Origin of the sequence: Pseudomonas sp. DR208, assembly GCF_019823005.1 — a bacterium.
Lineage (GTDB): Bacteria > Pseudomonadota > Gammaproteobacteria > Pseudomonadales > Pseudomonadaceae > Aquipseudomonas > Aquipseudomonas extremorientalis.
The window spans coordinates 2511174-2626516 of record NZ_CP081944.1 but is presented as its reverse complement, the minus strand read 5'-3'; the positions used below and the strand labels follow the sequence as shown (position 1 = coordinate 2626516).

At 62.6% G+C, this 115343-nt stretch carries 102 protein-coding genes and 3 pseudogenes (2 of these 105 cut by a window edge); 63 read left to right on the top strand and 42 right to left on the bottom strand.

What is annotated here, in order from left to right:
• The 3 genes and pseudogenes from K5K89_RS11895 to K5K89_RS28965 form a co-directional block, all read left to right on the top strand.
• Positions 1 to 291, top strand: partial view of a bestrophin family protein gene (locus tag K5K89_RS11895; protein ID WP_092246044.1) — the 3' portion only. 600 nt of this gene lie to the left of the window's left edge; 291 of the gene's 891 nt are visible here — the last part of the coding sequence; the start codon falls outside the window, past its left edge; it ends in the stop codon at positions 289 to 291.
• Between the two features lie 141 nt (positions 292 to 432).
• Positions 433 to 1512, top strand: a pseudogene (locus tag K5K89_RS28970) (cache domain-containing protein); the annotation flags it as partial.
• 321 nt (positions 1513 to 1833) lie between these two features.
• Positions 1834 to 2376, top strand: a pseudogene (locus K5K89_RS28965) (methyl-accepting chemotaxis protein); the annotation flags it as partial.
• A 43-nt stretch (positions 2377 to 2419) separates the two neighbouring features.
• Here the strand turns inward: K5K89_RS28965 and K5K89_RS11885 are convergent.
• A complete protein-coding gene (locus K5K89_RS11885) occupies positions 2420 to 3790 on the bottom strand; it encodes an APC family permease (protein ID WP_071491468.1) in 1371 nt (456 codons plus the stop codon).
• A 139-nt stretch (positions 3791 to 3929) separates the two neighbouring features.
• Here K5K89_RS11885 and K5K89_RS11880 point away from each other — a divergent pair, with 139 nt between their 5' ends.
• Both K5K89_RS11880 and K5K89_RS11875 read left to right on the top strand, forming a co-directional pair.
• Positions 3930 to 4688, top strand: coding sequence for a helix-turn-helix transcriptional regulator (locus K5K89_RS11880; protein ID WP_071491469.1), 759 nt, complete (start codon positions 3930 to 3932; stop codon positions 4686 to 4688).
• 80 nt (positions 4689 to 4768) lie between these two features.
• Complete coding sequence (locus tag K5K89_RS11875; protein WP_222541464.1) at positions 4769 to 5659, top strand: proline iminopeptidase-family hydrolase; 891 nt, start codon at positions 4769 to 4771, stop codon at positions 5657 to 5659.
• A gap of 37 nt (positions 5660 to 5696) precedes the next feature.
• Here the strand turns inward: K5K89_RS11875 and K5K89_RS11870 are convergent, their stop codons facing one another.
• Both K5K89_RS11870 and K5K89_RS11865 read right to left on the bottom strand, forming a co-directional pair.
• Positions 5697 to 6917 carry an MFS transporter gene (locus K5K89_RS11870; RefSeq protein WP_083351571.1) on the bottom strand — a complete coding sequence of 407 codons (1221 nt, stop codon included), beginning with the start codon at positions 6915 to 6917 and terminating at the stop codon, positions 5697 to 5699.
• Entirely contained in the window at positions 6914 to 7588 is a 675-nt protein-coding gene (locus K5K89_RS11865) for an RraA family protein (RefSeq protein ID WP_071491471.1), read from the bottom strand. The genes K5K89_RS11870 and K5K89_RS11865 overlap by 4 nt, the downstream gene beginning before the upstream one ends.
• A 275-nt stretch (positions 7589 to 7863) precedes the next feature.
• Here K5K89_RS11865 and K5K89_RS11860 point away from each other — a divergent pair, with 275 nt between their 5' ends.
• The 5 genes from K5K89_RS11860 to K5K89_RS11840 all read left to right on the top strand — a co-directional run bounded on the left by K5K89_RS11860 (position 7864) and on the right by K5K89_RS11840 (position 14981).
• Positions 7864 to 8832: a hydroxyacid dehydrogenase gene (locus K5K89_RS11860; RefSeq protein ID WP_071491472.1), complete on the top strand. Its 969-nt coding sequence runs from the start codon at positions 7864 to 7866 to the stop codon at positions 8830 to 8832.
• 65 nt (positions 8833 to 8897) lie between these two features.
• Positions 8898 to 10226, top strand: a complete 1329-nt coding sequence (locus K5K89_RS11855) for an MFS transporter (protein WP_093127986.1) — start codon at positions 8898 to 8900, stop codon at positions 10224 to 10226.
• Positions 10227 to 10342: 116 nt separating this feature from the next.
• Positions 10343 to 11083, top strand: coding sequence for an IclR family transcriptional regulator (locus K5K89_RS11850; protein ID WP_071491474.1), 741 nt, complete (start codon positions 10343 to 10345; stop codon positions 11081 to 11083).
• Positions 11084 to 11249: 166 nt separating this feature from the next.
• On the top strand, positions 11250 to 13658 hold the full coding sequence (locus K5K89_RS11845) for a glucose/quinate/shikimate family membrane-bound PQQ-dependent dehydrogenase (RefSeq protein WP_222541463.1): 2409 nt from the start codon (positions 11250 to 11252) through the stop codon (positions 13656 to 13658).
• 57 nt (positions 13659 to 13715) lie between these two features.
• On the top strand, positions 13716 to 14981 hold the full coding sequence (locus K5K89_RS11840) for a carbohydrate porin (protein ID WP_222541462.1): 1266 nt from the start codon (positions 13716 to 13718) through the stop codon (positions 14979 to 14981).
• Positions 14982 to 14987: 6 nt separating this feature from the next.
• On the opposite strand, the gene rpiB is transcribed toward K5K89_RS11840, so the two are convergent.
• Positions 14988 to 15470 carry a ribose 5-phosphate isomerase B gene (gene rpiB, locus K5K89_RS11835; RefSeq protein WP_222541461.1) on the bottom strand — a complete coding sequence of 161 codons (483 nt, stop codon included), beginning with the start codon at positions 15468 to 15470 and terminating at the stop codon, positions 14988 to 14990.
• 256 nt (positions 15471 to 15726) lie between these two features.
• Here rpiB and K5K89_RS11830 point away from each other — a divergent pair, with 256 nt between their 5' ends.
• Genes K5K89_RS11830 through dhaL form a run of 5 tightly spaced genes read left to right on the top strand, consistent with a single transcriptional unit; the run spans position 15727 to position 20650 of the window.
• Positions 15727 to 17214: a sugar ABC transporter ATP-binding protein gene (locus K5K89_RS11830; RefSeq protein ID WP_071491478.1), complete on the top strand. Its 1488-nt coding sequence runs from the start codon at positions 15727 to 15729 to the stop codon at positions 17212 to 17214.
• Positions 17211 to 18188 carry an ABC transporter permease gene (locus tag K5K89_RS11825; RefSeq protein WP_076954377.1) on the top strand — a complete coding sequence of 326 codons (978 nt, stop codon included), beginning with the start codon at positions 17211 to 17213 and terminating at the stop codon, positions 18186 to 18188. The genes K5K89_RS11830 and K5K89_RS11825 overlap by 4 nt, the downstream gene beginning before the upstream one ends.
• A gap of 14 nt (positions 18189 to 18202) precedes the next feature.
• The gene (locus tag K5K89_RS11820) at positions 18203 to 18961 is read left to right on the top strand and encodes an SDR family oxidoreductase (protein WP_222541460.1); all 759 of its coding nucleotides are present in this window, start codon (positions 18203 to 18205) and stop codon (positions 18959 to 18961) included.
• Between the two features lie 36 nt (positions 18962 to 18997).
• Positions 18998 to 19999, top strand: coding sequence for a dihydroxyacetone kinase subunit DhaK (locus tag K5K89_RS11815; protein ID WP_222541459.1), 1002 nt, complete (start codon positions 18998 to 19000; stop codon positions 19997 to 19999).
• Positions 20000 to 20002: 3 nt separating this feature from the next.
• The gene (gene dhaL, locus K5K89_RS11810) at positions 20003 to 20650 is read left to right on the top strand and encodes a dihydroxyacetone kinase subunit DhaL (protein WP_222541458.1); all 648 of its coding nucleotides are present in this window, start codon (positions 20003 to 20005) and stop codon (positions 20648 to 20650) included.
• A gap of 51 nt (positions 20651 to 20701) precedes the next feature.
• Here the strand turns inward: dhaL and K5K89_RS11805 are convergent, their stop codons facing one another.
• On the bottom strand, positions 20702 to 21679 hold the full coding sequence (locus tag K5K89_RS11805; RefSeq protein ID WP_071491483.1) for a sugar-binding transcriptional regulator: 978 nt from the start codon (positions 21677 to 21679) through the stop codon (positions 20702 to 20704).
• Between the two features lie 88 nt (positions 21680 to 21767).
• Positions 21768 to 22940 carry a XylR family transcriptional regulator gene (locus tag K5K89_RS11800; RefSeq protein ID WP_058427030.1) on the bottom strand — a complete coding sequence of 391 codons (1173 nt, stop codon included), beginning with the start codon at positions 22938 to 22940 and terminating at the stop codon, positions 21768 to 21770.
• A 139-nt stretch (positions 22941 to 23079) separates the two neighbouring features.
• Here K5K89_RS11800 and xylA point away from each other — a divergent pair, with 139 nt between their 5' ends.
• From xylA to K5K89_RS11780, 4 genes are all read left to right on the top strand, one after another.
• The gene (xylA, locus tag K5K89_RS11795) at positions 23080 to 24396 is read left to right on the top strand and encodes a xylose isomerase (protein ID WP_222541457.1); all 1317 of its coding nucleotides are present in this window, start codon (positions 23080 to 23082) and stop codon (positions 24394 to 24396) included.
• A gap of 263 nt (positions 24397 to 24659) precedes the next feature.
• Positions 24660 to 25652, top strand: coding sequence for a D-xylose ABC transporter substrate-binding protein (gene xylF, locus K5K89_RS11790; protein ID WP_071491486.1), 993 nt, complete (start codon positions 24660 to 24662; stop codon positions 25650 to 25652).
• Positions 25653 to 25657: 5 nt separating this feature from the next.
• The gene (xylG, locus tag K5K89_RS11785) at positions 25658 to 27205 is read left to right on the top strand and encodes a D-xylose ABC transporter ATP-binding protein (RefSeq protein ID WP_222541456.1); all 1548 of its coding nucleotides are present in this window, start codon (positions 25658 to 25660) and stop codon (positions 27203 to 27205) included.
• Positions 27206 to 28342: a sugar ABC transporter permease gene (locus tag K5K89_RS11780; protein WP_092246075.1), complete on the top strand. Its 1137-nt coding sequence runs from the start codon at positions 27206 to 27208 to the stop codon at positions 28340 to 28342.
• Between the two features lie 95 nt (positions 28343 to 28437).
• Here the strand turns inward: K5K89_RS11780 and K5K89_RS11775 are convergent, their stop codons facing one another.
• From K5K89_RS11775 to K5K89_RS11750, 6 genes are all read right to left on the bottom strand, one after another.
• On the bottom strand, positions 28438 to 29031 hold the full coding sequence (locus K5K89_RS11775; protein WP_071491489.1) for a LysE family translocator: 594 nt from the start codon (positions 29029 to 29031) through the stop codon (positions 28438 to 28440).
• Positions 29032 to 29199, bottom strand: coding sequence for a rubredoxin (locus K5K89_RS28960; protein ID WP_081049337.1), 168 nt, complete (start codon positions 29197 to 29199; stop codon positions 29032 to 29034).
• 18 nt (positions 29200 to 29217) lie between these two features.
• A complete protein-coding gene (locus tag K5K89_RS11765) occupies positions 29218 to 30045 on the bottom strand; it encodes an iron-containing redox enzyme family protein (protein WP_058427036.1) in 828 nt (275 codons plus the stop codon).
• Positions 30046 to 30494: 449 nt separating this feature from the next.
• Entirely contained in the window at positions 30495 to 31745 is a 1251-nt protein-coding gene (locus K5K89_RS11760; RefSeq protein ID WP_071491491.1) for a glycoside hydrolase family 68 protein, read from the bottom strand.
• A 251-nt stretch (positions 31746 to 31996) separates the two neighbouring features.
• Positions 31997 to 32935, bottom strand: coding sequence for a polysaccharide lyase (locus K5K89_RS11755; protein WP_222541455.1), 939 nt, complete (start codon positions 32933 to 32935; stop codon positions 31997 to 31999).
• 243 nt (positions 32936 to 33178) lie between these two features.
• A complete protein-coding gene (locus tag K5K89_RS11750) occupies positions 33179 to 34678 on the bottom strand; it encodes a CoA-acylating methylmalonate-semialdehyde dehydrogenase (RefSeq protein WP_071491493.1) in 1500 nt (499 codons plus the stop codon).
• Between the two features lie 109 nt (positions 34679 to 34787).
• Between K5K89_RS11750 and K5K89_RS11745 the strand changes: the two genes are divergently transcribed.
• Positions 34788 to 35726, top strand: a complete 939-nt coding sequence (locus tag K5K89_RS11745) for a LysR family transcriptional regulator (RefSeq protein WP_222541454.1) — start codon at positions 34788 to 34790, stop codon at positions 35724 to 35726.
• Positions 35727 to 35742: 16 nt separating this feature from the next.
• On the opposite strand, the gene K5K89_RS11740 is transcribed toward K5K89_RS11745, so the two are convergent.
• Entirely contained in the window at positions 35743 to 36429 is a 687-nt protein-coding gene (locus K5K89_RS11740; RefSeq protein ID WP_222541453.1) for a hypothetical protein, read from the bottom strand.
• A 347-nt stretch (positions 36430 to 36776) separates the two neighbouring features.
• Between K5K89_RS11740 and K5K89_RS11735 the strand changes: the two genes are divergently transcribed.
• Genes K5K89_RS11735 through K5K89_RS11725 form a run of 3 tightly spaced genes read left to right on the top strand, consistent with a single transcriptional unit; the run spans position 36777 to position 39477 of the window.
• Positions 36777 to 37721, top strand: a complete 945-nt coding sequence (locus tag K5K89_RS11735) for an ornithine cyclodeaminase family protein (protein ID WP_222541452.1) — start codon at positions 36777 to 36779, stop codon at positions 37719 to 37721.
• Positions 37718 to 38851, top strand: coding sequence for an NAD(P)/FAD-dependent oxidoreductase (locus K5K89_RS11730; protein ID WP_222541451.1), 1134 nt, complete (start codon positions 37718 to 37720; stop codon positions 38849 to 38851). The genes K5K89_RS11735 and K5K89_RS11730 overlap by 4 nt, the downstream gene beginning before the upstream one ends.
• Positions 38851 to 39477, top strand: coding sequence for a transcriptional regulator (locus K5K89_RS11725; protein ID WP_222541450.1), 627 nt, complete (start codon positions 38851 to 38853; stop codon positions 39475 to 39477). The genes K5K89_RS11730 and K5K89_RS11725 overlap by 1 nt, the downstream gene beginning before the upstream one ends.
• Before the next feature lie 187 nt (positions 39478 to 39664).
• Here K5K89_RS11725 and K5K89_RS11720 read toward each other — a convergent pair whose 3' ends face one another.
• Positions 39665 to 40441, bottom strand: a complete 777-nt coding sequence (locus tag K5K89_RS11720; protein WP_093513757.1) for an ABC transporter substrate-binding protein — start codon at positions 40439 to 40441, stop codon at positions 39665 to 39667.
• Between the two features lie 262 nt (positions 40442 to 40703).
• On the opposite strand from K5K89_RS11720, the gene K5K89_RS11715 reads away from it, so the two are divergent.
• Positions 40704 to 42404, top strand: a complete 1701-nt coding sequence (locus tag K5K89_RS11715) for an AMP-binding protein (protein ID WP_222541449.1) — start codon at positions 40704 to 40706, stop codon at positions 42402 to 42404.
• A gap of 132 nt (positions 42405 to 42536) precedes the next feature.
• On the opposite strand, the gene K5K89_RS11710 is transcribed toward K5K89_RS11715, so the two are convergent.
• Positions 42537 to 44702, bottom strand: coding sequence for a TonB-dependent receptor (locus tag K5K89_RS11710; RefSeq protein ID WP_222541448.1), 2166 nt, complete (start codon positions 44700 to 44702; stop codon positions 42537 to 42539).
• A 108-nt stretch (positions 44703 to 44810) separates the two neighbouring features.
• On the opposite strand from K5K89_RS11710, the gene K5K89_RS11705 reads away from it, so the two are divergent.
• The 10 genes from K5K89_RS11705 to K5K89_RS11660 all read left to right on the top strand — a co-directional run bounded on the left by K5K89_RS11705 (position 44811) and on the right by K5K89_RS11660 (position 57353).
• On the top strand, positions 44811 to 45983 hold the full coding sequence (locus tag K5K89_RS11705; RefSeq protein WP_179029025.1) for an MFS transporter: 1173 nt from the start codon (positions 44811 to 44813) through the stop codon (positions 45981 to 45983).
• Between the two features lie 36 nt (positions 45984 to 46019).
• Positions 46020 to 46535: a sigma-70 family RNA polymerase sigma factor gene (locus K5K89_RS11700; protein ID WP_071491502.1), complete on the top strand. Its 516-nt coding sequence runs from the start codon at positions 46020 to 46022 to the stop codon at positions 46533 to 46535.
• A complete protein-coding gene (locus K5K89_RS11695) occupies positions 46536 to 47504 on the top strand; it encodes a FecR domain-containing protein (RefSeq protein WP_222541447.1) in 969 nt (322 codons plus the stop codon).
• 101 nt (positions 47505 to 47605) lie between these two features.
• Positions 47606 to 49960 (top strand): TonB-dependent receptor, encoded by a 2355-nt coding sequence (locus tag K5K89_RS11690; protein ID WP_222541446.1) that lies wholly within the window; start codon positions 47606 to 47608, stop codon positions 49958 to 49960.
• A 20-nt stretch (positions 49961 to 49980) separates the two neighbouring features.
• Positions 49981 to 51114 carry an ABC transporter substrate-binding protein gene (locus K5K89_RS11685; protein WP_071491505.1) on the top strand — a complete coding sequence of 378 codons (1134 nt, stop codon included), beginning with the start codon at positions 49981 to 49983 and terminating at the stop codon, positions 51112 to 51114.
• Positions 51111 to 52139, top strand: a complete 1029-nt coding sequence (locus K5K89_RS11680) for a FecCD family ABC transporter permease (protein WP_071491506.1) — start codon at positions 51111 to 51113, stop codon at positions 52137 to 52139. Before K5K89_RS11685 ends, K5K89_RS11680 begins: the two co-directional genes overlap by 4 nt.
• Positions 52133 to 52906, top strand: a complete 774-nt coding sequence (locus K5K89_RS11675) for an ABC transporter ATP-binding protein (RefSeq protein WP_071491507.1) — start codon at positions 52133 to 52135, stop codon at positions 52904 to 52906. The genes K5K89_RS11680 and K5K89_RS11675 overlap by 7 nt, the downstream gene beginning before the upstream one ends.
• Before the next feature lie 412 nt (positions 52907 to 53318).
• The gene (locus tag K5K89_RS11670; RefSeq protein ID WP_071491508.1) at positions 53319 to 53774 is read left to right on the top strand and encodes a (2Fe-2S)-binding protein; all 456 of its coding nucleotides are present in this window, start codon (positions 53319 to 53321) and stop codon (positions 53772 to 53774) included.
• On the top strand, positions 53774 to 55993 hold the full coding sequence (locus K5K89_RS11665; protein WP_222541445.1) for a xanthine dehydrogenase family protein molybdopterin-binding subunit: 2220 nt from the start codon (positions 53774 to 53776) through the stop codon (positions 55991 to 55993). The genes K5K89_RS11670 and K5K89_RS11665 overlap by 1 nt, the downstream gene beginning before the upstream one ends.
• A gap of 16 nt (positions 55994 to 56009) precedes the next feature.
• Positions 56010 to 57353 carry a c-type cytochrome gene (locus K5K89_RS11660; protein ID WP_222541444.1) on the top strand — a complete coding sequence of 448 codons (1344 nt, stop codon included), beginning with the start codon at positions 56010 to 56012 and terminating at the stop codon, positions 57351 to 57353.
• A 2-nt stretch (positions 57354 to 57355) separates the two neighbouring features.
• Here the strand turns inward: K5K89_RS11660 and K5K89_RS11655 are convergent, their stop codons facing one another.
• Both K5K89_RS11655 and gabP read right to left on the bottom strand, forming a co-directional pair.
• Positions 57356 to 58432 carry a GlxA family transcriptional regulator gene (locus K5K89_RS11655; protein ID WP_092246113.1) on the bottom strand — a complete coding sequence of 359 codons (1077 nt, stop codon included), beginning with the start codon at positions 58430 to 58432 and terminating at the stop codon, positions 57356 to 57358.
• Positions 58429 to 59838 carry a GABA permease gene (gene gabP, locus K5K89_RS11650; RefSeq protein WP_093513763.1) on the bottom strand — a complete coding sequence of 470 codons (1410 nt, stop codon included), beginning with the start codon at positions 59836 to 59838 and terminating at the stop codon, positions 58429 to 58431. The genes K5K89_RS11655 and gabP overlap by 4 nt, the downstream gene beginning before the upstream one ends.
• A gap of 459 nt (positions 59839 to 60297) precedes the next feature.
• On the opposite strand from gabP, the gene K5K89_RS11645 reads away from it, so the two are divergent.
• The 7 genes from K5K89_RS11645 (at position 60298) to K5K89_RS11615 (ending at position 67530) form a co-directional block, all read left to right on the top strand.
• On the top strand, positions 60298 to 60741 hold the full coding sequence (locus K5K89_RS11645; RefSeq protein ID WP_222541443.1) for a GNAT family N-acetyltransferase: 444 nt from the start codon (positions 60298 to 60300) through the stop codon (positions 60739 to 60741).
• A gap of 110 nt (positions 60742 to 60851) precedes the next feature.
• Positions 60852 to 61955 carry a serine hydrolase domain-containing protein gene (locus K5K89_RS11640; protein WP_222541442.1) on the top strand — a complete coding sequence of 368 codons (1104 nt, stop codon included), beginning with the start codon at positions 60852 to 60854 and terminating at the stop codon, positions 61953 to 61955.
• Positions 61956 to 62081: 126 nt separating this feature from the next.
• Positions 62082 to 62867, top strand: coding sequence for a flagellar basal-body rod protein FlgG (gene flgG / locus K5K89_RS11635; protein WP_071491515.1), 786 nt, complete (start codon positions 62082 to 62084; stop codon positions 62865 to 62867).
• Positions 62868 to 62930: 63 nt separating this feature from the next.
• Entirely contained in the window at positions 62931 to 63680 is a 750-nt protein-coding gene (locus tag K5K89_RS11630) for a response regulator (RefSeq protein ID WP_071491516.1), read from the top strand.
• Positions 63677 to 64738: an ATP-binding protein gene (locus tag K5K89_RS11625; RefSeq protein ID WP_071491517.1), complete on the top strand. Its 1062-nt coding sequence runs from the start codon at positions 63677 to 63679 to the stop codon at positions 64736 to 64738. Before K5K89_RS11630 ends, K5K89_RS11625 begins: the two co-directional genes overlap by 4 nt.
• A gap of 221 nt (positions 64739 to 64959) precedes the next feature.
• The gene (locus K5K89_RS11620) at positions 64960 to 65262 is read left to right on the top strand and encodes a hypothetical protein (protein WP_071491518.1); all 303 of its coding nucleotides are present in this window, start codon (positions 64960 to 64962) and stop codon (positions 65260 to 65262) included.
• Between the two features lie 231 nt (positions 65263 to 65493).
• Positions 65494 to 67530 carry an NADH:flavin oxidoreductase gene (locus K5K89_RS11615; protein WP_102592170.1) on the top strand — a complete coding sequence of 679 codons (2037 nt, stop codon included), beginning with the start codon at positions 65494 to 65496 and terminating at the stop codon, positions 67528 to 67530.
• Here K5K89_RS11615 and K5K89_RS11610 read toward each other — a convergent pair.
• Entirely contained in the window at positions 67527 to 68198 is a 672-nt protein-coding gene (locus tag K5K89_RS11610) for a TetR/AcrR family transcriptional regulator (protein ID WP_071491520.1), read from the bottom strand. The genes K5K89_RS11615 and K5K89_RS11610 overlap by 4 nt on opposite strands.
• 139 nt (positions 68199 to 68337) lie before the next feature.
• On the opposite strand from K5K89_RS11610, the gene K5K89_RS11605 reads away from it, so the two are divergent.
• Positions 68338 to 69114, top strand: coding sequence for a hypothetical protein (locus K5K89_RS11605; RefSeq protein WP_173668604.1), 777 nt, complete (start codon positions 68338 to 68340; stop codon positions 69112 to 69114).
• 68 nt (positions 69115 to 69182) lie between these two features.
• Here K5K89_RS11605 and K5K89_RS11600 read toward each other — a convergent pair whose 3' ends face one another.
• Genes K5K89_RS11600 through K5K89_RS11585 form a run of 4 tightly spaced genes read right to left on the bottom strand, consistent with a single transcriptional unit; the run spans position 69183 to position 72976 of the window.
• On the bottom strand, positions 69183 to 70031 hold the full coding sequence (locus K5K89_RS11600; protein WP_071491522.1) for an alpha/beta fold hydrolase: 849 nt from the start codon (positions 70029 to 70031) through the stop codon (positions 69183 to 69185).
• A gap of 12 nt (positions 70032 to 70043) precedes the next feature.
• A complete protein-coding gene (locus K5K89_RS11595; RefSeq protein ID WP_092246149.1) occupies positions 70044 to 71336 on the bottom strand; it encodes an NAD(P)/FAD-dependent oxidoreductase in 1293 nt (430 codons plus the stop codon).
• Positions 71337 to 71379: 43 nt separating this feature from the next.
• A complete protein-coding gene (locus K5K89_RS11590; protein WP_071491524.1) occupies positions 71380 to 71802 on the bottom strand; it encodes a RidA family protein in 423 nt (140 codons plus the stop codon).
• A gap of 34 nt (positions 71803 to 71836) precedes the next feature.
• Positions 71837 to 72976 (bottom strand): tyramine oxidase subunit B, encoded by a 1140-nt coding sequence (locus K5K89_RS11585; protein WP_222541441.1) that lies wholly within the window; start codon positions 72974 to 72976, stop codon positions 71837 to 71839.
• Positions 72977 to 73163: 187 nt separating this feature from the next.
• Here K5K89_RS11585 and K5K89_RS11580 point away from each other — a divergent pair, with 187 nt between their 5' ends.
• Positions 73164 to 73979: a helix-turn-helix domain-containing protein gene (locus tag K5K89_RS11580; protein WP_222541440.1), complete on the top strand. Its 816-nt coding sequence runs from the start codon at positions 73164 to 73166 to the stop codon at positions 73977 to 73979.
• A gap of 11 nt (positions 73980 to 73990) precedes the next feature.
• Here K5K89_RS11580 and K5K89_RS11575 read toward each other — a convergent pair whose 3' ends face one another.
• The 9 genes from K5K89_RS11575 to K5K89_RS11535 all read right to left on the bottom strand — a co-directional run bounded on the left by K5K89_RS11575 (position 73991) and on the right by K5K89_RS11535 (position 83454).
• Positions 73991 to 74932, bottom strand: coding sequence for a helix-turn-helix domain-containing protein (locus K5K89_RS11575; RefSeq protein WP_071491527.1), 942 nt, complete (start codon positions 74930 to 74932; stop codon positions 73991 to 73993).
• A gap of 74 nt (positions 74933 to 75006) precedes the next feature.
• On the bottom strand, positions 75007 to 75786 hold the full coding sequence (locus K5K89_RS11570; RefSeq protein WP_222541439.1) for a 2-keto-4-pentenoate hydratase: 780 nt from the start codon (positions 75784 to 75786) through the stop codon (positions 75007 to 75009).
• Entirely contained in the window at positions 75783 to 77390 is a 1608-nt protein-coding gene (locus K5K89_RS11565) for a bifunctional 3-(3-hydroxy-phenyl)propionate/3-hydroxycinnamic acid hydroxylase (RefSeq protein ID WP_222541438.1), read from the bottom strand. The genes K5K89_RS11570 and K5K89_RS11565 overlap by 4 nt, the downstream gene beginning before the upstream one ends.
• A gap of 62 nt (positions 77391 to 77452) precedes the next feature.
• The gene (locus K5K89_RS11560) at positions 77453 to 78055 is read right to left on the bottom strand and encodes an amino acid synthesis family protein (protein WP_071491530.1); all 603 of its coding nucleotides are present in this window, start codon (positions 78053 to 78055) and stop codon (positions 77453 to 77455) included.
• Between the two features lie 10 nt (positions 78056 to 78065).
• Positions 78066 to 78524: a VOC family protein gene (locus tag K5K89_RS11555; protein ID WP_071491531.1), complete on the bottom strand. Its 459-nt coding sequence runs from the start codon at positions 78522 to 78524 to the stop codon at positions 78066 to 78068.
• 11 nt (positions 78525 to 78535) lie between these two features.
• Positions 78536 to 79576 carry a YCF48-related protein gene (locus tag K5K89_RS11550; protein ID WP_071491532.1) on the bottom strand — a complete coding sequence of 347 codons (1041 nt, stop codon included), beginning with the start codon at positions 79574 to 79576 and terminating at the stop codon, positions 78536 to 78538.
• Positions 79577 to 79588: 12 nt separating this feature from the next.
• Positions 79589 to 80383 (bottom strand): SDR family NAD(P)-dependent oxidoreductase, encoded by a 795-nt coding sequence (locus tag K5K89_RS11545; protein ID WP_071491533.1) that lies wholly within the window; start codon positions 80381 to 80383, stop codon positions 79589 to 79591.
• Positions 80384 to 80410: 27 nt separating this feature from the next.
• The gene (locus tag K5K89_RS11540; protein ID WP_222541437.1) at positions 80411 to 81901 is read right to left on the bottom strand and encodes an aldehyde dehydrogenase family protein; all 1491 of its coding nucleotides are present in this window, start codon (positions 81899 to 81901) and stop codon (positions 80411 to 80413) included.
• A gap of 11 nt (positions 81902 to 81912) precedes the next feature.
• A complete protein-coding gene (locus K5K89_RS11535; protein WP_071491535.1) occupies positions 81913 to 83454 on the bottom strand; it encodes an acetolactate synthase large subunit in 1542 nt (513 codons plus the stop codon).
• A 212-nt stretch (positions 83455 to 83666) separates the two neighbouring features.
• Here K5K89_RS11535 and K5K89_RS11530 point away from each other — a divergent pair, with 212 nt between their 5' ends.
• Positions 83667 to 84425, top strand: coding sequence for an IclR family transcriptional regulator (locus K5K89_RS11530; protein WP_071491536.1), 759 nt, complete (start codon positions 83667 to 83669; stop codon positions 84423 to 84425).
• Positions 84426 to 84452: 27 nt separating this feature from the next.
• Here K5K89_RS11530 and K5K89_RS11525 read toward each other — a convergent pair whose 3' ends face one another.
• From K5K89_RS11525 to K5K89_RS11515, 3 genes are all read right to left on the bottom strand, one after another.
• Positions 84453 to 85766, bottom strand: a complete 1314-nt coding sequence (locus K5K89_RS11525) for a hypothetical protein (RefSeq protein ID WP_173668603.1) — start codon at positions 85764 to 85766, stop codon at positions 84453 to 84455.
• Between the two features lie 3 nt (positions 85767 to 85769).
• The gene (locus K5K89_RS11520; protein WP_222541436.1) at positions 85770 to 87194 is read right to left on the bottom strand and encodes an aldehyde dehydrogenase family protein; all 1425 of its coding nucleotides are present in this window, start codon (positions 87192 to 87194) and stop codon (positions 85770 to 85772) included.
• A gap of 78 nt (positions 87195 to 87272) precedes the next feature.
• Positions 87273 to 88721, bottom strand: a complete 1449-nt coding sequence (locus K5K89_RS11515) for an APC family permease (protein WP_083351569.1) — start codon at positions 88719 to 88721, stop codon at positions 87273 to 87275.
• A gap of 267 nt (positions 88722 to 88988) precedes the next feature.
• Here K5K89_RS11515 and K5K89_RS28955 point away from each other — a divergent pair.
• Positions 88989 to 90206, top strand: a pseudogene (locus K5K89_RS28955) (HAMP domain-containing protein); the annotation flags it as partial.
• A gap of 15 nt (positions 90207 to 90221) precedes the next feature.
• A complete protein-coding gene (locus K5K89_RS28950) occupies positions 90222 to 91064 on the top strand; it encodes a methyl-accepting chemotaxis protein (protein ID WP_409996327.1) in 843 nt (280 codons plus the stop codon).
• Positions 91065 to 91093: 29 nt separating this feature from the next.
• Here K5K89_RS28950 and K5K89_RS11505 read toward each other — a convergent pair whose 3' ends face one another.
• Together K5K89_RS11505 and K5K89_RS11500 are read right to left on the bottom strand one after the other, a co-directional pair.
• Positions 91094 to 92542, bottom strand: coding sequence for an APC family permease (locus K5K89_RS11505; RefSeq protein WP_222541434.1), 1449 nt, complete (start codon positions 92540 to 92542; stop codon positions 91094 to 91096).
• Between the two features lie 207 nt (positions 92543 to 92749).
• The gene (locus K5K89_RS11500) at positions 92750 to 93724 is read right to left on the bottom strand and encodes a helix-turn-helix domain-containing protein (RefSeq protein ID WP_222541433.1); all 975 of its coding nucleotides are present in this window, start codon (positions 93722 to 93724) and stop codon (positions 92750 to 92752) included.
• 205 nt (positions 93725 to 93929) lie between these two features.
• Here K5K89_RS11500 and K5K89_RS11495 point away from each other — a divergent pair, with 205 nt between their 5' ends.
• The 3 genes from K5K89_RS11495 (at position 93930) to K5K89_RS11485 (ending at position 97425) form a co-directional block, all read left to right on the top strand.
• A complete protein-coding gene (locus K5K89_RS11495) occupies positions 93930 to 95306 on the top strand; it encodes an aspartate aminotransferase family protein (protein WP_071489615.1) in 1377 nt (458 codons plus the stop codon).
• 15 nt (positions 95307 to 95321) lie between these two features.
• Complete coding sequence (locus K5K89_RS11490; protein ID WP_222541432.1) at positions 95322 to 96776, top strand: aldehyde dehydrogenase family protein; 1455 nt, start codon at positions 95322 to 95324, stop codon at positions 96774 to 96776.
• An 85-nt stretch (positions 96777 to 96861) separates the two neighbouring features.
• The gene (locus K5K89_RS11485) at positions 96862 to 97425 is read left to right on the top strand and encodes a cytochrome b (protein WP_222541431.1); all 564 of its coding nucleotides are present in this window, start codon (positions 96862 to 96864) and stop codon (positions 97423 to 97425) included.
• A 41-nt stretch (positions 97426 to 97466) separates the two neighbouring features.
• On the opposite strand, the gene K5K89_RS11480 is transcribed toward K5K89_RS11485, so the two are convergent.
• Positions 97467 to 98804 (bottom strand): alginate export family protein, encoded by a 1338-nt coding sequence (locus K5K89_RS11480; RefSeq protein WP_222541430.1) that lies wholly within the window; start codon positions 98802 to 98804, stop codon positions 97467 to 97469.
• 206 nt (positions 98805 to 99010) lie between these two features.
• Here K5K89_RS11480 and K5K89_RS11475 point away from each other — a divergent pair, with 206 nt between their 5' ends.
• From K5K89_RS11475 to K5K89_RS11420, 12 genes are all read left to right on the top strand, one after another.
• Positions 99011 to 99403 (top strand): DUF6152 family protein, encoded by a 393-nt coding sequence (locus K5K89_RS11475; protein ID WP_071489618.1) that lies wholly within the window; start codon positions 99011 to 99013, stop codon positions 99401 to 99403.
• A 61-nt stretch (positions 99404 to 99464) separates the two neighbouring features.
• On the top strand, positions 99465 to 100211 hold the full coding sequence (locus tag K5K89_RS11470) for a hypothetical protein (RefSeq protein WP_222541429.1): 747 nt from the start codon (positions 99465 to 99467) through the stop codon (positions 100209 to 100211).
• A 10-nt stretch (positions 100212 to 100221) separates the two neighbouring features.
• Complete coding sequence (locus K5K89_RS11465) at positions 100222 to 101709, top strand: alpha/beta hydrolase domain-containing protein (protein ID WP_222541428.1); 1488 nt, start codon at positions 100222 to 100224, stop codon at positions 101707 to 101709.
• A gap of 21 nt (positions 101710 to 101730) precedes the next feature.
• Entirely contained in the window at positions 101731 to 102207 is a 477-nt protein-coding gene (locus tag K5K89_RS11460) for a DUF6644 family protein (protein WP_092249822.1), read from the top strand.
• A 32-nt stretch (positions 102208 to 102239) separates the two neighbouring features.
• Positions 102240 to 102728, top strand: a complete 489-nt coding sequence (locus K5K89_RS11455) for a DUF6644 family protein (protein WP_222541427.1) — start codon at positions 102240 to 102242, stop codon at positions 102726 to 102728.
• Complete coding sequence (locus tag K5K89_RS11450) at positions 102728 to 103429, top strand: DUF6162 family protein (protein ID WP_071489622.1); 702 nt, start codon at positions 102728 to 102730, stop codon at positions 103427 to 103429. Before K5K89_RS11455 ends, K5K89_RS11450 begins: the two co-directional genes overlap by 1 nt.
• Positions 103426 to 104373, top strand: a complete 948-nt coding sequence (locus K5K89_RS11445; protein WP_222541426.1) for a metal ABC transporter solute-binding protein, Zn/Mn family — start codon at positions 103426 to 103428, stop codon at positions 104371 to 104373. The genes K5K89_RS11450 and K5K89_RS11445 overlap by 4 nt, the downstream gene beginning before the upstream one ends.
• Positions 104373 to 105041, top strand: a complete 669-nt coding sequence (locus K5K89_RS11440) for a metal ABC transporter ATP-binding protein (protein ID WP_222541425.1) — start codon at positions 104373 to 104375, stop codon at positions 105039 to 105041. Before K5K89_RS11445 ends, K5K89_RS11440 begins: the two co-directional genes overlap by 1 nt.
• Complete coding sequence (locus K5K89_RS11435; RefSeq protein WP_092249810.1) at positions 105038 to 105943, top strand: metal ABC transporter permease; 906 nt, start codon at positions 105038 to 105040, stop codon at positions 105941 to 105943. Before K5K89_RS11440 ends, K5K89_RS11435 begins: the two co-directional genes overlap by 4 nt.
• Positions 105940 to 106878, top strand: coding sequence for a metal ABC transporter solute-binding protein, Zn/Mn family (locus K5K89_RS11430; protein ID WP_261401100.1), 939 nt, complete (start codon positions 105940 to 105942; stop codon positions 106876 to 106878). Before K5K89_RS11435 ends, K5K89_RS11430 begins: the two co-directional genes overlap by 4 nt.
• Positions 106879 to 107010: 132 nt before the next feature.
• Positions 107011 to 107214, top strand: coding sequence for a hypothetical protein (locus tag K5K89_RS28640; protein ID WP_261401099.1), 204 nt, complete (start codon positions 107011 to 107013; stop codon positions 107212 to 107214).
• 8 nt (positions 107215 to 107222) lie between these two features.
• Positions 107223 to 108074 (top strand): DUF4198 domain-containing protein, encoded by an 852-nt coding sequence (locus K5K89_RS11420; protein ID WP_222541424.1) that lies wholly within the window; start codon positions 107223 to 107225, stop codon positions 108072 to 108074.
• Here the strand turns inward: K5K89_RS11420 and K5K89_RS11415 are convergent.
• Both K5K89_RS11415 and K5K89_RS11410 read right to left on the bottom strand, forming a co-directional pair.
• Entirely contained in the window at positions 108068 to 108817 is a 750-nt protein-coding gene (locus K5K89_RS11415) for a creatininase family protein (protein WP_222541423.1), read from the bottom strand. The two genes, K5K89_RS11420 and K5K89_RS11415, sit on opposite strands and share 7 nt — an antisense overlap.
• A gap of 19 nt (positions 108818 to 108836) precedes the next feature.
• Positions 108837 to 110168 (bottom strand): MFS transporter, encoded by a 1332-nt coding sequence (locus tag K5K89_RS11410; protein ID WP_222541422.1) that lies wholly within the window; start codon positions 110166 to 110168, stop codon positions 108837 to 108839.
• Positions 110169 to 110305: 137 nt separating this feature from the next.
• Between K5K89_RS11410 and K5K89_RS11405 the strand changes: the two genes are divergently transcribed.
• Positions 110306 to 111241 carry a LysR family transcriptional regulator gene (locus tag K5K89_RS11405; protein WP_222541421.1) on the top strand — a complete coding sequence of 312 codons (936 nt, stop codon included), beginning with the start codon at positions 110306 to 110308 and terminating at the stop codon, positions 111239 to 111241.
• On the opposite strand, the gene K5K89_RS11400 is transcribed toward K5K89_RS11405, so the two are convergent.
• From K5K89_RS11400 to K5K89_RS11390, 3 genes are all read right to left on the bottom strand, one after another.
• Entirely contained in the window at positions 111224 to 112261 is a 1038-nt protein-coding gene (locus tag K5K89_RS11400) for an alpha/beta hydrolase family protein (protein ID WP_071489744.1), read from the bottom strand. The two genes, K5K89_RS11405 and K5K89_RS11400, sit on opposite strands and share 18 nt — an antisense overlap.
• Before the next feature lie 9 nt (positions 112262 to 112270).
• Positions 112271 to 113635, bottom strand: a complete 1365-nt coding sequence (locus tag K5K89_RS11395; protein ID WP_083351565.1) for an ArnT family glycosyltransferase — start codon at positions 113633 to 113635, stop codon at positions 112271 to 112273.
• Between the two features lie 404 nt (positions 113636 to 114039).
• The gene (locus tag K5K89_RS11390; RefSeq protein ID WP_222541420.1) at positions 114040 to 114990 is read right to left on the bottom strand and encodes a LysR family transcriptional regulator; all 951 of its coding nucleotides are present in this window, start codon (positions 114988 to 114990) and stop codon (positions 114040 to 114042) included.
• A 98-nt stretch (positions 114991 to 115088) separates the two neighbouring features.
• Here K5K89_RS11390 and K5K89_RS11385 point away from each other — a divergent pair, with 98 nt between their 5' ends.
• On the top strand, positions 115089 to 115343 hold the beginning of the coding sequence (locus tag K5K89_RS11385) for an MFS transporter (RefSeq protein WP_222541419.1). It continues 960 nt past the right edge of the window; only the first 255 of its 1215 coding nucleotides appear in the window; its start codon is at positions 115089 to 115091; its stop codon lies off the right edge, out of view.

The window sequence follows — 115343 nt, the reverse complement described above, 5'->3', positions numbered from 1 at the left end:
ATCGCCAACACCCCGCTGCCCTACCCTTACGTGTATTTCCCGCGGCTGTTTATCTCGCTGTTCTGCCTGATCGTGCCGGTGGGCCTGGTGGAGTCCCTGGGTTGGTTCACCCCGCTGGCCTCGACGGTGGTGGGGTTCATGCTGCTGGCCATCGAGCGCATCGGCACCGACCTGCAAAGCCCCTTCAACTCCAGCGAACACCAGATCCAGATGGACACCATCTGCGAAACCATCGAAAAAAACCTGCAGTCGATGCAGCGTGATGCGCTGGGTGGCGAGCGCATCGGTTAAACCCTCCCTCAGCCCTCAAGTGCGTGCCCGCGCAGTCGATATACAGGGTACGCATGGGCCACACCCCTTAAAACAACACATGCGACGCTCGACGCTACTGTTTTCTCCTTGCCAAAATTATAAATACCCGCGGGTGAAGTCATGAATATCAAGCAAAAGCTGACCTGGGCGTTTGCCGCCATCGCGTGCGTCCCGGTTATTTTGGTCGCTGTATTGGTTGTACTGAATCTGCGCGAGGGGGCCCAGGCCAATTTCCTCGACAGCAGCGGCCGCGAGATCCGCCAGATCGACAATGGCATGAAGCAGTTCTTCGACGGCATCAGCCAGAACGTCGAGTATGTGGCCAAGGACCCGCGCGTTGTCGCGGCCAAGGACCTCAAGAGCTACGCCGGCGCCGATGCCGCGCAAATCCCCCTCACGCCCACCAACACAGCGCTGCTGGAGATTTTCGACCAGTTCGCCAAGAGCCATCCGAGCACCGCCTACCTGTCCCTGGGCCTCGCCGACGGCGGTTACGCCAGCTGGCCCGACGACACCAAGCTGAACAACTACGACCCGCGCGTACGCCCCTGGTACCAGGCCGCCATCGCCGCGCCGGGTAAAACCGTGCGCACCGGGGCCTACTATTGGGCGCCGGACGACGTGACGCTGATCGGCACCGTGCACACCGTCACCGACGCCGCCGGCAAGATCCTCGGCGTGGTTGGCCTGGACGTGTCGCTCAAGCAGCTCACCGAGTTGGTGCGCAACATCAAGCTCGGCGACAGCGGCTACCTGATGCTGGTGGAAGGCAACGGCAACGTGCTGGTAGACCCCAGCGACGCCAAGCACAATTTCAAGCCCCTGGCCGATCTGGGCCCCAACTACGCCGAGCTGGCCAAGCGCGGCGACGGTGTGAGCCAGATCGATATCGATGGCGTGGCCTACATGGCCAACATGGTCAGCTCCAAAGACCTGGGCTGGCGCTTTATCGGCCTGATCAAACGCGACGAAGTAATGGCCGGCGCGACCCGCCTTACCTGGTTGATCGCGGCGATTGCCGCCGCGCTGGCCGTGGTCTTCGCGATTGTCGGCGCCAGTTTCGCCAGCGTGATCGTACGTCCGATTCGCGGCGTGGCCGACGGCCTGCAAGAGATCGCCGAAGGTGAAGGCGACCTGACCCGCCAGCTCAAGGTGCAAGGCAAGGACGAAACCGCCAGCCTGGCTGGCTGGTTCAACCAGTTCCTGAGCATGATCGCCCAGTTGGTACAGCGCATCGGCAACGCCTCGTCCGACCTGCAAACCGCCGCCGCCGACACCAGCGAAGTCGCGCACAACATGAACCAGGCCGCCGGTCGCCAGCGTGAAGCGGTGGAACTGGTCAGCACCGCGTTCAACGAGATGGTGGCCACCGCCAACGAAGTCGCGCGCTCCTGCAGTGCCGCCGCCACCAGTGCCGACGAAGGCTACCGCGATGTGCACGACGGCCAGCAGCACATCGGCGAAGCCACCGGCAGCGTGCTTCAGCTCAGCGAAGACCTGCAACGCTCGACCCAGACCATGCAGCAGTTGGAGCAGGACAGCAAAAACATCAACACCATCCTCGACACCATCCGCTCGATTGCCGAACAGACCAACCTGCTGGCGCTCAACGCGGCCATCGAGGCCGCCCGTGCCGGTGACCAGGGCCGTGGCTTTGCGGTGGTCGCCGACGAAGTCCGCGCCCTCGCCCGTCGCACCGCCGACTCCACCGGCGAGATCGACAGCCTGCTCGGCAACCTCGCCCGTCGCACCCAGGAAGTGACCCAGCAGATGCAAGGCAGCCTGCTGGTGTCCCACACCAGCGTGGAGCGCATCCAGCAGGCCCGCGACAGCTTCGACAAGATCCGTGGCTCGGTGGACTCGATCCGCGACCAGAACACCCAGATCGCCACCGCCGCCGAAGAACAGCACCAGGTGGCCGAAGAGATCAACCGGCACATCGCGCAGATCCATGCCGATGCGCAACTGGTCGAGGGGTTTGCCCATTCGGCGCAGACCGGGTCGGGTCGGCTGACGGATATTTCGGGTCAGCTCAAAGGGTTGGTGGGACGCTTCAAGTTCTGATCCATCCTCCGCAGGGGCCGGCTTGCCGGCTCCACAGGATCGGTCACCCCACCTGAAGCTCCGTGGAGCGCCCGGTGGCCTTGAAGAACACCAACACGACAATCCCCAGCGCAAGCCAGCACGTGCCGCCGACCTTGGCATAGATATCAGAGTTGACCAGCACATAGCTGATGATCACAAAGCCGATCAATGGCACCAGCCCATGCACCAACCGACGACCGGCGCCGCGGTAGTGCCAGGCCACGGCGACATGAAGCAGCAGGAACGCACTCAGCGCACCAAAGTTGCACATCGACGCCAGCAGGTTGATCTGCCCCACGAAGAACAAGCCCAGCACCAGGCTCAAGCCCGCGACCAACAAGGTGGCGCGCTGCGGCACGCCGGTGACCGGGTGCACCTGGCTGAGAAACTGCGGCAGTTGGCGATCGCGGGCCATGGCAAACAGCAGGCGCGAGGTGGCGGCCTGGGCCACCAAGGAATTGGCGATGGCGGCGCCGATGGCCACGGCCAGGGCGATCACCACTTGCAACCACGGGCCTGCCACCAGGCGGCCGATTTCGTAGAACGCGTTGTTCGACGCATCGGCATCCGGGTACTGCACCAGGTTGGGCTGCAACAGCGCGGCCAACCAGGTTTGCACCATGAACAATGCCGCTACCAGGGTCAGTGCCCACAAGGTCGCACGCCCCACCGCCCGGCTACCGCCACGGGTCTCCTCCGACAGCGTGGAGATCGCATCGAAGCCCAGGAACGACAGGACCGCCACCGACAATGCGCTGAAGATCAGCGGCAGGGAAAACTCAGCCGGGTTGTACAGTGGCTTCAGGGTCCAACTGGCACCATTCACGCCGTTGCTGATCGCGATACTGGCCAGCACCACAAACACCACCAGCACCACCAGCTGCCCATAAAGGAACAAGCGATTGGCGCGCGCAGTGGTCTGGATACCGCGCAGGTTCACCAGAGTGTTCAGTACCACGAAAAACACGATCCACAATGGCTGAGGCACCGAGGGGATCACATTGGCCATGGCATTGGCACCGATCACATACAGCAACGTCGGCACCAGCAGGTAATCGAGCAGGATCGCCCAGCCCGCAAGAAACCCCAGCTGGCTGTTCAGCCCACGCCCCACATAGGCATACACCGAACCGGCGACCGGAAACGCATGGGACATCTGCTGGTAGCTGATCGCGGTGAACAGCATGGCGACGAAGCCGATCAGGTACGTCAGCGGCACCATGCCGTGGCTGGCGTCGAACACCCCGCCAAAGATGGAGAATGGCGCCAGCGGCACCATGAACACCATGCCGTAGATCAGCAGGTCGCCCAGGCTCAGCTGGCGCTTGAGTTGTTGGGTATATCCGAAACGCGCAAGCTCCGCGCTGTCACCGGGGGTGGAAGGATCGATCATGATGACGCTCCGCAAGGGTTGGACAGAAGCTTCACTCTAGGGCGTTACAGGCCGGCAGCTGTATCCTGAAAAATACTAGGTTTTGGCCTTGGCAGATTGTTTGCTTGGAAAACCGCGCAACCCAACGCCCGGAGGCGCCATGCACACCGACCTGATGCGATTCAGCGAGCAACTCGCCCACACCACGACGCTGGACGCGTGCCTGGCCGAGGTTCAGGCCGCCACCGACCAACTGGGTTTCAAGACGCTGATCTACGATTACGCCCCCGTGCCGGTGAGCCACGAGGGGGCGCTGATCACACCGTCGGTGTTCAAGACCCTGAATGCCCCGACCGACATGCACACGTTGTGGTGTGAGCGCGGCTATTACCAGATCGACCCGGTGCAGCAATGCGCAGCCCGCCGGACCACGCCATTTGTCTGGTCATTCAGCGCGGACACGCACTGGAACGGCGCCCTCACCGACGCCCATCGCCCGGTGGCTCACTATATTCGCGACTATGGCTTGAGCACCGGACTGACCGTGCCGCTGCACTTGCCCGATGGCGGCTTTGCCACACTGACCGCCATTGTCGACGGCACGCCCGACGGCGCCGAACGACAAGCCCAGCACAACCTGGGCGAGATGCTGGTACTGGCCCATGCCTTCCAGTCCAGAGCCAGCGAGTTGCTGGCGCCGGCCGAACGCTGCTGCACCCACATCCACCTCACCCGCCGCGAACGCGAGTGCCTGCAACATTCGGCCAAGGGGCTTACGGCCAAGGGCATTGCCGCCACCCTCAACCGGTCCCAGGCCACGGTCAACCTGCACCTGGTGGGTGCCGCGCGCAAACTGGGCGCGCGCAACCGCGTGGAAGCGGTGGTCCGTGGCCTGCATTACCGGCTGGTGGAGATCTGAGAACCTATAACTTTTGCCAGTGCCCCTGACGGCACGCTTTGACTAGCCTGTACCTCATTGATCCCCAGGAGGTACACAGCATGCAGGTTCGCGAAGGTTATGCCGAGTTCAGTGGGCACCGGACATGGTTCCGGGTCACGGGCGATCCGGACTCGGGGCGCCTGCCCCTGATCGTTGCCCACGGCGGCCCCGGTTGCACCCACGACTACGTCGACAGTTTCAAGGACCTGGCCGCCACCGGTCGGGCGGTGGTGCACTACGACCAGATCGGCAATGGCCGCTCGACCCATCTGCCGGATGCGCCCCGCGAATACTGGGTGGTGGACCTGTTTCTCGCCGAACTGAACAACCTGATCGCTCACCTGGGTATCCGTGATTACGCGCTGCTCGGCCAATCCTGGGGCGGCATTCTGGGGGCCGAGCATGCGGTACGCCAGCCGGTCGGCCTCAAGGCACTGATCATCGCCAACTCGCCGGCGTCCATGGCGCTGTGGTCCGAGGCCGCGAATGAGCTACGCCAGGCACTCCCTGCGGATGTGCAGGCAACGCTGCAACGCCACGAAGCAGCAGGCACCACCTCCAGCGCCGAGTACCGCGCAGCATCGGACGTGTTCTATGCGCGCCATGTATGCCGCATCCAGCCGATGCCCGCCGAAGTGGAGCGCACCTTCGCTGCCATCGATGCGGACCCCACGGTCTACCACGCCATGAACGGCCCCACCGAATTCCACGTGATCGGCAGCATGCGCGATTGGACGATCATTGATCGCTTGCCTCGCATCCAGGTGCCGACGCTGTTGATTTCCGGTCGCTACGACGAAGCCACCCCCGCAACGGTGCAGCCATTCGCCGACGGAATCGCCAACGTGCAGTGGCAGATATTCGAGGCGTCCAGTCATATGCCCCACGTGGAAGAACGAGAAGCGTGCATGGCCTGTGTGGCGGCATTTCTGGAACAGCAACCGAGCTAGCATGCCGGGTCAAGCCGTGGGCCGTGCGGGGGTGCTCTCACCCGCGCGCGCGGCTGATCCGCCAACTCGCCAACTGATAAAGCCCCAGTAAACCGCCCGCCAGCAGCAGTGTCCATTGCACACTCAGCGCCGCCGCCAACAAGCCTGCAAGTAACCCGCCGATGGCTTCAAAGCCGAAGCGCATGGCGATATAGAACGCGATCACCCTGCCCCGCAACGCTTCGGGCGCGGCGCTTTGTAGAGTCATGTTGCTGCTGACATTGCTCGCCGTGATGCCAAAGCCCAACCCAGCCAGCGCAACCAGCGTGAGCCACAGCGGTGGGTCGGCCGCCACCGCGCATAACGAAACCGCACAGACCACCGCGCCCATGGCGATGATGCGGCCCAATCGCGAGGTGCTGCCAGCGAAAGCGAGAAAGATCGTGGCCACAAAAGCCCCCGCGCCCGCAGCGCCCCATAGCCAGCCCAGGGTCTGCGCGTCGCCGCTGAACGTGTGCTTGGCCAGAATCGGCAGCAGCACCGTGTAGCAGGAGGCGAGCAGATTCACCATCACCACACTGATCAGCAAGCGCCGGATGGACAGTGTGCCCCACAGGTAGCGCAGGCCTTCGCGGAAAATCTCCCCGGTCGACCCCTTTGCCCGCACGGGCGCACGACTCTGCACCTTGCCCAGCCCGATCAGCAACATACCGAAGGCGATAGCGGTGAGAAGGAAGCAACCGGCCTCACCGCTCCAGTTGATCAGCAAACCGGCCAGCGGTGGGCCGATAAAGCGCGCGGCGTTGATCAGCATTGCATTGAGCACGAGGGCATTGGGCAGGTCGTTGGGGTCATCGACGAAGCTGGCGATCAAGGCCTGGCGCAGAGGCGTTTCCAGGGCGTTGAGCAAACCCAGCAGAAGCGCCATGGCGATGATCACCTCACGGCCCATCCACTGCTGCCAGGTCAGCACGGCCAGGGCCAGCGATTGCAGGGCCAGGGCGGCCTGCACCGCCATCAACAGGCGACGCTTGTCGTGGCGGTCGGACCAGGCGCCCGCCAGCGGCCCGACCAACAGCTGCGGCAACAGCGTCAAAAACGCAATGGCCCCCAGCAGTACGGCCGAGCCCGTCAGGTGGTAGGCCAGCCATGACAGCGCGACCTGTTGCACCCACTTGCCCAGGGTCGAGAGACCCTGACCGACAAAGTAGATCTGGAAATTGCGATGGCGCAGCGCGCGGATGGGCGTGGGCCATCGGGAGGTAGACGCAGGATTCAAATAAACTCACAGCCCTTTTGTTTCAGGGATTCAAGGACCCAGGAGCGGTCGTTTTCGCCCAGTGCAATCTGTTCCAACTGCTTCTGTTCGGCGGCATGTTTGGCACTGGCGCGATCATACACCTCACCGACCTGCTCAAACGGCACGCAGAGCAATCCATCTTCATCACCGATCACCAGATCGCCGGGTTCGATCACCATACCGGCCAGGGCAATCGGCACATTCACCTCGCCAGGTCCGTCCTTGTAAGGGCCGCGATGGGTGATACCGGCGGCGAACACCGGGAAATCCCCGGTGCCGATGCTGGCTGCGTCGCGAATCGCGCCGTTGATCACAATACCCGCCACACCTTTCTTGATCGCGTACGCCACCATCATCTCGCCAATCAGCGCATTACTCAGGTCACCGCCGGCATCCACCACGATCACGTCGCCGGGCTCGGCGATGTCCAGCGCGTGATGCAGCATCAGGTTATCCCCCGGCCGCGCCTTTACGGTGAGCGCCGGCCCGACCAATACGCCCGTGCGATGCATCGGTTGCAGGCTTGCGCCGCCGGCGGTAAGGCGGTGCATGGAGTCGCTGATATTGGCGACAGGCACGCTCCGGTAACGCTCGACCCACTCAACGGCGACCTTGCGTTGCTGCTTGAGCACTCTGAATCCGATGGACATGGGGTATTCCTCTGATGATTTTTGTTTGTTTTGAAACACCATTTCGAAATTAACACCACAAATTCAAATCAACAAGACTCAAGCCCAACCCAGGCATCAAATGACCAGCGGTACCACTCCTGAAAAACCAGCACAAAACCCTATCTGGCAAGGTTGGGTACTGTATTTGGCCGATTTTGAAGCGACGATAAAAAAATTATTTATTGCAACGCCGTTTCATTATGATAATTTCCAGTCACTACCGCACACCGACAAAAACACCAAGGTGCACAGAAATGACCCGAACCCTCCTGCTGACCGGCCCGGAATTGACCGCCGACGCCATGACCCACGCCGCCTCCCACGGCGTGCGCGTCATCCCTACCACCCCCTACGCACCGGCCGATGAACTCATCGCGATCATTGCCCGCGAACAACCGGACGCAATCATCGTGCGCCAGGGCCAACTGACCCGGGAGATGATCAACGCATCGGCCGCACTGAAGATCATCGCCAAGCACGGCGTCGGCTACGACAGCATCGACATCGCCGCCGCCGCCGAACGTCAGATCCCGGTAACTATCGCCCTGGGCGCCAACGCGCAATCGGTGGCCGAACACGCCTTGGCATTGATGTTCAGCGTGGCGCGCCAGACCGCCCTGCTCGACGCACGGATGCGTGACGGGCATTGGGACAAAGCCACTTCAGTGGGCATCGAACTGTCCGGCAAGACCCTGGGCCTGGTGGGCCTGGGAAGCATCGGACGGATCCTGATGGAACTGGTGGCGCCGCTGCGCATGACCATCAAGGTGTTCGACCCGTACTTGCCGGAACTGCCGAATGTGGAGCGCGTCGACGACATTGATGACCTGCTGACAAGCTGCGATATCATCAGCCTGCATTGCCCACTGACCGAACATAACCGCAACCTGTTTGGCGCGGCGCAGTTCAAGCGCATGCGCCCCGGCAGCCTCCTGATCAATACGGCGCGCGGTGAACTGATCGACACCGAAGCCTTGGTCCACGCCCTGAGCACCGGGCAGATTGCCGGCGCCGGACTCGACACGTTCAACCCCGAACCCCCTCCCGCCGATTCGGCGCTATGGGGCCTGCCTACCCTGGTAGCCACACCGCATGTGGGGGCCAATACCGCCGAAGCGCGGGACCGAGTGGGCCTGCTGGCCCTGCAACAAATCATCGATTTCTGGGACGGCATCGCGCCGCCGCCGCGTGCTGTGGTCAACCGCCACCTCTACGCACACTGACATCTCCCGCCGGTTACATGCGGGCTCATCACGCATCTCCAAAAAAAACAATACGGGAGAGAGTCATGCCTATCAGTTCTACCGACATCAGCGCCATCGAGCGCTCAACCATGCGCAAGGTGGCGTGGCGACTGCTGCCGTTCCTGATCCTTTGCTACCTGCTGGCGATCATCGACCGCGGCAACATCGGCATGGCCTCGCTGCAAATGAACCAGGACCTGGGGCTGACCCCGGCGATCTTCGGCTTTGCCAGCAGCCTGTTCTTTGTCTCGTACTTCCTGGTGGAAGTGCCGAGCAACCTGGCCTTGCAGCGCTTCGGCGCACGGGTGTGGATTGCGCGGATCATGATTACCTGGGGCCTGATTTCCGCCGGCACAGCGTTTGTCACCGGCGCCAACTCGCTGTATGTGATGCGCTTCCTGCTGGGCGCGGCCGAGGCAGGATTCTTCCCGGGCGTGCTGCTGTACCTCACTTACTGGCTGCCAGCGGCATACCGTGGGCGCATGGTCGCGATTTTCATGGTGGCGATTCCCGGCGCCAACTTCATCGGCTCACCACTGTCCGGCTTGTTGTTGAGCCTGGACGGCTGGTTCGGCATGCGTGGCTGGCACTGGCTGTTCATCATCGAAGGCATTCCCGCTGTACTGCTGGGCATCGCCTGCCTGTTCGTGCTGACTGATCGCCCGGAACAAGCCAAATGGCTGAACCACGAGCAGCGCCACTGGCTCACTGGCCGCCTCGACGAAGAGCGCAACCGCAAGACCGCCATCGGGCATATCTCACTGTGGAAACTGCTGCGCCACAAGCACATCTGGGTGCTGGCACTGATCTATTCCGGCGCATCGGCGGCCGGCAGCACAATGAGTGTATGGGCGCCGCAACTGCTCAAGACGTTTGGCCTGGACAACCTGGAAATCGGCATGGTCAACGCCATCCCCTACGGGCTCGCGTCCATCCTGATGATTGTGTGGGGCCGCAGCTCCGACAAGACCGGTGAACGCCGCTGGCATACCGCACTCACCCTGTTGCTGATCACCGGCGGGTTGCTGCTGGCGCTGGTGACCTCTTCGCTGGTCGCCACGGTGTTCATGCTGTCAATGGTGCTGATCGGTGCGTACTCCATGAAAGGACCGTTCTGGGCGCTGGTCTCGACCTGGCTTTCATCCTCCACCGCAGCCGCTGGCCTGGCCGCCGTAGGCGCGATGGCCAACCTGATAGGCGGCGGCATCATGGTCAACGTGTATGGAACCATTCATCACGCCACAGGCAGCTACGCCCTTGCATTGCTGCCGCTGGCGGCGCTATGTGCCGCCGGTGCGATCATGGTGTTGCTGATGGGGCGCAAGCAGATGAGCGAAACGGCGCAACTCAATAAACCTGCCAACGCGACCTGAAAAAGCGGGAGGGGCAGCACGATGATTCGACTGCCCTTCTCCCCACCGCTTTGACCGCGCCGACCAATGGCAGTATTTTGCAGCCTACCCGCCCACCCCCTCACAAGGAGCAACCCATGGTAAAAACCCGCCCACGCCCCGCAGTCACCGGTGTGGCCTCGGCTGATCGGGTGCTCACCGTGCTGACTGCCTTCCGCATGGGGGATACCGCCCTGGAACTGGCCGAACTCGCCGCACGCACCGGACTGATCAAAAGCACCATCATGCGTTTGATGGTTTCGCTTGAGAATCACGGCCTGATCACCCGCCTGGCCGATGGTCGCTATCAGCTGGCCACCGAAATCATGCGCTTGAACACGGTGTACCAGGACGGCCTCGATCTTGAACGCCACATCACTCCGCTGCTGCACCGCCTGACTCAGGAAACCGGCGAAACCGCTTCCTTCTACGTACGCCACGGCGCTTATCGGATGTGCCTGTACCGCGTGAACTCCCCTCACCATCTGCGCCTGCACCTGCAACCCGGGGACACTCGCCCCATGGACGGCGCCGCCGGAGCCGAGGCGTTGCGCACACCCTATGCGCTGGCCGCGAAAATGATCAAACCGATTTTCTCCCATGGCGCCACCGACCCCCATGCCTCGTCCATGGCCCTGCCCATCTTCGGTCCAGGGGAAAACCTGATCGGCGCACTGGTACTGTCAGGCCCCGCCAGCCGCCTGACTGCCGAACAGGCGCAGACGCTGCACCCGCTGTTCCAGCAAGCGGCCGTCGAACTGACCCGCAGCTTGGGCGGCGACGCACTTGCCAGCACCGAGGCCCCGCAAAAAAAGCTGCGCGGCAAGAAATCCGACTAAAACGCCGGCCTGCCAGGTGCGAGACGCATCGCACCTCGAGCGACATTCGACCACATGCCATCATCGCAGCACCTGTAATAGTCTATTGCAGGACTCTAATGTACTAACCAGTTACTTATCTTGCTAAAATCGCGTCTTTGCCCTCTCACATTCGAGTCCTGTCGACATGAAACGAGCATCGCGCGCCACTGGCGTCTCTAGAATCTTACTGCTGGGCCTGGGCGTTATCATCGCCCTGCTCGGCCTCGCGCTGGCCATCGGCGGCGGCAAACTGGTGAGCCTGGGAGGCTCCTGGTACTTCTTGATCGGCGGTGCGGCCATGGCCGTGTCCGGCTTGCTGATTGCCCGACGCAAGCCGGCGGGCGCGTGGCTGTTCGCGGCCTTCCTGGTCGGCACGGCTCTCTGGGCGGTGGCGGATGTGGGGCTGGTGTTCTGGCCGCTGTTCTCCCGCCTGTTCATGTTTACGGTGATCGGCCTGGTGGTAGCGCTGGTGTACCCGCTGCTGGTCAACCGGCCTGCACGTGGCGCCTATGGCGTGGCGGCGGTATTGGCGGTGGGCGTGGCCGTGGCGGCGGGCAACATGTTTGTCGCCCACCCGAGCGTGGCACCCACCGGCACTGGCCCAGGCATCACGCCGGTGGCCGCGGCCGACGCACAGAAAGACTGGGCGCACTACGGCAACACCGAAGGCGGCAGCCGCTTCGCCGCGCTGGACCAAATCAATCGCGACAATATCAATAAGCTCAAAGTGGCCTGGACCTACCACACCGGTGACGTCGCTCTCAGCGACGGCAACGGTGCCGAAGACCAGCTCACCCCGCTGCAGATCGGCAACAAAGTGTTCATCTGCACGCCGCACAACAACCTGATCGCCCTCGACGCCGACACCGGCAAAGAGCTGTGGAAAAACGAGATCAACGCCAAATCGGCGGTGTGGCAGCGTTGCCGTGGCATGGCCTACTTCGACGCCACTGCGCCGATTGCCCAGCCTACCCAACCGAACAGCTCACCGATCATCGCCGCCAGCGTGCCCGCCGGTGCGCAGTGCCAGCGCCGCTTGCTGACCAACACCATCGATGCACGCCTGATCGCCGTGGACGCCGACACCGGCCAGTTCTGCGAAGACTTCGGCACCCACGGCCAGGTGGATTTGAAAGCCGGCCTGGGCAACGTGCCGGACAGCTACTACCAACTGTCCTCGGCACCGCTGATCGCTGGCACCACCGTGGTGGTCGGCGGCCGCGTGGCCGACAACGTGCAGACCGACATGCCCGGCGGCGTGATCCGTGGCTTCGACGTAATCACCGGCCAGATGCGCTGGGCGTTCGACCCGGGCAACCCGGAAGACAAAAAAGCCCCGGCCGACGGTAGCACCTACGTGCGCAGCACGCCGAACAGCTGGGCGCCAATGTCCTATGACCCGCTGATGAACACCGTATTCTTGCCGATGGGCAGCTCGTCCACCGACATCTACGGTGTGGAACGCACCCAGCTCAACCACAAATACGGCGCGTCGGTACTGGCGCTGGACGCCTCCACCGGCGCGGAAAAATGGGTGTACCAGACCGTCCACAATGACCTGTGGGACTTCGACCTGCCGATGCAGCCGAGCCTGATCGACTTCACCCCGCCGGGCAGCGACAAGGCTGTGCCTGCGCTGGTGATCGGCACCAAGGCCGGGCAGATCTACGTGCTCGACCGTGCCACCGGCAAGCCGCTGACCGAGGTGAAGGAAGTGCCGGTCAAGGCCGCCAACATCCCTGACGAGCCCTACTCGCCCACCCAGCCAAAATCGGTCGGCATGCCACAGATCGGCGCGCAGACCCTGACCGAATCGGACATGTGGGGCGCCACGCCGTTTGACCAGTTGCTGTGCCGCATCGACTTCAAGGGCATGCGCTACGACGGCCTGTACACCGCGCCGGGCACCGATAAATCCCTGAGTTTCCCGGGCTCGCTGGGTGGCATGAACTGGGGCAGCATCTCCACCGACCCGGTGCACGGTTTTATCTTCGTCAACGACATGCGCCTGGGCCTGTGGATCCAGATGATACCCTCGCAGAACAAGGCCCAGGCCGCGTCGGGTGGCGAAGCGCTGAATACCGGCATGGGCGCCGTGCCACTCAAGGGCACGCCGTATGCGGTGAACAAAAACCGCTTCCTGTCGGTGGCCGGTATTCCGTGCCAGGCGCCGCCGTTCGGCACCCTGACTGCGATCAACATGAAGACCCAGAAAGTCGCCTGGCAAGTACCGGTCGGCACCGTCGAGGACACCGGCCCCCTGGGCATCCGCATGCACCTGCCGATCAAGATCGGCCTGCCGACCCTCGGCGGCACCCTGTCGACCCAGGGCGGCCTGATCTTTATCGCCGGCACCCAGGACTTCTACCTGCGCGCCTTCAACAGCGGCAATGGCGAGGAAATCTGGAAGGCCCGCCTGCCCGTCGGCAGCCAGGGCGGCCCGATGACCTACGTATCGCCGAAAACCGGCAAACAGTACATCGTCATCACCGCCGGTGGCGCACGCCAGTCCACTGACCGTGGCGACTACGTGATCGCCTACGCCCTGCCTTAACCCCCCTGTTCGCGCGGCGCCTCCCCGGCGCCGCGCCTTGTGCCTGGAAAAACCCGCATGACCCCCACTTCTCATATTGCCCTTGGGCGCCTGTTGCTGGGCCTCGCCCTGGGTGCCGCCCTGCCCGTACAAGCCGATGACACCACCCTGACCGGCGACTGGGGCGGCCTGCGCCGTGAACTCGACGCACAGGGCATCCGCTTCACCGGCGACTACAGCGGCGAGACCGCCTACAACGCCCACGGCGGCCAGCACCGCTCGGCGCGCTACTCGCAGAACCTCAAGCTCGGCGTGCAGTTTGACCTGGGCAAGCTCTACGGCTTGAACAATGGCGACCGCATCCAGCTCACGATCAATGACCGGCGCGGCAACAGTGCGTCCGAGGACCTGGTGGGCAACCGCCTGCCGATCCAGGAAAACTATGGCGGTCTCTACACCCGCCTCACCGAGTTGAGCTACGAACGCACGCTGTTCACCCCGGCGCTGAACATCAAGCTCGGCTACATGGCCATGGGCAATGACCTCGGCGGCCTCGACAGCGGGATCTTGTGCAACTTCATGAACGCCGGGTTCTGCGGGCACCCACTGAACATGTCCGGCGGCAGCGGCTGGACCAACTACCCGAATGCACGACTGGGTGCGCGGGCGAAATATGACTTCTCGCCGGCCTGGCAATTGCGCGTTGCCGCCTTCAACGTCGACCCGCAAAGCAACGGCAACTCCAGCCGCGCCTGGCGCCTGGACCCCAAGCACACCACTGGCACCGTGGTGCCCATCGAATTGATCTACAAACACGCCGGCAGCCTGCCGGGCGAATACAAGCTGGGCTATTACTACGACAGCTCCGACGTGAAACGCATCGGCAGCACCAAGGAGGTCAGCGGCCGCGGTGGTCACTACCTGCTGATCGACCAGGCAGTGTGGGCCTCGGACTCATCCGCCGGCCGTGTGCTGCACGCCTTCGGCCAGTATTCCGCCGCCAGCGAAGCGGCCTCGCCGTTCAGCAAGTGGTACGGCGCAGGCGTGGTGCTGTACAAGCCGTTCGAAGGCCGGCCGCGTGACACCCTGGCCCTGGGTTATGGTCGCGCCGTGCCGAACCCGCGCAGCCGCGAGGTACAGGAACTGGCCGCCTTCAAAGCCGGGACCGACTATCCCGACCTGAACAATGCTGAACAACTGATCGAACTCAGCTACGGCTACCAGGCCACCCCCTGGCTGACCCTGCGCCCGGATGTGCAATACATCATCGAGCCGGGTGCGTTTTCCGGTGACAACATCGACAACGCCCTGGTGCTGGGCCTGCAGGTCAAGGCGGTGTTCTGAGGCGACTCAGTCATCTGATGGCAACGCCCTGTTCGCCCGTTCGAGCGCAGTGATGCGCTCGACTTTCCTCCCGGAGCGCTCTGCTTCGAACTCCGATTCCAGGAACACTTTGACGATGCTCTTGGCCAGCTCGGGCCCGATCACCCGCGCACCGATGGACAGGATCTGCGCATCGTTGCTCTTGCGTGCGCGCTCGGCCGAATAGGTATCGTGGGCCTGGGCGGCCCGCACACCCTTGATCTTGTTGGCGGAAATCGCCATGCCGATGCCGGTGCCGCAGATCAACACACCCAGGCGCCGCTCACCCGCGCCCACCGCCGTGGCTACGGCTGCTGCGATGTCCGGGTACAGCACCGGGCTGGACGAATGGCAGCCAAAGTCCTCGACCTCATACCCCAGGCTTTCGATAAAACGCTTGAGCATTCCCTTGAGCTCAAAGCCTGCCTCGTCGCATCCGATGGCCACCGAAAACATCGTTTGTGCACCCATTACTGCCTCTCCATCAGACCGATCAAATGATCACTAACTGAAATTATGCACAATCATTAGCGGACGATCAGCCCACCGCTGTCAAGGCTTATTTCAAGGCGAAGTGCCGCTAAAACGATAAAAGCACGGGCGAACACTGCGCCAAACCATTGACAAAGCCGGCCCGAGCAGTTTAAACATATGATCACTATCCGATCATATGATCAGGCTGTTGGCTAAGCCTACCTAATAAGAAAATCAGCAAGAGGACACACCGATGGCCCCGCCATTACTGCTTCACGCTGAACAAGTTTCCAAGGCCTACGCCGGGGTCCCTGCCCTGCGCGACGGGCGCCTCTCCCTGCGGGCCGGCAGCGTGCACGCACTGTGCGGCGGCAATGGCGCCGGCAAATCCACCTTCCTCAGCATCTTGATGGGCATCACCCAGCGTGACGCCGGCAGCATCCTGCTCAACGGCCAGCCGGTGCAGTTCGACCGCCCCAGCGCAGCCCTCGCCGCCGGGGTGGCGATGATCACCCAGGAGCTGGAACCCATCCCCTACATGACCGTCGCCGAAAATATCTGGCTGGGCCGCGAGCCACGCCGCGCCGGCTGTATCGTCGACAGCAAGGAACTGAACCGACGCACCCGCGAACTGCTGCAAAGCCTGGAGTTCGACGTGGACGCCACCAGCCCCATGCATCGCCTGAGCGTGGCGCAGATCCAACTGGTGGAGATCGCCAAGGCGTTCAGCCATGACTGCCAGGTGATGATCATGGACGAACCCACCTCGGCCATCGGCGAACACGAAGCGCAAACCCTGTTCAAGGCGATCCGCCGCCTGACCGCCCGTGGCGCCGGGATCATCTATGTGTCGCACCGCCTGAGTGAACTGGCGCAGATTGCCGATGACTACAGCATCTTCCGCGACGGCGCCTTTGTGGAAAGCGGGCGCATGGCCGATATCGACCGCGCCCACCTGGTGCGCGGCATCGTCGGCCAGGAGTTGCAGCGCATCGACCATAAAGTCGGCCGCGAATGCGCCGCCGCCACGTGCCTGGATGTCAATGGCCTGAGCCGTGACGGCGAGTTCCAGGACATCAGCCTGCAACTGCGCCAGGGTGAAATCCTCGGCATCTATGGGCTGATGGGTTCGGGCCGCAGCGAATTCCTCAACTGCCTGTATGGCCTGACCCTGCCGGACGCCGGCAGCGCCACCCTGCAAGGCCAGCCCCTGCCCACCGGCACCCCGGCGGCGACCATCCGCGCCGGCATGTCCCTGGTCACCGAAGACCGCAAGGACAGCGGCCTGGTGCTCAGCGCCAGCATCCTCGCCAACATCGCGCTGTCGGCCTACAAGCAATTGTCGAGCTGGTCGGTGATCAATGCGCGCAAGGAACAGGCCCTGGCGCAGAGCATGGTCAAGCGCCTGCAGATCAAGATCTCCTCCCTGGACCTGCCGGTGGAATCCATGAGCGGCGGCAACCAGCAGAAAGTGGTGCTCGCCAAATGCCTGTCGACCCAGCCGATCTGCCTGCTGTGCGACGAACCCACGCGCGGCATCGACGAAGGCGCCAAGCAGGAGATCTATCACCTGCTCGACGAATTCGTGCGCGCCGGCGGTGCGGCCATCGTGGTCTCGTCCGAGGCGCCGGAACTGCTGCACCTGAGTGACCGCATCGCGGTGTTCAAGGGCGGCCGCCTGGTGACCGTCAGCAGCGACACCGCCCTTTCCCAGGAAGCCTTGTTGAGTCTTGCCTCATGAACAGTAAAGTCCTCGCCGCACCCGTCACTGCCGCGCCGCGCAACCGCCTGCGCTTGTCCCTCGACCGCTTCGGCCTGCCGCTGGTGTTTATCCTGCTGTGCCTGGTGATGGCGTTTTCCAGCGAATACTTCATGACCTGGCGCAACTGGATGGACATCCTGCGCCAGACCTCCATCAACGGCATCCTGGCCGTGGGCATGACCTATGTGATCCTCACCAAGGGCATCGACCTGTCGGTGGGCTCGATCCTGGCCTTCGCCGGCTTGTGCAGCGCGCTGGTCGCCACCCAGGGTTATGGCCTGCTGGCGGCGGTGAGTGCGGGGATGTTTGCCGGGGCCATGCTCGGCGTGGTCAACGGTTTCATGGTAGCCAACCTGAGCATCCCGCCCTTTGTCGCCACCCTCGGCATGCTCAGCGTGGCGCGGGGCATGACCTTTATTCTCAACGACGGCAGCCCGGTCACCGACCTGCCGGACAGCTTCCTCGCCATGGGCATCGGCAAGCTAGGCCCCATTGGCGTGCCGATCATTATCTTTGCGGTGGTCGCGCTGATCTTCTGGATGGTGCTGCGCTACACCACCTACGGGCGCTACGTGTACGCCGTGGGCGGCAACGAAAAAAGCGCGCGCACCTCCGGCATCGGCGTGCGCAAGGTCACGTTCTCGGTGTATGTGATTTCCGGCCTGCTGGCGGGGTTGGCCGGGGTGGTGCTGGCGGCGCGCACCACCTCGGCCCTGCCCCAGGCGGGCGTGTCTTATGAGCTGGATGCGATTGCGGCGGTGGTGATCGGCGGCACCAGCCTGTCGGGTGGCACCGGCAGCATTGTCGGCACGTTGTTTGGCGCGCTGCTGATCGGTGTGATCAACAACGGTTTGAACCTGCTCGGGGTGTCGTCGTATTACCAACAAGTGGCCAAGGGATTGATCATCGTGCTTGCGGTGTTGATTGATGTCTGGCGCAAGAAAAAACGCTAAGTGGAGTGTGTGCAATGTCCAATTTCTGGAACCAGGCGTTCGACCTCACCGGCCGTTGCGCCGTGATCACCGGGGGCGCCGCCGGTATCGGCCTGGCCTGTGCCCAGTTGCTGGTGGAGCGCGGCGCCCGGGTGGCGTTGCTGGACCGTGACCCCGCGGTGGTCGAAGTGGCTGCCAGCCTCGGCGCGGGTCATGTGGGGCTGGTGGCTGACCTGCGCCAGCTCGATTCGCTGCAGGCCGTCGTCGACCAGGCCGCTGCCGGGCTCGGGCGCATCGATTACCTGGTCAACAGCGCGGGGGTCGCGCTGCTCCACAAGGCCCTGGACGTGGATGAAAACGCCTGGGACACCACCCTGGACATCAACCTCAAGGCCAGCTTCTTCGTGGCGCAGGCCTGTGCCCGCTACATGATCGAACAAGGCGGCGGGCGTATCGTCAACCTTGCCTCCCAGGCCGCCGTCATCGGCCTGGACCGTCATGTGGCCTACTGCGCGAGCAAGGCCGCCGTGGTCGGCATGACCAAGGTGCTGGCCATGGAATGGGCGCCCCACGGCATCAACGTCAACGCCGTGTCTCCGACCATCGTCGAGACCGCCCTGGGCAAGAAAGCCTGGGCGGGCGAACTGGGCGAACGGGCCAAATTGCAGATCCCGGTGGGGCGCTTCGCCCAGCCGGAAGAAATCGCCGGCCTGGTGCTCTACCTGGTCAGCGACGCGGCCAGGATGATCACCGGGGAAAACGTAGTGATCGACGGTGGCTACAGCATTCAGTAAGCCGATTCCAGACGAATAAGAACAAGGAAACACCCAATGAATCGAGTCATCAATGATGCGGACCTGGTGGTCGAGGACATGCTCGCAGGCATCCTCCTGGCGCACCCGGAACTGGTGCAGTACGAGAGCAACCCACGGGTCATCCGCAAACGCACGTCCTCACCGGCCGGCCAGGTCGGTATTGTCACCGGCGGCGGTTCGGGGCACGAGCCGGCGTTTCTCGGCTATGTCGGCCCGGGGCTGGTGGATGCGGTGGCGGTGGGCGAGATTTTCTCTTCGCCCACCGCCAAGAGCTTCTTCGACGCGTTCCGTGCCGCCGACCAGGGCGCGGGCGTGGCGTGCCTGTATGGCAACTATGCCGGCGACAACATGAACGTGAAGCTGGCTATGAAAATGGCCGCCAGCAAAGCCATGAACATCCGCACCGTGGTGGCCAACGACGACGTGGCCTCCGCCCCGCCCGCCGAAATCGCCAAGCGGCGTGGCGTGGCCGGCGAGATCTTCATGTGGAAGATCGGCGGTGCCGCCGCCGCCCAGGGCTACGACCTTGACGGCGTGATCCGCGTGGCGCAGAAGGCCGTGGACCATTGCCGCTCCATCGGCGTGGGGCTCACGCCCTGCACCATTCCGGCGGTAGGCAAACCCAACTTCCAGATTGCCGACGGCCTGATGGAACTGGGCATCGGCCACCATGGCGAACCCGGTATCGAAGTGGTGCCAGTGGAGTCCGCCGCCGCCATGGCCGAGCGCATGCTTGCGCCGATCCTGGCCGACCGCGACTTCACCCAGGACCAGAGCGTGGTGGTGCTGGTCTCGGGCCTGGGCGCCACGCCGGTGATGGAGCTGTATATTTTCTACGCCGAGGTCGAGCGCCAACTGCGCGCCAAGGGACTGCGCATACACCGCTGTTACGTGGGCAACTACTTCACGTCCCTGGAAATGATGGGCGTGACCCTGACCCTGCTTGGCCTCGACGCCGAGCTGAGCCGTTTGATCGACCAACCTTGCCGCTCCGTCGGCATGACCCAGTCGGAGTGAAGCATGAGCGAACATTTCCCGAGCAACACCGGCAGCGCCATCGTCACCAACCTGGTGTCGATCATCGTCGCCAACCGCGAATACCTCAGTGAAGTGGACGGCGCCATCGGCGACGGCGACCACGGCATCAACATGGCCAAGGGATTCTCGCGCTGCGGCAAGACCCTGGAGGGCCGCGAACTGTCCCTGGCCGAGGCGCTGGACGAACTGACCCTGGCGTTGATGGAAGGCATCGGCGGCTCCATGGGCCCGCTGTATGGCAGCCTGTTTATCGGCATGGCCGACGAAGTGCGCGGCCGCGATAGCATCGATGGGGCGACCTTCGCCAGGCTGCTGCGTGGCGGCCTGACCTCACTGCAAGACATCAGCGACGCCGGCGTGGGTGACAAGTGCCTGATGGATACGTTGATTCCAGCGGTCGAGGCGTTCGAACAGGCCCAGGCCAGCGGCGCGACGTTCCGCGAAGCCTTGCAACGGATGAAAAGCGCCGCGTCCCAGGGCCGTGATTCCACCCGCGACCTGGTGGCCAAGATCGGCCGTGCCAGCCGCCTGGGGGAGCGCTCCCTGGGAGTACTGGATGCGGGCGCAGTGTCGTGCTGCCTGATCCTGACCAACCTTGCCGAATCGGTTGAGGCGCGGTTGGTCGGGTAGTTGTGAGCCGGCTTTCTGTGGCGAGCGGGCTCACCACATACAAGATGTCACCTAGCGGCGCGTTGCATCATCCAGGGCAAGGATCGTGTAGGCATTCGACACGGTCGTCGCCAGGGTGTTGATCACCCCGGAGCGCAACGCACCGAGGGTGGCCGCCGCCTTGGTGTTTTCGCTGGCAATCGCTACCACGTCGGGAATGCGCACCAGCTCCTGTACCGACAGGCCGATCACCCGGCCCTGCATGGCGTTGACCGCTGGCTGGCCGTGGATGTCGATGAAGTCGTAGCCCATCATGTCACCGACCGTACCGGACACCCGGGCCTGGGCGATTTCCTGGGGCGAGAACCAGCCCATGCGCACCATGTTGCTGTTCTCGCTCATGTCGCCGATGCCGATCAAGGCGATATCGGCGCGGCGCGCACGGTCGAGGGTGGAGCGCACGGTGTCGTTGTTGATCAGCACGCTGCGCAGTTCCGGGTTGGCCACCAGGGCCGGGGCGTACAGGGTTTCGCTCTCGGCGCCGAAACGCAGGGCCAGGCGCCGGCAGATATGGTCGGGGTTCATGTATTCGCCGGCCTTGAGCGAGCCGCCGATGGCGCAAACGAAGGTGCAGTTGCGCGTCACCGGCAGGAACACGTTCTCGGCCACGGCGCCCACGTTGCGGCCCATGCCGACGGCGACGATCATACCGTCGCTGAGGGTCTTGTTCAGGTAGTTGGCCACCAGGCTGGCCACGGCCGAGCGCTGGGTGTCGGGGTCGCCGTGGTCGACCGCGATCAAGGCGCGGTCCAACTGGAAACGCTCGACCAGCGCCTGCTCCAACTCCGTGTTCAGGGCCGGATGCTGCAACACCCGCACCTCCACCACCCCTTCATCACGGGCGCGCTTGAGCAAGCGGCTGACCTTGACCCGCGACAGGTCGAAGCGCTTGGCAATGGCTTCCTGGGTGATGTTGTCGAGGTAATAAAGCATGGCCACTTCGGTCATCAGGTCGATGTCGCTGGCGGCACGCTGGGCACTGTCGGTCATGGGAGCTTCCATTTACGCCACAAAAAACCATTCTCCCTAGTCTGTACGGTGCAAGTCCAGCAGCGAATGGGCGATGCCTGCAAAGTTTCTAATGGCTGTGCTGGTATTCCCGTGGCGTGCAGCCGAACTCGCGGCGGAACACGGTGTGCAGGTACTGCGCCGACTTGAAGCCGCACTGCTGGGCGATGTCGGCAATCGCCAGGTGGTTGCCCTGCAAGCCCTTGGCGGCGCTGGCGAGTTTGAAGCGCAGGATCTCGTCGTGCACGCTGCACCCGCGCGCCTTGCGAAAGTGCGATTCCAGCGATGAACGCGACACGCCGACATAGGCCGCCACCTGCGCCGTCTTGATGCCCTGGCAGGCGTATTGGCGGATAAACAGCAACGCCTGCATCACATAAGGGTTGCCCAAGGGTTGGTGCAGGCTCGACGCCTGCACGTTGATCGCATCCGGCGGCACCAGCACCTGCGTGCCGGTGCAAGGCTTGCCATGCAGCATCTGGTGCAACAGCGCGGCGGCGGTGCGGCCCATGGTTTCGGTGCCCTGGATCACCGAACTCAACGGCACGCGCGTGAGGGTGCGGGTCAGTGGGTCGTTGTCGATACCGATCAGCGCCACCTCTTCCGGCACCGCGATGCCGGCGGTGAGACAGGCTTGCAGCAGTTGCCGGGCGCGGGCGTCGGTGACCGCAATGATCCCGATGGGCTTGGGCAGGCTTTGCAGCCAGGCGATCTGCTGCTCCACCGCGCTGTCCCACAGCGGCGCACTGGTGCCCAGGCCGCGATAGATCTGCACTGGCAAGCCATCGCGTTGCAGCAAGCGCTTGAAGGCCTTTTCGCGCTCCTGGGCCCAGCGATTGGCCTGGGCTTCGGGCAGGCTGAAACAGGCGAACCGCGTCACACCGGCCTCGATCAAATGTTCATAGGCCAGCTTCATCAAGGCCGCATTGTCGGTGGCCACATAGGGAATGCCCTTGGGGTAGGCGCGCGCATCCTCATAAGAACCGCCCACTGCCACCACCGGCACCTTGCTGCCGGCCAGCGCCTCGCCGATCAGCGGGTCGTCGAAGTCGGCGATGATGCCGTCGCCCTGCCAGCGCTCTATGCCTTTGAGGCGGCACAGGAAGTCCTCTTCAAGGAACAAGTCCCAGGACGCGCGGGTACTGCTCAGGTAATTGCCGATGCCGGCGATGATGCCACGGTCGTAGATTTTGCTGCCGTTGAACAGCAAGGCGATGCGGTGCACGGGCGGTAGGGTTTTCATTGTTGTTGTCCTGGGGCCGGTCGCAACAGCCTAGACCCTGCCACTCAAAATCGCACCCTCCCTTGGTGATTTTCATAATCGGCAGCCCATTGGCCGTTGCTAGTATCGGGGCACCGCCAAGAACAATAAGGAAAACGCCATGCCGTACTTCCCCGGTGTCGAGAAGGTTCGCTTCGAAGGCCCCAGCAGCGACTCTGCCCTCGCCTTTCGCCATTACGACGCCAATAAAATCATCCTCGGCAAACCCATGCGCGAACACCTGCGCATGGCCGCCTGTTATTGGCACACCTTCGTCTGGCCAGGGGCGGATATGTTTGGCGTGGGCACCTTCAAACGGCCATGGCAACGCAGTGGCGAGCCGATGGATCTGGCCATCGGCAAGGCGGATGCGGCCTTCGAGTTTTTCGCCAAGCTGGGCATCGACTACTACAGCTTTCACGACACGGACGTCGCCCCCGAAGGCAGCTCGCTCAAGGAATACCGCAATCACTTTGCGCAGATGGTCGACCACCTGGAACGCCATCAGGAACAAACCGGCATCAAACTGCTGTGGGGCACCGCCAACTGCTTCAGCAACCCACGCTTTGCCGCCGGCGCCGCGAGCAACCCGGACCCGGAGGTGTTTGCCTACGCCGCCGCCCAGGTGTTCAGCGCGATGAACGCGACGCTGCGGCTCAAAGGCGCCAACTATGTACTGTGGGGCGGCCGTGAAGGCTATGAAACCCTGCTCAACACCGACCTCAAGCGCGAACGCGAACAGCTCGGGCGCTTTATGCGCATGGTGGTAGAGCACAAGCACAAGATCGGCTTCAAGGGCGACCTGCTGATCGAGCCCAAGCCCCAGGAGCCGACCAAGCACCAATACGATTACGACAGCGCCACGGTGTTCGGCTTCCTGCATGAGTTCGGCCTGGAGCATGAGATCAAGGTCAACATTGAGGCCAACCACGCGACCCTGGCCGGGCACAGCTTTCATCATGAGATCGCTACCGCCGTGTCCCTCGGGATTTTCGGCAGCATCGACGCCAACCGTGGCGACCCGCAGAACGGCTGGGACACCGACCAGTTCCCCAACAGCGTCGAGGAAATGACCCTGGCCACTTATGAAATCCTCAAGGCCGGGGGTTTCAAGAATGGCGGCTACAATTTCGATTCCAAGGTACGCCGCCAGAGCCTCGATGAGGTGGACCTGTTCCACGGGCATGTGGCGGCCATGGATGTGTTGGCGCTGGCGCTGGAGCGGGCGGCGGCCATGGTCGAGAACGACCGGTTGCAGCAGTTCAAGGACCAGCGTTACGCCGGCTGGCAGCAGCCGCTGGGCCAGGCGGTGCTGGCGGGGGAATTCAGCCTGGAATCCCTGGCCGAGCATGCCTTTGCCCATGAGCTGAACCCGCAGGCGGTGAGTGGTCGGCAAGAGATGCTGGAAGGTATTGTGAATCGCTTTATCTACCGCTGACTGTGTGACATGCGGGCTTTTTTTGTGGCGAGCTGGCTTGTTGTGGCGAGCGGGCTTGCCCCGCGTTGGGCTGCGAAGCAGCCCCAGAACCAGGCGCCTACGTGTGTCAGGTGAAAACATGTCGCCGGGAAAGGGGCCGCTTCGCAGCCCAACGCGGGGCAAGCCCGCTCGCCACAACAGCTCACTTGCCACAACACGCTTCATCGCCACAAGTACGGTGTTTGCCTAGAGTCTTTCCAACAACAATAAAAGGACGCATAACCATGAAACGCACCCTCATCGCCACTGCCCTGGCCCTGTTCGCCCTGCCGGTGCTGGCCGACTCGGCCCACCCGAAGATCGGCTTCTCCATCGATGACTTGCGCCTGGAACGCTGGTCCCGCGACCGCGACTACTTCGTCGCCGCCGCAGAGAAACTCGACGCCAAAGTCTTCGTGCAATCCGCCGATGCCAACGAGCAAAAACAGATCTCCCAGATCGAAAACCTGATTTCCCGCGGCGTCGATGTGATCGTCATCGTACCGTTCAACGCCACCGTGCTCACCAACGCCGTCGCCGAAGCCAAGAAAGCCGGGATCAAGGTGGTGTCCTATGACCGCCTGATCCTGAATGCGGACATCGACGCCTACATCTCCTTCGATAACGAAAAGGTCGGCGAAATGCAGGCCAGCGGCGTGCTGCAAGCGGCGCCCAAGGGCAACTACTTCCTGCTCGGCGGCGCGCCCACCGACAACAACGCCAAGGTGCTGCGCGAAGGCCAGATGAAAGTGCTGCAACCGGCCATCGACAAGGGCGATATCAAGGTGGTCGGCCAGCAGTGGGTCAAGGAATGGAACCCCACCGAGGCCCTGAGCATCGTCGAAAACGCCCTGACCCGGAACAACAACAAGATCGACGCCATCGTCGCCTCCAACGACGCCACCGCCGGCGGTGCGATCCAGGCCCTGGCCGCGCAGAAACTGGCGGGCAAGGTGCCGATCTCCGGCCAGGATGCCGACCTGGCGGCGGTCAAGCGCGTGATCGACGGCACCCAGACCATGACCGTGTACAAGCCGCTCAAGCTGATCGCCAGCGAAGCCGCCAAACTCTCGGTGCAACTGGCGCGCAATGAGCAACCCACCTACAGCTCGCAGTACGACAACGGCAGCAAAAAGGTCGACACCATCCTGCTCACCCCGACCCCGCTGACCAAGGCGAACATCGACCTGCTGGAGAAAGACGGGTTCTACACCAAAGAGCAGATGGCCGGGCAGTAAGCGCCATGGCCGACTACCTGCTGCAAATGAACGGCATCGTCAAACGCTTTGGCGGGGTCAACGCGCTGAACGGCATCGATATCAAGGTGCGGCCGGGGGAATGCGTCGGCCTGTGCGGCGAGAACGGCGCCGGTAAATCCACCTTGATGAAGGTGCTGTCGGCGGTATATCCCCACGGCACCTGGGACGGCGAAATTCTCTGGGACGGGCAGCCGCTCAAGGCCCAGTCGATCAGCGAAACCGAAGCGGCCGGTATCGTGATCATCCACCAGGAACTGACCCTGGTGCCCGACCTGTCGGTGGCCGAAAACATCTTCATGGGTCATGAACTGACCCTGCCGGGCGGGCGCATGAACTACCCGGCGATGTTCCACCGCGCCGAAGCCTTGATGCGCGAGCTCAAGGTGCCGGACATGAACGTGGCGCTGCCGGTGTCGCAGTACGGCGGCGGCCACCAGCAACTGGTGGAAATCGCCAAGGCCCTGAACAAACAGGCGCGGCTGCTGATTCTCGACGAGCCCTCCTCGGCCCTGACCCGCTCGGAAATCGAGGTGCTGCTGGACATCATCCGCGGCCTCAAGGCCAAGGGCGTGGCCTGCGTGTACATCTCCCACAAGCTCGATGAAGTGGCGGCGGTGTGCGACACCGTTGCGGTGATCCGCGACGGCAAGCACATCGCGACCACCGCCATGGCCGACATGGACATCGCACAAATCATCACCCAGATGGTCGGCCGCGAGATGAGCAACCTCTACCCCACCGCACCCCATGCGGTGGGCGAGGTGATTTTCGAGGCACGCAACGTCACCTGCCATGACGTCGACAACCCCAGGCGCAAGCGCGTGGACGATGTGTCCTTTGTGCTCAAGCGCGGGGAAATCCTCGGCATTGCCGGGCTGGTCGGTGCCGGGCGCACGGAGCTGGTGTCGGCACTGTTCGGTGCCTACCCCGGTCGCTACAGCGCCGAGGTGTGGCTGGACGGCCAGGTGATCGACACGCGCACGCCGCTCAAATCGATCCGCGCCGGGCTGTGCATGGTGCCCGAGGACCGCAAGCGTCAGGGCATCATTCCCGACTTCGGCGTGGGCCAGAATATCACCCTGGCGGTACTCGACACCTACGCGCACCTGACGCGCATCGACGCCGAAGCCGAACTGGGCAGCATCGACCAGCAGATTGCACGCCTGCACCTCAAGACCGCCAGCCCGTTCCTGCCGATCACCAGCCTGTCCGGTGGCAACCAGCAAAAGGCCGTGCTGGCGAAAATGCTGATGGCCAAGCCTCGCGTGCTGATCCTCGATGAGCCCACACGCGGGGTGGACGTGGGCGCCAAGTATGAGATCTACAAATTGATGGGTGCGCTGGCGGCCGAGGGAGTGTCGATCATCATGGTCTCCTCGGAGCTGGCCGAAGTACTCGGCGTATCCGACCGCGTGCTGGTGATCGGCGACGGCCAGTTGCGCGGCGACTTCATCAACGACGGGCTCACCCAGGAACAGGTGCTCGCCGCGGCGCTCAGCCAACACAATAATAATGATCGGAAGACCGCGTAGATGAATCAGCTCAAACAGCTGTTTACCCGCTACAAAATGCTTGCCCTAGTGATCGCCGTGGCGGTGATCTGGCTGTTTTTCAGTTGGCAGACCGAGGGGGGCTTCCTTACACCGCGCAACCTGTCCAACCTGCTGCGGCAGATGTCGATCACCGGGATCCTGGCGTGCGGCATGGTGCTGGTGATCATCAGCGGCGAGATCGATTTGTCGGTGGGCTCGTTGCTCGGCTTGCTGGGCGGGTTGGCGGCGATCCTGGACGTGGTGTATCACGTGCCGCTGTTGGCGAACCTGAGCCTGGTTGCCCTGTGCGGCTTGATGATCGGGTTGGCCAACGGCTACATGACCGCCTACCTGCGTATCCCGTCGTTTATCGTTGGCCTGGGGGGGATGTTGGCGTTTCGCGGGATTCTCCTGGGGATCACGGGCGGTACCACCATTGCGCCGGTGTCGCCTTCCTTGGTGTATGTGGGCCAAGGGTATTTGCCCCATTCGGTCGGGATCGGCCTCGGTGTCTTACTGTTTGCCCTGACCCTGTTCCTCACCTGGAAACAACGGCGCAACCGCGCACTGCATGGCCTGGCTGCGCATTCATTGGTGCGTGATGTGCTGCGCGTGGTGGTGATCGGCGCGGTGCTGGCCGGGTTCGTCACCACCCTCAACAGCTACGACGGCATCCCCGTGCCGGTGCTGCTGTTGCTGGTACTGCTCGGTGTATTCAGCTACGTCACCAGCCAGACCGTGTTCGGCCGCCGGGTGTATGCGGTGGGCAGCAATATGGAAGCCACGCGCCTGTCGGGCATCAACGTGCAGGCAGTGAAACTGTGGATCTTCGGCATCATGGGCGTGATGTGCGCGCTCGCCGGGTTGGTCAACACCGCTCGCCTGGCTGCCGGCTCGCCGTCGGCGGGTAACATGGGTGAGCTGGATGCCATCGCCGCGTGTTTTATCGGCGGCACATCGATGCGCGGCGGCTCTGGCACGGTGTATGGCGCGTTGCTCGGGGCGTTGGTGATTACCAGCCTGGATAACGGCATGTCGATGCTGGATGTGGACAGTTACTGGCAGATGATCGTGAAGGGCAGCATTCTGGTGCTAGCGGTTTGGGTGGATGTGAGTACCCGCACAGGTCGGCGCTAGGAACGCAGGATTAATGTGGGAGGTGGCTCGCCCCGATGGCGGTGGATGAGTCAGCTTACCTCTAGCTGACTCATCCACCGCCATCGGGGGCAAGCCTATAGCGATAGAGCACAAGCCATCTGCCAGCCCGCAAATCCAATCAGACACACCCCGCTCGCTCGATTGAGCACACCAAAACCTGAACGTTCAGCAAACAGCTTCTTCATCCCCCCACCCCCTGCTGCATACAACATTTGCCCGAGAAACGAGCCCACTAGAACACCCAGCAAATTCCAGTAGATTCCCTGCCCCTGAAGCTGGGCGCCGCTGGCGATGGCATAGGAAGAAATCGCCGCAATGGTGAACGGGCTAGTCAACGTCAGTAAAAAGACCGGTACAAATCCTGCGGTGCACGTTATCTGCATCGTGCCAGCAGCGTTCTTGAATGTGGTAACACCAAGATAAAGGAGGTAGGCAATCGCTCCCCACGTCAATAGCTGATGATTGGCGACCCAAAATGCTTCGACCACCTTCAAGCCTGTAAAGGCGACAGCTGCAAATACCGCGTCGGCAACTGCCGCCCCCAGGGCTGCGGGCAATGCACTGCGAAAGCCAAAGACGATGGACTGCCTTAGAATGATCAAGGCTATCGGTCCAACGCTTATTGAAAGCAGTGTCGAAAATAGCATTGCACTCAGAAAGTCGTGCATTTACCTCACAATCTCTCTGAACATTTTTTTCTTTGCCCGACAGTGCGGACACTGAAAATTGTCGTCTAGCTCGCCCCACCTTGTTCCTGCCTCAACGTCGACTAGAAGCTCACCCAATGCCTCGGAATAAACGTAGTGACAGATCTGACACTCATAAGACTTATACATGTAGACAATCTCCAGAATTCAAAGACTCTGCGGGTCGGCAAGGCGACGATTAAGTGCCGAAAACATATGTTCAAAACCGTCCATGAATGCCATCGCACCGCGCATGGCTTGTGGAGCGATACCTGGGTTTTTCTCCAAGTATGAAATTACGATCTCCCGCCCGGTCGCTACGTGCATGGGTTCGACTTCGCAGTGGATAGCGAAGAACGCCAAGACCGGGTCTTCCTCATCCACCAAGCCATACTCACGGGCGTATTTTTTAAACCCTTCAAGAAAGTACTGAAACTCTCTGGACGAGGTCATTTCCGAAGCCAAATGAAAACCCAACGCTTCGCCCAAAAACTCGGAGCGGTACATCCTATGCGTGTTATTCCCCATCGCAGTACCCTCTGGGAGTACGTTAGACGGATTAAACAGATCAGCATCGGAAAGCCCCAGATGAGTCGTCAGTTGTTTAAACATCTGATGATGGGTAGGCAGCATATGTTTACTATGCTGGTGCAGACCATACTCATCAACCGAAGCATAAAGAATATGCGCAGCCTTGGCTGTGCCATTCCACATATCCTCCTTGATCCATTCATCCGTAACACGTGCAGCCAACGCAACGATTCCCGCAGGCACGTCTTTAAAAAAAGCCCAAAGGGTGCCAAAAAACAAGGCCATACCCTGATGCGTCAGAGGACGAGCAGAGATAATCTCGCCGAATTTTTCAAGTTCCCTAAGCGCGGCATGCCGGACAATTGCATTAGCCACCTCGTTGTAACCGGCCTCGCACACTCTATAAATCTCATTCTTAGAGAGCCTTTCATTTGATCTGTTTTTTACTGAATTTTGAGCATCCATCATTTTCATCCTTGTTTTTATAAAAAAAATGATTTCACACCTTTTTAAAGCAAGCGATTAAGTTATTTATCCGCACATAAATTTGTCAAGTCAAAACACCTCATGATTTTGTATCACACATCTTAAACGCTCACTGTAGAGCGTTCCTGCACGATAAAAAAAACCGCCAGCAAACCAGCAACTAAGTCCTACCGATAATACTGTAGGCTGCGTTTGTAAGACGAATACCATCCGAAGGAAATTCCCATCACCAATTAAACCATCCATTAGTTTATTTATTCATCAATTAAACATGCTCGCACTGACACACCCTGCTCTACACCGCCAGCTTGCTCGACAGTGCTTCGGCCACCGAACTGGATTGCGGTTAAAAAAGTGGGAGGAGGCAAGCCCCCTCCCACTTTTGCATCGGTTTACACCAGATGATCAGGCTGACGATTGCACGGCAGTCACTGGCTCAACACTACATCGCGCATCGCCGGGATGTAGCCATAGTCATAAGCCTCCTGCACAAACGAACGATCGCCCTTCAACACAATCCTGACCGTCGGCGCTTCGGTGCCGCCGATACGGTAGTCATCGCCGGTGGTGGGCACACTGTCGATAAACGATGTCACCAGGCCGTTGGGCATTACACAGTGGGAGTATGTCTGGAAGGGCTGCGAAGGCGGATTGCCGAGCACCAGGCCGGAGGCGTTCATCGGTGTGTAAGGGCCGAACAGCCGGTCGCTGACGAAACCATACACGCCATCCGGGCCCGTCACGCCGTCCGCGTAGGTGAACTTGTGACTGATGGTGAACAGGTAGTACTTGTTGTCCTGGAACACATAGTGCGGCCGTTCGGTCTGGTCGTTCACACCAACGGCGGTCACCAGCGGTGGCAAAATCTCCCACTCGTCACCGTTGAGGTCTTTGGCCACCGCAATGCCGATGCAGCCGACCTGATAACGCGCACCGCCGACATCTTCATGCCCGGGCGGCACCAGGCCTATTTCATTCGGGCCTACTTCGTGTGTCCCGCGCTCGCCGGCAACGTTGCCTTCGAACACCATGTACAACCTGCCATCTTTTGGATCGATAAAGGGGCTGGGATCGCGAAAGTTCCAAGTCGAATTTTGCGCTTCGGTTTGGTAATAGATACCGTCGGCATCAAACAACGATTTGACCTGATCAAAGCCCCGCAGGGTCACGCCGGTATCCGAGGTGACCACCTGGCCCCTGACTTTGGCAATGGTGGCGCCCGGTGTGACGCAGGTGTAATACAGGTCGATATCGCCGTTGTTATTCAGCAGGATCGGTGTACCTGCCCATTCCCGCGTGGTCGGCGAAACCCCTTCGGCCATGACACGACCGCCGAAGATCCAGTCCTTGCCGGTGCGCGAATACCAGTAGCAGATACGCGCATGGCCATGGCGGTCTTCCCAGTCGCGCTTGATGTCGTAACGGCCATCGGCGTTGATGAATTGTGGATCATGGGGGCGACGATCAGCCGTCAGGGTGAAGATCACTGACCAGCCATTGACCGATACCACCGTACCATCCAGTTCACGCAAGGGCATGGTGTCCCAGATAAAGACCGTGTCACTCATGACAGGAAAGTCAGGACTCACTAACGGCTGTGTCGTCGTCGGGTCATTCTCATTAACTTTCAGCGCATCGGCCCGTGTCCAGCGAGTGGGTGTGTGATTCGCATGTTTCATGATGATGTCCTTTTGCTGACGCTTAAGTGACAAGCGAAGATTAAATAGCACATGACAGCCAACAACTTGATAGTGGCTGAAAGAGCAAGGGATAGTTGGCTCTGCAAGTGCGAAACAAGGTTTAACATGGAAGCCTGCCTGTCGCAACATGAAGAATTATTTAGATTATAAAGGCCATCACTGTATTTATATCCTTGATATAAATACAGTGGCACCGGTATTAAGTGATCACTAAGTAGAAAGCTAGCTAATCAACTACCAAAGACCAGTGCAACCGACTGGGCGCCGGCATTCTTCTGGGTAAAATCCTTGGCTTGTGCGGCGGTCTTCAAGGTATAGCCATAGTTGGATGACGCCGTCCACTGCGCCTTGGGCGACTTCTGATTAGTGATTGGCGGCACGCTGTTGATGTCGGTGAAGGTCCCGGTGCCCTTGTCATCCAACATGCCTTTATTTTGGCTGCCTTCGCCAAAGTAGTTACTTTCAGAAAGGATGTTGGCATTTTGTGCCAGGGTAAAACCGAGGTGGAAGTTATTGATGTAGTTGTTGTACACATGAAAATAACCGTAACGCATCAAGCCAGGCGCACGCACTTCCATGTTATCGAAGCGGTTATGGCACAGTGTCAGGCGTGGGTAACCATTGAACGCGGCATTATTATCATCCGCCGGGTGACCGAAGATCAGACCATACTTATGACTGCCAAAGAAGCAGTGACTGATGGTGGCATAATCGGCCTTTCCCCCGATATACAGCAGTTTATCTTCGCTGCCGTCAGTGGTGGACCAGCTGTGCCCGACGAAAGAGCAATGGTCGATCCAATACTTGCTGCCGTAGTTCAAGTAGACCTGGATATCGTCATTGGCCTTGATACTTGCCGAGTGCTTGAAGATAAGATTCTGCAGAATGATGTTCTGCGACTGCGCCGTTGCACGCAGGTGAATATTCTCCAGGGTGCGGTCCTGGAACGAGCCAATCAGGGTCTTGTTGGCACCCATGTTGACTTTGGTCAGGCTCGACGCCGAGATATTACTGTTGATCACCAGTACCCGTGGGGTGGTGTCGCCGATATTGGCCTTGAGTTGATCGAGCGTGGTGATACTGACCACAGGGCCGGACCAGCCACCTGTCACTTTTGCCGCTTGGGCGAAACCGATCAGACCGGTGAGTTTGCTTTCTGGGTAGGACATGAGTTCCCTCTCTATCAATAAAAATGGCTCGGTAAGACGAGCCTGTGCATCAAGTTAATCCGTTAACTTGCACACAGTGTCTGGCAGGACTGAGGTTGCCGGTGTTGGTCGATCAGCGCTTAAACACTGTGTTTATATACAGTATTGTGCATTCGCCCGACCGTCAACCCTGAAGTGGAAAACAATCGAAAGTGGGAGGCGGCAAGCCCCTCCCACATTTGCCCTGCTGTGTTCTTTTGGCCGTTATTTGGACACCGGCATCGCAAACTCCGCGCCCTGCTCGATGCTTTCCGACCAGCGCTGCATGATCGACTTTTGCTTGGTATAGAAGCGCACGCCCTCGGTGCCATAGGCGTGCATGTCGCCGAACAAACTCTTTTTCCAACCACCAAAGCCATGCCAGGCCATCGGCACCGGGATCGGCACATTGATGCCGACCATGCCCACTTCAATGCGCCGTGCAAATTCGCGGGCGATGTTGCCGTCGCGGGTAAAGCAGCTGACGCCGTTGCCGAATTCGTGGTCGTTGACCAGCTTGATCGCCTCGGCAAAGTCATTCACGCGCACGCACGCCAGTACCGGGCCGAAGATTTCTTCGCGGTAGATGCTCATTTCCTGGGTGACGTGGTCGAACAGGGTCGCGCCGAGCCAGAAGCCATTTTCCAGGCCGGCTTCGGTCGGCACATAGTCGCGCCCATCGAGCAGCAACTGCGCGCCCGCCTGCACGCCTTGTTCGATGTAGCCGCTGATGCGCTCCAGGGCGGCGCGGGACACAATCGGGCCCATCTCGGCCTTGAGGTCGCGGCCGTCGGTGATGCGCAGGTGCCTGGCGCGCTCGGTCAGCGCCGCGATGACTTTGTCGCCCACATCGCCCACCAGCACCGCCACGGAGATGGCCATGCAGCGCTCGCCGGCACTGCCGTAGGCGGCGCCCATCAAGGCGTCGACGGTTTTGTCGAGATCGGCGTCGGGCATTACCACCATGTGGTTTTTTGCGCCGCCCAGGCCTTGCACGCGCTTGCCGTTGCGCGCACCGGTCTCGTAGATGTACTGGGCAATCGGCGTGGAGCCGACAAAGCTCACGGCCTTGACGTCCGGGTGCTCGATCAGCGCATCCACCGATTCCTTGTCGCCCTGCACCACGTTGAACACGCCTTTGGGCAGGCCGGCTTCGCGCAGCAGTTCGGCCATGAACAACGAGGCGCTCGGGTCGGTGGGGCTTGGCTTGAGGATGAAGGTGTTGCCCGCCGCGATGGCGATCGGGTACATCCACATCGGCACCATCACCGGGAAGTTGAACGGCGTCACACCCGCCACCACGCCCAGCGGTTGGCGCATCGTCCAGTTGTCCATGCCGCGAGAAACCTGGTCGGAATGCTCGCCCTTGAGCAGGTTGGGGATGCCGCAGGCAAACTCCAGGATATCGATGCCACGATCCACTTCGCCCTGGGCGTCGGTGAAGACCTTGCCGTGTTCGGCGACGATGATGCGCGCCAGGTCGTCCTTGCGCTCACGCAGCAGGTGCAGGTATTCGAACAGCACGCGGGCACGGCGGATCGGCGGGGTGTCGGCCCAACCGGCGAACGCGGCCTGGGCGGCGGCGACGGCTTCGGACACGGTCTGGCGGCTGGCCAGGGCGACGCGGCCGGTCTTTTCGCCGGTGGCCGGGTTGTAGACGTCCTGATAGCGATCGTCGCGGGACACGCGCTGGTCGTTGATGTAGTGCTCGATGGTGGTGGTCATGGCAGTAGATCCCAGGTGGATAGCGTTGGGGACCACGATAGGCTTTCGATTTGTTCCAAACCAGAGCAGAATCCAGAACTTATTGTCCAGCACAGCGAACAATCCACCCATGGAAAAATCCGAGATCGAAGGGCTGTGGACCCATATCCACTGGCTGTCGGTGCTGGAGGAACAAGGCACCTACACCGCCGCTGCCGCACGCCTTGGCGTGAGCAAGTCGGCGGTGAGCCAGCGTATTTCCGACCTGGAAAAAGCCACCGGCACGCGGCTGGTCACCCGCACCACGCGCAGCGTCAGGCTGACCGATGCGGGGCTGTCGTTGACCCGTGAAGTGCGCAGCGCCTATGAGCAGATCGCCCGCAGCTTTTCCTCGGTACGCGACTCGGTTGGCGAGATTCGCGGGCTGGTACGGCTGACCGCGCCGGTGGCGTTCGCCCGTCAGCAATTGGTGCCGCACTTGTCGGAATTCCTGCAACAGTACCCGCAGGTGCGCATTCAACTGGACGTGTCCGACGCCCTGAGTTCACTGGCCGCCGAAGGCTACGACCTGGCCGTGCGCCACGGCTTCCAGGTGCCGGAAACCCATGTGGCCTGGAAGCTGTGCGACACCGGCTCGGTGCTGGTCGCCACCCAGGAATACCTGCACCGCCACGGCGAACCGCGTGAACCCGGTGATCTATGCGCACATAACTGCCTGTTCTACCCTCGCGGCGCCGAACAGCCGGCCTGGACCTTCGAGCGTGGCACTAAAAACGTCGAACGCCTCACCGTGCCCATCGCCGGCAGCTTCGCCACCAACAACAGCGAAGCCCTGCGCGATGCGGCCCTCAATCACCTGGGCATCGCCCTGCTCCCCGACTTCAGCGCCCACGCCGCCCTGGCCGGCGGCAAGCTGGTGCAGGTGCTCAAGGGCTGGACGCTCAAGGGCGCGTTTGCCGACGAGATCTATTTGATACGACCGTATTCGCCCCATGTACCGAAGGCGGTGAATGTGTTGGTCGGTTATCTGAAGGAAAAGCTGTCAGCCGGGTTCCGGTTCGCAGGTTGAGCGCGGTACTGATGACCTAATAAGGCATCGTAATAAAGTTACTGGGCTTGAACCCATTCTTTATCAGCACGGTTGAAATGGCTGACACCTGCGATGGAGTCAGTGTGGGGTCGAGTGAGAGGATATTAAAGACTTGAACCTTGCGATCATCACTCGTCACGAAACAGTGCCACTCGACCAGTGCACGGGCGTCAGCCCAAATGTTCACCGTAGGCACATTACCCCCTCCAAATCCATCAGGCGCAGACCCGGATTGGCCTGGGGGGTTAAGAATATGTACGGTGACATCGGTGGCAACGGGATTATTAACACTGATGACCTTTATGTCATACCGCCCGTCGACAGGTTGACGCTCCACGTCAACATGCCCCACGGCCCCTATAAACAATGACGACAGAGAAGGAAAAGTAACCCTGGGTCGGGTCGCCAGTATTTGTGACTGATCGGTTGCTGGCAGCCCAGCATTTACCTTCTGATAAACCCACCGGTAGTAGCTCGCACTTCCCAAAGGCTCATAAAGCCCGAAGCCCTGACCAGCCCCTGCCAGTGCTGAAACTAACGCAGCAGGAAGCAGAAACGCCTTGGGACGTGGCGTGCATGGCCCATCGCTGATACTCGGATCATCCCAGGCCAAGGATTGCGCCGATGCCCATGAGGCAAAGGCAATACAGACCAGCCCGGCGAACACGTCACGAAGTTTCATTGTTTATCCCTGCCTTTACCCGTCTCCAATGGTGTGGAGACTAAGAGATCGGCGGGTCGCTGAAACCTGTTAGAAATGACAGTTACTTATACTTTTTCGTCATCGTCATTAATCTTCCTGTCGAATAAACGACCGTGTTGCGGTACGTGGCCTTCGAGCATCAAATGGCCCAACCAAATTAGCTAAGAGTGGATCTTTCAGAGGAACCAATCGGCCTTAGACCGGTGCTGGACAATCTGATGAATCAGAACCTGGGCAAGTGAAGCGCCAGCTTTTTTTCAGAGGGATATTGCTCAACAGAACTAAAAGTCCATAATGGACAAATTAGTTTACCTGCGGAGACCCTTATGTCCAGCACACCCCATGTGATCCACCAGGCCCAGGCCCGCGAATTGCTCGGAAAAGTCGATGTGCCGCAGATCCTGCGCAAGCTGTTCCAGGACCTGGCGGCCGGGCAAGCCGTGCAGCCAGCGCAGCAACTGGTGGAGTTCCCGCACGCCGCCGGCGACTTTATCAACTACTTGGGCGTGCTGGCCGAGGATGGGGTGTACGGGGTCAAGACCTCGCCCTATATTGTGGGTGAGCAAGGGCCACTGGTGACCGCGTGGACCTTGTTGATGTCGATGCAGACCGGCCAACCCCTGCTGCTGTGCGATGCGGCCGAACTGACCACGGCCCGCACTGCGGCCACCACAGCGCTGGCGGTGGAAGCATTGGCGCCTTTACCAGCAAGGCGCCTGGCGATCATTGGCAGCGGCAAGGTGGCGCAGGCGCATTTGCACTACGTCAAGCAACTGCGTGACTGGCAGCACATCAGCCTGTTTTCCCCCAGTCTGGGCAACGCCAGCGCCGAGGCTATCGCCCACCTCAAAAACCTGGACCCACGGGTGGTCATCGCCGACAGCTGCGAGGCGGCCGTGGACGACGCCGATGTGATCCTGCTGTGCACCTCGTCGGCCGGGCCGGTACTCGACCCTGCCCGTTTGAGCAAACCGGCGCTGATTACCTCGATCAGCACCAATGCGCCCCGCGCCCACGAAGTGCCGCCCCACAGCCTGAACGCGATGCAGGTGTTCTGCGACTATCGCCAGACCACCCCGGGCGCGGCGGGTGACATGCTGATCGCCGCCGAGCAACACGGGTGGGACCCGCGTGCCATCGTGGGGGACTTGCCCGAACTGCTCAGCGAATGGGTGCAACCTCCGACCTACGACCGTCATGTATTCTTCCGCTCCATCGGCCAGGGCCTGGAAGACATCGCCCTGGCCAATGCCCTCTGGAGACAGCTATGAACCACGCAGATTTCATCATCATCGGCGGCGGTATTGCCGGCGCTTCCACGGGGTTCTGGTTGTCGCAGCACGGCAAGGTGCGGGTGCTTGAGCGCGAAAGCCACCCGGCCTATCACTCCACCGGACGTTCGGCGGCACTGTTTACCGCCGCCTACGGCACCCCGCAGGTGCGGGCGCTGACCCTGGCCAGCCGGGCGTTTTTCGACAACCCGCCGCCCGGTTTCTGCGAACACCCGTTGCTCACGCCCCGGGGCGAAATGACCGTGGACTTCATCGGCGATGCGGCCGAGTTGAACACCCAGTATCAGAGCGCCAAGGCCACCGTGGCCGAGGTCGAACTGCTCAGCGCCGACGAGGCCTGTGCGAAGTTGCCGATCCTGCGCCGGGAAAAAGTCCACGGCGCGCTGTATGACCCCACCGCCAGCGACATCGACACCGACGCCCTGCACCAGGGCTACCTGCGCGGTATCCGCCGCAACGGTGGCCAGGTGCATACCGATAGCCACGTACTCGGCTTGAGCCGCGACAGCGACGGCATCTGGCAGGTGCAAACCCAGGACACAACCTACACCGCGCCGGTCATCATCAACGCCGCCGGCGCCTGGGCCGACCACATCGGCGGTCTCGCCGGGGCCGCGTCCATCGGCTTGCAGCCCAAGCGGCGTTCGGCGTTCATCTTCGCCGGCCCCGACGGCGTCGACAGCCACCGCTGGCCGATGCTGGTGGCGCTGGACGAATCCTTCTACATGAAACCCGACGCCGGCATGTTCCTCGGTTCCCCGGCCAACGCCGACCCGGTGGCGCCTCAGGATATTCAGCCCGAAGAGCTGGACATCGCCATGGGCATCTACCAGATCGAAGAAGCCACCACCCTGACCATCCGCCGCCCGACCCGTACCTGGGCCGGCCTGCGCAGCTTCGTGCACGACGGTGATCTGCTCGCGGGTTTTGATCCGGTGGTACCGGGGCTGTTCTGGGTCGCGGCACAGGGCGGTTATGGCATCCAGACCTCACCGGCCATGGGCCAGGCCAGTGCCGCACTGGTGCGCGGCGCAGCGCTGCCGGAGGCGCTGACACGCTTCGGCCTCGACGCTGGTATGCTTTCCCTTGCCCGCCTGGAGCCCCATTGATGAACACCGCTGAACAAGACACCGTCATGCAGAACTTCCGCGCGATGGCCGACGCCATCGCCACGCTGTTCTTCCCCCACGCCGAAGCGGTGCTGCATGACCTGCGCTCGCAAAAAGTCGATTACATCGCCAATAACCTGTCCAAGCGCAGCATCGGCGATGACTCGGCGCTGGAGGACATGCTCGACGCCGACGTCAGCGAGGTCAATATCGGCCCGTACGAAAAGCTCAACTGGGATGGCCAGAAAATCCGCAGCCTGAGCACCGTGCTGCACGACCACGAGGGCCGACGCCTGGCGGTGCTGTGCATCAACCTGAATATTTCACTGTTTGAAAACGCCAAGGCGGCGCTGGACCTGTTCCTGTCGCCGAGCAAGCTGATCCCGCAGCCGGACTCGTTGTTTCGCGATGACTGGCAGGAGCGCATCAACACGTTTTTGCATGCCTGGATGCGCGAGCGGCAGTTGAGCCTGAATGTGCTGACCCGCGACCACAAGCGTGAGCTGGTGCTGGCCCTGCACGCCGAGGGGGCGTTCAAGGGCAAGAGCGCGTCGAACTATGTGGCCAATGTGCTGGGCATGGGGCGGGCGACGGTCTACAAGCATCTGAAGGAACTGAAGGGCTGAGGTGCGCACGACGCATTTTGTGGCGAGCGGGCTTGCCCCGCGTTGGACTGCGTAGCAGGCCCATCTTTGGGGTCGCTTCGCAACCCAACGCGGGGCAAGCCCGCTCGCCACAGCAAGCCCGCTCGCCACAACAAGTCCGTTGGCCTCAGGGGTTCTAATTGGCCGCGCGACAGCGCGCGTGTACCTCTCAATCGCCGTAGATGTCGGCCTTGAAGTACTGCTGCGAAATCTTCTGGTACTCGCCACTGGCGCGAATGCCGTCAATGGCCGCATTCAACTGGCTGACCAATTCAGTATTGCCCTTGCGTACCGCGATGCCCGCGCCCTCGCCCACGTATTTCGGGTCCTTGAGTTCCGGGCCGACAAAGGCATAGCCCTTGCCACGGGGCATCTGCAGGAAATCATTCAAGGGGATGGTGTCGGCAAAGATCGCATCCAGTCGCCCGGCAGCCAGGTCCATGTAGATCTCTTCGTTATTGCCATAGCGCTTGACGTTGATGCCCTTGGGCTCGAACACCTCGGTGGCGTAGCGATCCGTGGTGGTCGCACGCTGCACCCCCACCGTCTTGCCCTTGAGGCTGGCGTACTGGTCATCCACCACCGCCCCCTCCTTCATCACCAGGCGCGATGAAGTGAAGTAGTACTTGCGGGTGAAATCCACCGACTTCTTGCGGTCTTCGTTGATGGTCATGGACGACAGCGCCATGTCGATTTTCTTGACCTTGAGGGACGGAATCAGACCGTCGAACTCACCTTCGACCCACACGCACTTGACCTTCATCTGCGTGCACAGCGCATTGCCGATGTCGTAGTCGAACCCGACGATCTTGCCTTCCTGGGTCTTGGAGGCGAACGGTGGGTAAGCCGCCTCGATACCGATGCGCAGGGTTTTCTCGGCGGCGACCAAGGGGCCGGATGCAAGCAGGCTCAAGGCCAGGGCGGTAATGAGGGAGCGTTTCTGCATGATCGTGGTCTCGCAAGTTGTTGTTGGTTTGGCAAGAGTGAGAAAGAGATGAATCGCGCACTTTTGTACTTATAATTCCATCTTGGACTTTTACGTCTCAATCGTCAATCTCACCGCTGCCTGGCGCGACACCCATGACTTTTTTGCACAACGCACCGGTGTTTTTGGGCGTTCTGCTCTGATTTATGCGTGCCTATACTCGGTCCAGCCTCTCGGCTAAACCGAGGGTCAGTCCCCACAACAATAATTAAGGACAGCCACCATGACCCAGCCCTTCCTGGCCGCTCGGGATTTTCTGCTCGCTCACCGCACCGACTACGCCACTGCCGTCCGGGACTTCCGTTGGCCGCAACTGGATGCATTCAACTGGGCCTTGGACTATTTCGACACGATGGCCGAGGGCAATGCGGCGCATGCGCTGTGGATCGTCGAGGAAGACGGCAGTGAGCAACGCTACAGCTTCCAGCAACTGGCCACGCGCTCCAACCAGGTGGCCAATCACTTGCGCGCGCTCGGTGTACGTCGCGGTGACCGGGTGCTGTTGATGCTCGGCAACGATGTGGCGCTGTGGGACACCATGCTCGCCGCGTTCAAGCTCGGTGCCGTGGTCATTCCTGCCACCGCCCTGCTGAACCCCGACGACCTGCGCGACCGCATCGAGCGCGGGCAGGTGCGCCATCTGGTGGTCGGCGAGGCTCACGTGCCTAAATTCGACGGGCTGGCAGACGGTTGCAACCGCATCTGCGTGGGCGCGGCACCGCAGGGTTGGGTCGCCCACAACGCCGCCTTTGAATACCCCGAACAGTTCGAGGCCGAAGGCCGCACCCTGGCCACCGACCCGATGCTGCTCTATTTCACCTCCGGCACCACGTCCAAACCGAAGATGGTGCTGCACAGCCACCAGAGTTACCCGGTGGGCCACCTGTCGACCATGTACTGGATCGGCCTGCAGCCGGGCGATCTGCACCTGAATATCTCCTCGCCCGGTTGGGCCAAGCATGCCTGGAGTTGCCTGTTCGCCCCCTGGAATGCCGGTGCGTGCATCTTTATCCATAACGTCGCGCGGTTCAGCGCGCCGGCCCTGCTCAGTGCCTTGGAACGCTACGGCGTGACTAGCCTGTGTGCGCCGCCCACGGTATGGCGCATGCTGATCCAGGAGGATCTTGCCAGCTATAAATCGCGCCTGAGCCTGCGCGAATTGGTAGGCGCCGGTGAGCCGCTGAACCCGGAAATCATCGAGCAGATCCAGCACGCCTGGGGCCTGCCGTTGCGCGACGGTTTCGGCCAATCGGAAACCACCGCGCTGGTGGGCAATACCCCAGGCCAGGTGCTCAAGCCCGGTTCCATGGGCCGCCCGCTGCCGGGCTACCAGGTGGCCTTGCTCGACCCGGATGGCATTCCCGGCAGCGAAGGCGAAGTCGCCCTGCCCCTTGACGTGCGCCCTCTCGGCCTGATGCTCTGCTACGAAGACAGCCCGGAGAAAACCGCCGAGGTCATGCGTGACGGCTACTACCGCACCGGCGACACCGCGCAGGTCGACGCCGACGGCTACATCACCTTCGTCGGTCGCGCCGACGATGTGTTCAAGGCCTCCGACTACCGCATCAGCCCGTTCGAGCTGGAAAGCGCCTTGATCGAACACCCGGCGGTCATGGAAGTGGCCGTGGTGCCGAGCCCAGACCCGCTGCGCCTGGCGGTGCCCAAGGCGTTCCTGATCCTGGCCCACGACGAACCGGGCAGCCATGAACTGGCCCGGCACATCCTCGCCTTCGCCCGCGAAAACCTCGCCCCCTACAAGCGGGTGCGACGCATCGAGTTTGTCAGCGAGCTGCCCAAGACCATCTCCGGCAAGATCCGCCGCGTGGAGCTGCGGCAGATGGAGGTGGTGCGGCGCCAAAGTGACACACGGGGTGAACAGGAGTATTTCGAAGAAGACTTTGTGGTGAATACGCCCATGGTTTAAATGACTGTTACGGTAAAAATGTGGGAGGGGGCTTGCCCCCGATGATGGCTTGTCAGCCACAAATGTGCTGACTGATACACCGCCATCGGGGTAAGCCCCCTCCCACATTGTAAGTGCCTCTGAGTTATCGGGTCAGAAGTCCACTGTCGCCGACAGCTGCAAGGTACGCGGATAAGCCGGCGAAAATGCACCGTACGACGCCACGCCCGACCAGTACTCACGGTCAAACACGTTCTGCACCGTAGCCCGGAAGGTAGTGGGCCGGCCTTCGATCTTGGTCGCATACCGCGCCCCCGCATCGATGCGCGTCCATGAATCCAGTGCCTGGGTGTTGGCCTGGTTGACGTATTGGCTGTCGGTGTAGATCGCACCTCCCGTGAGGGTAAAGCCTTCCAGCCACGGCGTGTCCCACTCGGCCCAGAGGTTGGCCTGGATATCCGGCACGCCCACGGGTTTGTTGCCCCGGTTGGCGGCAGTGGCGGACTTGGTCAGTTCGCCATCGAGGAACGTCACGCCGCCCATCAAGCGGGTGCCGGGCGCCACTTCGCCGAACATGCTCAGTTCGAGGCCGCGGTTACGCTGTTCGGCCTGCACCGAATACACGCCGTTGGCGCCCAGTTCGCCGCTGGGCTTTTCGATCTGGAACAGTGCAACGGTGGTCATGAAGGTGCCGTGTTCATACTTCACGCCCACTTCGTGTTGCTTGGATTCATACGGGGCGAAGGTTTCGCCGGCATTGCTCGCCGTGCCCGGTGCCGCATCACCTTTGCTGAGGCCCTCGACGTAGTTGTAGTAGAGCGACACGTCTTCCCACGGTTTGATGACCACCCCCAGCAGCGGCGTATTGGCGCTGGCGTCATAGCGCGAGCTGACCCCGCCGGTGCTGTTGTAGTTGCGCGATTCGATCGACTGGTGGCGCATGCCCAGGGTCAATTGCAGGCGATCATCCAGAAAGCCCAAGGTGTCACTGAGCGCAACGCCGGACAATTCGGTCTCGGAAATACGCAGTACCTTCGGCGCATTGATGTATTGCTTGGGCGTGTCCACCGGGTGGTAGATGTTCGAACGGATCTCCTTGCCGTTGGTGATGCCCCGCGACAGTTCATCCTGGTAACGGGTCGCCATCAGCGTGGTGATGTGGGTCACCGGGCCGGTGGCGAACAGCCCGCGCAGGCCCACATCGGCGGTCGAGCGGTCGACGTTGAATTTGTAGTAGCCGGGAATATTGCTGGTGTCGCCGGCGTCATTGAGGATGCGTGGCACCTGGTCGGACATGCGTTTCACATCCGACCTGCCGCCACCGGCGTGGACGAACACGCTCAGGTTGTCGTTGAGGTCGTATTCACCGCCGAGCAACAGCGACTGTTCCTTGGTATCGGACCAACCCCATTTCTGCGGCAGGCTGGTGCGACCATTGGGCGCCGACGGCACCTCGACGCCCGGCGCAATCGTGAACGGCCGCGAGGCGCCCTCCCAGCTTTCCTTCTGGCTGATGTAATCGAGGTTCAGGCGCAGCCGCTCGCCATGGTAATCCAGGGCAATCGCGCCGATGCCGACATCGCGGTTCTGATTGTCCACGACGGTGTCGCCGCCCTGCAGGCTGCCGTTGAAGCGCACGCCAAACTGGTTTTCATCGCCGAAGCGGCGGCTGATGTCCAGGTGGCCGCCCACCTGCGTGTCCGCCGCATAGCTGCCGGTGAAGCGGGTCAGGTCCTGGTCCAGCGGGCGCTTGGGCACGATATTGATCACTCCGCCCACACCGCTGTTGGGGGAGATCCCGTACATCAGCGCCCCAGGCCCCTTGAGTACTTCGACACGTTCGGCGTACTCGGTGAACGCCCGGTAGTTGGGTGCCACGCCGTACACACCGTCGTAGGCCAGTTCACCCAGGTTGCCCTCGCCAATCGCAAACCCTCGGATGAAGAACGAGTCGACGATGCCACCGGCCTGCCCGGTGGAGCGCACCGAAGGGTCGCGCTCCAGGGCATCGGCCACGGTCACGGTTTGCAGGTCGGCCAGGGTCTTGGCGGTGTAGCTGGTGACGCTGAACGGTGTGTCCATCACGTCCTTGTTGCCCATCATGCCCAAGCGCGCGCCACGAGCGACCTGGCCACCGGCGAGCACCCCCGGCAGATCGGTGGGGCCGCTGTAGCGGGCGTTGACGTTCGTCGCATCAAGCGTCAGGCTCTGCGCGCTGTCGTCGCTCGCGTCCACAGTGGCGGCCCAGGCGGGCGTGCTGGCGGCGACCAGGATCAGGGCGGAACGAACAGCAAGGGTTAACCGGCTGGCAACGGGCATGACATCAGGGTCCTTTCATCGTGAGAAAATGAGAATTACTCCTGATGCCAGCCGACGCGGGAAAAAGTATCAGCGTCCCGCGCGTTTTTTTCATACCGAGGCCGTTTCATGCCACCAACCCGTGTCCTGATTTACCTGCTGTTCACGATCCAGCTTGTGTCGATGGGCGCCATGGAGATGAGCGGGCCGTTCTGGCCCATTCATCTGCGCGGCTTGACCGACTCCGACACGCTGTTCAGCTTCGCCAGCATCGCGGTGTACGTGGGGCCGATGCTCGGCATCCTGCTGACCAGCGCGTTCTGGGGCCGCATCGGTGACCGTTACGGCCACAAGTGGATGATGATCCGCGCACTGGTCGGGCTGACGTTGACCCAACTGGGCCTGGCGCTGTTCAGCGACCTGTGGGCGATCCTGGTCCTGCGGTTCCTGCAGGGCGCCTGCGCCGGTTACATCGCCCCGGCCCAGGCCTATGGGGTGAGCATCGAGGCGCCTTCACGGCGGGCACGGCTGTTTGCGCTGCTGCAGATTTCCACCAATGTCGGCTCGTTGCTCGGAGCGGTGCTGGGCGGCCTGATCCTCGACCATGCCACGTTTTTCTGGATCAACCTCAGCGCCGCCGCACTCTGCGCGGTGTGCACGCTGGTGGCGGCGGTGACCCTGCCGGATGTTGCGCCGGTCAAGAAAACCGCATCCACTGCCAAGGGCGGTGTGTGGCAAGGGTCTGCACTGCTGCCGCTGCTCAGTGTGATGGGCCTCCTGCTGCTGGCGCGGATGCTGCCGCAGACTTCGTTCTCGCTGTATGTGAGCACCACGTTCAACGTCAGCAATGCGCTGGTGGGCCTGTGCTACGGTTTGCTGGCGCTGGGGTTCATCCTGTCGGCCACCGCGTGGTCGCGGCATTTCGAGGGGCGCACACAAGCCGACACACTGCGGCGCATCGGCTACGTGGTGGTCGGCTGCATCGCCCTCACCGGGCTGGCCGGGGTCACCCACAACCCTGGGGTGTTTGTCGGCAGCTACTTCGTGTGGGGCGTGCTGCTGGGCGCGACCACGCCGGTGCTGATGGCGCTGATTTCGAAAACCGCCGACAGCGCCCGGCAAGGCCATGTGCTGGGCATTGCCCAGGGCACCGCGCAGTTCGCCTCGATTGCCGGTATCGCCCTCGGCGGGTTGCTCAGCCAGGTGTATGGCCTGGCGTATACCTACCTGTTCGTATGTCTCGCGTATGCGGTGACGTTCCTTGCGATTCTCGCATTGCGCTACCGCAGGGTTGTCCCTTAGCATTGGGAATACTTCTCAATTGCACGGATCCGCGCCATGAGCGAAATCCTCACCGCCGACAAGCACCAGCACCTGCGCGCGATCGAGGCCCTGTACTGCGGCCATCACGGCTGGCTGTACGCCACGCTCAAGCGCAAGCTCGGCAACGCCATGGATGCGGCCGACCTGGCCCAGGACACTTTCACGCGTATCCTCGCCTCCCAGGTCACGGTGATCGACCAGCCAAGGGCTTACCTGAGCTGCGTGGCCAAGGGCATCCTGGTCAACTGGTATCAGCGCAAGGCGTTGGAACGCGCTTACCTGGAAGCGCTCGCCAGCGTGCCAATCCAGGAAGTGCCTTCGCCGGAAGCGCATTTCGTGGTGCTGGAAACCCTGCACGAGATCGACGCGATGCTCGACGCCCTCCCCTCGCTGGTCAAGCGCACGTTCCTGCTGTCGCAGATCAACGGCCTCAAGTACCAGGACATCGCCGAGCAATTGGGCGTGTCGCTGATCACCGTCAAACGCTACATGAAACAGGCCTTTGTGCAGTGCCTGATGCTGGTGGAATAAGTGCTCAGCCTGCGCAAGGAACCCCCGTTGGCCCCTGAAGTCCTCGAAGAAGCCGCCGAATGGCTGATGCGCCTGAGCGAAAACGACCTCAGCGACCACGAGCGCGCCGAATGGGAGCGCTGGAAAATCAGCAGCCCCGAACGTGATCGCGCCTGGGCCCGTGCGCAATTGCTGCAAAGAAAGCTGGGCGGCCTGCCGCCGTCCCTGGCGATGTCGGCCCTCGACCGCCCGAGCCACCCGGAACGCCGCGCCGCCCTGGGCAAGCTGGCCCTGCTGCTGGCGGTGATGCCGGTGGGCTGGGGCAGTTGGAAACTGGCGCAGACCCAGCAGTGGACCGCCGACTACCGCACTCGCGTCGGCGAGCGCCGCGAACTGACCCTGGCCGATGGCTCGCGCATCACCCTCAACACCGACTCCGCCATCGACGTGCGCTACGACCGCCAGCAACGCCTGGTGCACCTGCGCGAAGGTGAAATCCTGGTGCAGACCGCGCAGGATCCGTCCCGCCCGTTCCTGGTCAGTACGCGCCAGGGCCGCATGCAAGCCTTGGGCACGCGCTTTACCGTGCGCGAACTGAGCGGGCGCACCCACCTGGCCGTGCTCGAAGGCGCCGTCAAAGTGATGCTGGCCGAGAACACTCAGACCGCGCCGCTGATCGTCAACGCCGGGCAACGCACGGACTTTTCCGCACAGACCTTTGGCACGCTCACCGCCACCGACCGCAACGTCGGCGCCTGGACCCGGGGTATGCTGATGGCCGACAAGATGCGCCTGGCGGATTTCGTCGCCGAACTGACCCGCTATCGCCGCGGCTTCGTGCGCTATGACCCGGCGATTGCCGACCTGCGCATTTCCGGCGCCTTCCCCATCAGCGACCCGCAGCGCACCCTGAACATGCTGGTGCAGACCTACCCGGTGCTCGTCAGCGGCCACCTGAACGGCTACTGGGTCACCCTGTCCCCCGCCTGAGTGGGCGTGAAAATAAAACGCCGGGCGGCTGATACTTTTTCCGATCTCGGCTGGCAAACACACGAATACCCTTTTTCCTCTCGTCCACAGGGCTCCCGTTCATGCTTGTGATTCGCAGCGCGCTGCTCAGCCTGGCCCTGGCTGGTGCCGCCATGGCCGCGCAGTTGGATGCGGTCGCGGTCCGTGCCTACCAGATCGCGCCAGGGCCGCTCGGCGCAACGCTGTCGAGCTTTGCCGTGGATGCGGGCATTGCCCTGTCGTTCGTCCCGGCCCTCACCGAAGGCCTGACCAGCCCCGGCCTGTCCGGCACTTACTCGACCCAGGAGGCGGTCACCCGCCTGCTGGCCGGCAGCGGCCTGGAGATGCTGCTGCGCAGCGACGGCACCTACACCCTGGTGCAACGCCAAATCACCCTGTCGGACACCACGGTCAGTGGCGCCGAACAGCGCGCCGACAGTTTGCCGCCGGTGTATTCGGGCGGCCAGGTGGCCGTCGGCGGACGCCTGGGCATGCTGGGCAACAAGGACGTGATGGACGCGCCGTTCAGCGTCAGCACCTACACCGCCTCGTTGATCAAGGACCAGCAAGCCACCACCGTCGGTGATCTGCTGGAACGCGATTCTTCGGTGCGCTCCACCGGGCAGACCGGCGGCATCGTCGACTCGTTTTTCATTCGCGGGTTTCCGGTGGGCGAAGGCAACCTCGGCGAGTTGGCCTTCGACGGCGTGTATGGCGTGGCGTCCAATTACCGGGTGTTCACTGAATACGCCGAACGCGTCGAAGTGGTCAAAGGCCCCGGTGCCCTGCTCTACGGCATGTCGCCCAACAGCGCGGTGGGCGGGGTGATTAACGTGGTGCCCAAGCGCTCGCTGGACGAGGACCTGACCCGCTACACCGCCAGTTATACCCAGGCTGCACACCTCGGCAATCGCATCGATATCAGCCGGCGCTTTGGTGAAGAGCGCCGCTTCGGCATGCGCTTCAACGGCGGCGTGCAGCAGGGTGACACCGTGATCGACAAGCAATCGCGCGAAGTCGGCATCGGTGCGCTGTCCCTGGACTATCAGGGCGAGCGCCTGCGCACCAGCCTGGACCTGATTTCCCAGGAAGAGACCTTCGACGCCGCCTCCCGACCGTTCCTGATCGCCTCAGGCGTAAAGATTCCCGACGCCGCCAATGGCCGCACCAGCGTAAGCCAGGACTGGGGCTGGTCGCGCACACGGGATAAGTCCGCCCTGCTCGGCGGCGACTATGACCTCACTGACAACCTGAGCCTGTTCGCCCATGCCGGTGGCGGCAAGTCGGCAGTGGCGCGCCTGTCGGACCAGACGCCGACCATTGTCAACACGGCCGGCGACACCTCGTCGATCCCCGGCTACTACCGCTTCGAAGTGCAGCGCTATACGGTCGACGCCGGTGCACGCCTGCGCTTCGACACCGGCCCGATCAGCCACAGCAGCACCGTGCAGGTCACGCGCTACCGCGATGAACTGTCACGCGGGATTATCTCCGGCGCGCCCGTGCTGTCGAACATCTACCACCCGGTCGAGCGCCCCAAACCGTCGATCGCCAAGCCCGACGCGCCGAAAGTCTCCGCCACCGAATTATCCGGCGTGGCCATTGCCGACACCTTGTCGATACTTGATCAGCACGTGCAGGTCACCGTCGGCCTGCGCAAACAGAACATCCAATCCCACAACTACAACACCGACGGTGCAGTGACCACGACCTATAACGAGGGCAAGACCACGCCGCTGTTTGGCGCGGTGCTCAAGCCCTGGGAGCACGTAGCGCTCTATTACAACTACCTCGAAGGCTTGAGCAAGGGCGAAGTGGCGCCGTCCAACGCCTCGAATGCCGGGGAGATCTTTGCGCCTTACGTTTCCAGGCAGCATGAAGTCGGGGTCAAGCTCGACTACGGCACGTTCATGTCCACCCTGGCGCTGTTCCAGATCCAGAAACCCAGCGGCGAGCTGGCTGCCGGCCGCTTCTCGGTGCAAGGCGAACAGCGCAATCGCGGCGTGGAAGTGAGCGTGTTTGGCGAAGTCGCCCCAGGCACGCGCCTGCTGGGTGGCGTGACCCTGCTGGATGCGCAGCTGACCAAAACCGGCGTCGCCGCCAACCAGGGCAATACCCCAGTGGGCGTGCCCAAGGTACAAGCCAACCTCTGGGCCGAATGGGACGCGCCGTGGGTCGAAGGGCTGACGTTGACCAGCGGCGCGATCTACACCGCCAGCCAGTACGTCAACCAGGCCAACACCCAACAGCTCGATGCCTGGACCCGCTTCGATATCGGCGCGCGCTACAGCACGCGGATCGCCGAGCGGCCGACCACCTTCCGCGCCACGGTGCAGAACCTGTTCGACCGCGAATACTGGTCCGGCGTGGCCTCCTACGGCGCGTTTTCCCAGGGTTCGCCACGCACCCTCCTCCTGTCGGCCACGGTCGACTTCTGATACCTGCAAGGGCTTACTTGATGCTTTCGATTGTTCGTTGCGGCCACCGCCTGGCGGCACTGGTGTTGACCGGGTTACTCGCGCTGCCTGCGTTGGCGGCGCCCACCACCGTCACCGATCTGCTCGGGCGCCAGGTCAAGGTCAACCTGCCGGTGCAGCGAGTGATCCTCGGCGAAGGCCGCCAGCTGTACCTGGTGGCCGCGCTGGATACGCAGAATCCCATCGAGCGCATCGTCGGCTGGCGCAAGGACCTGATCCAGTCCGACCCGGACACCTACAACGCGTACCTGCGCATATTCCCAGGCATTGCCAACATCCCCACCTTCGGCGGGTTTGAAGACGGCACCTTCGATATCGAGCAAGCGATTTCCCTGCGGCCCGATGTGATCATCCTCAATATCGAAGCGCAACACGCGACCGAAGACGCACGCTACATCGAGAAACTCGACGCCCTGGGCATTCCGGTGGTGTACGTGGATTTTCGCAACCAACCCATGGCCAATACCGAACCGACCATGCGCCTGTTCGGCCAGTTGTTCGGCAAGGAAGACCGGGCCGAGGCGTTCATCGCGTTTCGCAAGCAGCAGATCAGGCGGGTGACCGATGTGATCGCAGCTCAAAAACCGAAGCGCCCGGCGGTGTTCATCGAGCGTATCGGCGGCTACTCCGACGATTGCTGCCTGAGCTTCGGCAACGAAAACTTCGGGCTTTTCGTCGAAATGGCCGGCGGTAACAACATCGCCAAGACCATCATTCCCAGCACCTTCGGCCAGTTGAACCCCGAGCAGGTGATCGTGGCCAACCCGGACCAGGTAGTGGTCACCAGTGCCAACTGGGAGGCGTTCGCGCCGGGCGGTCATTGGGTCGGCGTCGGCCCCGGTGCCGACATGGGCCAGGCCCGGCACAAACTCGCGTGGTACACCCAGCGCCCGGCCTACGCCGGGATCAAGGCCCAGCAAAACCAGGCCTTCCATGCCATCTGGCATCAGTTCTACAACAGCCCCTATCAGTTCGTGGCGATCCAGCAATTGGCCAAGTGGTTCCACCCGTCGCTGTTTGCCGACCTCGACCCCGAAGCGACGCTACGTGAACTGCACGCACAGTTCCTGCCCGTGCCCTACGCACCCGGCTACTCAGTGAGCCTCAAGCCATGAGCGCTTACCGCCGACTGGTGCTGCGCAAGCGCCTGATCCTTTGCGTGCTGGCCCTGCTGTTGTTGTGCAGTGTGCTGCTCGACCTGGCCCTCGGCCCGGCACGCTACAGCCTCAGTGAAGTGCTCGGCGCACTGCTGTCGCCGGACAGCGCGGCGCCGCAGGTGCGCGTGGTGATGTGGGATATCCGCCTGCCCGTCGCCCTGATGGCCGTGGCGGTGGGCGCCGCGCTGTCCCTGGCCGGCGCGCAGATGCAGACCATCCTCAACAACCCGCTGGCCAGTCCGTTCACCCTGGGGCTTTCCGCCGCCGCCAGCTTTGGCGCGGCCATGGGCCTGGCGTTCGGCGTGGCGCTGTTTCCGTTGGCGGCGCAGTACATGGTGCCGGTCAACGCGTTCATCATGGCGATGCTCTGCGCGCTGCTGATCCACTTCCTGAGCCTGCGCCGTGGCGTCACCGCCGAAACCATCGTGCTGCTGGGTATTGCCCTGGTGTTCACCTTCAACGCGCTGTTGGCGCTGGTGCAGTTTTTCGCCACCGAGCAAGCCGTGGCGGCCGTGGTGTTCTGGACCATGGGCAGCCTGACCAAGGCCACCTGGCCCAAGCTCGGCGTGATCTGCCTGGTGATCCTGATCACGCTGCCGATCTTCGCCAGGCGCGCCTGGGCCCTGACCGCCCTGCGCCTGGGCGACGACAAGGCCGCCAGCTTCGGCATCAACGTGCGCAGCCTGCGCTTCCAGACGCTGATCATGGTCAGCCTGCTCGCCTCGTTCCCGGTGGCGTTTGTCGGCACCATCGGCTTTATCGGTTTGGTCGGCCCGCACATCGCCCGCATGCTTATTGGTGAGGACCAGCGCTTCTTCCTGCCCGCCTCGCTGCTCACCGGCGCGCTGATCCTGTCGGCCAGTTCGGTGGTCAGCAAAACCCTGATTCCGGGCGCAATTTTCCCGATCGGCGTGGTCACCTCGCTGATCGGCGTGCCGTTCTTTATCTCCCTGATCCTGAGCGGGAAAAAACACCCATGGTAAGCATTCAGTTGCAGGACCTCGGCGCCAGCTACGGCCAACGCAGCATCATCAGCGGCGTGTCCACGGCGCACTTTGTCGGCGGCCAGGTGGTGGCGGTAATCGGCCCCAACGCAGCGGGCAAGTCCACCTTGTTCAAGCGCATGGCCGGGCTGATCGAAGGGCCGGGCCAGGTGATCCTCCAAGGTTCGACAAAGGGCACCCAAGCCATCAGCTACATGCCCCAGGGCCTGAATGCGAGTGCGCGGTTGACCGTGTACGAATCGGTGTTGCTGGCACGCAAGCAGCTGTCCCCCGCCTGGGCCGTGCAGGACGACGAACTGGCACTGGTCGATGAAATGCTCGCCGCGCTGGGCATCACCGAATTGTCCTTTCGCAACCTCGGCGAACTCAGTGGCGGCCAGCAACAGCTGGTGTCCATCGCCCAGACCCTGGTGCGCGAACCCGACGTGCTGCTGATGGACGAGCCCACCAGTGCCCTCGACATGCATCGCCAGGTGCAGGTGCTGAACTTCATGCAGGCCCTGGCACGCAAGCGCCAGGTGATCGTGTTCATCGCCCTGCATGACCTGAACCAGGCGTTGCGCTTTGCCGACCAGGTGCTGGTCATCGCCGACGGCACCGCCCAGGGCAGCGGGCCGAGCCATGAGGTGATCAATGAGGTGATGCTGCGCGAGGTGTACAAGGTCGAGGCGCGGATCGAGCGCTGCAGTCGCGGGCAGCCCCATATTTTGATCGACGATATTGTGTGTGCACGAGCGAAGGCTTGAATCGGTGGCAAGCCCAAATGCCAGTCAGTTAAGGGCGAACACTGTACCTGTGGCGAGGGAGCTTGCTCCCGTTGGGTCGCGAAGCGGCCCCAAAATGGGACTACTGCGACGATTCGACAAGCCCGCTCACTACAAGTGGCTGCGTAGGCGAGGTTCATAGCACTGGAACACGAACCATCTGCCAAGCGGCAAAGTCGCCAATAGCCCAAGCACCTCGACGCCTGATGCAATACCGCCGTATAGCCTTGTCTACAGCGCTTTCACCCGATCCTGTTGAATGCTTGCCCGATCCTCCGATTTGTCGACCATTGGGTATCTCCCCCCTTGCACTCTGGTCTAGAGTTCGACAATAAGCGGCCACTGCGTTCACACCTAAAACAGGCCGCACCTACCGATGATCAGCAGGTGAGCCATGGAATTACGAATCAACCAAAAGGCCTATCAGGTCGATGCCGACGCGGACACGCCATTGCTGTGGGTGATCCGCGATGACCTGGGCCTGACCGGCACAAAGTACGGCTGCGGCCTGGCCCAGTGCGGCGCCTGTTCGGTGCTGGTGGACGGCAATGTGGTGCGCTCCTGCGTCACACCGGTGGCCGGGGTGGTCGGGCGTGAAATCACCACCATCGAGGCGATTGAAGAGGACGAGGTCGGCAAGCGTGTGGTCGCGACCTGGGTCGAGCAACAGGTGGCGCAATGCGGCTACTGCCAGTCCGGGCAGGTGATGGCGGCCACGGCGCTGCTCAAACACACCCGCGCACCGAGCAAGGCGCAGATCGACGCCGCCATGGTCAACCTGTGCCGCTGCGGCACGTACAACGCCATCCATGCGGCCGTCGACGCCCTGGCCAAGCAGGAGGGCGCGTGATGAACATCCTCGACGAACTGCTCGACGCACCGGTCAACCTGTCACGCCGCCGCTTTCTGGCGAGTACCGCCGTAGGTGCGCTGGTCATCGGTTTCGGCCTGCCATTGGGCTCGGGCCGGGTACAAGCCGCCACTACCGCTGAACGCGGCACCCAGGTGCCGGCGTTTCTGGAGATTCGCCCGGACGGCACGGTGCGCCTGCTCAGCCCGTTCATGGAAGGCGGGCAAGGCACCCATACCGCCATGGCGCAGATCGTCGGCGAAGAGCTGGATGCCGACCCCGCCACCTTCATCGTCGAGGCCGCCCCGCCTGGCGAAGCCTATGTGGTGATGGAAAACGGTATGCGCATCACCGGCGGCAGCATGTCGGTACGCATGAGCTACCCGACCATGCGCCGCCTCGGCGCCCTCGCCCGCGCCATGTTGCTGCAGGCCGGCGCCAAACAATTGGGCGTGCCGGTGGGCGAACTGACCACCCAACCTGGCCGAGTCGTGCACGCGGCATCCGGCCGTTCGCTGGGGTATGGCGAACTGGCCAGCAGCGCCCTCGACATGCCAGTGCCCGATCCTGCCAGCATCACCCTGCGCGACCCGAGCCAGTTCCGCTGGATCGGCAAGCCGGTCAAGCGCCTGGACGCCTACGACAAATCCACCGGCAAGGCGCTCTACAGCATCGACCTGAAAGTCGACAACATGCTCCACGCCGCCGTCCAGCATGCGCCACGCCTGGGCATGACCGTGGGCAGCCTGCGCAACCAGGCGCAGGTCGAAGGCATGAAGGGCGTGCATTCGGTACACGTGCTGCCGGGCGCGGTGGCGGTGGTGGCTGAACGCTGGTGGCACGCCAAGCGTGCGGTGGAAGCGGTCCAGGTCGACTGGCAGGAAGCGGCGGCCGACTCGACGCTACGCGTGATGCCGGCGGACTTCTCCAGCGACAAGCATTTCGAGTTCCTCGCCGCCCAGCAGGGCCCGGCCCGTGATGACGAAAACGAAGGCGACGTGGCCGCCGCGCTGAAAGGCGCCAAGACCCAGGTCGAAGCGACGTATCACAACCAGTACCTCAACCACGGCCAGTTGGAGCCGCCCTCCGCGCTGGCCCGCTTCAACCCGGATGGCACCCTGGATATCTGGCTGCCCAACCAGGCGCCGGACATGTTCCGCGCCGATATCGCCAAGCGCACCGGCCTGGACCCTGCGCAGATCAACCTGCATTCACCGTTGCTCGGCGGTTTTTTCGGCCGGCATTTCCTGTATGACTCAGCCAACCCCTACCCGCAGGCCATCGCGCTCGCCAAGGCGGTGGGTCGTCCGGTCAAGCTGATCTGGAGCCGAGAAGAAGAGTTCCTGCGCGATGTATTGCGCCCGGTGGCCGTGGTCAAGTTCCGCGCCGCACTGGATGACAAAGGCCTGCCGGTGGCCATCGAAGCGGTAAGCGCCACCGAAGGCCCGACCGAAGCCCTCGCCGGCAAACAGGGCGACAAGATCGACCCTACGGCGCTGGAAGGATTGTCGGGCAAGTCCTACGCCATCCCCAACAAACGCATCGCGCAGATCTACGTCAAAGGCGCGCCCATGCTGGGTTACTGGCGTTCGGTGGGCAATTCGCTGAATGACTTTTTCTACGAGTCGTTCCTCGACGAACTGGCGGACAAGGGCAAACAGGACCCCTATGAACTGCGCCTGCACCTGCTGCGCGACAACCCACGGCTGACCACCTTGCTGCAAGCGGCGGTTGAACTGTCCGGCGGCTGGAAGCGCGGCCCTTTCATCGCCGAAGACGGCAGCCGGCGTGCACGCGGCGTGGCCATGGCCTCGCCGTTCGGTTCCCACACGGCGGCGATTGCCGAGGTGTCCATCGAGAATGGCAAGGTCAGGGTGCACGATATCTGGCAGGCCATCGACCCTGGCAGCATCGTCAACCCGGCGATTGTCGAGGCACAGGTGAATGGCGCGGTGGCGCTGGGCTTGTCCCAGACCTTGCTGGAAGAAGCAGTGTACGTGGATGGCAAGCCACGGGCGCGCAACTACGACCTGTACCCGATCCTGGCACCGGCGCAGATGGCGCGGGTGCATGTGCGGGTCGTCGAGAGTGGCGAAAAGATGGGTGGTATCGGCGAGCCGCCGTTGCCTGCCGTGGCACCGGCCGTGGCGAATGCGGTGGCGCAATTGACCGGCCAGCGTGTTCGCAGCCTGCCCTTGAGCCGACACACCTTCAGCTGACTTTCAGGAAATGCCCATGAACAACCGTCGATTCGCAAGAACCGCAGGCTGGCTGGCGCTGCCCTGCCTGGTCGCGGCAGGCCTGCTGGCCTGGTACGTCACCCGTGAGCCCGCCACACCGTTTGCACAAGCACCGGCCACCGCCACCTTCGAGCCGGCCCTGGTCAGCCGCGGTGAATATGTCGCGCGTCTCAGCGACTGCGTGGCCTGCCACAGTCTGCCGGGCAAGGCGCCGTTCGCCGGTGGCCTGGAAATGGCCACGCCGTTGGGGGCAATCCATGCCACCAACATCACGCCGGACAAAACCACCGGGATCGGCAGCTACAGCCTGGCCGACTTCGACCGTGCGGTACGCCACGGCGTGGCACCGGGGGGTCGACGGCTGTACCCGGCGATGCCCTACCCGTCCTACGTCAAGCTCAGCGACGATGACGTGAAAGCGCTGTACGCGTTCTTCATGCAGGGCGTGCAACCGGCCAACCAGGCGAATATCCCCAGTGATATTCCCTGGCCGCTGAATATGCGCTGGCCCATCGCGCTGTGGAACGGCGTGTTCGCGCCCACTGCAACTTATGCAGCCAAACCCAACCAGGACGCGCTGTGGAACCGCGGCGCCTACATCGTCCAAGGCCCCGGCCACTGCGGCAGTTGCCACACGCCACGCGGGCTGGCCTTCAACGAGAAGGCGCTGGACGAGTCCGGTACGCCGTTCCTCGCCGGTGCCCTGCTCGACGGCTGGTATGCACCGAGCCTGCGCCAGGACCCCAACACCGGGCTGGGCCGCTGGGATGAGGCGCAGATCGTGCAGTTCCTCAAGACCGGGCGCAATGCCCATGCGGTGGTCTACGGCTCGATGACCGAAGCGTTCAACAACTCTACGCAGTTCATGCAGGACGACGACCTGGCCGCCATCGCCCGCTACCTCAAGTCACTGCCCGGTGACCCGCAGCGCGACGGCACTCCTTGGCAGTATCAGGCGGCCGCCACCAACCCGGACGCCCCCGGCGCCCACACCTACGCCACCCGCTGCGCCTCCTGCCATGGCCTCGACGGCAAGGGCCAGCCCGACTGGATGCCGCCCCTGGCCGGCGCCACCTCGGCCCTGGCCAAGGAAAGCGCCTCGGCGATCAACATCACCCTCAACGGCTCGCAACGCGTGGTAGCCGCCGGCGTGCCGGACGCCTATCGCATGCCGGCGTTCCGCGAGCAACTGACCGACCAGCAAATCGCCGAGGTGCTCAGCTACGTGCGCGGCACCTGGGGTAACAACGGCGGTGCGGTGGATGTGAAGGCCGTGGGCAAGTTGCGCGGGCATACCGACCCGGCGAGCAGCAGTCCGATCATCTTGCATATGCGCTGAGTTCAGGACTTCAGGTTTTTCACACTGGCAAACGTTGCCTCGCCCCGCGCCTGCTCCAATACATTCATTGGCGCGGGCGCCGGCAATGTGTGCAACGCCGGCTTGAGCATGATGGACCGCTCGCTGTCCGTGACGGAACGCTCGTCACTGGGGGGCACGCCGAAGTACTCGCGATAGCACTTGGAGAAATGCGGCGTGGACACAAAGCCGCAGAGCACGGCCAATTCGACGATTGAAATGGGTGTCTGCTTGAGCAACTGCCGCGCGCGGATCAGCCGCAGCCGCAGGTAGTAGCGCGAGGGCGAACAGTGCAGGTACTTCTGGAACATGCGCTCAAGCTGGCGACGCGACAGCGCGACATACGCCGCCAGTTCATCCAGGTTGATCGGCTCTTCCAGGTTGGCCTCCATCAATGCCACGACTTCCTGCAGCTTGGGCTGCTGGGTGCCGAGCATGTGCTTGAGCGGTACGCGCTGGTGGTCCTGCTCGTTGCGGATGCGCTCGTAGACAAACATGTCCGAGATGGCCGCCGACAATTCGTGCCCGTGCTCACGGCCGATCAGGTGCAGCATCATGTCCAGGGGCGCCGTGCCGCCTGAACTGGTGAGCCGGTCGCGGTCGAGGGTGAACAGGCTGGAACTGACGGTCACCCGTGGAAACGCCTCCTGCATCGCCGCCAACCATTCCCAATGCACGCTGCATTCATACCCGTCGAGCAAGCCAGCCCGCGCCAACACAACGCTGCCGGTGCAAATCCCACCCAGTCGCTTGGCATAACGCGCCTGGCTGCGCAGCCACTTGACCAGTTCGCCGGTCACGGTGCCCTGGATGCCGATGCCGCCGCACACCATCACAATGTCGGCGGGCGGCACGCTGAGGATCGAACCGTCGGGCGTGATCGGCACACCGTCGCTGGCCCACACCGGGTTGCCGTCCGGGCTTGCCGTGTGCCACTTGTAAAGCTCCTGGCCCGACAACTGGTTGGCCATGCGCAACGGCTCCACCGCTGCCGCCAGCGACATCAGGGTGAACTGGTCCAGCAGCAGGAAAACAATACTGCCGACCGGGCGGCCACTCATGATTGCGAAACTGCGGCCACCGGTTTTTGCGTGGGTTCCGGGTGCCGGGCGGTGAGCAAGCCGATCAAGGAAATCATCAGGGCCAGGACGAGGGTCGAAGAGACTTCGAAACGGTGTTCGGGCGTGACCAGCATCACCGTCAAGGCCGCGCAAATGAACGCGATGACCAGCCAGGTCAGCCACGGAAACAGCCACATCTGGAAGCTCAGCGTGACCTTGCGCTGGCGCAGGGTCTTGCGCATGCGCAACTGCGAAACCGCGATCACCAGGTACACCAGCAAGGCGATGGCCCCCGAACTGGCCAGCAGGAACTGGAACAGCCCGGCCGGCATGAAGTAGCTGAGCAGGGTCACGCCCGCGCCCAGGATGGTGCTGGCGATCACCGCCGCCCTCGGCACACTCGCCGCCGAGGTCTTTTTCATCAGCGCGGGTGCATCTCCTCGCTTGCCGAGGGAAAACAGCATGCGCGAGGCAATGTAGATCGAAGAGTTCATGCAACTGGCCACGGCGATCAGTACCACCCCATCCACCAGCAGCTTGGCGTGGGGAATGTTCATCAATTCCAGTGCACGCTGATAAGAGCCAACCGAGGCCAGCAACGGGTCATCCCATGGCACCACGGAGATCACCACGAAGATCGACAGCAGGTAGAACACCCCGATGCGCCACATCACCGAGCGCGTGGCCCGGGCGATGTTCTGCGCCGGGTTGCTGGACTCGGCCGCCGCAATGGTGACGGCCTCCGTGCCGATAAAACTGAACATGATGGTGATAAAGGCGCCGACCACCGCCGACAGCCCGTTGGGCGCAAACCCGCCATGGTCCTGCATCAACTGGCCAAGCCCACTGGCCTCGCGTTCCGGCACCCAGCCCATCAGCACCGCAAAGCCCACGCCGATAAAACCGATGATCGCGATCACCTTGGCCATGGCGAACCAGAACTCGAACTCGCCGTACTTGGACACGCTGAACAGGTTGGTGACCACCAACAAAAAGATCGACAACAAGGCAAACAGCCAAGCGTCGATCTGCGGGAACCACTGGTTGAGGATATGCCCGGCGGCCAGGGCCTCGATGGGGATCACCAGCACCCAGAACCACCAGTACAGCCAGCCGATGGTAAAGCCGGCCCAGCGGCCGATGGCCTGGTCGGCGTAGGTCGAGAATGAGCCGGTATCCGGGTTGGCCACCGCCATCTCCCCCAGCATGCGCATCACCAGCACCACCAGCAGGCCGGAAAACAGATAGGCCAGCAGCACCGCCGGCCCCGCCGCCGCAATCGCATGCCCGGACCCGACAAACAACCCCGCGCCGATAATCCCCGCAATGGAAAGCATGGTGACATGGCGCGGCTTGAAGCCTTGCGCCAACTGGCCGTTCGAGTCGTTGGAATTGAGGCTATTCATTGTTTTTGTTGTTCTCGGTGACCGGCGTGAGGACTGACTGGAGGGTCAGGCGATCGTCATTTTTGAATGATGGGTCACCTTACGCGGGCTGACTGGCGCGAAAATAGCCTGAAAACGGCGGAGGTTGGTCTGATATCGACATAGTGTTTCGGAAATAGGTTATCCGGTACGTCAGGCCTTGCCGCTCTGCCGGTCGATCACGGGCGAATGATCTCTGCGGCAAGGGCACTTACCCTCCCAAATTCATCGTATCTGACGATAGAATCAGGCTACCCGATGGATCACTTGTTACATACAGAAATACCTTCTCAGTCTCAGCAGAATCATCCCTGGCTGATTAGTAGGGTTGTATCTATGACAGCAGGTTTGAACCATGAACGACGAATACGACTTCAGCGCCGGCAAGCGCGTTGCAGTCGCCAGCAACAAAGGCTAAACCCACTCCGCTGAGGTAATCACTTGCCTACACGCTCGATAAACATCCGCCAGGCCACGCCCGACGACGTGCACGCCCTGATCGAACTGGATGCTTACGCCACGGCCCATACCCACCGCCGCGTATTCATCCATGAAGCGGTGGTTCGCCAACACTGCCTCGTCGCCGTCGATAGCGCTGGCCGGTGTGTGGGATACCTGGTGCTGACCCATGATTTTTTCGATCATGGCTTCGTGGCACTGGTGGTTGTGTCGCCGGTTTATCAGCACCAAGGTGTTGCGCTGCGGTTGCTGACGGCGGCACAAGCAGCGTGCAAGACGCCCAAGCTGTTTACTTCAACCAATGCGTCGAACACCGCCGCCCAGGCGCTGTTTGCAAAGGCCGGGTTCGTGCCGAGCGGGCACATCGAAAACCTTGACGATCACGACCCAGAGCGGGTGTATGTGAAATTCATCCAACCCCTGTGAGTGCTGGCCTCATCAGCTCCACGCCGCCTCCATCGAACCTCCCGCAAACATCCACCCCCCTCGCGCACACTGGCACCTCCTGAAACCGCAAAAACGCTTCAGAGGTGCCCATGTTCCGAACCCTTGCGGCGAGTGTCCTGCTGATGTCCGCGCCCCTGGCGATAGCCACCCCGCTCACGGACGAACAACGCTCGGCCATCGACCGCTATGTCAACGCAGAAATAACCCGTCAGCAGTTGCCGGGCCTGGCCCTCGGGATCTTCCGAAACGGCCAGGCCGTGCTCGCCGAGGGCTATGGCCTGGCGAATGTGGAACTCAACGTGCCCATGAGCGCCGACAGCGTGTTACAGTCTGGCTCGGTGGGTAAATCCTTTACCGCAACGGCCGTCATGATGCTGGTGGAGCAAGGCAAGGTCGGCCTGGACGACAGCATCCGCCAGTACTTCCCCGAGGCGCCGGCAAGTTGGGCGCCGATCACGGTCGCCCATCTGTTGTCCCACACGTCCGGCTTGTCGGCCTACGACACGCCAGCGCTGCAAAAGCCTGGTGGCCCATTGGATATACGCCGCGACTTCACCGAAGCGCAGCTGGCCAAGGCGATTGCCAAGCTGCCGCTGGACTTCAAGGCCGGGCAGAACTGGGCCTACGAAAACACCAATTTCGTGCTGCTCGGCATCCTGATCCAGCGTGTCAGCGGGATACCTTATGGCGAGTTTCTCCAGCAGCATATCTTCACACCGCTGGGCATGCGCTCGACACGGGTCATCTCGGACCTCGCGATTGTGCCCAACCGGGCGTCGGGCTACGAAAGGGTCGACGGTGAGCTGAGGAACCAGGAATGGGTGTCGCCGACCTTCAATGCCACGGCCGACGGCACGCTCTATTTCAGCGTCCGCGACCTGGAGCGCTGGGACCGCGCCCTCTACGATGAAACCCTGCTGACACAAGCCTCGCTGCAACGGATGTGGACGCCCTACCCCTACGCCGGCAAACAGCGGGCGCAAGGCTACGGGTTCGGCTGGGAAATCCGCACAGTCAACGGCCACCCCGTGATCGAGCACGGCGGCTCCTGGCAAGGCTTTACCTCGTCCATCTCGCGCTACCTCGACGACCGGTTGACGGTGGTGGTGCTGACCAACCTGGATGCCGAACACAGCTACCCGGAAGTCATCGGACGTGGCGTAGCCGGCCTGATCGAACCCGGATTGAAGTGATCAGGGCCAACAAAAAATGCCGCTCTCCATCATTCCTCCACAAAACCTCCCCTGAATGCGCACGTTCGTTGCGCACAATGGCTTTCATCAGAGTGCCCGGTCGACCGGGTTCACACGGAGAACGGCATGATTCCAGCCCTGTACGTCGCAAAAACCGGCTTGTCGGCGCAGGACACGCAGCTGACGACAATTTCCAACAACCTGGCGAACGTCTCGACCACCGGTTTCAAACGTGATCGCGCCGAGTTCCAGGACTTGCTCTACCAGATCAAGCGCCAGCCGGGCGCGCAGTCGACACAGGACAGTGCGTTGCCGTCGGGGTTGCAACTGGGCACCGGCGTACAGATCGTCGGCACCCAGAAAAACTTCAGCGCCGGCAGCCTGCAAACCACCGGGCAACCGCTGGACCTGGCGGTGAACGGGCGCGGTTTTTTCCAGGTGTTGCAGCCGGACGGCACCACCGGCTATACCCGCGACGGCACCTTTCACCTGAACGCCAATGGCCAGGTGGTGACGGCCAGCGGCTTTGCACTGGAACCGGCCATAGTGGTGCCGGATAACGCCAAGACCTTTACCGTGGGCCAGGATGGCGTGGTGTCGATCACCGTGGCCGGCAACCCCGCTGCGCAAGTGATCGGCAACCTGCAAACCGCCGACTTCATCAACCCCGCCGGCTTGCAGGCAATCGGCAACAACCTGTTCCTGGAGACCGCCTCCAGCGGCGCGCCCCAGGTCGGCACGCCGGGGCTCAACGGGTTTGGCACCACCCTGCAACGGTCCCTGGAGACCTCCAACGTGAGCACCGTTGAAGAGATGGTCAACATGATCACCACGCAACGGGCCTATGAAATGAACTCCAAAGTGATTTCCACCGCCAACCAGATGTTGGGCGCCCTCACCCAGAAGCTATGATCAACACTTGCAAGCGTGGCCAGGGAGCGGCAAACACGACAAGGCTTATTCACCGAGCAGACTATGAACGATTTTCCCGTTGCATCCTCGCCCCTTCCGAACAGCGTCCGAGACACCCAGGCGCTGATCCTGATCGCCGAAGACGAGCCCGAGATCGCCGACATCCTGATTGCCTATCTCAAGCGCAGCGGCTTTCGTACCGCTCACGCCCTCGACGGCCGGCGCGCCCTGGAATTGCACCAGGCCCTCAAGCCCGATCTGATGCTGCTGGATGTACTGATGCCCCAGGTCGATGGCTGGAAGGTCCTGGCCGAGGTGCGTCATCGCGGCAATACGCCGGTGATCATGCTGACCGCCCAGGACCAGGACATGGACAAGCTGATGGGCCTGCGCATCGGTGCCGACGACTATATCGTCAAGCCATTCAACCCGGCCGAGGTGGTGGCGCGTACCCAGGCCGTGCTGCGACGCTCCATCGCCTACACATATGCCGCCGGCGCCAATGTGTTGCGGGTCGATGGTTTTGAAATCGACATCGAAAGCCATCAGGTCACGGTGAATATCGAGGGCAAGGTCCTGCCGCTGCTACTGACCGTCACCGAATTCAAACTGCTCGCGCAATTGGCCCGGGCACCGAAACGCGTGTTCAGCCGCGCGGAATTGCTGGCGCTGTGCTCACCGGAAAGCGACAGCCTGGAGCGCACGGTCGACAGCCATATCAGCAAGTTGCGCCGCAAGATCGAAGACCTGGGGCTGCAAGGCGTGCCGGCGAGCATTCGCGGCGTGGGCTATCGGTTCGGGAGTGGCGTGTGAAGAAGCTCAATGGCTTGAGCCGCCAGATCATTGCCGCCATGTCGGCGGTGGTGCTCTGCGTGATCGCCCTGGCCGTGATCGGCTCCTACGTGTTTTATGCGCTGTTATGGACCTATTGGCCGCTCTCGGACGAGCAGGCCGATGCCTGGCTGCCGGCCAATGTCGAGTGGGCGTGGATGGCCTTGACCACCTGCGTCAGCCTGGCGGTGGGTGCCTTCGTGGCCACGCGGCTGTCGCGGCGGATCCTGATGCCGCTGAACTCGGTGGCCGAGAACCTGCGCAAACTGGCGGATGGCGACCTCGACGTGCAAGCCGTCGCCGGTGACCAGTCCATCGGCGAAGCGGCGATCCTGGTGGATGATTTCAACAGCATGGCCCAGCGCTTGAAGCGCATGGCACAGGAGCAGGCATTCTGGAATGCCGCGATTGCCCATGAACTGCGCACGCCGCTGACCATCCTGCGCGGCCGCCTGCAAGGCTTGGCCGAGGGTGTATTCGAACCGGACACGGCGCAGTTCTACAGCCTGCTCGGTCAGGTCGAAGGGCTGGCGCGGATGATCGAGGACCTGCGGGTAGTCGGCCTGGGCGACAGCGGCTACCTCGAACTCAATGTGCAGGACGCCGACCTGGCCGCCGGCATTGAAGAGGATGTGCGGCTGTTCGAACCGAGCCTGGTCGCCGCCGGTTTTACCCTGCAACTGGACCTGCAACGCCGGACCCTGCGCTGCGACCCCGCCCGGATACGCCAGGCCCTGCTGGCCCTGCTCGACAACGTGCGTCGGCACGCCACGCCCGGCAACGTCAACGTGCACCTGAGCACCCGCGATGGCATGCATTACCTGAGGGTACGCGACGACGGCCCCGGCATCGATGAGAACCTGGCCACGCACCTGTTCGATGCCTTCCAGCGCGGCGAAAACTCACGTTCCCGCGCCCAGGGCGGCAGCGGCCTGGGCCTGGCGGTGGTGCGCGCGATTGCCCTCGCCCACGGCGGTGCGGTGACGTGCCGGAAAATGGAAAACGGCGGAACGCTGTTTGAACTCAGTTGGAATCTTTGAGTAACCCTGGCCTCACCATGCGCATCTTTTCCATGATGTTCAGAACAACCCGGCGCTATCGATGCTTTGTCTTATTGGACGCCGAGGGTACGTGCGTTGCATTCAAAAGCTGTGCAGCACTGCCCGGAAACGGGCACTGGATCGAAGTTGAATGCATCAACTTGTCGTGGCTGGGCAACCCCTTTCCCAGTCACGCCCGGATAGCTCAGCGAGCGTGAGAAATGAATTCGTCCTTATCACCCCTTGAAGAGTCGTTGAAACTGCACACTGCCCGGCTGAAACGGCTGCAGCGTTACTGGGTGCCGTTGCAACAGCGCGCGCCCAAATGGGTATTGGCGCTGTGGATCATCGGCGTAGCCGTGTCGCTGGCGACTCAATGCTGGTGCCATTGGTTCGTGACCGCGCCGCTGATCTGCGCGCTGATCATCGCGGAAATCGTGATCGACGAGGCGCAGATGACCCTGCTGTTGCGCACCGATGCCGTGCGCGATTTATTGAATACAGCCCGTGGTCGCTGCTTCTGAGCCTGCTCACCACAGCAGTCCACTCAGCACCACAAGCCCGCTCACTACAACCTGAACATTCCCTCAAACCGCGTGTTGTCCACCGTGCTCCCGCGCGCCTGCATCATTTGGAGAGCATCGGCAGGTCGAAATTAAAATGTACATGCATGTCGAGATTTATTGACGCACATGTACATTTATCCTAATTTCAAATCGCCAAGCCTGATGATGCCCACGAGGGAGCACACTCTGATGTCCAACGATCCCCTGCTGCAGCCCTATAAGATCAAGCACCTGACCCTGCGCAATCGGATCATGACCACGGCCCACGAACCGGCCTACCCGGTGGACGGCATGCCGCAGGCGCTGTACCGCGCCTACCACGTCGAACGCGCCAAGGCTGGTGTGGCCTTGACCATGACCGCAGGCTCAGCCGCGGTGTCGCGGGACAGCCCGCCGGTGTTCAACAATGTGCTGGCGTACAAGGATGAAGTGGTCGGCTGGCTGAAGGATTTGACCGACGAGTGCCACGAACATGGCGCGGCGGTGATGATCCAGTTGACGCACCTGGGCCGTCGCACACGCTGGGACAAGGCCGACTGGCTGCCGGTGGTGTCGCCTTCGCACCGGCGCGAGGCCTCGCACCGCTCCTTCCCGAAGAAGCTGGAAGACTGGGACATCGAGCGAATCATCAAAGACTACGTCGACGCGGCCGAGCGCATGCAGGCCGCCGGGCTGGATGGCCTGGAGCTGCAAGCCTACGGGCATTTGATGGACCAATTCTGGTCGCCGCTCACCAACGCGTTGGATGGCCCGTACGGCGGCCCGCTGGAAAACCGCATGCGCTTTACCTTCGATGTCCTGCGCGGCATTCGCCAGCGGGTCGGTGAAGACTTCCTGCTGGGCGTGCGCTACACCGGCGACGAGGCGCTGCCGGGCGGGTTCAATGCCAGCGAAGGTTTGCAGGTGTCGCACCTGCTCAAGGACAGCGGCCTGGTGGACTTCCTCAACGTGGTGCGCGGGCATATCGATACGGATGCGGGCCTCACCGATGTGATCCCGATCCAGGGCATGCGCAACTCGCCGCACCTGGAGTTTGCCGGTGAGATCCGTGCGTCTACCGGGTTCCCCACCTTCCATGCGGCAAAAATCCCCGATGTCGCCACGGCGCGCTACGCCATCGCATCAGGCAAGGTGGACATGGTCGGCATGACCCGCGCCCATATGACCGACCCGCATATCGTGCGCAAGATCATCGAGCGGCGTGAAGAAGACATTCGGCCCTGCGTCGGCGCCAATTACTGCCTGGACCGCATCTACCAGGGCGGTGCGGCGTACTGCATCCACAACCCCGCCACCGGTCGCGAAACCAGCATGCCCCATGACATTCCCAAGGCAGCGGTGCCGCGCAAAGTGCTGATTGTCGGCACGGGACCTGCCGGGCTGGAAGCGGCGCGGGTCGCCGGTGAGCGCGGGCATGATGTGACGGTGCTGGAAGCGGCGGACCGGCCCGGTGGGCAGATCCGCCTGACCGCCCTGAGCGAGCGGCGCCGCGAAATGATCGGCATCATCGACTGGCGCATGAGCCAGTGCGAACGCCTGGGTGTCAAGTTCCACTTCAACACCTGGGCCGAAGCCGAGGCCGTGCTGGCGCTGGAGCCGGATGTGGTGATCGTGGCGACCGGCGGCCTGCCGCATACCGAGGTGCTGGCCCAGGGCAATGAGCTGGTGGTGTCGACCTGGGACATCATTTCCGGCGACGTCAAGCCGGGGCGCCATGTGCTGATCTTCGACGACGCCGGAGACCACGCCGCCCTGCAAGCGGCCGAGGTGATTGCGCAGAGTGGTGCCAGCGTGGAAATCGTCACGCCGGACCGCTCGTTCGCGCCGGAAGTCATGGCCATGAACCTGGTGCCCTACATGCGCAGCCTGCAGGACCTGGACGTGACCTTTACCGTGACCTATCGGGTCGAAACGGTGGAGAAACGCGACGGTCGGCTGCTGGTCACTTTCGGCAGTGACTACGGCGCGGTGCACAAGCAGCGGGTGGTGGACCAGGTGGTGGTCAACCACGGCACCCTGCCCCTGGATGACCTGTACTTCGACCTGCGGGGGCATTCCAGCAACGGCGGCGCGGTCGAGCAGCACGACTTGATCGCCGGCAACGCGCAGCACCTGGTGACCAACCCCGAGGGCCGCTTCCAACTGTTCCGCATCGGCGATGCAGTGGCCGCACGCAATACCCATGCGGCGATCTACGACGCGCTGCGGTTGGTCAAGGATCTCTAAAGCGGCTCAAACACCCCCGGTGCGGTCTCGGCGTAGCCAAACGCCCCAAAGAAGCGGTCCAGTTCGCGCCGCTTCAAGGCCTTGCCGGTGAACACGCTGACGTACTGGGGAATGCGCCGGAAGCGCACCACCACGTCCTCGCTGGTGTTCATCGAGATATAGCCGATCTGCGTCAGGTAGATGGTCCGCGCGCGCACATCGGCGGCCTCGTCATCGTAGCCAAAGCGCCGGAACATGCCGGTCAGGGCGTTGATACGGGTGTCATCGGCCAGGGCGATTTCCGCGCTGACTTCTGCCGACTGCATGGCCCAACTGCGCACGGCAAATTCGAACTGCGAGTCGAACAGTTCCGGGTTCAGCCAGCATTCAAAGACGTTGAGAATCGCCTCGGAAATGCTTTCGGCGTAACGCTCGCACTGGAACACCAGGTTGCCGGTGTTCTTGTCGCGCCAGCGCGCCAGCAAGGCGGCGAGCAGCTGCTCGCGGTCCTCGAAAAACCAATAGAAACTGGTACGCGACAAGCCCAGCTGCTTGGCCAGCGGCAGCACGCGCACGGCGTCGATGCCGGACTCTTTCAACGCCGCGTAGGCGGCGTCCAGCCACACATCGACCGAGCCTCGCCAGCCCGTGTCCTGGTTCTTGCCTCGCGGTTTTGCCGATGGAGCCATCCGGGGGTCACCTTTGCCTGGGAAATGCCGGTCACTTTACACGCCCCCTTCCCTGCGTGCAGTTCGTCGGTAAACCCGCACAAAGAAAAAATCCAGACTACTGTACATGCATACAGAAACGTAGTTGAGGATGAGCATCATGAATGACGATTTGAAGCAGGCAGGTTCTACCACCACCGCACAGCCGACCACCTCATTCGAGCAGGCTAAGACCGGTCGAGCGCTGGATTTCACCTGGGCGCCTGACGCCAACACGACGAACACCATCGTCTCGGCGGATTGTGTCGACTATCGGGTCGATACCTCCCGGGGCAGCCCCACCGGTGACAGCCACTCCATTGCACGGCTGACCTACGTCCAGGGGAATGGGGGTGGCCAGATCGGCACGCTGTTTCTCGAAGAAGTGCGTGCCGGCGTAGGCGCCAATACCCAGATAGGGCTGATGGTAGGACGCAAATGGGCAATGGACGCCGACACAGCGAATACCGGCAGCATCGGCACCTACGTCGTGGAACAGTTCGATGACATGCGTGCCAGCGTCAACTACGTCGGGGCCTTCGCCCGTGTCTTCGCCGACCCCAGGATGGTCAGTTATCACGCCGGGGGCCATGTACACACCAATATCTCGATCACCGGCAGCAGGGCCCTGAGCATGGCGGATTCAGGCAAGTCGATTCTGGTCCTGAGCAACACGGACGTGACCCTGACGCTGGGTGATGATGTGACGGAAGGGTTCAGGGCCACGTTGATCCAGGCGGCGGCAGGCAAGATCAACATCGTCGCATCGGGCAACCACACGCTCTACAGTAATGCGGGAAGCCGTACACGCACGCTGAGCCCCCTGGATGAGCTGGAACTCAGCACGTTTCCAGGCGGCCCGGTGTTCCTGGCCTTCCGGGTGAGGCCGGCAGCCTGAGGTAGCAGGCCAGGCCCCGGGGATTCGGCAGCAAGCAGCCTTGAAGATCAACGCGGCCAACGAGTTCCCTAGAAACACTCAGGCGCAAGTTCCCTGAGGAATGCCCAAACCAATGCGTTGAACACCTCGCCCTGGTCGTCATGCACATAGTGACTCGCGTCGGCCACCTCCACGGTCCGAATATGCGGGTTGCTCGCGGTCATTGCTTCCAACGTTGCTGCCGGCAGGAAGTCCGAGCGACCGCCGCGAATAAACAGGGTCGGGCAATCCAATGCACGCACCGCCGGCCACAAATCCGTCGGCTCGATGCTCAGGCGCGCCTGGGCAATCCCCTGCTGATCATGGCGCCAGGTGATCCCTGCGTCGTTTTCCTTCATCGAATGCGCCAGCCTGGAGTTCAGGCCCTGCTCCGACAGACCGGGGCGTGACGCCTGCCAGAAGGCACGGGCCAGCTCCCAGTTCTCGAACTGCAACGGTGTCTGGCTCATCTCGCGACGGATACGCGCAGCGCCATCGCCCTGGCTTGAAGAACCGGGGCCGATGTCTTCAATCATCAGCCCCATCAGCCGACCAGGGTGCTGCCGCGCATATTCAAGGGCGTTGGCGCCGCCCAATGAATGCCCCAGCAAGACAAACCGCTGCAAGCCCACATGGGCGACGAAGTCAGCGAGGTCTTCGACATACGACTGCGTGTGGTAGGTGTCGGGCGCGGCCCAATCACTCAGGCCCCGCCCGCGTTGGTCCAGGGCATAGATGCAATAGCCTGCGCCCAGGGACTGCACCAGCGAATCCCAGGTTTGCGCATAAGCGCGCAAACCATGCAGCAGCACCAGCGGCACGCCACCCGGCTTGCCCCAGCGCAAAAAATGCAGGCGCAGGCCGCAACGGTTGGTGAAGAAACAACTGTCAGCAAGCATCGGTGTGTTCCTCTAGAAACGATCGAAGCGATAAGGGCTTGGGTCGATGATCGGTGTATGCCCGCTGACCAGGTCTGCCGCGAGATGACCCGCTGCGGGCGACGTACCGAAGCCATGCCCGGAGAAACCCGTGGCCACGGTCAGCCCGGGGATCTGCGCAACCGGCCCGATCACCGGGTTCGAATCCGGCGTGACATCAATCGTACCGGCCCAGGCCTGGGCGATGCGCGCCTGCTCGAACACCGGCCAGGCGGCGATGAGGTTGTTCATCGCATCGCCGTTCAGCCGTGGGTTGGCCGGAGGGTCCTGCACCCGGACGCGCTCGAACGGGCTCACACTGCTGGAGTGCCAACGCCGTGCAAGCTTCAGGTCGTGCAGGAACGGCTTGCCCAGCGATACATCGAGCACATGGCGCTGCGCCCGGAACTGCGGCATGTACTGCTTGGCGAGCAACAGGTGATCAAGGGTCAGGAAGGCGTCCAGCTTGCCGCGCTGGGTGACGATGAAACCGCCGTCCTTGTGCTTGCGGAACGAAAAGTCCGGCGCGCCGACGGCAATCTGCGTCGGCCCTTCCATGGGGTGGGTGCGCAGTACCGAGCAGGTCAACGGCAGGGTCGGCAACGACACCCCCAGGTTACCCAGGAAGCGCCGCGACCACATGCCACCCGCCAGCAATACGTGGTCGCAGCGGATTTCACCTCGCTCGGTCACCACGCCACTCACGGCCCCGGCAGACATTTGCAACGTACGCACCGCACACTGCTCGACAATCACCACGCCCAGCGCCATGGCCGCCTTGGCGATGGCGCTGCTGGCCAGGGTCGGTTCGGCACGTGCGTCAGACGGCGTGAAGATGCCACCCGCCCAATCGCCCACGCCGCCGGGCACCAACCCATCGATCTCACGCTTGCTGAGCAGCCGTGAATCCAGGGACAGATGCTCCACGGACTTGAGCCAGCCTTCATGCATCGCCATCTGCGCCGGGGTGCGGCCGACAAACATAATGCCTTCCTGGCGATAGCCGACATCCGCGCCAACCCGCTCGGGCATCTTGGCCCATAACCGGTCGGCCGCGAGGGCCAGGGGAATATCGGCGGCGTGGCGGCTGGTCTTGCGTACCCAGCCCAGGTTGCGCGACGACTGCTCGGCGGCGATGCGGCCTTTTTCCAGCACCACCACCGCGATGTTGCGTTCGGCCAGGGTCAATGCCGCCGTCAAGCCAATAATCCCGCCACCAATGATGACAACGCTGGTGGCGGCAGGAAACGCGGCGGATGTGTTCACGGGCGCAATAGTCGGTGCCATGATCAAGACTCGCTGATGGGCAAATAAGAGCAACCGCTGGCGGTCACTGCGACAGACGAATGACTTCGACCTGCGCCTTGGATGCGTTGCGATAGGCCGTCACTTCCAGCTCCACCTTGTAGACCGTCGACCCCAGTGGCGGGCACGTGACGGTGCTGGCCGGGTCGACGCCGCGAAACTTCTCGCCGATCAGGCCCATCACCGCCGGCACGTCCTTGGGGTCCTGGATGAACACCCGCGAACACACCACATCGGCCAGGCTTGCATCCACCGCCGCCAGGGCGGTTTCGATGTTGGCGAAGACCTGGCGGGCCTGCTCCAGGACGTCTTCCGGGATCAGTTTGGTCTGTGGGTTGCGACCTGCGGTGTTGGACACGTAGATCCAGTTGTCGACGACCACCAGGCGCGAATAGCTGGCCTGGTCTTCGAACGGCGAGCCGGTCTTGAGCTTGATGATGTTTGTCATGTCGAATGCCTCGTCAGAATAGGGGTTGAGTGACTTAACGCAGTACCGGGGTTTCCCACAGGTTCAGGCTGACGCCGATGCCTCGCCTGATCGCATTGCGGTACACCACCGTGCCCCAGGCCACGTCTTCCACGGGCATGCCGCCGACCGACATGATGATGATTTCCTCATCGGTCCTGCGGCCAGGGGCGGCGCCGGCGATGATCTTGCCGATGTCCTCGACGTCTTCCAGGCGCAAGGTGCCTTCGGCAATCATGTCCATGAAGCGCACGCCAATCACCGGCACGCAGTGATGCGCAGGCTTGGGCAACTCTTCAAACCAGGCCTGGTAAAGACCGGTGTTATCCAGCACCTTGCGCACGTCCGCCTGCTCCATGCCTTCATCGAGCGAGCAGGCCGCCGGCATCGCCAGAAATGCGCCCGGCTTGACCCATTCACGCCGCACAATTGGGTAGTTCGAGGGGTCGCCCGTTTCGCCGGAGCTACAATAAGTAACAAGGTCCGAATCGCGGACCACCTCTTCCAGGGTGTCCACCACCTTTATCGTGGTGATTTGCGGATAGGTCGCTTCAACCCACGCAATAAAATCGGTCAGGCTCTTCTGGCCACGGCCTTTGATTTTCAGCGTATCGATGTGCGGGCAGACCGCGATGAACGCCGCCAAGGTGGTCTTGCCCATTACGCCCGGCCCCAGCAGGCCCACGACTTTCGAGTCCTTGCACGCCAGGTGGCGTGCGCCCACACCGGGAATGGCCCCGGTGCGATACGCCGACAGCAGGTTGGCCGACATGTGTGCCAACGGCGCACCGGTGTCGGGATCATTCAGGGTGAACATCAGGATCGAGCGCGGCAGACCCTTTTCGCGGTTGGCGATATTGGAGCCGTACCACTTCACGCCAGCGGTGCAGAAGCTGCCGCCCAGGTAGGCCGGCATGGCCATCATGCGCCGGTCGGCCGTGGGCTTGGGCATGTTCGGGAACGGCGAATCCTTGGGGAAAATCACCATCGCACCATGGGAATCATTGTTCGGCCCGGCCATGCGGTAGTCGCCGGCGTACAGCAGGCTGAACATCTCTTCCATGGTATTCACGCACGCCAGCATGTCGGTCACGCCCGCGCGGATCATGTCCGGCTCGGAGAGGTAGATAAAGTCGATTTTTGTAGTCGTAGACATAGTTATTCTCGGGTCGAAGGTGATACCGCTGCGGTAGGCGCAGCGCCACGCTGTCGAGGTCGAGTATCGAGGGCACGGGGCCGGGTCGTATTGTAGTTTTCGGACACGCCAGGCCTTGTGTTACCGCCAGAGTTGGCGCGAATCCTGCGTGAAAAATCGCGCCTCTGAGCCTCTCGACAGTGCACCTATGATCTCGACTCCACGGCACCACACGGCAAACGAACAACCCTGGTTCGTTCTCAATTCGTCACGGTATTCGGTCATGCCCTCCGACCACCCGGCGATCTCGCATTTCTATGCGTTCGATGCGGCTCAATCGACTCAGGTACTGGCCGTTCCGGATGGGTGCGTGGACATCGTCTTCGACTGTGATGCCGTGCGTCCGAGCGCCAAGATCTGCGGGACGCCGCTCGCCGCCAAGGCGGTCGAATTGAACCCGAACCACCATTACTTCGGCGTGCGTTTTTCACCCGGCGTCATTCCCGGTTTCATCAATGTGCTGGCGGAGGAATTGACCGAGCGGGAGCTCGACTTGCTGGAGGTTTCGACGTTTGCCCGGCGCATCTTCGACAACATCGTGCAGGCGCCGCAGTTGAGCGAGCAAATGCGCCTGTTCAATGACTATCTTGCACCCCGCCTGATGGGCAAGGCATCACCGCTGACCGCCCTGGTCATTCAACAAGCCATGCGGCATCGCGGGTCTATTCGCATCCACCAGCTTGAAGACCTCAGCGGTTACACCAGCCGCACGCTGCACCGCCAGTTCAGCCAGGACACCGGCATGTCGCCCAAGGCCTTTTGCCGGATCATCCGCTGCCAGGCCGCCCTGGACACCCTCAATACCTGCCGGGACGTGTCGTTCTCGGCGTTGGCGCTCGACCTGGGTTTTGCCGACCAGTCGCACTTCCAGCGCGACTTCAAGCAACTGGTCAGCACCACGCCCTGCGACTACCAGCGCAAAATGCTGCAGAACGCCTACGCCGAGCGGATCAGCTACGCCTGAGAATGGGCGCCCTAGCGGGTCGCCCTGAGGGTTTCGGAGGGTGACTCGCCAAACAGTTCCCGGTAATGCCCGGCAAAATGGCTCAGATGAAAAAAGCCCATCGCCACGGCAATTTCGCCAACGTTCTGGGAGCAGGCAGAGGTGCTGTTCAAGCGGCGGCGCACGGCATTCAGGCGCAGGTTGCGCAAGTATTCGACCGGGCGCATACCGGTCACGGCCTGGAAACTGTTCTGCAGGGTGCGCCGGCTGACCCGCAGGTGTTCGCACAGATCAAGAATGCTCAGGGGCGTGTCGCCACTGGCGTCGATCAACTCCTGGCAACGCTTGACCAGGTAAGCACTGACAGTGACATTGCCACGCCGGCAACGCACCTCATCGGTGGCGTTGCTGAACAGATCGAGGAAGGCGTTGAGCAATTCGTCTTCAAGCATTTTTTCAGCCGCTGGGCTGACCGCCTCGGACTGTTCCACCAGGTGACAGAACAGGGGATGGATACGCTGGCGAATGCGCAAGAGTAACGCATCGTCCACGCTCAACTGAGAAGTGGTCTTCAGCCGCTTGAGCTGCTCGTTGGACAATTCGAAGGCCGCCAGTTTGGCGAAGCGCACCGCGTCGATATTGAACGCAAAAAAGTGCGTGCCCTCGGGCGCATGCAACACAAACTCCTCGCCATCGCGCAACAGCACCACGCTGTGGGTGCCCACCTGTTGGCCTTGCACCACCGGCGCGGGGCCCAGCGACATGGCTGCGCACAGCCGCCCTTTCGGGGCGTAACCGCGCTGGACCACGCGTTTGTCCAACACCTCCTGGAACACCTGGAAGCGATCGGCGGACAATTGCCGCAGCTCACTCGTCAGGCAACCACGGCCAAGCTGGTCATACACTTGGCGCCAGCCGTGGATAGACCCGGCGTGTTGTTGAGGGTCATTGAAGGTTCGCGCTTCAGCGAGCATGGTTGTCGTTCCTCGGTGGCCTGGTGTCTTCATCGACCTGAAAGGGACGCTGTCATCCTTGACCGCACGTGGGTTTACACCGGCACGGTGTCAGCGGTGAAAACCAAAGCCAGTTCCGTGCCAAACATCTGCAGGCGATAGGTGGTCGGCTGGATGCTCATGGGCGCCAGCAACGCCCCGGACAGCACGACCTGTCCCGCCTCCACCGGTTGACCGTCGGCCAGCAGGCGCCGGATCAGCCAGCACAGGTTGGCCAGCGGTGTGTCTTCGCGCTCCAGGGTATTGCCGTCGCCGTACAGCGCACCGGCGCACTCCAGGCGGTAGGTTGCATTGAGGTGCAGGGCTGGATCAAACGGCGTCCGTGGCCCGATGCAATAAAGCCCCGCCGCGGCGTTGTCGGCCAGGAACGCGCCGGCGCCAAAGGTCCAGGCTTGCCAGCGGCAGTCGGCGATTTCGAAGGCGGGCGCGACGTCACGGATGGCCGCCAGGATGTCCTCGTCGCTGTAGTCACCGGTCGCCAGGGTGCGCCCGATGACCACCGCCACTTCAATCTCCAGCTTGGGCTGGATCAACCGTGACAGGGCCACCGCCGTGCCCGGCTTGACGCTCATGTTCTCGGTCAACGCGCCGTACACCGGCTGATCGAGGCCAAAACGCTGTTGCGCGGCGCTGCCGGCGAAGGCGATCTTCCACCCGCTCAGGCGCTCGCCGGCCGCCAGGCGGGCGTCCAGCCCCAGGCGTTGCAGCGCGTACCCGGAATATGGGTCCAGCGTCTCGGCGGGCAACGGCGGCAGGGCCTGCCGGGTCAGGGTGGCCTGGTGCAAGCGGTTGAGCAGTTCGTTGTTGTGGCTCATGACAGTTGCTCCGCCAGTTTGCGCAGTACCCCATCCAGTCGCTCGGGCGTGGTGATCGCGGCGACAAAACGGTCCGGCCGCACCACCACGATGCAATCGCGCACCTTGGAGAACCACTCGCCCAGGCGGTTATCCACGTCTTCCACGCTGATGGCGTCCGTGGCGGTCAAGGGCTGCCCACGGCCGACACCACTGCGCGAACGATTGACTTGAATGAAACGCGCATCCCAGCGTGCCCAATAGCCGGCCATTTCCTCGCTGAGGTGCCCGCGCGGGTTCACGCGATACCCCAGCACCGCGTAGCCGTTGCCCAATACATCGTCCAGGCGGCGGCGCTGGCCCTGGGCATCTTCGATATAGGGTTGCACGAACAATTGCCCGACCAGGTCATCCTCGCGCAACTCGGCCCGCTCATGATGGACCAGGCCTTTGGTGATGGTCGCCTTGGGTTTGAACTTGAACTCCAACAGGTGCGAGCGCAGGTTGTCGACGCTGTTCACCGCCTGGAACAACCAGTCGCGTACGCCGGCCATCAAGGGGTTGGTCAAGCCCAATACGGTGCCCATATTGTCGGCCAGTGCAACCAACTCGGTGGCATGCCCACGGCGCTCCTGGTCGTAGCTTGCGAGGATCCCATGGGACGCACGCCCCTGGATGATCGCCGCGAGTTTCCAGACCACGTTGGCCACGTCGCGCAGTCCGGAGTTGAGCCCTTGCCCGGCCCAGGGCGGCGAGATGTGCGCCGCGTCGCCCACCAGCGCCACGCGGCCCTGGACAAAGCGCGCCGCTACCCGTGAATGGTGGGTGTAGGCGCGGATACGGATGATGTCCAACTGGTCGACCGCATCGCCGATATGCCCACGGATCAGGTCGCGGATGGTGCTTTCGTCGCACATCTTCGCCTCGTCCTCGCCCTCCATCAGCATGAACTCCCAACGCCGCTGCTGGTAAGGCAGGTAGATGCACACGAACGGGCGCTGCGGGTCGGCATGCAGTGCGGTGTAGGGGGCATCCAGGGTGTCATTGGCGGTGTCGACCACCACCCATTTGCGCGGATGGGTCAGCCCCAGCAGTTCAACACCGACCTTTTTGCGTACGGTGGAGCGCCCGCCATCGGCGCCGATCACATAGTCGGCGCGCAGCTCATAGAGCTCGCCCTGGGCATTGCGCACCTGCAAGGTCACACCCTCGCCGTCCTGCTCCAGTTCAAGCATTTCATGGCCCTGGCGCAACTCCACACAGGTACGCTGCCCCAGGTTTTCGCGCAGCGTGCCTTCAAGTAACTGCTGCATGAAGATGTTGCGCATCGGCCAGCCGTAGTGGGCAGTGCTCGGCTTGACCTCGGCGAAACAAACACCGCGTGCGTTGTAGTAGCGCAACGGCACGTCGCAGATCATGTCGCGCACAGCCAACTCGGCGATGCCGATACCCTGCAACACGCGCAGGGCTTCATCATCCATGCCCACCGCACGCGGGTAAGGCAGGATGCAATCAGCCAGTTCAAGGACGACGCAGTCGACACCGTACATCCCCATATAGTGTGCGGCCGTGATCCCGTTGGGACCGCCGCCGACAATGACAACTTGGGTCTTCTCCTGCTTCATCGCTCATCACCGCTTTCTTGTTGTGGTTGTAATCCGGTACAGCTCAAGGCGCACGCCTGCTGTCAGTGCAGCCCATCCAGGCCTTTGACGTCTTTAGCCTGCAGGCCGCCCAGGCGCGCATGCAAGCGTCCACGCGTAGCGAAGGCCCAGATGATCACGACCTCGTCGGGCGCAGGCCCGTCGCCAAACATCAGCGATATGCTGTCGTAGTGGGAACGGACGTACAGGGCATCCTTGTGCGCCAGCGGTACGTCGATGGTCGACCCCGGCCCGCCACGCTTGCCGGTGGACGGTACCCAGGATTTGCCGCCGCCCAGCGCGACGCGGATCGGGTCGGCTGCCGGGTTGGTCAGGAATGCATTACCGTGCTCGTACTCGCCCTCGCTGCCCACCAGGATCGCCTTGCCATAGCTGACAATCTCACGGGCGCCGGCCAGTGCCTGGATGCGCCGGCCAAACTCTTCGCCCAGCAGCGGCGAAGGGTCGACCAGTTCGGCGAGCGACTCGCTGTAGCGACCGGCATAAGGGTTGGCGATCACGGCGGCAATCGCATATTTGAACAGTGGCTCGCCATCGGCCAGTTGGCCGGTTTCGTTGGCCAGGGTTTCTTCGACAAAGCTGTACCATTTGCGGATGTGATAGCTAGCAAAATTCGCAGTTTTCATCGGGGTTGCCTCAAAGTGGGTCCAGTGGGTCCAGGTTGAAATGTCGGCTCGGTGCGCCAGCGGCCTTGAACCGGGCCTTGCCGCGCGCATCGTCATGCTCGGTCTCGAGGAAGAATTCCATGCGGTTGCCGTCGGGGTCGTTGAAGTACACGCCATGGCCGATTTCGTGGTCGGTGATCTTGACCACCTCGACACCCTTGCCCAGCAACATGCCGTAGAGCTGGCGCAGGGTGGTCATGTCTCCGTCGATTTCCAGGCCGTAGTGTTGCAACCCCAGCCCACCCTGATGGGCGCCAGGGTCGGCGCGGATCAAGGCGATGTCGTGGTGCTTGCCGCCAAACGCCATCATGACCCAGCTCTCGCCCCGGGCACTTTCGTGCATGCCCAGGATGTCGGCGTACCAGCGCGCCGACACGTCCGGGTCACTGACCCAGAGCGATAAGTGAGTACGCAGGATCTCGACTTTCATGGCGATATACCTCAGTGCTTCTTGACGATGGATTGATGCCCGGCCTTGATTTGCGCCACGGCCGGCGTCCACAGCACATCGGCGATCTCGCTGAAGTCGCGCCACTGTTTCTGCCAGCCGTCGCCGCCGTTGTCGGAGGTGAACAGATGCCCGTACTTGGTGCCCGCCACGATCTGCCGGGGGTTGGCCGGGTTGAAGGCAATCGCCCATACGCAGGAATTGGGCTGCTGGGAAAGCGGCAGCACTTCCCAGCTGAGCGCCGCATCGCGGGACACCAGGATCTTGCTGGTGGTGCCCGGCGTGCCATCGGAAATGCTCAGGTACAGGTCGCTTTGCGAACCCAACGGCGCGTTCATGGCGCGGATGTAATACAGGCCGAAGGCTTCGCGGCCGATGATGCCAGTCCAGGTCAGCCCTTCGTCCAGGCTGCGGTAGACCGCGTTGACGCAGACCACCACGATGACTTTCTGGCCATGGTTGGGCAGTACCAGGATGTTGTGCACGTCCGAGTTGAACTCCCACAACAGGCGGTCATCGACGCGGGTCCAACTGTCGCCGCCGTCGCGGGAGTGGAACAACCCACCCTCTTCAAGGCCGAACCACAGCTGGTCGGGGTCGGTCGGGTCGTAGGCAAACGCCAGCAGGCGTGGGCGACTGACGCCGTCGCAAAACTCCGGAATTTCCACCGGTGCCCGATCCCAGCTCAGCCCACCGTCCAGGGTGCGCCACAACACAGCGCGGGAAGGTGCACCGGTGCCGACGAAAATCCGTTGTGCGTTCCGTGGGTCCACCGCGACTTTCCACACCGTCTGCCCGTTGAACGGCGAATCGACGCGCTGCCAATGGCCGCCGGTGTCACGGCTGACGCACAAGCCCACGTCGGTGCCGGCATAAATCACCTCGGGCGCGTCGGGGTGCAGGCTCAGTGAGCGAGTGATCGCATCGAATTCCAGGTCCTGCCCCAGGCCCAGGCGATGCCAGGTACGGCCATCGTCGGCACTGCGGATCACCGCTTGCCCGACGGTGGCCACCAAAAGGGTTCCGTTACTCATCACAGATGCTCCTCAGATATAGATACCACGGGTCAAACCGCCGTCGATGCCGATGGACTCGCCGGTCACCGCGCCAGCCTTGGGCGACGCCAGGAAACCAATCAGCCAGCCCATTTCAATCGGTGCGAGGGTGCGGCGAATCGGCGTCGCGTCGATGTAAGCCTGCTCGACCTGCTCCGCGGTCTTGCCTTGCTTGACCGCTTCGCGGTCATACAGCTCCTGGATATGCGGGGTATCCACAACGCCTGGGTGAATCAGGTTGACCGTGATGCCCGAGGGGCCAAGCTGGTCGGACAGAGTCTTGGTCATGTGGGCGATGGCCAGGTTGCGCATGCCCGACAGCACCTTGCTGCTGCGTCCGGTGAGGCCACCGATGTTGATGATGCGACCGAAGCCAGCGGCCTTCATGTGCGGGGTCACGGCCTTGGCGCAACGGAAGTAGCCGATCACTTTGGTGTTGAGGTCCGACAGCAGTTCATCGTCACCGGCGTGTTCGATGTCATTGCGCACTACGCCAGACGGCGCAGCGGCACCGTTGACCAGGATGTCGATGCGGCCGAAGTGCTTGTAGGCGGCTTCGACCATTTCCGACACGGCGGACATCTCATTGGTGTCGCAGAACAGCGGCAGCACTTCGTTGCCGGTCTGGGCGCTGATCTCTTCGGCGGCCAGTTGCAGGAACGCCATGCGGCGCGCGCAGATCACCACCTTGCAGCCTTCTTCGGAGAGAAAACGTGCGACTTCCTTGCCGATGCCCATGCCGCCACCGGTAACGATGGCCACGCGGCCTTTCAATTCCAGATCCATAACAATTACCTCGTGTGATTATTCAGTTCAGGCCAGATCGACAAACACGCTTTTGGTCTCGGTGTAGGCATCGATCACGTTCTTACCCATTTCCCGGCCCCAGCCGGATTGCTTGTAGCCGCCGAATGGCGAGGCCGCATCGACCACGTTCCAGCAGTTGACCCACACCGAGCCCGCCTTGAGTTGCGCCGCCACGCGATGCGCCGAGCGCAGGTCGCGGGTCCACAGGCCGGCCGCAAGGCCATAGGGCGAATCGTTGGCGCGCAGCACCAGGTCATCGATTTCGGTCCAGCTCATTACCGTCAGCACCGGGCCGAAGATTTCTTCGCGGGCGACGCAGGCCGCCTCGGCGCGATCCAGGAACACACTGGGCGCAATGAAGTGGCCACGCTCCAGGTGGGCCGGACGCCCGCCACCGCAGATCAGTTCGGCGCCCTCTTCCTGGCCGCGTTGCAGGTAGCCCTTGACCGTCGCCAGCTGGCGCCCGGAAACCAGCGGGCCCATGCTGCTGGCCGGGTCCAGGCCATTGCCGAGGACATGGGCGGCGGCGTGCCGTTCGAGTTCTTCGAGGACCTGGTCCAGCACGCTGGCGTGCACGTACAACCGCGAGGCGGCGGTGCACACCTGGCCCTGGTTGTAGAAAATGCCATCGGCGGCGCCTTTGGCGGCGCGCACGATATCGGCGTCGGGCAGGATGATGTTCGGCGACTTGCCGCCCAGTTCCAGCGAGACCTTTTTCATGTTGCGCGTGGCCGCTTGCGCGATCAGCCGGCCGACCTGGGTCGAGCCGGTAAAGGCGATCTTGTCCACATCGGGATGCTCCGCCAGCGGCGCACCGGTTTCGGCGCCAAGGCCGGTGACCAGGTTGACCACGCCGGCCGGGAACCCCGCCGCCTCGATCAACTGCACCAGGCGGATCGCAACCAGCGGCGTTTGTTCGGCAGGCTTGAGCACCGCGACGCAACCGGTGGCCAGCGCCGGGCCGAGCTTCCACACGCACATGTTCAGCGGGAAGTTCCACGGCACGATCAGGGCGCAGACCCCCACCGGTTCACGCAGGGTGTAGTTGAGCATCGGCGCGCCGCTGGCCGGTGAAACGGGCAAGGTGCTGCCTTCGATTTTGGTCGGCCAGCCGGCGAAGTAGCGCAGGATGGTGGCGGCGCTGGCCGCTTCACCGCGCGCTGCAGCAATCGGCTTGCCGTTTTCCAGGGTGATCAGCTGCGCCAGTTCTTCGCGGTGCTGGTCCAACAGGTCCGCCAGGCGGAACAGCAGCAGGCCGCGCTGGGCCGGTGACTGCAACGACCAGGCGCCGTTGAACGCCGAACGCGCGGCGGCAACGGCGGCGTCCACGTCCCGTGCACCGCCCTGGGCCACTTCGGTCAGGGTGTCTTCGGTGGCCGGGTTTTCCACCGCAAAACGGCGGCCATCGGCAGCATCCTGCCAAGTGCCACCGATAAACAGGCGACCCGGCTGGGACAGAAAAGCCTGGACGGCGGGTAGTACTTCAAACAGCTTCATGGTCGACTCCTTCACAGCGCCATTTCGATCAGGCAAGGCCCGCCGTCGGCATTTGCATTGGCCAGCGCCCGTTGCAGTTCGGCATTGGTGTGCACCGTGCTGGCTGGCACGCCGTAGCCTTTGGCCAGGGCTTTCCAGTCAATGCGCGGGCTGTCGAGCACCGTCAGCTTCAGGGCTTCAGGTCCCAGTTCGGTCATGCCGAAACGACGCAACTCGTTCTGCAGAATCGCGTAGCGGTGGTTGGCGGCAATCAGGATCACCACTGGCAGTTGCTCGCGGGCAATGCTCCACAGGGTTTGAATGGTGTACTGGGCACTGCCGTCCGATTGCAGGCAGTACACGCGGTTGCCGCGCTCGGCCAGGGCGGCGCCGAAGCCCACCGGGATACCCTGGCCGATCGCGCCACCGGTGTTGGTCAGTACCCGGTGCCGAGCGGCGCGGGCCGAAGCGGTGAAGAACGGATAGCCGCAGGTGCCGCCTTCCACGGAGACAATGCTGTCGTCCGGCAGGGCGGCAGCCAGCAACTGGCCCACCGACTGTGGGGTCAGCTCGGCGTGACCGGGCGGCAGTTCGATGCCCTGGGGCGTTGGCACATACGCGGGTGCATCCAGGGCGTCGGCCAATGCCGTCAGCGCGCCGGCCACATCGTCACCGACATCGGCCAACGCCAGCAGGCGCTCACGTTCGGCCAGGCGCGACGGGATGCCTTCGTAGCCGAAGTAGCTGATGGGCTCCGGCACGCCGGCGCACACCACCCGGTCGTATTGTTCGAGGATTTCAATCGCCACTTCCGGGAAGTACGGCAGGCGGTCCAGGTCCGGCAGGCCACCGCCACGGTAGCTCAGGCGTGGAAAGGTCTCGGCGAACAGACGCACGCCCGGCAGTTGCGCCAGGCGCCCCGCCGCTTCCAGGCCGGCAACCGACAAGCCTTCGTCGCCGACGATAAACACCAGGCGCAGGCCGTCACGCAGGGCCTTGGCCACGCTCTCGATGCGGTCGCCGGCAAAGCGCCGGACCGGCGGGCGGATCGGGGCGAATACACCGCTGTGGGTCACGGCATGGGCTTGCAGGTCCATGGGCAGGATCAAACTGGCGATCTGCCCCTTGGCCTGCCAGGCCGCGCGCATGGCTTCCTGCAGATCCTCGCCCACCCCCGACGCCGTGCGCGAGGTGCGCACCCAGCCGGAGACCGCGCCTGCCAGGGCCTGGATATCACTGGCCAGCGGCGGGTCGTAGTTGACGTGCCAGGAGGCGTGATCGCCGATCACGTTGACGATGGGGGTGTTGGCGCGACGTGCGTTGTGCAGGTTGGCGATGCCGTTGGCGAACCCGGGCCCCAGATGGGTCAGGGTCATGGCCGGTTTGCCGGCAATCCGGCCATAGCCGTCCGCCGCGCCGGTGCAGACCCCTTCAAACAACGACAACACCGGCTTGAGTGCAGGTGCGCTGGCCATCGCCGCCACCAATGGAATTTCGGTGGTTCCGGGGTTGGCGAAGCAGTACTCGATACCGCTTGCCGCAGCCGCATTCACTATCAGTTGCGCACCATTCATTTTCAGCCCTCTTGCTTGAGCGTTTGCAGTGATGAGATTTATCACACACAAAAATTCAATCAACAAGCATTTTATTTTGATTTGTCTCACTTAGTGAGATTTATGTGTTTTTTTGACGACCCAAAAAGCACAAAAGATTGCGTTTTTCTTTCACTGCGGTAGTGTTGCGCCAGCGGAACGCAGCACGTGCCCCTCCCCTTTTTAGGAACGAAATGAGCAGCCTGAGCAAATTGCTGAGCGTCCTGGACCTGTTCGGCCCACAGACATTGAAGATCGACCCCGACACCATCGCCGAGCGCATGGGCCTGTCACGGGCCACCGTGTACCGCTACGTCAAGGACTTGTGCGATGCCGGCCTGCTGACCCGCGTGGATGCCGGCAGCTATGGCCTGGGCCCACGGGTGATCGAGCTGGACTGGAAGATGCGTCAGTACGACCCAATCCTGCTCGCCGGGCGCGAGCTGATGCACGAGTTGTCCGCGCAAACGGGCCTGGCGGTGTTTGCCAGCGTGTTTTATGACGGGCGCATCATCAACACCTACATCGCCGAGCCCACCGACACCTATCACTTTGCGTTCGGGCGTGGGCAACCGTTGCCGTTCTTTCGCGGCGCGCAGTCGAAGGTGTTGATCGCCTACCAGAAAGGCCGTCGCCTGCAACGCCTGTTCGACGAGCACCTGGCCAACGACCCCGCCAGCCCCTACGACTGGGCGGGGTTCAACAAGGCCGCGAAAAAGATCCGCAAGGACGGCTACTGCCTGACCCACGATGAGCTCAACCTGGGCCTGACCGGTATCGCCGCGCCCATCATCCAGACCGACCTGGACGAAGTGGTCGGCAGCCTGTCGGCCGTCGGCAGCACGCAAAGCTTCAAGCTGCTGCGCCAGGAAACCGTGATCGAGATGGTCATGGACACCACGCGACGGATCGCCGACAACATGCGCAACCCGCCTACCACCAGAACGGCATAGGTATCCCAACGCCGTACCCAGCCATGCTCAGAACGGTACGGCCACGGTCACCTGGCTGTACACATTGGTGCCATTGCCCCCCACCTGATTACCGCCCGTGGTCGCGTCCTTCTCGGGCTTGTACAGGCCGACCAGCGGGGTGACGATCAGGTGCGGGTTGACCGCCCATTCGGCATACAGGTCCAGTTCCCGGGCATTGAGGTTGATTGCATCGCGCTTGCGCACGGTGTCGAAATCGAAGAACAGCGCACCCAGGGTCAGGGTTTCCAGCGGGGTCGCCTTCAACCCGACATGCTGGACCCGTGTATTGCTGTTGAACGGCCCCGAGTAGTTGCTGGCGACTTCGCCTTGCAGCCAGGTGCCGTACCCCAGGCTCTGGCCGGTGAACAACGAGTCCCACTTCTGTGAGTAGCGCGCATAACGGTACGTGAGTTTGGGCGACCAGGCGCTATCGGCAAAGGTATAGCCTGCCTCGCCGTACCAGGCGTTTTGCGGGCCGGCGTCCTTGTCCTGCCAGGCGTACTCGAATGCCAGGCTGACGTTCTTGACGCCCGCATCGCCCTCACCGCGCACGCTGTAGACATTCATGCCCTTGCGCTGGCGCTGGAAGTCACTGGCCCATTGATCGTTCACGTTGATGCCGTGGATCCAGGTCAGCCCGATCGTCCCCGGCTGGGCGGTGTAGTCCAGCGTACCGGCGGCCAGTTCGGTTTCAGCCTGGGCGCGGTTGTCGGACTTCAACCACAGCAGGCTGCCATGCAGGCCGTCCTGCCCACCCAGGCGCACATACGCGGTCTGGTCGAACGCATGCCGCGCCGCCAGGTAGAACGCCCCCCCGCGGTTCAGCTTGCCATCGGCGGGGCCCTTGCCCAGGTTCGGCCCGTCATCGTTGATCAGGAACCCACGACCCAGCTTGACCACCTGGCGCCCAGCGGAAATATCCACGCCGTTCTTGCCCAGCGCCGGGAACAGATCGTCGGACCGCCAGCCGAGGTACGCGTCTTCAATCTTGGTGGTGCGCTCGGTGCCCAGGGTGTTGCCTGCCGGGTCGCCATCGCCCCAGGTAGCGGAACTGAGCAGTGCAAAGGCACCGTACGCGGTGCCGTTGCCGGCGAGGGCCTGGTCGCCACTCAAGCCATACTTGATAAAACCCTCGCGCCAGGTAGAACCGCCGGGCGTGCCGTCGTAGTTCTTGCGGCTGTTGAATTGCCCGAACACCGCGGTCATGTCGGCGTTGAGGTGACGACTGTCATCGCTGTACAGCTCATAGGCATGCGCGGACGGGAAGGCGCAAAGCACCAGGGTGCACGCCAGCGCGGAGCCGATAAGTGGAGGGTGCATGGCTCAGGCTCCTTGTGGTGGCTTGCGAACAAACAGCAATTGCTGACCGGTGAACTCCAGCAGGCCTTCCAGGCCGAACTCGACGCCAAACCCGGACATCTTGCTGCCGCCAAACGGCGTGTTCGGCTGGATCTGCGCATGGCAGTTGACCCACGCCACCCCACTCTCCAGGCGGCTGGCCAGGAGCTGGGCCTGTTCGACATCCGGCCCCCACACCGAGCCACCCAGGCCCATGTCACCGGCATTGGCGCGCCGCAGCACGTCTTCCACGTCGCGGTAGGCGATCAGCGGTAGCACGGGGCCGAACTGTTCTTCATCGACCAGGCGCTGACCGTCGGTGACGTCGGCCACCAGGGTGGGCGGGTAGAAAAAACCGGGGTGATCCAGGCGTGCGCCGCCGCACAGCACCCGCCCGCCGTTGGCCCGTGCGTCGTCGACCAGGGCTTCCACCAGCGCCAGCTGTTCCAGGTTCTGCACCGGACCGAAGGTTACCCCCGCCTCCAGGCCATCCCCCACCACCTGGCGCGCCGCGATCTGCGTCAGCGCCTCGGCGAAGGCCTGGTATTGCGACTCGTGGATATACAGGCGCTTGAGGGCGGCGCAGGTCTGCCCCATGTTGAGAAACGCCGCCTGGAAGATCGCCTCGGCCACCTCTTGCACCGGCGTGCCCGGCAGGATGATGCCCGCGTCGTTGCCGCCCAGCTCCAGGGTCAGGCGCTTGAGGTTACTGGCAGCGCCGCGCATCACGCTTTGCCCGGTGGCGGTGGAGCCGGTGAAGACAATCTTCTGGATGCCTGGATGCGCCGTGATTGCGCTGCCGAAGCCTTGCTCGCCCGTCACGCAATTGATCACGCCGTGGGGCACATGGCGGGCGATGATATCGATCAGGCCCAGGGTGCTCAGCGGCGTCAGGCTCGACGGTTTGCTGATCACGCAATTACCGGCCCGCAATGCCGGCATGATGTGCCACACGGCGATCATGAACGGCCAGTTCCACGGCGTGATCGAGGCCACTACGCCCAAGGGTTTGCGGTGCAACTCGATGCGTTGGGTGGGGGTGTCTTCCACCAGCTCCACGGCAATGTCTTGCCCCGCCGCGTAGCGGGTCCAGGCGGCCGCGCCCATGACTTCGGAAAACGCCAGTTCCAGCGGTTTGCCTTGTTCCTGCACGATCAGCCGGGCCAGTGCATCGGCCTCCCGTTCGATATCCGCCGCAATCGCCAGCAGGCGTGCGCTGCGGTCGGCGTGGCTGCTGTGGCGCCAGCTTTTGAACGCCGCCTGCGCGGCCTGCACCGCCTGGTCGAGTTGCCCCAAAGAACCTGCCGGGCAGTGAGCGAACACCGCCCCGGTGGCCGGGTTGACCACCTCGAACCGCCCCTGCTCACCGGCCACCAGGGCCCCGTTGATAAGCATCTTGTAGTTGTGCATTTGCAACCTTCCTTTCACACGCTGGCGGGCCTGGCCGAAGGACGGCAGGCCGGTTTTATCTGGATGATCGGGTGTGGCTCAGAGCTTGTGGCTGCCCAACGCGTGGAAGCGCTGCGGCGAGAGTTTGCGCAAGCGTGCGGCGAGGTAAACCCCGATGATCAGGGCTACGGGGATGATCGCGCACAGGCCATAGGACAGGAGCTTGCTGGCCCCGGTCAGCACGTCGAAGTGCACCACCGCCAGCACCAGCACCGACACCAGGGCCAGGCTGGAGAAAACGGGGAGGATACGCCCACGCCAGAGCCCGACGTCCAGTTCGGGATGACGCTGGAAGTACACGCACACCGCCACCGACGTCAGCGCCATCAGCAGGATGACGCACAGGGTCGCCAGATTGGACAGCCAGGCGAACAGTTGCAGGATCGGATCGGCATCCATGGCGGCGAAAATCAGCACCACCACTGCCGCGATCAGGCTCTGCAAGGCCGAGCCCATGTGCGGGCTCTGGTGCACGCGATGGGTGGTGCCCAGCAGGCTGTGCAGCAACCCATCGCGGCCAATCGCATAGAAGTAACGCGCGGCGGCGTTGTGGAACGCCAGCAGCCCGGCGTAGATACTCACCATGAACAGCACGCGGATGACCTGGGTCAGGTGCGGGCCGACAAAATGGTCGGACATGCCGTAGATAAAGGTCGTCGGGTCCTGCAAGGACTGCAACAGCGGCACGATCTTGTCCGCGCCGACGCCCACCACCATCGACCACACCGACAACGCGTAGAACCCGCCGATCAGCAGCACCGAACAGTAGGTGGCAATCGGAATGGTGCGTTGCGGGTTCTTCGCCTCTTCGCCGTAGATGGTCGTGGCCTCGAAGCCGATGAACGCCGCGAAGCAGAACAGCAGGCCAATGGACGGCGTGCCGCTGAATACGTGATGGCTGCTGAACGACGCCAGGTTGACGCCACTGTCACCGCCTGACCTGAGGATCGCGAAATCCAGGATCAGGATCGCCAGGTACTCGGCAATCACCACCACCGACAACACCCGCGCCGACAGGTCGATCTTGCGATAGCCCAGTATCGCCACGCTGGCCATCGCCAGCAGCGAGTACGCCCACCACGGCAACTCCAGGCCGAACACACTGGCCATGGTGCCGCTGACCACCCCGCCGAACATGCCATACAAGCCGACCTGCAGGATGTTGTAGGCAAACATCGCCAGCACCCCCGCCGCCCCGCCGGCCAAGCCACCCAGGCCACGGGAGGTAAAGGCATAAAAGCCGCCTGCATTGGTCAGGTGCTTGGACATGGTGGTGTAACCCACCGAGAACGCCAGCAGCACCAGCAGGGCCAGGATCAGCAATGCCGGGGTACCGGCGCCGTTGCCAAGCATGATGCCAATCGGAAAGCCACCGGCGATCACGCTCAACGGGCTCGCCGCCGACACCACAAAGAAAATGATGAAGCCCACGCCCAGGGCGCCACGCTTGAGCTCCGTGGAGCTGTTGACCGGGAGAGATACGCTCATGTTGTTGACCTTATTGTATGAGGCAGTCGCTGTTGGATTGGGCCCGATCAAACGGCATCGGTGCCCTCTGGCGTTGTTGTTTTGGTTGCACGCTGAATTTGATCCTATGCCCGCCCCTGAGCCGCTCGCTATCCCAAATCGGTAGCATCCGAAGCGCCGCCCCAAAACAGGTCAAGCCACCCATGGCGTGCCCACAGCGTTTGCCGATTCGGGATAGCCGCTTATCGCGTCCCGCCGCATGCTCGCGTCACCCCGCCCTTCTCCCGGATGCCTTGCGTAGGAACCTCAGCCATGCGTTCAATTCACCTCACCCTCCAATGGCGCATCACCCTGCTGAGCGGGCTGTGCCTGCTGGTGGTGGTCGGCGCGCTGATCGGTGCCGGCCTGTACCAGAATCAACAGAGCGCCGATCTGCTCAAGCAGCAGAGCAGTCACCTGCTGGGGCAAGCCGCCGAGGCGCGCCTGCAGGCCCAGGCCGTTGCCCATGGCCAACACGTGGAGCGCTTTTTCAATGACAGCGCCCTGGTAGGCGAAGGGTTCGCCGAGCAGGTCCTGCAACTGCGCGAGCAAACTCTCGAGGGCCGCCTCAGCGCCGCGCAATTGCGCGAAGCGCTGGTCAGCGTGACCCGCCAGGCCCTGCTCAAACAGCAGCACGTGCTCGGCCTGTACGTGGTGCTGTTGCCTGGCGCGCTGGCCGGCGCAGACGCCGAGTTTGTCGGGCAACGCGCCCTGGCCGGCAATGAAACCGGGCGCTTTGCGTTGTACTGGTCACAGAGCCTGCCGGGGCAGCTGGTGCAGGATGTGCTGACCGAAGAACAGATCACCGCCAACCATGCGCTCCCCGGCGCCGACCCGGACACCGATTGGTACCGCTGCCCCCAGACGCAACGGCGCACCTGCGTGGTGGAGCCCTACACCAGCCAAGTGGAAGGCCGCGATGTACTGATGAGCAGTATTTCCGTGCCGCTGATCGCCAACGGCCAGGTACTCGGCGTGGTCGGCATGGACGTCAGCCTCGACACCCTGCAAAAGCTCGCCGCCCAGTTGGGCCAGGATTTGTATTCGGGCGCCGGCGAAGTCAGCATCCTGTCGCCCGCCGGCCAGATCGCAGGACGCAGCGGCGCCGTCGCGGGGGACACTGTCGATATCCGCCAGCCCCTGCAGGTGGTGGACGGCAACCCCGGCTGGCACCTGCAAATCAAAGTGCCGCAAGCCCTGGTGCAGGCCCCCGCCCGGCAGATGCAACGCGAGCTGGACAGCAAAAGCCGCGCCGCCAACGGTTTCAACCTTGGCCTGGGCCTGCTCGCCAGCGGCCTGGGTATGCTGCTGATCTGGGTGACCGCCTACGGCGTGACACGCCCACTGCTCAAGATGGTCGAATTGCTGGATGCCATCGTCGAAGGCGACGGCGACCTCACCCAACGCTTGCCCGCCGGGCGGCGCGACGAACTGGGCAGGCTGGCCGGTGGCTTCAACCGCTTCCTGGACACCTTGCAACCGATGATTCGCGCCATTCAAACCGCCGCCCGCGACACCCGCGACAGCGCCGACACCTCCTCGGGGGTTGCCCGCGACGTCAGCACCGGCATGCAACGCCAGTACCGCGAAGTGGAGTTGGCGGCCACCGCCCTGCATGAAATGAGCGCCAGTGCCCAGGAGGTGGCGCGCCACTCCCACAGCGCCGCCGATGCCGCCACCGCCGCCGAAAGCGCGAGCCGATCAGGCCAGGCGGTGTTCGCCACAGCCGAGCGCAGCATCGAGGCCCTCGATCAGCGCCTGGACGCCACCCTCCAGCACGTCACCGCCCTCGCCGACAGCAGCCGCCAGATCGGCCAGGTGCTGGATGTCATCAGCAGCATTGCGCAGCAGACCAACCTGCTGGCGTTGAACGCCGCCATCGAGGCCGCCCGGGCCGGCGAGCAAGGGCGGGGTTTCGCGGTGGTGGCCGATGAGGTCAGGCACTTGGCGAGCAACACCCAACGCTCGGTGGAACAGGTACGCACGGTGATCGAAACGCTGCAACAGCTGAGTGAGGACGTGGTGCACAGCACCCAACTGAGCCGTGATCAAGCCAGCGGCAGCGTGGTCCAGGTGCAACAGACCCGCGCCGCGCTGGCGGATATTTCCCAGGCCGTGGACGTGATCGAACAGATGAACCAACAGATTGCCAGCGCGGCCCTGGAGCAAAGCACAGTGGTGGACGACATCAGCCACCGGGTCAGCGATATCCGAGGCATCAGCGAAACCCTCAGCCAGCGCATGCACGAGGCCTCGAAGGCCAGTGATGCACTGCGCGAAATGGCCAGTCACCAGCAGCAGCTGGTGGGCCATTTCCGGGTTTGACGGGGGAGGAGCCAGCCGCAGGGCACGCCTTAGAGCTTGTGGCTGCCCAACGCCCGGAAGCGTTCCGGCGACGCCTTGCGCAAGCGGGCCGCCAGGTACACACCGCCCAGCAGGGCCAGGGGAATGATTGCGCAGAGGCCATAGGACAGGAGCTGGCTGGCCCCGGTCAGCACATCGAAGTGCACCACCGCCAGCGCCAGCACTGCGAACAGGGCCAGGCAGGAGAAACCGGGGAAAATCCGTGCACGCCAGATCCCCACCTTGAGTTCGGGATGGCGCCGGAAGAACGCCAACACCGCGACGGAAGTCAGCGCCATCAGCAAGATCACGCACAACGTGGCCAGGTTCGACAGCCAGGCGAACAATTGCAGGATCGGGTCGGCATCCATCGCAGCAAAAATAAGCACCACCACTGCAGAAATCAGGCTTTGCAAGGCCGAGCCCATGTGCGGGCTCTGGTGCACGCGATGGGTGGTGCCCAGCAGGCTGTGCAGCAACCCATCGCGGCCAATCGCATAGAAGTAACGCGCGGCGGCGTTGTGGAACGCCAGCAGCCCGGCGTAGATACTCACCATGAACAGCACGCGGATGACCTGGGTCAGGTGCGGGCCGACAAAATGGTCGGACATGCCGTAGATAAAGGTCGTCGGGTCCTGCAAGGACTGCAACAGCGGCACGATCTTGTCCGCGCCGACGCCCACCACCATCGACCACACCGACAACGCGTAGAACCCGCCGATCAGCAGCACCGAACAGTAGGTGGCAATCGGAATGGTGCGTTGCGGGTTCTTCGCCTCTTCGCCGTAGATGGTCGTGGCCTCGAAGCCGATGAACGCCGCGAAGCAGAACAGCAGGCCAATGGACGGCGTGCCGCTGAATACGTGATGGCTGCTGAACGACGCCAGGTTGACGCCACTGTCACCGCCTGACCTGAGGATCGCGAAATCCAGGATCAGGATCGCCAGGTACTCGGCAATCACCACCACCGACAACACCCGCGCCGACAGGTCGATCTTGCGATAGCCCAGTATCGCCACGCTGGCCATCGCCAGCAGCGAGTAAGCCCACCACGGCAACTCCAGGCCGAACACACTGGCCATGGTGCCGCTGACCACCCCGCCGAACATGCCATACAAGCCGACCTGCAGGATGTTGTAGGCAAACATCGCCAGCACCCCCGCCGCCCCGCCGGCCAAGCCACCCAGGCCACGGGAGGTAAAGGCATAAAAGCCGCCTGCATTGGTCAGGTGCTTGGACATGGTGGTGTAACCCACCGAGAACGCCAGCAGCACCAGCAGGGCCAGGATCAGCAATGCCGGGGTACCGGCGCCGTTGCCAAGCATGATGCCAATCGGAAAGCCACCGGCGATCACGCTCAACGGGCTCGCCGCCGACACCACAAAGAAAATGATGAAACCCACGCCCAGGGCGCCACGCTTGAGTTCCGTGGAAGGGTTGACCGGGAGAGATACGCTCATGTTGTTGACCTTATTGTATGAGGCAGTCGCTGTTGGATCGGCGCAGTCAACCGCTCACCGTCACCGAGTCGCTTATCGTTGTTGTTGCACGCTGGAATCGATCCTATGCCTGCCAACGAACGTCGCGGTAGCCCAAATCGGTCACGCACGTCCTCACCTTGCGCAAGCAGCGAAGGTGCTCTCAGGTCGTTCAAAATCGGTGAAGGCTCAGCCGCGCGCAAAACCGCTGATGGCGGCGCGGGCCGTCTGGGACGGCAGCTCGGCGAACAGTTCCTGGTACTCCGCGGCAAAATGGCTCAGGTGGTAAAAACCCCACTGGGCAGCGGCATCGCCGATGGAGAGGTCGCAGGCACGGGTCGACATCAAGGCCCGGCGCACGCCGTTGAGCCGCACCGAGCGCAGGTAGTTCAGCGGCGTGGTTTCGGCCACCGCACGGAAGCTGTTCTGCACGGTGCGCCGACTCACCTGGAGCCGCTGGCACAACTCGATCACGCTGGGCACGTTGATCATTTCCGTGGTGGTCAGGCGGTGGCATTTCTCGACAATGAAACTGCGCGTAGAGCTGGGGCTGCGCTGCTGCTTGTCACAGGCCGGATCGGTCATCAGTTGCAGCAGCTCACCGAGCATCGCCTGTTCCAGCACCATCTCTCGCTCCCGATCGCGCGTGCTGTCGAGGTCATCGTCGGCCAGGGCCTGGGAGAACAACGCGAGCAATCGGCGGCGCGCCTGGGCGAAACGCTGGGGCGACACCTTGATCACCGGCTGGCGCAGCAGCTGGTTGAGTTCCTTCGCCGACGCGGTCTGCTCCAGCGCCTGCTCGAACAGCTCACGCTCGAAGGTGATGGACAGCAGCTCCATGCCCATCGGCATGTGGAACATGAACTCCTCGCCACCGTGCAGGAAGAACAGGCTGCTGTCGTCCACGTCGCGCCCCTGCATGCGGATCGAACCGGGCACGTTGATCGGCACCGCGAAGCACATCTTGCCCCGAGGGGCCACGCCGTTCTGCACCACACGCTGGTTGATCTGTTCGAGGAACAAGTGGCAGCCGGCGGTCGTCAGCTGCATCAGTGTGCTTTCGGCGGAGCCGGCGGTCAGCTGGCTGTAGTCCTGGCTCCACTGCTGGACGGTGGCTGCATGCACATGGATATCGCGAAAATGGCTGATCGTCTGATTTTTCATGGAGTCGCAAGCCTCTGCCAGAAATTCTTGTTTTTTGATCGCCGCTGCGCTCGATAGTCGCACATAGCACACGTCCTGCAAATCGTTTGTGGGATAGCCGGCGGGCTGGAGCAGGCACGTGTATAGGTGCCGATTCGGGATACCGGTCAGGAACGCGCACCGGAGATGATCGGCACACGTAAATCGACCTGTCAGAGAGACCGTCATGAGTGAAGCCACACTAGAATCCCTGCACTTCGCGGATGCCCCGCGCATCCTCTCCAGCGCCCTGCCCGGCCCCAAGGCCAGCGAAGCCCTGGCGTTGTCGGCGCGCACCGAGTCGATGGCCCGTGGCGGCGGGCGCATGCCGGTGGCCATGGACCGTGCGTTCGGCGCAACCTTCAAGGACCCGGACGGCAATACCTACATTGACCTGTCCGCTGGCGTCGGCGTCAGCAGCGTGGGCCGTTGCCACCCCAAAGTGGTGCAGGCCATCCGCGAACAGTCCGAAGTGCTGATGCATGCCCTGGAAATCAACAGCACCCGGCGCACCGAGCTGGCCGCCAAGATGTCCGAGATCGCGCCGGACGGCTTGCGTGGTGACTGCATCACCTTTTTCACCCAAAGCGGCAGCGATGCACTGGAAGCCGCGATCAAGTTCGCCAAGCGCATCACCGGGCGGCACCAGATCATTGCTTTCCACGGCGGCTACCACGGCGTGTGGAACGCATCGGGCGCGCTGACCACCGGCACAGCCTACCGCAAAGGCTACGGCGCGCAGATGGGCGGTGTGATTCACGCGCCCTACCCGTATGCCTACCGTTTCCCGTTCGACACCACCCACAAGAGCGCCGAGCAGATCGCCGGCGACTACGTGGACTACCTGCTGAACACGCCCTACACCGCCGCCGATGATGTGGCCGCAGTGATCGTGGAACCGGTACAGGGCGAAGGCGGCTACGTGCCGCCTTCGCCGGAGTTCCTGCAACTGCTGCGCAAGGCCTGCGACCGCAGCGGCACCTTGCTGATCGTCGATGAAGTGCAATCCGGCGCCGGGCGCACCGGCAAGATGTGGGCGGTGGAACACTCGGGCGTGAAACCGGACATGCTCACCTTCGGCAAAGGCATCGGCAGCGATCTGCCGATGGCCGGCCTGATCATGCGCTCGGACCTGGCGGCAAAGATTCCCGATGGCTCGATGCCCAACACGTTCGCCGCCAACTCGCTGTCGGCGGCCGTGGCGCTGACCAACATCAGCATCCTGCAGGACCCTGAACTGGACCTGCTCAACCGTGCCCATGCGCTGGGCCTGGAAGCCCAGGCCTACATTCGCGGCTTCAACAGCCCACTGGTCGGCGAAGTGCGCGGGCGCGGCCTGATGATCGGTATCGAATTGGTCGAAGACCCAGTCACCAAGGCGCCCCTGGCGGGTGAAAAGATCGGCCAGCTCATGGGCTACCTGCTCAACCACGGCGTGCTGATGATTCCCTGCGGTCGCTACAGCAACGTGATGCGCGTGATGCCGTCGCTGACCATCTCCCGTTCGCTGTTCTTCAAGGCACTGGACATCTTCGGCGACGCCCTGGCCGCCCTCAAGGCATGACTCATGGAGCGCAACATGACTGAACACTTGAATCACTTCATCGCCGGCGCGTCGCTTGAAGCCTCCGATGGACGCCGCATCGACCTTATCGATCCGGTCACGGAACAGGTCTACGCCCGTTCGGCACGCGGCACGGCCGACGACGTCAACCGCGCCGTGGGTGCTGCGCTCGAGCAACTCGAACGCGGCGCCTGGAGCCAACTCGACGGCGCCCAGCGTGGCCGGCTGCTGTCGAAACTGGCGGATCTGGTAGAGCGCGACAGCGAACGGCTCGCCGACCTGGACGCCAACGCCATCGGCCGCTCCCCCATCGAGCCGCGCCGCATGGACCTGCCCAATGCGATCGCCCACCTGCGCGCCGCCGCCGGCTGGGCCAACCAGCTCGAAGGACGCACCATCCCCACCGGCGGCTACTTCGGCACCCGCACCCTCTCGTACACCGTACGTGAGCCGGTGGGGGTGGTCGGCGCTATCGTGCCGTGGAACTCGCCATTGATGATCACGGTCTGGAAGCTCGCCGCGTTGCTGGCGGCAGGCTGCACCGTGGTGGTCAAGCCATCGGAAGAGACCCCGCAGTCGGCCCTGCACCTGGCGGCGCTGGCGCAGGAAGCGGGTTTCCCGGACGGTGTGATCAACGTGGTCACAGGCTACGGCGCCGAAGTGGGCCGCGCCCTGTGCGAACACCCACACGTCGCCAAGATCAGCTTCACCGGCAGCCCCGAGGCCGGCCGCGAGATCCAGCGCACTGCCGGCGTGCTGTTCAAGCGCGTGGCCCTGGAACTGGGCGGCAAGAGCCCGCAGATTGTCTTCGACGACGCCTCCTTCGATGACGCCTTGCGCGGTTGTGCCCTTGGCCTGTTCGCCAACCAGGGCCAGGTGTGTGCGGCCGGTTCGCGCATCCTCGTCCAGCGCAGCCTCGCCGAGCGCTTCGGCGCGGCGCTGGCCGAAGCGGCCCAGGCGGTCAACGTGGGCGACCCGCGCCAGCCCGGCGTACAGATGGGGCCAGTGGCCAAGAAAGCGCAGTTCGATCGCGTCAACCGCTACATCCAGCTGGGCATCGACCAGGGCGCTACGCTGCTGGCCGGCGGCGTGTCCACCCCTGCACGCGGCTGGTTCGTGCGCCCGACGATCTTCGCCAACGCCCGCAACGACATGGCGATTGCCCAGGACGAGATCTTCGGCCCGGTGGGCACGCTGATCCCCTTCGACACGGAAGACGAGGCCATCGCGCTGGCCAACGACTCCACCTATGGCCTCGCCGCCACGGTGTGGACCACCGACCTGGTGCGTGCGCACCGTGTCGCCGCAGCGATGAAAGCCGGCGCGGTGGGCATCAACTGCTGGAGCCCGCTGGACGCCAACCTGCCCTGGGGCGGCGTCAAGACCAGCGGAATCGGACGTGAAGGCGGCTTCAGTGGCGCGCTGGCCTACACCGAAGAGAAGGTGATCACCGTACTGATGCCCGGCTGAGCCAGCGCACTGAGCGAGCCACCCTCGATATCGCCAGGGTGGCTCACTCAACGGTGCATTTTTGATGATCGTTGGAGAGACCGTGATGAACCCAGAAAACCCAACCATAATCGATCGTTATCCAACATCCCTGCGCCTGCTGCACTGGGTGCGCGCTGTGCTCGTCGTCGGCCTGCTGTGGGCCGGCTGGCACATGACCGGTATGAATGATGAAGTGGCGAGCAAATTCGAGCTCTATTACCCCTGGCACAAATCCTTTGGGGTGCTGGCGTTCCTGCTGGTGTTGACACAGATCGCCGTGCGCTCGCGCACTCCGAATATTCCGCAACCGCTGCAAACCCTGGAACGCTACGAACAGGTGTTATCCCGACTGACCCAACGTGCGATGTATGCGCTGTTGGTGATCGTGCCGCTGATGGGCTACTCCATGTCGAGCACCTTCACCATGAGCGACGGTGTGTTCTTTTTCGGGGTCAACCTGCCCGAGTTGTTGCCGAAGAATGACGACTGGTTCGTGGTGTTCCAATGGCTGCACAAAACACTCGCCTATACCCTGCTGGTGCTGATCGTGTTGCACATCGCAGGGGCGCTCAAGCACCGCTTCTACGACAAAGACCCGCGCAACGACGTGCTGCGCCGCATGCTCTGAAACAACCAGGCGTCGGCGCCAGGCGCCGACGCCCTTCCCTTCTAGAACATCACCCAGACAATGAACTGCATGTAGGTGTTGGTCGACGCACTGCCACTTTGCAGACCGCCATTGCCCAACCACTTCTCGGGTTTGTAGAAGCCGATCAGCGGTGACAGCGTGATGTTATCCGTCACCATCCAGTCCAGGAACAGGTCGACCTCGCGGGCGCTGAAATCCCGCTCCTGCTTGCGGGAAAGCTGGTGGTAATCGAAGGCCATCGCATTGAGGGTCAATGTATCGGTGGGCCGGACGGAGAGCAGCACATCGTTGATCCGCATGTTCGAGGTCACGGAACCGGCGTAATTCGTCGCTATCTCACCTTGGTAGCGTTTGCGGTAGCCACCCTGGAACAGGAAATCCCAGCCTTCGGAATAACGCGAATAGCGATAACTCACGGTCGGCTGCCATTTGACGTCGGCGAAGGTATAGCCCGCGTCGAAGAACATCGCCCGCTGCGAGCCGGAACGCTTTTCCTGGCGCGCCACTTCGAAGGCAAAGTCGGCATTCTCGATCCCGGCATTGCCCTGCCCGCGCAGGCTGTAGATGTTCATGCCCTTGCGCTCGAGCCGATCACCGAAGGCGTAGCGCTCCTCCACATCCAGGCCGCGAACGTAGGTAGAGCCGATGGAGCCGAGGGGTGTGGTGTAGTCAACCGTGGCCGCCGCCACTTCGGTCTTGGACTGTCCGGGGTTATCCGATTTCAGCCAGATCAGGCTGCCGTGAAGGCCATCCTTGCCACCCAACTTGAGCACCGCCGTGTTGCCGAACGCCAGGCGCTGGCCCAGGTAGAACGCGCCGCCACGGTTGAAGCGCCCGTCACGCACACCCTCGATGGGGCTGAAGGCATTGCCGGGGTTGAAGCCATCGTCGGTGATCAGGAAACCGTCCACCGTCACCAGCTGGCGGCCGAAGGAAAAGTCGACGCCGTCCTGGCCCAGGGCGGGCACCAGGTCACCTGAGCGCCAGCCCAGGAAGGCATCTTCCACCGCGGTGCGGCGCTCGTTGCCGGCAGTGATCGCACCGGTGTCGCCATCGCCCCAGGTGCCGGAGCTGAGCAGGCTGAACCCGCCGTAGACCGACCCGGCGATGAGCTTGTCCGTCGAGCCGTTGAGGCCATATTTGGCATAGCCTTCCTGCCAACGCATGCTGCCGGGCGCCTTCTGCGGGTCGCCGAGGTAGTTGCGGGTGCTGCCGAACCAGCCAAAGCCGGCGCCCAGTTCCGCGTTCAACAGCGTGCCGCCGTCGTCTTCGTTATAGAGCGTGTAGGCGTGGGCCTGCGGCTCGAAGGCACAGAGTGCAACCAGCGAAAGCAGGGGGGCATAGGGGGGGGTGCGCATGACGTCTCTCCTGTTTTTATATTTATGAGGCGAGACACGAGTGTTCCGATTGCGGCGTGCAGGCGTTAACCCAAATCAGCATGTGCGGGGCTGCTCAAAACATTCCCCCCTCCTCCCTCATTGGTTGCCGTTTTGGGCTACGGCCCGAGAACGCCATCCCCCTATGCTGGGCCCATAAGAACCATAAAAAAACCGAGGCACCCGTCATGAGCGTTTCATCCCCCTCCCCGCTGTTCCGTCAGGCGCTGTGTCTGCTGACTCTCACTGCCTGCAGCGTGCTGTCGTCGGTCGCCACCGCCCACCATTCGTTCGCCTTGTTCGACCAGACCCGCACGGTCACGGTCAAGGGCGTGGTGGAGCGCTTCGCCTGGACCAACCCCCACATCACCCTTTACCTCGATGCCGACGGGCCGCCGCCCCAGCGCTACAAGATCGAGACCGGCAGCGTCAACGCCTTGCAACGCACCGGCTGGAGCGCGGACTCGATCAAGGCCGGCGACATCGCCGAGGTGTCCTTCAAGCCCCTGAAAAACGGTGAACCCGGCGGGCTCCTTGTCGAGATCAAGATCGGCGACGTGGTGCTCTCGGGCGGCGGATAGATCGCCCCTGCCCTGCGCCACGACATCCGAACTGCATCGATCCGCCGCGTGGAGACACCCCATGAAACCGACACAAACCTTGCTCGCCCTGGCCGTGGTCCTTGTGACCTGCGCCGGCATCGGCAACGCCGCGACAACACCGAATAAACACCGCCCCGACATCAGCGGCACCTGGGAAAGAACCCCGGACGACTGGTTCGGCGAGAACCCGGACGACCCTGTGCACCCGGGCGGGCCGATGGACCTCAAGGCGCCCTACGCCGCCGAATACGCCGCACTCAAGAAGAAACAGGCGGCGGCCAACGAAGCCGGGACGCCGCTGGCCACCACCAGCTCACGGTGCCTGCCCGAGGGCATGCCGACACTGATGGCGGCGCTGTTCCCGATCCAGATCATCCACGACGACCAGGACGTGATCGTGCTCGGCGAGTACCTGCAACAGGTCCGCCGCATCCGCTTGAACCAGGCCATGCCGCCCAAGGAAAAGCTCGACCCGCTCTACCAGGGCCATTCCCGTGGGCACTGGGAAGGCGACACCCTGGTGGTGGAGACCCAGCGGGTGCGTACGGATGTGCGGTTCTATGACGTGCCCCATGGCCCGGACATGAAGATCACCGAACGCATCCGCCTGCGCGGGCCGGACCGCCTGGAAGACCAGGTGCTGATCGAAGACCCGCAGGTGCTTGCCACGCCCTATCGCTTCACCTTCGAGTACAAACGCTCCAGCTACGCCATCCAGGAGTACGTCTGCGAAAACAACCAGATCGTGATCGACAGCGAGGGCAAGGCGTCCCTCAGCCTTGAGTGAGGTTGACCGCATGGAACGCTCGATAATCCTCGGCGGCATGCTGCTATCGCTGGCCCTCACGGCAAACGCGTGGGCAGAAGTGCCACGCATGCCCACGGCGATTGCCATCCCGCCGTCGGGCCAGTTGCCGCTGTCGTCGGCCAGGCATCCCGGCACCGAATACAGCGACCTCGACAGGTACGGCTACACCGAGGAAGAGTTTTACCTGCAAGGCGTCGCCCCGGCCATTACCGCCGCGGGTCAAACCCTGCTGGAGGCCCCTTACACCACGCGCATCCTGGTGCGTAAGCCAACGGACCCGGCGCGGTTCAACGGCACCGTGGTGATCGAGCCGTTCAGTTGGTTCGGCGAGCGCGGTGCCGGCTGGATCCTGACCCGTGACTACCTGCTGCGGCGCGGCTATGCGTTTGTCGGGTACACCCTGAACCTCAACCAGCCGGCCGTTGATCCGAAGTTCATCGCGGACACCCCGGCGGCCGAGGCCGATGGGATTACCCAGTACGGGCGGATCGTGAACTTCGAGTTCATGCGCCGCTTCGACTTCGCACGGTACGCGCCGCTGGGTACCTATTACGACCCGCAACGTTTCACCCGGGGCAACGCGCCCGACCCGTTCGTGCCGCAATCCCAGGGCATCGGCGCGCAACTCGCGTTGCTGCTCAAGACCCCGGCGACACAAGGCCCACTGGCCGGCTTCGCCGTACAGCGCGTGTATGTGAACAGCTGGGCGGTGACCGCCCAGGTCTGGATGGACTACCTCGACCAGGGCCGCCACCAGCAATGGCGCATGCCCGACGACACACCACTGATCGATGCCTACATGACCGGCCGCATGGCCTATGGCGAAGTCGGTGGCGACGTGATCCGGCTGCCACGCCGGATGCCCGAGGGCGTGCCGTTCGTGACCGTCTACAGCCAGTCCGAACTGATGCATGACGTGCTCGAAGGCATCCCCCTGCCGCCGGACACCGACAGCCCGCAGGTGCGCTACTACGAAGTCACCGGCATGCCCCACCTGCGCCTGGCCGATCTCGGCACGCAGCATACCGAACGGTTCGCCGCCGATGTCGGCAAGGGCGACGACCCACGTTGCCAGACGCTGTACGACGAACCGGTGGAACTGGTGGTGTCGGCGCTGCTCGAGCGCATGGATCAATGGGTGCGCGAGGGCACCCCCATGCCCCGTGCGTCCCGGGTGGTGCGTGACGGCAAAGCCGCTGCGCGCGCGCCCTCCACCGGCAACCTGCTGGGCGGCGTGCGCCCGCCGTGGGTGCAGGTGCCCAGCGCGACTTACCTCACCGACCAGGAGACCGGCTGCGGGCTGATCTACGACACCAAGGTGCCTTATGCGAAGGACGTGCTTGGCCGGCGCTATGGAAACTTCAACCGCTACGCCCAGAAATTCGAAGAGGCCAAGGCCCAGTCGGTCAAGGAAGGCTACCTGCTTCCAGACGATGCGGCGGGCCTGCGCCCGATCGCCACGCCCCAAGACTTCTAACCCCACGAGGAAGGTACGCCGATGTCATCGTCACTCATCATTGCCTGGCTCTATGCGACGCCCTTGAGCACCGCCATCCGCGACGTCCTCTGGGTCATCCCCACGGTCCAGAGCATTCATATCATCGCCATCACCGTGCTGTTCGGCTCGGCGCTGGTCAGCGACCTGCGCCTGGCCGGGGTGCTCGCCACGGACGAGCCCTTGCGGGGTGTGGTGCGCCGCTACTACCCGTGGATGCGCAACGCCCTCATGGTCCTGCTCTTCACCGGGCTGATCATGATCATCGCCGAGCCCGACCGGGTACTCGTCAACACCACGTTCTGGCTGAAGATGGTCCTGGTGGTGACGGCGTTCACCCTGACGTTACTCCTGCGGCGCCCACTGCTGCGAGCCCCCGATGAGCGCGAAACGCGCCCCATCAAGGCACTGGCCTGGCTGTCGATCGGCCTGTGGTGCGCGGTGATCATTTGCGGTCGCTGGATCGCCTACACGATCTAAGCGTTTTCAACCCAAGCCTTGAGGTACTCGCCATGGACATCCAACTGCTGCTGCAAACCCTCCAGGACACTCCCGTCGCCGCGTTCATCCGTGAGTCGGGCTCGGTCTTCCCATTGCTTGAATCGGTGCATGTGATCGGCATCGCCATCGTCTACGGCACCATCGCCGTGGTGGACCTGCGCCTGCTGGGCGTGGCCTCCCATCGGCGCAGTGCGCTGAAGCTGATCCAGGATCTGCTGCCCTACACCTGGGTCGCGTTCGTGGTGTGCGTGATGACCGGCCTGCTGATGTTCTGCGCCAATGGCACGACCTATGTGCAGAACACTGCGTTCCTGTGGAAGATGGGCCTGCTGGTGCTGGCCGGGCTGAACATGGGGGTGTTCCACCTGGGCGCCTTTCGCCGCATCGGCGAATGGGACACCACGCTACCGCCGCCCAGCCAGGCACGCGTGGCGGGTTTCAGTTCACTGGCGCTGTGGGCAGGGGTGATTTTCCTCGGCCGCTGGATTGCGTTTCTCTGATGGCCAGCCTGAGCGATGCAATCACGGTGGTGCGCCCGCGCTCCGGGCGCTGGGAGTCGCTGGCACTGCTGCTGGCGACCCTGGCCGTGATCGCCGGCGTGGCCGGCTATGTGGCCCTGCGCCCGCAGAAAGCCGGCCCGCCCATCCCCTTGAGCTGGCAGGTGCGCTCCTTCGACGGTCTGGGCGCAGTCGACCAGGCGATCCATAGCGCGCTGTTGCCGGCCGGCGAGGAAATCATCTGGTTCAACAACGACACTGGCGGCTGGATCACCTTGGAGCATGCGCAAAAGCTGCTGTTGCCGCCCTTCTACCGCGATGGTTTCTGGAAGACCCATGGCGAGGTGCAATGGCAGTTGATTTTGCCGGGTACCCACCAGGCCCACGGGCTTTCCGGCGACGCCCATGCACCGGCGGACCCGAGCGCCAACCAGGTGTCGCAAGCCACCCAGGGCCAGGGTGCCACGGTGTACTACGGCGCTGGCGGCCGCGCCACGGGCCAGAGCGCCTACCTGCTGGTCATCGGTCACGCCCACGCCGGTGTGATGTGGGCCAACCAGGCGACGATCTGGGTCCATCCCGACCCGAACGCGCCCTACCCTGGCATCGTCAAGCCCGAGTCGCTGGTCGGCGATGGCTGGCGCCAGGTCATTCCATACGACGGCACCAGCGAAGTCGAACGTGTCAAAGGAACCCAGCCATGACTACCGCTACCCAACGCCCGTCACGGTGGCGCAGATGCCTTGCGCTGTTGATGCTGATGCCTGTGGTTGCACTCGCAGGCACCGCAACCGCCTCGGGCAAACCGCTCAGGATCGGCGTCACGCTCCACCCCTACTACAGTTTCGTGGCGAACATCGTCGGTGACCGGGCGCAGGTCATTGCGCTGATCCCGCCCGAGGCGAACCCGCACAACTACCAGCCGCAACCCGACGACATCACCCGGGCGATGAACCTGGATGTACTGGTGGCCAACGGCATCGGCCACGATGAATGGGCTTTCCAGATCGTAAAGGCCGCCGGGCGCACGGCGACGTTGCCGATCATCCAGGCCAATGCATCGGTGGCCCTGATTCCCATCGCGGGCGACCAGAGCGGGGTCAAGGTGGTCAACCCGCACACGTTCGTGTCCACCACCGCGGCGATCCAGCAGGTGTTCGAGATCGCCCGCCGGCTGGGCGAACTGGACCCGGACAACGCAGCGACGTACCGCCACAACGCCCTGGCGTATGCCGCGCGGATCCGCGAGTTGCGCGCGCGCTTCATGACCCGCTTCGCCGCGCTGGACCTGTCGGCGTTCCGCTGCGCGACCACCCATGCCGGCTACGACTACCTGATGCAGGAGTTCGGCCTGTTCGTCAGCGCGGTGATTGAACCACGCCATGGCGTGGCCCCGACGGCACGCCAGTTGGCCAACACCATCGAGGCCATCAAGCGCGCCAACGTGCGCGTACTGTTTGCCGAGAAGAACTTCTCCCTCGACCTGGCCAAGCCGATCGAAGCCGCCACCGGCGTGAAGGTCTTCGCGCTGTCGCACATCACCGGCAACGCCTATAGCGCGGACGAGTTCGAGGTGGCCATGGCCGAGAACCTCGAGACCCTGGCCCAGGCCATTGAGTTCACCCAGCCAGCCAGGAGCACCCCGTGATGCATGGACCTGCCATCGTGTTTGACAACGTGTCCCTGCAACTGGGCGGCACCCGGGTGCTCGATGCCGTGAGTTTCCGGGTCGAGGCCGGCGCCCTGCATTGCCTGGTCGGCCCCAACGGCGGCGGCAAGACTTCACTGGTGCGCACACTGCTGGGCCAGATGCCGCATTCGGGGTCGGTACGGCTGGAGGGCGAGATCACCACGCCACTGGGCTATGTCCCGCAGTTGCTGGACTTCGACCGCAATGTGCCGATGACCGTCAACGACGTGATGGCCTTGCTCGGCCAACGCCGACCGGCCTTCCTGGGTTCCAGCCGCGCAGCCAAGGCACTCAGGGCTGCGGCCCTCGCGCGTACCGGCGTGGCGGCGATGGGCGCGAAACCCTTCGGCAGTCTGTCCGGAGGCCAGCGCCAGCGTGTGTTGCTGGCCCAGGCGATCAGCCCGGTGCCTTGGCTGTTGATCCTCGACGAGCCGACCGCCGGCATCGATGAACCCGGCGTGCGCCTGGTGGAGGCGTTGGTCGCCGAACTGCACGACCGAGGCGTCACCATCCTGTGGATCAACCACGACCTGGAACAAGTGAGGCGCGTTGCGCAATCGGTCACGGTGATCAATCAACGGGTGTCGTTCCATGGCAGCCCCGCCCAATGGGAGAACGTGCGATGAACGCGCTGTACGACTTCATTCGCGAGCACCTCCAGGCGCTCGCTGCGACGGGCGTGCTGCCGCAACCCTTCGAGTACGAGTTCGTGATCAACGCATTGCTCTGCGCGGTGCTGATCGGGCCGCTGCTGGGCGTGCTCGGCTCGATGGTAATGATCAAGCGCATGGCGTTCTTCAGCCAATCGGTGGGCAACGCAGCGATGACCGGCGTGGCCATTGGCGTGCTGATCGGCGAGTCCTACACCTCGCCTTACTTTTCGATGTTCGGCTTCTGCCTGCTGTTCGCCCTGACGCTCAAGTACACCCAGCATCGCACCACGCTGGCCAATGACACGCTGATCGGCGTGTTCCTGTCGATCTCGCTGGCAATGGGCGCCTCGCTGCTGCTGTTCGTATCGGCGAAGATCAACACCCATGTGATGGAGAGCGTGCTGTTCGGCTCCATCCTGGCGGTGGACCACACCGACATGAACGTGTTGCTGGTAGTCACCGCGATCTGCGCGCTGATCGGGCTGCCGCTGTACAACGGCATGCTGCTGGCCAGCCTCAACCCAAGCCTGGCCCATGCGCGCGGCGTGCGGGTGCGCAGCGTCGACTACCTGTTCGTGGTGCTGGTCACCCTGGTCACAGTGGCCTGCCTGAAAATCATCGGCGCCGTGCTCGTCGAAGCGCTGTTGCTGATACCGGCAGCGGCGGCCCGCAACATCAGCCATTCACTGCCGGCACTGGTAACCCGCGCCGTGTTGATCGCGACGTTTTCCTGCGTGGTCGGCATCCTGGCGCCGATGCAGTTCCACATTCCCGTGCCCACGGGCGGCGCCATCGTGATCGTTGCGGCACTGGTGTTCGTCGTCACCACCGTCATTCGGGCGACCACGGCCCGGTTCAGAGGGGCCAGCGTATGAAATGGCTGAATGCTACGTGCCGCCCAAGACTGGCGCTGTTGGCGGTACTGCTGGGCAGCCCGTTGCTGGCCCAGGCGGACCAGGTGCTGGTGGCGTTGCCGGCGCTGTATGCACTCACCTCGGCACTCGGCGACGGCACTCGCCTTGAGGTGGTGCGTGTGCCGCCCGATGCGGCGGTGTCCCTGCAAAGCCAGGCCAATGCGCTGTCACGCCTGGACGCCAGTGTGTTCGAGCAGGCGACGGCGGTGGTCACCTTGAGCAGCCTGTGGCGTGCCGATCCTTTGTATGCCGCGGCCCGTCGCCACAACCTGCGGATCGTCGAGATCGACGCGTCACATTCCTGGGACGCCATCAAGCCCGGCGTGGCCGTGGCCCGCGTGCCGCCAAACGACGTGCCCTGGGCGGGCGCGCAAGTGGCCGACGACGGCCTGTCACCCTATGCCTGGCTCGGCCCCGTCAACGCCATGCGCATGTCGGCGCTGATCGCGTCCGACCTGGAACGCTTGTCTCCCGTCGACGCGCCACGCATAGAGCGCAACCTCACCGCACTCGACAGCCGCTTGCGCCGACTGAAGGCCGACTACGGCGCCCGGCTGCTGGCGGTGCCGGACCTGCGCGTGCTGTCGTTGGCCGACGAATTCATCTACCTGTTCGGCGAGTTCGGCATTTATGTCGACGGCTGGTTCGTACGGCAGGACATCGATTGGAGCGACGCTGACTGTGCTGCGCTGACCCGCTACCTGCGCGAGCGTGACATTCGCGTCGTCGTGCACAAGTGGGCGCCGGACGCCAGGATCGCCAAGGCCATCGAAGACGGTGGCGCACGCCTGGTGCTCCTGGACACCGGCGCCGATGCAAGCATCGGCTACGAGGCCCTGCTGAGTTCGAACCTGGACGCCTTGCTGGCGGCCTTCGCCCCCCTGCAACACCCTTGACTGTGGAGCGCTCATGAAACCCTTGGGTCCAACCCGTTTGATACTGATGACAGCAGCCCTGTCGTGCTGCCAGGCGGCCTTCGCCCATGGCCCGGTGTTCGACTGCTACCTCGAACACGATGACCAGGTGAAATGCGAGGCCGGCTACACCGACGGCAGCTCCGCCGTCGGGAGAAAATCCGTGTCCAGGATGCCCGCAACAAGCTGCTGCTCGAAGGCAGCATCGGCGCGGACAACACCTATACGTTCCAGGCCCCCGCAGGCGACTACACCGTGTTGTTCCTGGGTGGCGACAACCATGACGCGACCATCCAGTCCGCCGACATTTCCAGGTGAAACAGACCATGACCTTCACACGACGACTGTTCCAAACCCTCGCCGGCGCCACTTTCGGCTGCGCGGCCTGTGCCGCCCAGGCCCACTTCCAGATGCTCTACGTCGAAGACACGGCGCCACAGCGCGGGGATAAGCTGGAGTTTGCGCTGGTGTTCACCCACCCCTTTTCCGGCGGCCCCACCCTGGTGATGGACAAGCCCCGGGCGTTCAGCCAGGTGAGCGCCCACGGCAGCAAGACCATCGACCTGCGCCAATACCTGCGGCCGGTGCAGTGGCAGAGCCGCGACAACCAGGCGACGGCCTATCGTGCTTCAATCCCGCGGGAGTTGATGCGCTCGCTGGGCGACCATATTTTCGTCCTCGAACCCGAACCCTACCTGGAAGCCGAGGAAGGCCTGTACATCCAACAGTTCACCAAGCTGATCGTCAACGTCGGCGGCGTCCCCGGCGACTGGACCGAGCCGCAGGGCTTGCCGGTGGAGATCCAGCCGCTGAGCAAACCCTACGCAAACTGGACGGGTGGCGTGTTCCGCGCCGTGGTACTGGCCGATGGCAAACCGGTGCCATTCGCCGAAGTCGAAATCGAATACCTCAACCATGCCGTCGATATCGAGCAGAACAGCTTCGGCCAGGCAGCCTACGTCACCGCGCCGCAAGCTTCATTCAACGCTCAGAGCACCTACGCGGACGCCCAGGGCATCGTGACCCTGGGCTTGCCCCGCGCCGGTTGGTGGGGCATTGCCGCGCTCGACATCGGCGCGACCAAGACCCACAAGGGCAAGCCGCTGTCGCAGGATGCGGTGTTGTGGGTGCAGGCCAGGGACATGGTGCCCGGCAAGGACTCAGGTATCGCTCATTGAACTATTGGCTCGCGACTGAACGCCTCGACTTCGCGAATCAAGCCCTGTGCCGCCATCATCACCAGGTCTCGCCCTTTCTCCGGCGAGGCCTGCGCCGGGTCCGAGCCCATGCGCCCATCGACGTGGCGGGCGCGGAAGTCGAAGGCCTCGCGGATCGGTCCCCACGGCGCGATCCGGGGTGAGTAGTCGGCGGTCTTGATCGAGTCCGGGTAGGCCCATTGGGTCACGGCGATCTCGGACGGCGTGGCATGGATGCCGTGGCCGGTGGGGAACTGCGCCTTGGCCAGTTCGCCCACGCCTTCCAGGTCCCACCAGTTACATAACTTCAGGGCGAACCCCGCCGGGCGACGGGCAAAGCTGGCTTCGGCATACAGCTCGGAAAACGCCGCTTCAATGGACGCGACGTTGCCGCCATGGCCATTGAGAAACAGGATCTTTTCAAAGCCATGGGCCGCCAGCGAATGCACCCAATCGCTGATCGCGGCAATGAACGTCGAGGGCCGCAATGAGATCGTGCCGGGGAAGCCGATATGGTGCTGGGCCATGCCGATATTGAAGGTCGGCGCGATCAGGATATCGGCGCTTTTTTGCGCCTGACACGCAATGATCTCGGGGCACATCCAGTCGGTGCCGAGCAGCCCGGTCGGCCCGTGCTGTTCGTTGGAGCCGATGGGGATGACGATGGTGCGGCTGCGCTCGAGAAAGTGGCCGATCTCGGCCCAGGTCGACAGGTATAGAAGCATCTTGGGTTCCTCAGGGTTTTCAATGATGGCGGGCCACTCGACCCGCTCTGTATTCGCCCGCCGAGCCGGTGCGCGTTCGCGGTTTGGTCGCGATGATCACGAACGCCGCGCACAGGAACACGCAGCCCACGGCTACGACCCCCGTGTTCAAGCTGCCGGTGGCGGTTTTGGCCCAGCCGATCATGGCCGGGCCCCAGAAACCACCGGACAGGCCGATGGTGTTGATCAAGGCAATGCCGCCTGCGGCCGCGTCGCCCTTGATGTGCTCGGAGGGCATCGCCCACAACACGGTGTAGGCCATGAACATCATGCTGATCGACAGGATCAGCAGGGTCATAGACCCCACCAGGTGGCCGCCCGCCAGGGGATAGAGCATCAGCAGGAGCGCACCGGTGGCCGCCGGGACGGCGCAGTGCAGCCGGCGCTCGCCCAGGCGGTCCGAACGGCGCCCGATCCAGTACATGCCCAGTGCCGCCCCGACATAGGGCATGGCGGCATACCAGCCCACTTGCTGGGTGTCTTGCAGGCCCAGGGTCTTGATGATCGCCGGCAGCCAGAAACTCATGGCGTAGATCGAGAAGATGATGCAGAAGTACGCCGAAGCCAGGACATACAGCTTAGGGTCGCGCAGTACCGCACGGAACGAATGGCTGCGGGCATTCGTCGTGCCCAGTTCGGTTTCCAGCAGCTGTTTTTCCGCCTCATTCAGCCAAGGCGCATCGGCGGGCCGGTCGGACAGCACGCAGTACATGAGCACGCCGAGCAATACACAGGGCAAGCCTTCAATCAAAAACATCCATTGCCAGCCGGCCAGACCGCCGACACCGGCAAGCGTGGTGATGAGCCAGGCCGACAAGGGTCCGCCCAGAATGCCGCCCATGGGGCCGGCGATAAACACAATGGCAATCGCCCGCGCCATGCGGTTCGGGCCGTACCAACGCGACAGGTAATAGATCATGCCGGGAGCGAACCCGGCTTCGAATACGCCGAGCAGAAAACGCATCGCATAGAACGTCGGCACGTCCCGTACAAACAACATGCACGCCGAGGTAATGCCCCACAGCACAAGGATCCTGCTAAAGGTTTTACGCGCACCGATGCGGGGCAGCATCAGGGTGCTGGGCAGTTCGAACAGCACGTAGCCGATAAAGAAAATCCCCGCGCCGGCGCCGTAGGCAGCATCGGACAAGCCCAGGTCACTTTGCATCTGCAGCTTGGCAAAGCCTACGTTGATGCGGTCCAGGTACGCAAAGACATAGCCGATGAACAACAGCGGCAACAGCCGCCAGTTGAGCTTGTGGTAGAGGGCAGAAATGGCTGCACTTTCTGCCGGCGCCAGGGAGGTTGGCATACGAGTCTCCAGTTGTTTTTGTGGGTCTGCGTACTTGCCAATTCAGGGTGCGCCGGCCCACGATAAGCAGCAAGAGCAACGAAGCTCACTTAGCGTTGCTCTGCAGGCAACACAACTTCTGGAGCGGGTCATCCTTCATGCGTGAGATCAATCAACAACGTCTTCGCTACTTCCACGAAGTGCTGGTGCACGGTTCGATCAGGGGGGCGGCGGACAGCATCAACACCTCGCCCTCGGTGATCACCCGCCAGATCAAGCTGCTGGAAGAGGAATTGGGCGCCAAGCTGTTCGAGCGCCAGGCCCGTGGCGTTCAGCCCACCGAGGCGGCGGCGCATCTGCTGGAGTTCTGGCGCGGCTATCGCTCGCACCAGGAAAAACTCGAAGACCAGTTGCAAGCCATCAAGGGCCTGCAGCAAGGCCATGTGCGGGTGGTGATCAGCGAAGGCTATGTGGATGCGCTGGTCGACAACGTGCTCGCGCCTTTCAGCAAGCAATACCCCAGGCTTGAAGTCACCCTGGACATCCTGCCGGTGGACGATGTGCTCAACGAAGTCGCCGAAAACCGTGCGCATATCGGCCTGGCCTACAACCCGCCGCCCCATCCACACATCGACTACCGCGCCGCCTCGCTGCAGCCGGTGATGTTGCTGGTGCGTCCCGATCATCCGCTGGCAGTGCGCGGCACCATGGTGACCGTGACGGAGGTGTTGGAATGCCCATTGGTGCTGACGCCGACCACATTTGGTATTGGCCATGCCATCACCCTGCTGGAATACGCCGAGAAGATCGAAGTACGCCCGACCCTGGTCAGCAACTCCCTGGCGGCACTCAAGCGCCTGGTTGCCACTGGCGGCTTTGCCTCGCTGGCCGGGGAGTTCGCGGCCTATCGGGAAATTGAAAACGGCGAGCTGGCATCGGTGCTGATCGACCATCCGCTGTTGCTGGGGGTGGAGGCCAAGCTGTTGGTGAAGGCCTCAAGACCGCTGGCGGCACCCGCTCAGGAATTGTTGACGTGGATGCTGGAGCGGTTGCCGATGTTTAAAGCGCAGAGCGATTCACATCCCCGACGTTGAGGACTTGACCCAGCGACTTATGAGTTCCAGGGAACCCGGCGCATAGGCGTGGCGCCCCAGTGCCATGAACGCAGACTCTTTCCACACAGGCCATTGCGATACCAATTGATCATTGAACAGGCCGGCCCTCAACAAACTGTGGGTGGCGTTGGGGATGACCACAACGTGTCTATCCCTGGCGCCTGCAAACATCTCCCTGTAGACGCTTGAGTCCTCGGCCGTATTGACGTTCAGGTCCTGGTCGCCCCAAACCGCCAGCACCGGGCCTTGCATGGTTTTCACTGCGCCAGTCACCTCTTCGTTGTAGTTTTTCTGGACGAAGTTGAAATGAGCGCGGTCCATACCGGGAAACAGGTGGGGACTGTAGGCTTGATTCGCTGTGCCGAAAACCTTGTCGTTCTTCTCGTATTGCTCTTTGATAATGGCGTCGATCTCATTCTGGGAACGGCCTTCCTCCGCCAAACGCACCTGCGTGTAGTACATGCCTTGTCGGCGCCAGCTCACGGCCCCGCCGATAATCACTGAAAATCCAGGGGCTCCTTCACTGGCGGCACGCGGAATGACCCAGCCGCCTTGGGAAAAACCCAGGAACCCGACCTTATCCGGAGCAACCCCCTCCTGCTTGCGAACCTGGGCGAGCGCGGCCACCGCTTCCGTGGCACGGTCCGCCATCGACTGGCTGAGCCAATGGCCTGTGCTCTCGCCGATCCCCTGTTTGTCCCAGGTAAACACGCCGATTCCAGCGTCGAGCAAACTGTTGATCAGCGGGAAGTAGCCGTGGGCTGCGAAGCGGTCCATGGGACCATCCCCATGAATGATCAGCGCCACGGGCGGCGCCTGGACATTCAATGGCAAGGCCAGCGTTCCGACCAATTGTGCATCGCCAGAGCGAAACGTCAGCGTCGAAACCCGAGCGTCCTTCAGTTCCATATCGGACAGGTTTTGCAGGACGACTACCGCCAATGCCAGCAGTACTGCGCAGATGCCTGCGCCCGCAAAAACCGCCAGCTTTTTTTGCACGCCCACTGTTCACCAGAACCAATAAGGCAGGAATTTAGGCGTCGGCTCATGGGCCAACTCCAGATGGTAAGTAACGCAATTGAAGAAAAACATATCCAGTATGAGAAAGGTGACAGCCCCGAAAGAAAAGATGACGAACTCACGATGGGGATGCCCGTGAAAACGTGATTCCAACCAGGGCCGCACGGCGACTAGCGTAATCAGACCCAGGCAGGCACCGAGGTAGTTGGGCTGCAGCGGGGTCACCGCATACAAGCTGTACCCATAGGCAAGTAACAGCATCACGAGGCCTATCAGCGGCAACTCCAGGCAGAACCCAAGCAGTTTTTTCCGGGTGTTTGCAAACATTTCACTGCGGTCCACGAAGACATAGGCCGCCAACAACGAAATAGCTGGCGTGATCGACAGTATGTAACGCGCCTTTTTCGAACTTGGAATCGTGAACAGCACAATGATCACAAGGAGCCAGCCGGTGAGGTACAGGAGCATGTTCGTGGCGGCATGAGGCGTACTGTCGAAAAAGTGTTTGCCCTTCCTGATGATCACACTCACTGCAATCAAGGCGGTGACACCGTAGGTCAGCAAGCCTGCCGAAAAGTAGAAGTAATAACGGGGCGCGTGATCACTGCCGAACCGCCCGAGTCCTTGCATGATCAAAACCTCTTGCAGAAAAGCATCGCCGCCCTGCACATAGGCCGCCCAGGTCAGCACCGCGATACCCGTGGCCAGGACCAGGCCCGCCAATAATGAGAACACCACCAGCATGCGCCACTGCCGGCTCAACAGGTAATAAGAGGCGACGACACTGGCAGGTCCGATCAGGCCGATCGGGCCACGAAACGCAAAGCCCAGTGCCAGGCCCGCGAGTACCAGCGGCAACCGATAACGCTGTTGGTGCACCTCGCCCGCGTAGGCCAGGTAAAAGCACACCACCGTAAAAAGTGCCGGGTACACATCCAGCGCCAGGGAGTTCACGCCATCCAGAAATGACCAGGTGAACAGCGCAAACACCACCCCGTAGGCGCCCCACTTCTTCTCATGCAAAGCCCCCAATTTATAAATGAACACCAACATCAACGCGGCAGCGACGCAAAAAGGCACGCCCATCGACAGAATGGAGACACGGCCAAACGGCAAGGACACCAGATAAACCAGGAGTGTATTGATCACCGTGTAATCGGGGTAAGGCTGCAGATCTTCGGCGATTGGAAACAGCGTGACGCCGTGCGCAAGCATATATTGGGCAAAGTCGACAAAGCGCGTGGTGTAATTGAGCACGGCGGGCTTGTATTGCAAGACAGCCAATAGAATAAACGCGACGACAAAAATAAATGAACAGGGCTTTTTTACAGCCACTTCCTTTAGCTTATTCATACGACCTTGCCGTCCCTGAAAAAAGCGCAGACTAGCACTTTGCTTTTCAGGCGTTCCAGATTGGAAAAGTGAAGAGTTGTAAAGGCCGCACACTGTATTCATTCAACCCGGCAACTCGCCGTGGCATTCTGAACATTCGCTGAACATGCGTTAAAAAAATGCGAAGTCAGCCTAAGAAAAACTTCAACTGAATTTAATTTAGCGCCTTGTTGTGTGCGTCATGTGAAGAGGCACCAAGGAATAGTTTTATAAACAATCCGGTCACCTTGAAAAATAAGCAGTCCGTGCAAAAATTCGGAACAAGAGCAAAAAGCAAGGGTAGACACCCGGTGGTACATCAATCAGTTATCCGCACATCAACTCCCTGTTCTCCCCCTCAATCCCTCCTCGTAAGATCGCGTGGCTTACAGCCTCCTGGCATCAGGCATTTCAAGGCCTGACAACAACTGATCGGTTGCGCAATCGAACTGTTCGATAAGGAAGTCCAGCAATACACGCACGCGGGGAACCCGGTAACGGTTGCCATGTAGCACCGCGTAGACGCCGGCCTCTGGGACACAAAAGTCAGGCAACAGGACGTTCAGTCGTCCAGCACAGATATCGGCTGCCGCATCCCAGATGGTCTTGCGTGCAATGCCATGCCCGGCCAACGCCCATGCACGCGCGAGTGCGCCATCATTGGTTTCCCATGCCTGGCTCATAGGTACGGTGTAGTTCCATGCCTGACCGTCCACCAGAAAGTGAAAGGTGTTCAAGGGCCCTGCGCCAGTCACCAGCACGATGAACTTGTGGTTAACCAGGTCAGCAGGGGTCTGCGGTTCGCCGTATCGCGCCAGATAGTCAGGCGAAGCGCACAGTACTCGCCAGTTGGGCGCCAACTGCCTGGCGATCATCGAGCTTTCATGTGGCTGCCCAAACCGGATTGCCAGATCAATATCGTCCTGCAGCAGATTCGACACCGAATCCGACAACGTCAGCGCAACGGACAGTTCCGGGTGCAACTTACTGAATGCCTCAAGCCAGTCATTCAAAAGATTGCGGCCAAAATCGGCAGACGCGGATATCCGTACCTTGCCACGCACCTCAGTTTGACTGGCTTGAAGCCCCGCTTCCGCCTCATCAATCGCCCGCAATGCGACCCAGCATTGCTGCAAGTAAAACCGACCTTCTTCCGTAAGGCGCAACTGACGCGTTGTGCGATCAAACAATTTGGTGCGCAGCGCCGCCTCAAGCTTGATAAGGCGCGCGCTGGCCGCGGCTGGCGACAGCGCCAGTTTGCGCCCTGCGGCAGACAGGCTGCCGAGTGCTGCCGCCTCGACAAACAAACGCATATCACCCAATCGGTCAGTGGCCATATTCAATTCAAATTTGATAGTTCATCAAATGTTAAGCCAATTATCAAATCGTAGGCAATTCATCACACTCATGCCTCCTCTCCCATTGAGCACAAGTCATGACCGGCAAATCACAGGTTGAAAATGGCTCTTTCACAACATCGAGCAATATCGAACACCTCACTACCGAGGGTCTCCCACTGACGGTCCTGTTGGCGCTGACATTGGGTAGCTTTATCGCCACCGCCAACGAAACGGTGCCGGCAGGACTTTTGCCGCAAATCGCCGAAGCATTTGGTGTGTCGCAAGCATGGGCCGGTCAGATGGTGACGCTGTGTGCACTGGGCTCAGGGTTGGCGGCTATTCCTTTGACG

Bases quoted from the DNA above. Each gene is read 5' to 3' on its own strand.
- K5K89_RS11550 (WP_071491532.1), bottom strand. From the start codon at position 79,576: ATGAGTAACGGAACCCTTTTGGTGGCCACCGTCGGGCAAGCGGTGATC.
- K5K89_RS11515 (WP_083351569.1), bottom strand. From the start codon at position 88,721: ATGAGCGTATCTCTCCCGGTCAACAGCTCCACGGAGCTCAAGCGTGGC.
- K5K89_RS11700 (WP_071491502.1), top strand. From the start codon at position 46,020: ATGAGCGAAATCCTCACCGCCGACAAGCACCAGCACCTGCGCGCGATC.
- K5K89_RS11675 (WP_071491507.1), top strand. From the start codon at position 52,133: ATGGTAAGCATTCAGTTGCAGGACCTCGGCGCCAGCTACGGCCAACGC.
- K5K89_RS11660 (WP_222541444.1), top strand. From the start codon at position 56,010: ATGAACAACCGTCGATTCGCAAGAACCGCAGGCTGGCTGGCGCTGCCC.
- K5K89_RS11710 (WP_222541448.1), bottom strand. From the start codon at position 44,702: ATGCCCGTTGCCAGCCGGTTAACCCTTGCTGTTCGTTCCGCCCTGATC.
- K5K89_RS11480 (WP_222541430.1), bottom strand. From the start codon at position 98,804: ATGCGCACCCCCCCCTATGCCCCCCTGCTTTCGCTGGTTGCACTCTGT.
- K5K89_RS11865 (WP_071491471.1), bottom strand. From the start codon at position 7,588: ATGTCCATCGGATTCAGAGTGCTCAAGCAGCAACGCAAGGTCGCCGTT.
- K5K89_RS11745 (WP_222541454.1), top strand. From the start codon at position 34,788: ATGGAAAAATCCGAGATCGAAGGGCTGTGGACCCATATCCACTGGCTG.
- K5K89_RS11715 (WP_222541449.1), top strand. From the start codon at position 40,704: ATGACCCAGCCCTTCCTGGCCGCTCGGGATTTTCTGCTCGCTCACCGC.
- K5K89_RS11720 (WP_093513757.1), bottom strand. From the start codon at position 40,441: ATGCAGAAACGCTCCCTCATTACCGCCCTGGCCTTGAGCCTGCTTGCA.
- K5K89_RS11410 (WP_222541422.1), bottom strand. From the start codon at position 110,168: ATGCCAACCTCCCTGGCGCCGGCAGAAAGTGCAGCCATTTCTGCCCTC.
- K5K89_RS11580 (WP_222541440.1), top strand. From the start codon at position 73,164: ATGATCTCGACTCCACGGCACCACACGGCAAACGAACAACCCTGGTTC.
- K5K89_RS11705 (WP_179029025.1), top strand. From the start codon at position 44,811: ATGCCACCAACCCGTGTCCTGATTTACCTGCTGTTCACGATCCAGCTT.
- K5K89_RS11460 (WP_092249822.1), top strand. From the start codon at position 101,731: ATGTCATCGTCACTCATCATTGCCTGGCTCTATGCGACGCCCTTGAGC.
- K5K89_RS11420 (WP_222541424.1), top strand. From the start codon at position 107,223: ATGACCTTCACACGACGACTGTTCCAAACCCTCGCCGGCGCCACTTTC.
- K5K89_RS11760 (WP_071491491.1), bottom strand. From the start codon at position 31,745: ATGAAACATGCGAATCACACACCCACTCGCTGGACACGGGCCGATGCG.
- K5K89_RS11540 (WP_222541437.1), bottom strand. From the start codon at position 81,901: ATGAAGCTGTTTGAAGTACTACCCGCCGTCCAGGCTTTTCTGTCCCAG.
- K5K89_RS11690 (WP_222541446.1), top strand. From the start codon at position 47,606: ATGCTTGTGATTCGCAGCGCGCTGCTCAGCCTGGCCCTGGCTGGTGCC.
- K5K89_RS11750 (WP_071491493.1), bottom strand. From the start codon at position 34,678: ATGACCACCACCATCGAGCACTACATCAACGACCAGCGCGTGTCCCGC.
- K5K89_RS11845 (WP_222541463.1), top strand. From the start codon at position 11,250: ATGAAACGAGCATCGCGCGCCACTGGCGTCTCTAGAATCTTACTGCTG.
- gabP (WP_093513763.1), bottom strand. From the start codon at position 59,838: ATGAATAGCCTCAATTCCAACGACTCGAACGGCCAGTTGGCGCAAGGC.
- K5K89_RS11725 (WP_222541450.1), top strand. From the start codon at position 38,851: ATGAACACCGCTGAACAAGACACCGTCATGCAGAACTTCCGCGCGATG.
- dhaL (WP_222541458.1), top strand. From the start codon at position 20,003: ATGAGCGAACATTTCCCGAGCAACACCGGCAGCGCCATCGTCACCAAC.
- K5K89_RS11590 (WP_071491524.1), bottom strand. From the start codon at position 71,802: ATGACAAACATCATCAAGCTCAAGACCGGCTCGCCGTTCGAAGACCAG.
- flgG (WP_071491515.1), top strand. From the start codon at position 62,082: ATGATTCCAGCCCTGTACGTCGCAAAAACCGGCTTGTCGGCGCAGGAC.
- K5K89_RS11470 (WP_222541429.1), top strand. From the start codon at position 99,465: ATGAAACCGACACAAACCTTGCTCGCCCTGGCCGTGGTCCTTGTGACC.
- K5K89_RS11455 (WP_222541427.1), top strand. From the start codon at position 102,240: ATGGACATCCAACTGCTGCTGCAAACCCTCCAGGACACTCCCGTCGCC.
- K5K89_RS11670 (WP_071491508.1), top strand. From the start codon at position 53,319: ATGGAATTACGAATCAACCAAAAGGCCTATCAGGTCGATGCCGACGCG.
- K5K89_RS11730 (WP_222541451.1), top strand. From the start codon at position 37,718: ATGAACCACGCAGATTTCATCATCATCGGCGGCGGTATTGCCGGCGCT.
- K5K89_RS11565 (WP_222541438.1), bottom strand. From the start codon at position 77,390: ATGAAGCAGGAGAAGACCCAAGTTGTCATTGTCGGCGGCGGTCCCAAC.
- K5K89_RS11575 (WP_071491527.1), bottom strand. From the start codon at position 74,932: ATGCTCGCTGAAGCGCGAACCTTCAATGACCCTCAACAACACGCCGGG.
- K5K89_RS11390 (WP_222541420.1), bottom strand. From the start codon at position 114,990: ATGGCCACTGACCGATTGGGTGATATGCGTTTGTTTGTCGAGGCGGCA.
- K5K89_RS11880 (WP_071491469.1), top strand. From the start codon at position 3,930: ATGCACACCGACCTGATGCGATTCAGCGAGCAACTCGCCCACACCACG.
- K5K89_RS11620 (WP_071491518.1), top strand. From the start codon at position 64,960: ATGAATTCGTCCTTATCACCCCTTGAAGAGTCGTTGAAACTGCACACT.
- K5K89_RS28950 (WP_409996327.1), top strand. From the start codon at position 90,222: ATGATTCGCGCCATTCAAACCGCCGCCCGCGACACCCGCGACAGCGCC.
- K5K89_RS11595 (WP_092246149.1), bottom strand. From the start codon at position 71,336: ATGGCACCGACTATTGCGCCCGTGAACACATCCGCCGCGTTTCCTGCC.
- K5K89_RS11555 (WP_071491531.1), bottom strand. From the start codon at position 78,524: ATGAAAGTCGAGATCCTGCGTACTCACTTATCGCTCTGGGTCAGTGAC.
- K5K89_RS11735 (WP_222541452.1), top strand. From the start codon at position 36,777: ATGTCCAGCACACCCCATGTGATCCACCAGGCCCAGGCCCGCGAATTG.
- K5K89_RS11855 (WP_093127986.1), top strand. From the start codon at position 8,898: ATGCCTATCAGTTCTACCGACATCAGCGCCATCGAGCGCTCAACCATG.
- K5K89_RS11765 (WP_058427036.1), bottom strand. From the start codon at position 30,045: ATGGATGCTCAAAATTCAGTAAAAAACAGATCAAATGAAAGGCTCTCT.
- K5K89_RS11525 (WP_173668603.1), bottom strand. From the start codon at position 85,766: ATGCACCCTCCACTTATCGGCTCCGCGCTGGCGTGCACCCTGGTGCTT.
- K5K89_RS11505 (WP_222541434.1), bottom strand. From the start codon at position 92,542: ATGAGCGTATCTCTCCCGGTCAACCCTTCCACGGAACTCAAGCGTGGC.
- K5K89_RS11520 (WP_222541436.1), bottom strand. From the start codon at position 87,194: ATGCACAACTACAAGATGCTTATCAACGGGGCCCTGGTGGCCGGTGAG.
- K5K89_RS11775 (WP_071491489.1), bottom strand. From the start codon at position 29,031: ATGCACGACTTTCTGAGTGCAATGCTATTTTCGACACTGCTTTCAATA.
- K5K89_RS11780 (WP_092246075.1), top strand. From the start codon at position 27,206: ATGAATCAGCTCAAACAGCTGTTTACCCGCTACAAAATGCTTGCCCTA.
- xylG (WP_222541456.1), top strand. From the start codon at position 25,658: ATGGCCGACTACCTGCTGCAAATGAACGGCATCGTCAAACGCTTTGGC.
- K5K89_RS11630 (WP_071491516.1), top strand. From the start codon at position 62,931: ATGAACGATTTTCCCGTTGCATCCTCGCCCCTTCCGAACAGCGTCCGA.
- K5K89_RS11445 (WP_222541426.1), top strand. From the start codon at position 103,426: ATGACTACCGCTACCCAACGCCCGTCACGGTGGCGCAGATGCCTTGCG.
- K5K89_RS11415 (WP_222541423.1), bottom strand. From the start codon at position 108,817: ATGCTTCTATACCTGTCGACCTGGGCCGAGATCGGCCACTTTCTCGAG.
- xylA (WP_222541457.1), top strand. From the start codon at position 23,080: ATGCCGTACTTCCCCGGTGTCGAGAAGGTTCGCTTCGAAGGCCCCAGC.
- K5K89_RS11430 (WP_261401100.1), top strand. From the start codon at position 105,940: ATGAAATGGCTGAATGCTACGTGCCGCCCAAGACTGGCGCTGTTGGCG.
- K5K89_RS11885 (WP_071491468.1), bottom strand. From the start codon at position 3,790: ATGATCGATCCTTCCACCCCCGGTGACAGCGCGGAGCTTGCGCGTTTC.
- K5K89_RS11530 (WP_071491536.1), top strand. From the start codon at position 83,667: ATGAGCAGCCTGAGCAAATTGCTGAGCGTCCTGGACCTGTTCGGCCCA.
- K5K89_RS11830 (WP_071491478.1), top strand. From the start codon at position 15,727: ATGGCCCCGCCATTACTGCTTCACGCTGAACAAGTTTCCAAGGCCTAC.
- K5K89_RS11685 (WP_071491505.1), top strand. From the start codon at position 49,981: ATGCTTTCGATTGTTCGTTGCGGCCACCGCCTGGCGGCACTGGTGTTG.
- K5K89_RS11610 (WP_071491520.1), bottom strand. From the start codon at position 68,198: ATGGCTCCATCGGCAAAACCGCGAGGCAAGAACCAGGACACGGGCTGG.
- K5K89_RS11490 (WP_222541432.1), top strand. From the start codon at position 95,322: ATGACTGAACACTTGAATCACTTCATCGCCGGCGCGTCGCTTGAAGCC.
- K5K89_RS11875 (WP_222541464.1), top strand. From the start codon at position 4,769: ATGCAGGTTCGCGAAGGTTATGCCGAGTTCAGTGGGCACCGGACATGG.
- K5K89_RS11450 (WP_071489622.1), top strand. From the start codon at position 102,728: ATGGCCAGCCTGAGCGATGCAATCACGGTGGTGCGCCCGCGCTCCGGG.
- K5K89_RS28960 (WP_081049337.1), bottom strand. From the start codon at position 29,199: ATGTATAAGTCTTATGAGTGTCAGATCTGTCACTACGTTTATTCCGAG.
- K5K89_RS11665 (WP_222541445.1), top strand. From the start codon at position 53,774: ATGAACATCCTCGACGAACTGCTCGACGCACCGGTCAACCTGTCACGC.
- K5K89_RS11435 (WP_092249810.1), top strand. From the start codon at position 105,038: ATGAACGCGCTGTACGACTTCATTCGCGAGCACCTCCAGGCGCTCGCT.
- K5K89_RS11655 (WP_092246113.1), bottom strand. From the start codon at position 58,432: ATGAGTGGCCGCCCGGTCGGCAGTATTGTTTTCCTGCTGCTGGACCAG.
- K5K89_RS11495 (WP_071489615.1), top strand. From the start codon at position 93,930: ATGAGTGAAGCCACACTAGAATCCCTGCACTTCGCGGATGCCCCGCGC.
- K5K89_RS11605 (WP_173668604.1), top strand. From the start codon at position 68,338: ATGAATGACGATTTGAAGCAGGCAGGTTCTACCACCACCGCACAGCCG.
- K5K89_RS11850 (WP_071491474.1), top strand. From the start codon at position 10,343: ATGGTAAAAACCCGCCCACGCCCCGCAGTCACCGGTGTGGCCTCGGCT.
- K5K89_RS11820 (WP_222541460.1), top strand. From the start codon at position 18,203: ATGTCCAATTTCTGGAACCAGGCGTTCGACCTCACCGGCCGTTGCGCC.
- K5K89_RS11825 (WP_076954377.1), top strand. From the start codon at position 17,211: ATGAACAGTAAAGTCCTCGCCGCACCCGTCACTGCCGCGCCGCGCAAC.
- K5K89_RS11680 (WP_071491506.1), top strand. From the start codon at position 51,111: ATGAGCGCTTACCGCCGACTGGTGCTGCGCAAGCGCCTGATCCTTTGC.
- K5K89_RS11615 (WP_102592170.1), top strand. From the start codon at position 65,494: ATGTCCAACGATCCCCTGCTGCAGCCCTATAAGATCAAGCACCTGACC.
- K5K89_RS11860 (WP_071491472.1), top strand. From the start codon at position 7,864: ATGACCCGAACCCTCCTGCTGACCGGCCCGGAATTGACCGCCGACGCC.
- K5K89_RS11560 (WP_071491530.1), bottom strand. From the start codon at position 78,055: ATGAAAACTGCGAATTTTGCTAGCTATCACATCCGCAAATGGTACAGC.
- K5K89_RS11545 (WP_071491533.1), bottom strand. From the start codon at position 80,383: ATGGATCTGGAATTGAAAGGCCGCGTGGCCATCGTTACCGGTGGCGGC.
- K5K89_RS11585 (WP_222541441.1), bottom strand. From the start codon at position 72,976: ATGTCTACGACTACAAAAATCGACTTTATCTACCTCTCCGAGCCGGAC.
- K5K89_RS11570 (WP_222541439.1), bottom strand. From the start codon at position 75,786: ATGAGCCACAACAACGAACTGCTCAACCGCTTGCACCAGGCCACCCTG.
- xylF (WP_071491486.1), top strand. From the start codon at position 24,660: ATGAAACGCACCCTCATCGCCACTGCCCTGGCCCTGTTCGCCCTGCCG.
- K5K89_RS11440 (WP_222541425.1), top strand. From the start codon at position 104,373: ATGCATGGACCTGCCATCGTGTTTGACAACGTGTCCCTGCAACTGGGC.
- K5K89_RS11465 (WP_222541428.1), top strand. From the start codon at position 100,222: ATGGAACGCTCGATAATCCTCGGCGGCATGCTGCTATCGCTGGCCCTC.
- K5K89_RS28640 (WP_261401099.1), top strand. From the start codon at position 107,011: ATGCGAGGCCGGCTACACCGACGGCAGCTCCGCCGTCGGGAGAAAATC.
- K5K89_RS11500 (WP_222541433.1), bottom strand. From the start codon at position 93,724: ATGAAAAATCAGACGATCAGCCATTTTCGCGATATCCATGTGCATGCA.
- rpiB (WP_222541461.1), bottom strand. From the start codon at position 15,470: ATGGGTGCACAAACGATGTTTTCGGTGGCCATCGGATGCGACGAGGCA.
- K5K89_RS11740 (WP_222541453.1), bottom strand. From the start codon at position 36,429: ATGAAACTTCGTGACGTGTTCGCCGGGCTGGTCTGTATTGCCTTTGCC.
- K5K89_RS11815 (WP_222541459.1), top strand. From the start codon at position 18,998: ATGAATCGAGTCATCAATGATGCGGACCTGGTGGTCGAGGACATGCTC.
- K5K89_RS11535 (WP_071491535.1), bottom strand. From the start codon at position 83,454: ATGAATGGTGCGCAACTGATAGTGAATGCGGCTGCGGCAAGCGGTATC.
- K5K89_RS11395 (WP_083351565.1), bottom strand. From the start codon at position 113,635: ATGAATAAGCTAAAGGAAGTGGCTGTAAAAAAGCCCTGTTCATTTATT.
- K5K89_RS11485 (WP_222541431.1), top strand. From the start codon at position 96,862: ATGAACCCAGAAAACCCAACCATAATCGATCGTTATCCAACATCCCTG.
- K5K89_RS11800 (WP_058427030.1), bottom strand. From the start codon at position 22,940: ATGAAAACCCTACCGCCCGTGCACCGCATCGCCTTGCTGTTCAACGGC.
- K5K89_RS11405 (WP_222541421.1), top strand. From the start codon at position 110,306: ATGCGTGAGATCAATCAACAACGTCTTCGCTACTTCCACGAAGTGCTG.
- K5K89_RS11640 (WP_222541442.1), top strand. From the start codon at position 60,852: ATGTTCCGAACCCTTGCGGCGAGTGTCCTGCTGATGTCCGCGCCCCTG.
- K5K89_RS11475 (WP_071489618.1), top strand. From the start codon at position 99,011: ATGAGCGTTTCATCCCCCTCCCCGCTGTTCCGTCAGGCGCTGTGTCTG.
- K5K89_RS11840 (WP_222541462.1), top strand. From the start codon at position 13,716: ATGACCCCCACTTCTCATATTGCCCTTGGGCGCCTGTTGCTGGGCCTC.
- K5K89_RS11600 (WP_071491522.1), bottom strand. From the start codon at position 70,031: ATGCTTGCTGACAGTTGTTTCTTCACCAACCGTTGCGGCCTGCGCCTG.
- K5K89_RS11755 (WP_222541455.1), bottom strand. From the start codon at position 32,935: ATGTCCTACCCAGAAAGCAAACTCACCGGTCTGATCGGTTTCGCCCAA.
- K5K89_RS11805 (WP_071491483.1), bottom strand. From the start codon at position 21,679: ATGACCGACAGTGCCCAGCGTGCCGCCAGCGACATCGACCTGATGACC.